Genomic DNA, 115,343 nt, shown 5'->3' on the forward strand with positions numbered 1-115,343 from the left:
AAATGGCTCTATTCTTCTGCAATCTTCAGCCCATATTGCTCAAGTTGTTTATGAATCATTGGGCTATCTGCAATCCCTTGGCAATAACTAATTTCAAGGAAAATGCCATACATACTGTCCCAAGCGGATTTTAATTCATGAAGTAATTCTTTTTGCTCCTTAGTCGAGAATGTCTCTTCTAATTGCGAAAGGAGATTGCTAGAAACTGCTTCTGCATCACGGTATTCTGAATCAGCCATGACCTTTTGAAATGCTACTTGATGGACTCGCTCAACAAAGACAATATTTACAAAGGCTTTTTGAATAATATTGTTACTAGTCATAGGCCTCTCCTGTTTATGTAGGAATTATAGGTATCACGATTCTTGTAGATTTCTTGGACAACAATTTGCTTCGAAAAATAAACTTTCTCAAAGTCTGTCTTACCTCCTATTAGTTTTTCTACTTTGTAAACCTCGATATCCATTCAATTTCCTCCTATCATGGTTATATAACTAATATATTATATATAACCATGATACGAATTTAGGAATAAATTGTCAACAATAGGTTATACAACCTATAATACTTTATATAGAAAGGGTGATTGTATGGCCATCGATAAAAAGAAAAATACGCAAGTCTTAGTCACTTTTCCAAATGAGCTTTTAGAAAAAGTGGAGGATTTCCAATTTGCGAATCGCGTTCAAAACCGAAGTGAGGCTATTCGAGAATTGATTAGAAGGGGATTAGGGAAAAGCGGGAAAGGTCATTAGACTTTTGTGCACTTTTGGGAAAACAGAAATAGGGGCTTCGCTTTACTGATCTAGTTGATGGAGGCCAATGAATGTTTATAAGACCACAGTTTTCCCCATTCTGAATAGAACGGTACAGAAACCATTCATGTTTCTGTGCCGTTCTCATTATAATTTATCCCCACATTTATGGGCAGTAAGTCAAAGCTTTAGAGAGTACAGAGAAACGTAGGTGGGAGGATAAGCTGTCCGTAAAAAAATACATTTGAAAGAAGTACCTCGATATACGAAGTACGAAGCTTAATTTCCTCATAAATCATTTGGTTACTGCCAATCCATGAAGTTCACTAATAGAGATTTATCATACAATAAGTATGTTGTAAGAATCGTACACCATTCTGTCTAGAATGATGCTTGATAGTGTACGTTCGCCAATTTTTTTATTCCTTCCACGAGGTGGTGAAGCAGAAGTAACTGTTTCAACAGACCCTTCATAATAGGTTAATGACTTATCATGTTTCTTATTTCAAGAGGCGTAGATATACAGGCAAGTCCTAGACAAATTGCTTTGTCTAGGACCCGGTTGAGTTATTTGAGATGTTCTAACGCCTGAGAAAGATCGCTTATTAGATCTTCACTATCCTCAAGACCAATGGATACTCTAATTGTACCTAATGATATATTCATCGCTTTAAATTGGTCAGGTGTCAATTCTTTTAAATAACTAATAGCTGGGGCATAAACTAAACTTTCGTGACCACCCCAACTTACCCCAATTTTAAACAACTTTAAAGCATTCACGAACGATTTTATTTTTGTTAGATTATCACTCCTCAATTGAAATGCGAATAATCCAGAAAAGCCGCTCATTTGTTGTTTCGCTAATGTATGTTGTTCATGATTAGGTAATCCAGGATAATATACACGTTCGATCGCAGGATGTTTATTTAAATAATTTGCGATGATCATTGCATTGTTTTGATGTTCTTTCATTCTTATATTCAATGTACGTAAACTTCTTAAAATGAGCCACGCTTCGAACGGGGCCATTTTAGCACCTAACAATGCCGCTTCTTGATGAAAGATTTCATCAATATCTTTCTTTTTTCCTACAATAACCCCAGCAACGACATCACTATGGCCACCAAGATATTTAGAACATGAGTGAACCTCTAAGTCAATTCCGATATCCAAAGGTTTTTGAAAAATAGGTGTTGCCCAAGTATTATCAATGATTGTTTTGATATTATGTTTATTAGCTAGTTTTACTACTGCTTCAAGATCTTGAATGGAAAATATTGCACTAGATGGTGATTCTAAATAAATCAATGTAGTATTGGGTCGTATAGATTCTTCAAATTCTTTAATATCGTCGCCAGAAATAAATGTAGATTCTATATTACATTTTTCTTTTAAATAATGATTAATAAAGTTATTTGCGGGTCCATAGGCATTGTTGATCGTTATGATATGATCATTTGCTTTTGTAAAATGAAGAATGGCAGAAGATATTGCGCCCATTCCACTAGCGAACATCTTCGCTTTTTCGCCGTTACATAACATAGCAATTTTTTCTTCTACTAATGCAACGCCAGGGTTTTTCCCTCTCGTATAAATTGCGTTCTCTGTAGGATCATTAAATACATGATCAATGTCATCCCAATCCTCAAAAACAAATAATGAATTCTGGTAAATAGGTGGGACAACTGCCCCTTGATATTGATCATGTTCCTCACCATGGTGGATTAACATCGTTTGATTTCTCATAAGGTGTTATTCTCCTTTTTCAGCCGTTTTCCTTTTTTCATTATAGAAACAACCAATTCCCGTAAGCGCTAAAATAATAGCTATGACAAATCCATATAAAGAGACAAATTGGAATTTCCAATAATCAAGAGCGGAAACGCCTAATGCTCCGAACATAAATACTCCTGTGGTCGTCCAAGGAAGTAGATTTTCTATCATTGTTCCGTAATCTTCAATACTTCGCGACAATACTTTTCTAGGAATTTTAAATTTAGAATAAATTGGGCGAAAAGCCTCTGCGATAATATATGAAGTAGCAAACTGGTTAGATGTTAAAGCGTTTGTAAGACCTGTTGCAAATAAAGAACTGATAATTGCTTGCGGTCTTGACTTAATCCAAGCAAAACTTTTATTAATTATATTAGGGATCGCATCAATGCAATCTAATGTTCCGACAAATATAAATACCATAATTGAAATAATTACAGGCTCTACCATACTGTATAAGCCGCCTCTATTTAAAATCTCTGTTACGTCTTTATTAATCTCAACATCTGGAAAAACAAGGCTCGTATCAAATCCTGTGTTTAAAGCTGCAAGCATTTGCTCAAATGAGAATCCATGTAAGAATACCCCAATTAAGGCAGCGATAATAGAAGAAACAATTAATGTTGGTACAGTTGGTTTCTTGGTAAATGAACCATATAAAACGATAATGATCGGGATTAGTATAATAATAATTAGAAATAGATTACTGAAATTAAACAGACTTGAAAGTTCGTTTTTAAGAATAACGATGTCATTTAATTGCGCAGCATCACTATTGATCGATGTAGTAAAACCAATGATTGCATAGGTAATGGCCGCTAATATATAGGCTGGACCTGTTGTATTGATCATTGAGCGAATATGATCCATTAAAGGTACATCAGCTGCAAGTGCTGCAATATTTGTAGTGTCTGAAAGGGGTGACATTTTATCGCCAAAATATGCTCCGCCGACAACTGCCCCTGCAACAATGGCTAAATTTGCATCAATTGCTGCTGCAATCCCTAGTAATACAACCCCAATTGTTCCTGCACTACCCCAAGATGTACCAGTTAGGATACTAAATATGGAAGGGACGATGAAAGCAACTAGGTAAATATAATTTGGATTAATTAAATCTACACCATAATAAATTAACATGGGGATTGTACCTGAAAAAACCCATGAACCAACGATTAAGCCGATAGAAAAAAGGATCATTGCAGCGGGGACTAGCTTTGCCACTTTTTTGACAACTTCATTTTCGATCTCTTTCCATTTAAAGCCCATACTAAATAAATTAGCAATACTGATAATAGTCGCGAAAATAAACACTAATTCTAACGGCATTGCTTCTCCTGGTTCCTTAACTGTCGATACAGTACCACTGGAATCGGTAACTTCAGTCATAGTTGCAGTTAATTGTGGCATAATAATAACACCCACTAGTATGAGAAGAAACAAACTTATGATGGGTAAAGCACTCCGGAAGATTGATACCTCTTTCTTTGTTTTTAGCATCTAAATTTCTCCCTTCTAGTCAAATTCTTAGATAGTTTAAATGAAAAAGAATATGGAACTTTCTTTCAACTAAAAAGTTAATAAAGCCAGTTTATCCAGTAGTCAGAAAAATGTCAATCCAAGATGAATTTTGAAAATATATGGTAATTCTTCTTGAAGTTTCGATCGGAAAAAGGCATTGAGAGTGATCTTCCCAATGCCTTTTACGATTTTTACCCAAATGTTTCTTTAGCTTTGATTGAGAAACATTTGGGTTTTCTTGTTTGTTACATGAGTCACAGCTGCCCCCTAATAGAATAAAAGGGCGAAGTTTTTTGTAGCTAAATATTCGCGAAATTTTAAGGCTTCCTGCGCATGAAGTCATACAAAAGGAGAAGGTTTCAATATAGTTATTTTAGAAGCACGATTCAGAGAAGTAATTTGATGATTGGAAGAGCAAAACAATATACAGAGGACAATTGAAAAGGTATGAAAGACCTATACCTACAGTTGATATCTTTTTTGTGTAATAATCACCAGCAATATGCTGAGGGTGCCTTTTTAGTAGATTTTCCAGAATCCCCTTCCTATTACCTATCCCTATGGTGCAATTTACGATCGTTAGTAATAGAAATGGTATAATAAAGAAAAAAGGGGTAATTAAATCATGAAAGATAAGAAGCGTTATACTTTTACTGTATCGGACAATCCGCTCCCGCTTTTTATTGAAAGTATTGGTTATAATACGAAAGAACTTGATTTTGATAGACCCGAAGGTTATCCTTATTATCATTGGTTACAAACATATGCGGGGGAAGGCATCTTTCATTTTGCAGATCGAGAATTTCGATTGACCCCTGGAAAAGCTGTTTTTTTAACACCGTATACGCCACATTTTTATTATTCGGATCATAATGCGGACGTGCTATGGTCTACATGGTATATGACCTTTAGCGGTGCCGCCATCGATCAAATATTAAATGCTCTTAATATGAATTATTCAGCTATATATGAAGAAACGGACGCTTTCTCCTTTACTAGCATGCAAAAAGAAATGCTAGTAAAAATTGATGAGAGCGATCAATATTTAGAGTATGAATCATCATCAGATTTATACCATTTCTTGCTTATGTTAAAAAAATACGGAAAAACTAATAGTAAATTATCAATTTCTCAGTCATACAGGAAGATAAAACCAATTGTTGAATGGCTTGAATTAAACTATTCAAGGAATATTGGTTTGTTAGAAATATCAGAAAGGGCTAAAGTGAGTTCGCAACGTCTTAATACATTATTTCATGATGCGTTTGGCATTAGCCCGTACTCTTTTTTAGTTCAATTACGTATTCGCGAGGCAAAAAGACTTTTAATTACTGATACGACTTTGACTTTAGAGGAAATCACAAATTCAGTCGGATTTAATAGTGTCAGTCATTTTGTATCAACTTTTAAAAAAAGAGAAGGGATTACCCCTAGTGTCTATCGTAGTCTATATTGTTAAGTATTCTGTCAATCAAATCCATTTAGTAACAACTCTTTAGAAGGGATGAACGATTTTCCTTTTTAAAGAGTTATTTTTTTCTTCGGATTTCCATTAAATAGGGAAAACTCAGAGGAGAATCCCTATAAGTGCGTGTTCAAAAAGGAGGATAAAAAGGACCAAGTCGGCTAAAGGCGCTGACGTCCTGTCTGCAACACCGACACTAGTACATCCTGTACTTCGAAAGTTCGAGGCGGCGTAGTTTCGAGCCGCGGACTTGCACAGGATATGCTGACTTCTACGTTGCCCACAGGACGTGGGCGGTTTTAGTAGAAGTTCCTTATCCTAATACATGAGCATAAGTAAATCTTCCACGAATCCGCATCGCACGAAGGAAAAGTGGTTTTCTTTTCCAAGCAGCGGAGAAACAAGCCAACGAAGAAATTAGCACTGTCATTTTTACCGGAATTTTTGAACATTCTCTATAAAGGAAATAAGAAAAAAATGTTTGACAATAAGTATGTCAATTGAACTATTTGAAAGTTAAGGAGAATATTATTATATTTAAAACCATTTGTAAACGCTATATAATTATTTTAATTAATTTAACAAACATTATAAAAATTATAAGGGGGTTGTTCTAATTGTCTAAAAAAGTATATTGGAATGTGCTTTTGATCTTATTGTTATCTATCATGATGGTTGCGTGTGCACCGGTTCGTGAAGAGAACGGGAGCACAGCAAATAATCGGGAAGAGAGCGGGAACGGTAGTGCAGAAGTAGAAAAACCTGAAAAGCTAGTCGTTTGGGTGAATGATGAGGATATTGCTGAAGAGGCTGTCCAGAAACTAGCTGACAAATACACTGATAAGACAGGAATTGACATAGTTCTAGAAAGAGTGGCACAGCCCGATCAAGTTCAGGATTTAGCACTTGCAGGACCAGCGGGAGATGGACCAGACTTATTTTTCCAACCTCAAGATCGGTTAGGGGATATAGTGGCCCAAGGTTTGGCAGTTCCTTTTCAATATTCTGATGAAGAATTGAGTGGGTTTAGTCAAGCAGCCATTGATGCCTTTACTTATGAAGGTGAGATTTATGGTGCGCCTACAGCAATAGAAACCTATTTTGCCTATTATAATAAAAATATCATTGATACACCTCCGTCAACAATAGAAGAGGCCTTTGAAATGTCTAAAGAACTAACAAATGCTAGCAAGGATGAGTATGGATACTTAGTTTTACCGGAATTTTACTATTTATATTCATTTATTAATAGTTATGGCGGCTATGTTTTTGGCGAAGAAGATGGAATCTATGATCCTGAGGATATAGGGTTAAATAATGAGGGCGCAATAGAAGGATTAACAAAATATCAAGAATTTGTCAAAGAAGGCTTAATACCAAAAACTTTAACGATCGATGTTTTAGATGGACTTTTTACGGAAGGTAAAGTTGGAATGGTTGTAAGTGGTCCATGGAACTTACCTATTTACGGTGAAGCACTTGGTGATGATTTGGGGACTGCACCACTTCCGAAAATAAATGGAGAAGATGCGCCATCCTTTGTCGGAGTTAAGTCGTGGTTAATCTCCTACTACTCAGAGAATCCCGAATGGGCGGAAGATTTAGCCATGTTTTTAACAAGTGAGGAAAGTGCGCAAACGTATTATGAGGTAACTGGAGAGTTGCCACCACGAGATAAGTTACTTGATCAAATCAATGAACCTATTTACAAAGGATATACAGAACAAATTCAATATGCAGCACCAATGCCAAATATCCCTGAGATGTCAGCCATTTGGGAAATAGATGATGCGATTGAGCTGATTAGTAATGGCGAAGATGTCAAAGAGGTGTTGGATGATGCCGTTGATTTAATCGAAGAGAAAATGAATGTAATGGGAAACTAAGTTGATGGTGAAGAGATTCCTTTTCTCTTCACTCCTTATTATATTCCGGCTTGCGAGAATATTTACTTTATAAATTGAGGATAGAGGTAGAGGTAAATGTCGAATAAAATGAATTCAAATGAAAAGGCATCTATTTCAAATAAAAGGAAAAAGCCTGTTCCTAAAAAGGGACATAATCCTACTACTGCGTTAATATTATCCATTCTATTAGCTGGTTTGGGACAAATATATAATAAACGATACTTAAAAGGAATAGTGTTTATTGTTTTAGAAATTGCCTTTATTGTTTGTTTCGGAAACTTTATCAATTTAGGTTTGTGGGGAATAAGAACCCTTGGGACAATCCCTGGTGTTGACCACTCTATTTATTTACTTGTTTATGGAATCCTTTCGATTATTTTATTAGTATTTGCAGTAGCGTTCTATATATATAATGTGTTGGATGCGAAAAAGCAGGCTACACTTATTTCCCAAGGTCATGAAGCACCAAATCTAGGGGATGCTTTTAAAGCAAGCTATGATAAGTCATTTCCCTATTTTCTAACAGGACCCGGACTCATCTTGCTTATATTTACGGTTGTTTTTCCATTGTTATTTGCAATCACTCTATCTTTTACAAACTATGATTTATATCATTCTCCACCAAGAAAATTAGTAGAGTGGGTAGGATTTACTAATTTCAAAAATTTAGTGACCGTTCCTCTCTGGAAAAATACTTTTATCAGTGTTTTTTCATGGACGATTATTTGGACACTTGTGGCAACAACCTTACAAATAGTAGTCGGTCTATTCCTAGCTGTCCTTGTAAACGACAAAAGGGTTAAATTTAAAAAAATAATCCGAACAATATTGATTTTGCCATGGGCGGTTCCAGGATTCGTATCTATTTTAATTTTTTCTGCCATGTTTAATGATCAATTTGGAACGATCAATCGTGATCTCATTGTTCCACTGTTTGGAGGCAATGGAATCCCTTGGATGACTGATCCATTTTATACAAAAATTCTCCTCATTATGATTCAGACTTGGCTAGCTTATCCATTTTTATTTGCTTTATTTACTGGAATTCTGCAGAGTGTTTCAAATGAATGGTACGAGGCGGCAGATGTAGATGGGGCAACTCGTTGGCAAAAATTCAGACATATTACGTTACCCCATATTTTATTTGCAACGGCACCGATGTTAATTGTTCAATATACAACGAATTTTAATAATTTTAATGTGATTTATTTGCTTAATGGAGGGGGACCAGCCATAAAGGGGCAAAATGCTGGTGGAACAGATATCCTCATATCCTGGGTCTATAAGTTAACATTTGATACAAATAATTACAGTATGGCAGCTGCCATCTCATTGATTATTGGAATTATCGTTTCGGTTTTTGCTATATTTCAATTTCGTAAAACGAGTTCATTTAAAGAAGAGGGGAATATTTGATGAATTCAAAAATTAAGTCTGGTATAGAGTTGGCAGGTATATATGCAATTTTTGCTTTTATGGCTGTTATTATCATTTACCCTATTCTATGGGCGATTGGGATCTCTCTAAACTCCGGTACAAGTTTGTATTCTTCCACGATCATTCCAGAAAATTGGTCGCTTGTTCACTATAAATGGTTATTCACAGATCCTAAAAGTAATTACCTTTTATGGTATAAGAATAGCATGATTGTTTCAGGTCTATCGGCACTTATTTCGGTGGGGATAACCTCTTTAGTTGCTTATGCCTTTTCTAGGTATAAATTTGTAGGTCGAAAAACAGGGTTATATACGTTTTTAATATTGCAAATGTTCCCGGTCATCATGGCGATGGTAGCTTTATATATTCTCTTAAATTTAGTAGGATTATTGAATACGTTAACGGGTTTAATCCTTATTTATGTTGGTGGTCAAATCCCTTTTAACGCGTGGCTTGTCAAGGGTTACTTAGATACGATTCCAAGGGAACTAGATGAAGCTGGCAGGATGGATGGCGCGGGACATTTGACCGTGTTTGTAAAAATCATCTTACCTCTTGCAAAGCCTATACTTGGAGTGGTTGCATTATTTAATTTTATGGGACCATTATTTGATTTTATCCTTCCATCGATCATATTGAGAAGTCCAGAAAAATATACACTGGCGGTTGGATTATTTAACTTTGTTAATGATAAATTTTCTAATAACTTTACTCGATTTTCAGCAGGTGCCTTGTTAATTGCCATTCCAGTTTCTCTTGTCTATTTATATTCACAGAGATCATTAATTTCAGGTTTAACTGGCGGTGGGACGAAGGGCTAGAAAAGTATCCATATTTATGGAACTTAGTAAAATAGTGAAAAAGGAATGACACGATGTTAAAAAAATATAAACCAATTAATCAAAAAGTATCCAATCTCTTACATGGTGCTGATTATTTCCCGGAACAATGGATACATCAGCCGGAGATTTTAGATGAAGATATTCGTTTAATGAAACTTGCAAATTGTAATGTGATGTCCATAGGGATGTTTGCATGGAGCAAACTTGAGCCAGAAGAAGGTGTATTTACTTTTGGATGGCTTGATAATGTACTAGATAAATTTGCGAAAAATGGTATTTTTGCTTTTCTAGCCACCCCAAGTGGTGCAAGACCGACATGGATGTCAGAGAAATATCCGGAGGTATTACGTGTAGGAGCGAATAGAGTACGTAATTTACATGGTGCCAGGCATAATCATTGCTTTACCTCACCAGTCTATCGTGAAAAAGTAACAATAATAAATCAACAATTAGCGAAAAGATATGCACATCATCCAGCCGTCATTGGATGGCATGTTTCCAATGAATATGGTGGAGATTGCCATTGTGACTATTGTCAGAACGCCTTCCGATCTTGGGTAAAGAATAAATACAAAACATTGGACGATTTAAATTATGCTTGGTGGTCAACCTTTTGGAGCCATACCATTACAAGTTGGTCACAGGTTGAATCACCTTCTCCACATGGAGAATCAGCTGTGCACGCGATGAACTTGGATTGGCAACGCTTTGTGACAGATCAGACGATCGACTTTTATAAACATGAAACTAAACCCCTGAAAAAGGAAAATGCTGAACTCCCAACGTTTACTAATTTTATGGAAACAAGTGAATTCTCCGGATTAAATTATGCTAAATTTGCGAAGGAATTAGACTTTGTTTCATGGGATTCTTATCCGAAGTGGCATGATCAAGATGACGATAGCCAGTTAGCTGCATGGATTGGATTTAATCATGATCGTTTCCGATCCTTAAAGGATGGACAACCATTTTTGTTAATGGAAAGTACGCCTAGTTTAACGAATTGGCAACCTATTAGTAAGTTAAAACGGCCAGGGATGCATTATTTATCATCCATGCAAGCTATTGCCCATGGTTCAGATTCAGTCCAATACTTTCAATGGCGAAAAAGTCGTGGATCAAGTGAAAAATTTCATGGTGCTGTTGTGGATCATTCAGGATATGAAAACACGAGAGTATTTAAGGAAGTGAGGAATCTAGGTGAATCACTCGAAAGATCAAGCGGTGTAGTTGGCACGAGGATTGATGCAGAAGTTGCGATTATATTTGACACTGAAAATCGCTGGGCGATCAAAGATGCACAAGGACCACGTAATCAAGGTATCGGTTATGAAAAGACCGTAGGCCAGCATTATAAAGCATTTTGGGATCAAGGTGTTCCAGTTGATGTGATCGATATGGATGCAGACCTATTAAAATATAAACTTGTTGTTGCTCCGATGCTATATATGGTCCGATCTGGGGTTGGTGAGAAGATAGAAGAATTTGTACGCGAAGGTGGTACTTTTGTTGGAACATACTGGTCAGGAATCGTTGATGAAAATGATTTAGTTTTTCTAGGTGGATTCCCGGGACCTCTTCGTAAGACATTAGGTATTTGGTCAGAGGAAATCGATGCTTTACATGATGGACAAATAAATTCCATTAAAACAGATCCGAATAACCATTTAGGACTTTTTGGTGAATATGAAGCACATGAATTATGCGATATTATTCATCTTGAAGGAGCTGATGCACTCGCCTACTATCAAGAAGATTTCTATAAAGGCCATCCTGCTTTAACGGTAAATCAACTTGGCAAAGGAAAAGCCTATTATATTTCTTCTAGAAATAAAGGGAATTTTCATTTAGATTTTTTTACTAAACTAGTAGATGAATCAGGAGTCAGAAAAGTGATAGAAACACAACTTCCTGAAGGAGTAACAGCACAAAAGCGAACAGATGGGGAGCATGATTATATTTATCTATTTAACTTTAGCAGGGAAGCGAAAGAAGTGGAATTGACAGATGCGGAATACACGAATTTACTGAATGGAAGATCCGTACCTAAGAAGGTTGTTTTAGAAAAATTTGCTGTGAGATTGTTAAAACGTAAAGCAAAATAACAAGTATGATCTAGATACTGATATGCTTTTTTAGGGGCATTGACGGAATGATCGTTATAAGTAGCAACGAAAAGGGGACTGGATAACGGTGACAGATACATTTGTAAAAGGCGCAGATATTTCTATCATCCATGAATTAGAGGAATTAGGTGGAAAGTTTTATTATCAAAAGAAAGAAAGGGACCTATTTGAAATTCTAAAAATAAATGGGATTAATACCATCCGCTTACGTATATGGGTGGATCCTTATGATGAAGAAAAAAACCCTTATTTGGGTGGGACGAATGATCTGAGAACAACACTTGATTTAGCGAAAAGGGCAAAAGCGAATGGTATGCAATGGATGATTAATTTTCATTATAGTGATTTTTGGGCGGATCCTAAAAAACAAATGAAGCCTAAAGCTTGGGATGGATTGAGTGGCAAGCAATTAGAAGACGAAGTATATCAATATACAAGACAAGTCCTTGAAATATGTGCAGAACAGGATGTCATTCCGGAATTTATTCAAATTGGGAATGAAATAACAAATGGGATGTTATGGCCGGATGGAAAAACGCCAATGTTCAAATTTGAGGAACGCAGGTTTGAAGATGTCGAAGAAGAAGTCAGGGAAAAATCTTATAATCAGTTAGCCCGTTTGTTGAAAGCAGGAATTCGAGCAGTCAAGGAAGTGCGCATGCCTCAATCCTCCAAGATCATTTTGCATCTGGATTTTGGTGGGGCAAATGAACTTTACCGTACCTGGTTTGATGAAATAACCCGGAGGGATGTAGATTTTGATATTATTGGCTTATCTTATTATCCCTTCTGGCACGGCAGTTTAGATGAATTGGAATTTAATTTAAATGATATAAGTGCTCGATATAACAAAGAAGTGCTCATTGTAGAAACAGCATATGGATTTACCGAGGAAGACCCTTTAGGAAGCTGTATTTTCACTAAGGATCTTGCAGATATAGGAGGGTACCCTGCTACAGTCGAAGGGCAAAAAAGTTTTTTACGAGACCTGATGAAAATTGTTCAACAAACCGAAAATCATAAAGGAAAAGGGATTGTCTATTGGGAACCCTCCTGGCTTCCTTTGAAAAATACGACCTGGGCTAGTTATGAAGGCATGAAATATGGCAATGATGTGGCCCCAACGGGAAATCATTGGGCCAATCAGGGATTGTTTGATTTTAAAGGAAATACTTTAGATTCCTTGAATGTGTTTAGGGAGTTTTAGAAATAAATTCACCTTATTTCAAGCTTTAACGGTAGTGAGATTAGGGCGGTTCAGTGATCAAAATGAACCGCTTTAGTTAGTGTAGGGAGAATTACCTTTTGCATGATCGTTTGTTTCCCAATCTATTATTCCTCCAAGAGCTATTTCATTCTATCTCATCAGTCCTAAACATCAAAAATTTCACCTTATGCGTGGTGGATGATCGGGGGCATCCAAATGTTTAATCCATATTCCTTTATCTCTTTCATTAGACTTTTTAGGAAGCCATCTCTGTCTTCACTTATAACAAGGGTACTCTACCGTACTCTTGTGCATTAGGAAATTCACCAAGAAAATACAAAAAAACAATCTCATTAAGGGATAAAATACTTAAACAAATCAAACGCACGAATACGAGTGTCCATTTATCTTGGAATAAACGCATAATCAAATTTAATATTTTGATTAATTCCCTTCAAGATAGCTTGATTTTATCTTCTACTTTGTCAATAGCTGCTGAATCCATCCGCTTAGGGTCGCTTTGTCAACAAATGGTGCCAATTGCGCAATCGTTTCAGGTCCCATATTACCGATTTTTCTTGTATTCATAAGTTGTTTCAGAGAGTTTCTCCCAAGAAAAGGGGCTAGCGAGACGAGGAAGCTTGCGTCTAATTGGTCATCCACTCTCTGATCTACTAAGTTTATTAACTTTTCGCCACTGCAGAAAGGAGCCAGTCGCATGATTGTTCCAGGGTCAATATCTTCGTCGAGTGCTTGCTCAATTAATTCATCCATTGTTTCCTTCCCAATAAATGGTGCTAGTTGTGCAATGGATTTCAAATTCATTTCTTTTTTATTCGCTTTCTCAATTAACACCTTCAATCCATTTCTACTCATGAACGGGGCAAGTTTCTGAACAAACTCCATATCGACGCCGTCTTCCGTTACTCCTGCAACCAATCCATCCAACAATTCAGTCTCTACAAATGGAGCCAACCGTAATATCAAGTCCTGATTAAATAACTGTTTATCTACTCGTGCTGTCATCTCTGTCAATTCACTTGCTTTCAATAAAGGGGCTACTTCAATCAAACCTTCCATATCCACTTCTCCCTCATTTATCATATCAGCAACGTCCTCTTGACGATTTTCAGTAAACCCTGTCATGATGTGACCAACATGTTGGATATATGTCGAGCTGTCCTTCGTTGCTCCCCCATTTATTATATCTTCGATGGATACCCCAAACGTTTGCCCAATCGTCATCAACGTTCCAATATCCGGCAACGAATCACCACGCTCCCATTTTGACACGGCTTGGTGACTCACACTTAACCGATCTGCTAGCTCCATTTGTGTCCAATCCCTTTCCTTCCTCATCTTTGAGATATAGCTTCCAATCATACTTGTATCTAACATCCAAACTACCTCCCCAATAAGTTTCAATGCGCATTGTTAATGAAAGAGTAGCATATTGCGTCCCTGATGCCTATCAACTATTAGTTGAATTCGGAATTCTACTATTGGTAGAATGTATCAACTTGGAATTTATTCGAAAGTTGCTATGTAAGTTGTTTTTTAGCTAAGTGCAAAAACCCCTGATCCGCCAGCGAAAACGGCTAGTTGTGACATAATAGGTATATATCAAGTTCCGGGAAGCACGTATTACAGTCGTACCAAGAATGTCGCTCAATAGTTTTGTTCGGCAGAAGTGGTGGATAATACAGGGTATCGCGATCTGGAGGGGTAGTTATAATGGTAAAATTTATATGATATTCTAGCAATTTTTGAGCACTGTTAGGTCATCGTTCATATATAAAATTAAAAAGCTTTGTATCTAATGTATGCAGTTTATTTTTATTAGTCTATTATTAGATTATACTGAAAGCCTTTGCGTGTACACACATAGATTAATGGAGATTTTTGTTGAATATCCCTGCGCTGTTATTTAACGGAACCAAAACATTGGAGATGAGTTTTAAATGAATACAAATCAAGTTGCATTTAGAGAAGCCAAACTACAAGATCTCGACAGGATTGTATATATGCTTTCAGATGATGTGTTGGGAAACAAAAGAGAGCGTTACCAACAGCCTTTGCCAGAAAGCTACATACAAGCATTTCAATCAATTCATTCTGACCCAAACAATGAATTGATTGTGGCGTGTTATGGTGAAGAGATAGTAGGTGTTTTACAGATTACATTTACTCCATACATTACCTATCAAGGGGGGTGGAGAGCCACCATCGAAGGTGTTCGTACTGCAACTTTAGAACGTGGCAAAGGTATAGGGTCTATGTTAATTCGATGGACAATTCAACGTGCCAAAGAGCGTGGATGTCATATCATTCAACTAACAACAGATAAAAAGAGACCCGAAGCACTTTATTTCTATGAAAAGTTAGGTTTTAAGGCATCGCATGAGGGATTAAAATTACACCTTTAGATGGTATGGGGATTGAACTAACGAGCAACTCTAACACGACAACGAATATAAGCTAAAAGCTAAAACTATGATGAATTTATGCAATACTTGTACATTTAGGCTTTCTTAATTCATAAAATATCCTGCCATCTTTGTTTGCCAAATATAGAATGTCACAGAAATCATTCATGTTTCTGTGACATTTCCATTTCAATCATCATCAGGCCGAAACATCAAGAATTTCACTTTTTTCTTGGTGGATGGTCGAGTAGTCGTCCAAATGTCCAATCCATGTTCTTCTATCTCTTCCATTAAGTTTTTTAGGGCGCCAGCTACGGCCCTGTTTAAGATAGGATGTTTCCCACAGCCGTCAATGCTTTCCTCTTCCCAATAATAATAACTTGCAAATGCCTCATAATGATTCTCATATTGCGTGTACAAGACTTGAACGCGTAAGTTTTTATGCGTAGTCCAGAACGTTCCTCCATCCTTTGGTAGGGGATGCATGCTATCACTCTCCCATTTTCATAGTTGCAACTTTCCGTTTAAGCACAAAATTCACCTGAAAAAAATTTAACCAAGAACCCTCTCCTAAGAAAAAATCTCAGGAAAGGAAGCAATCTGTTTTATATGTCAAACTATGATAACGCATACAATTCACATCTACTGGTTAAGCCTAAAAGCTTCTTTCTACTCTTGAAGCAAATTTAATTTTGTAAAAAGAATATCTTTTGCTTTCCCTTTTTTTCGTTATTTGGCTTCTGGCCAACCTCTGCAAAATAATAATATGGATGTTGGTATTCTTTGATGATGTGGGTGTTGGTCTCGATGGGGGTATCTTCGTCTATTTCTTGAAATCGATCATGATGTATCTTCTCGAGGGTTCTTGCTTTATTTAACTTCCTTTCATAGGCTCTGAGGCTAAGTTCTAAGGTAATGGTATATTTTTTACCGATGTCCAAGCTCGTTTCCTTCTTATTTTCCGCCTTGTAACGGTCTACATGATTGGCGGAGAGCCAAATATTATGTTCCCTTTCTTTCGAATAAATGGGGAACCAGTAAATACGATCATAGACTTTTACAGGGGGCATATTGATATTGCCTAAGGCCTGCCTGCTTGCCTGTGAAGCACCTTCTAGATCATGTCCATAATAAAGCAGGCTATCTTGCATAATTTGTAATGGACTTTTCCGTACTGCAAAATAATCATTTTCTTCTACGACCTGTGTCATCAAATATCCATAGTTATCGATCAATGGCAATAAACCAGCTGTGAAAGACTTAATGATATAGTTCTCACGCACTTCTCCACTTTTATTAACTTCACATCGATTGATCACTTTCACTCTCCCTTAAGTTGGAATTACGGTATTTATAAATACCTATGTCTATTATCCTATAAAAAGATGGGAATTCCAAATAATTTGATTTCTAGTTTTATACCTTATTTGAAAACTTGCGTGCAGGCCAATCACAACTGCAGTCGGGATTGCGCAACTTTCCTTGTCCATTGCGTCATTCCCTCAGTGAATTGCGCTACTACCTAGGTTTTCTTGCCCACGTCGCGTAGCACGTATCGTGCATTGATTGTCATAGTCGAATGGGCCGGTGTTTGCTTGGCTCTCTATCATCTTTTTTTAAAAGAAATTGCTTGAAAGTGATTTTTTATAGATAGGATAAATTTCCCTTATTGAAATGGCAAAAAAGAGCTCAATGTTAAAGCAAATTGGCAAAAACCAATCCTATTTTTGAAAAAAGAACCATTAGCTTTGAAAAGATCTTTTTCCTAAGGTAGAGAGACCCGGGAATAAACAGAAAGCGCGCTTTCCAAAAGGAACGACAAATGGAAAGTTTTAGTGAAATTGTTGAGAACTATCAACCGATGATTTACCATGTGATGAAATCTTTAGCGATTTATAAAAACCAGGATGAATTTTTTCAAATAGGCTTGATTGCCTTATGGGATGCTCACCAACGATTTGATCATGAAAAGGGGGGATTCTCTTCCTACGCCTACTCCTACATAAAAGGGCGCATGATGACCAACCTCACAAAGCACAGACAAAACGAAGAACGAAACGTCTATCCAGATGACGGATTTTGGGAAAACACAATGGAAGAAGAGGTACAATGGCTTGAACGAGAACACCTGCAAAATTACTGCATCGGCCTCTCCGACAAACAAACCCAATGGGTCATCGACACCTTTTACAAAGGCATGACCACCCGCGACATCGCCGAAAAAGAACAACTCTCCTTCTCTGCCATCAAAAAACGCAAGGCTGTCACCTTGGCGAAAATACGAGAGAATATTGAGAGAGGGGTGGTGTGATTTGGGGACGTGATTTGGGGACAGTCCCCCATCCAGATACAGCGTTAATGTAGTAAAAAAATCCGTTTTTGGATGTGGCCGACAGTCCCGTAGAGATGATACCCGTTATGCAATAAATTAGCAGAACGGGACCCAGAAAATATTTGTCATAGAGGACCATTCTTCATTGTTTTTTATACATCATTAAGATAAAGTTAAATTAATAATTTGTTCGGATGGATGTGGCTTTTTCGGAGGAATTTGAAAAACAATTTGTTGATAAGTTCTCAACTTCAACTACAAGAAATGCAATTTACAAAGGTTTTAAAGAATGGTTCAAATTGCTAATGCAAATCTTATCACCAAGGTACGTTTGGTTAGGCGGAAGCTATTTAGCAACCAGGTAGAGCCAAACGACATTGATTTAGGCGTTTTTTACAGGCTGGAGGATATTGTGGAACTTGGAGAAGATGAAACTAAAAAGTTAGGCAATCTCCTCAATCAATTATCGGTAGAGTACGATTGTGATACGTATTTTTGTAATACATTAGACCATCTACCACCGAATGCTATTACGGAAAATTTCAACTGCCAAGAGAAAATAATGCAAAACTACTGGATGGGTCAATTTTGTTTTGATCGTAGTAGAAACCCCAAAGGGACGTAGAATTTACTAAAGAAGTGTTAGACACATTGTTAGAGGTTTTGAAATGATATCTCCTCAAGATAAAGCTAATGGAAAATTGTAGGAAACTGAGACGGCTATTAAGGTTATCAATGAAATCTTTAATAATTAATCTATTAAAAGGGTGGTATGAAAATGATTAATGATCATATTCCAAGAAATGAATATCCGAGGCCGCAAATGGTCAGAAAAGACTGGATAAATTTAAATGGAGAATGGGAATTTGAGATTGATGCGGGTGATAGTGGAAAGGAACGCAAGCTTTATAATATGAAACACCTGTCACAGAAAATAGTAGTTCCTTTTTGCCCAGAAAGTAAATTATCTCGAATTGAAAATAAGGATTTTATGAATGCTGTATGGTATAAAAGGGAATTTTCTATCCCTAGTAACTGGAGAGATAAAAAAATAATCCTTCATTTTGGGGCAGTGGATTATGAAACGGAAGTGTGGATTAACGGGCTTTCCGTGGGGACACATGTTGGTGGGTATACACCGTTTACATTTGATATAACAGAAACATTAAATGTAAACGGTGGTAATACAGTGACCGTTTATGCAAAGGATGATATAAAAAGTCGATTGCAGCCTTGTGGTAAGCAGGCTACCGAATATCAATCGAATAAATGTAGATATACTAGAACGACGGGTATTTGGCAAACGGTTTGGCTTGAGGCTGTTCCATTAAGTTCGATTGACACATTTAAGGTTACTTCGGACATCGATAATAACCGTGTTACTATTGATACCAGTTTTCAGGGAGATACTTTAGGGTATTCTTTTAAAGCGCTCTCAAGTTATGAAGGTAGAGTTATGGGCGAAACTGAGTTGTTGTTATCTTATAAAAAGAATATTATAGCATCGATTGATTTATCCGAATTATATCTATGGGAACCTGGGGACGGAAAATTGTATGATTTACAACTTTTCTTATTACGAGACAATGAAGTGATAGATGAAGTGACAAGCTACTTTGGAATGAGAGAAATAGCGATTAACAAGCAAAAGGTGCTTATAAACGGTAAATCGGTATTCCAAAGGTTAGTGCTAGATCAGGGCTATTATCCCGATGGTGTTTATACAGCTCCTACAGAAGCTGATTTAAAAAAAGATATAGAATTGGCTATAGAGTTAGGGTTCAATGGTGCGAGATTACATGAAAAAGTTTTTGAACCCCGGTATCTATATTGGGCAGATCGGCTAGGATTCATGGTTTGGGGGGAATATGCGGACTGGGGATGTGATTTTAGTAACTTAGATGCTTTCGCAAGATTTCTTCCTGAATGGTTAGAGTCGGTTGATCGAGATTTTAATCATCCGTCAATTGTGGGATGGTGCCCTTTAAATGAAATTCAAGGTGCAAAATTTAAAACGGAGAGTGGAGACTCTGTATTATTACCTGATCAAAACGATCATGTCGTTAGAATGATTTATCGATCAACTAAACGTATGGATAACACACGACCTGTGATTGATGTTAGCGGATTTTTCCACGTTGAAACGGATATCTTTGATGCCCATTTGTACGATCAAGATCCTGAATCTTTTGCCGAAAAGTTTGAAGACTTCAAACATGGCGGGAAGCCATATATTAGTTTTAATTATTCGGATGAGAAACAGAAATATGAAGGTCAACCCTATATGCTTAGCGAGTATGGTGGGATTTTTTGGGCACCTGGTGAGACCTTGGAACTTGAAGACTGGGAAGTTGGGAAACCTAAGACAAAAGAAGAGTTTATGTATCGTTATGAAGGGATTACAAAAGCTTTATTGGAACATCCTAATATTTTTGGTTTCTGTTATACACAACTTTACGATATTGAACAAGAGAAGAATGGTTTATACACTTACGATCGTCGCTTGAAATTTGATAAGGAAGCTATTAAAAGAATCAATAGTGGAAAAGCGGCTATTGAAGATAATACAGATGCAAACAAATGAAGCCTCTAGTCAACAATATGAGAGGTTAGGGCTTATTGAAGTAGATTAAATTGGCTACTAGTCAGGATGAAATAAACAAATCAGATCTTGTTAAAATAAATAGACCGTCACAGAATTCATTTGCAGTTCTGTGACGGTCTATTTCAATCGCGATCGCCTGGTTTAAACATCAAAATTCATTTGCTTTAGTTTGATTTATTCTGCCTTAATTTTACTGCTTCTTCTTCCGTTATATCCGACAGGTGCTCCAATTAAAGGAGGGGACTTATAAAAATCTGCTAATAAATATAGGGGTTCCCCAGTTTGTTTTGTTTCATTTAATGTCAACGGAACTTCTTATCCGTTTTTCTGAAACAAAAAAGTCTTAAGTCAATTACTCACCTGAATCGTATTTGCGCATCCTCGCTTTTTCGACAATCCACTCAAAATGATCGTTCAATTCCTTAACATCTTCTTTAGAGAGGATCGCCCATTTTTTGGACTGCAAAAAATAAGCCGATTTTATTCCTTTATTTGCAAGGTCGTTTGTAATGTCTTTTACTGTTTTTTCATTTTGAGTCAAGTTACTATCTTCTTTATATTCTGTTCCACGAATCAGGAAATCAAGGGAGACATCGAAAATATCCGCTAGTTTTATGAGTGCTTCAAATGAAGGACGTCTTTCCCCTCTTTCGTAAGATCCATACACATTATCTGTAAAACCTAGCTTATGACTCATTTCCTTTTTTGAATAGCCCTTCTTATCACGAAGATTTTCTAGTCGCTGTTCAAAGCTCTCCATCCTGAACACCTCTCTTCATTTGGCAAAAACTTAACACAGTCTGTGTGTTTGTATTTATAAAACACACGAAATGAGTTGACAATTCGACAAATTCTGCTTAATATAGATTTACGGCACACAGAACGTGTGTTGTATAGGTGGTTTTTAGTGTTACTCAAGTTGAGTGGAAAGATTACTACATTCAACTTGGAAATTCAGAAAGTTGATTGCGCAAATTGGGGGGATGTCTCAAATAAACTTAGATTTAAAGATCAGTTGTACATTGGGAAGGTAAGGTATGTGATAATCAACTATCACTATCATTACATTAGTAACGTATTATATTGAGGGTCAATAAAGAAAAATTTAATACAAGGAGGACTTTTTAATGTTTACGTACAGTTTTGATTCACTTGTTTATTATGGGGAGGATGTATCGAAAAGTATTGAGAGAGTCGCACGGTTTGGTTATGACGCAATTGAATTAATTGGAGAGCCGGATGCTTATGATACCAAAAAGGTAAGGAAACTTGTAAATGATTATGGCATTACTGTTTCTTCGATATGTTCCATTTATAATGCTGAACGTGATTTGGCCCATCCTGATCCCATGAAACGCAGAAAAGCAATAGATTATGTGAAAAGAGTAGCAGATATGTCTGCTGAAGTTGGTGCGCCGGTGATGATTGTCGCTCCGACAGCAAATGGGAAAACGGCATCTCTAGCTCATTACGAGGATGAAGTAAATTGGGCGATTGAAGGAATACGAGAGGGAGCGGAATATGCAGCTACTTTAAATGTGGATTTGTGTATTGAAGCTTGGAATCGCTATGAAACGTATATGTTAAATCGTTTAGATCAGGCTCTAGACATGTGGAAAAAAGTTAATCTACCGAATGTTGGGATTATGGGGGATACCTTTCACATGAATATTGAGGAGGACGATATAGCCGAAGCGATTCGAAAAAGTAGTGATGCATTGATTCATATCCATCTTGCTGATAACAATCGCAAGGCACCTGGATTAGGGACGATTGATTTTGTGCCCATATTAAAAGCGTTAAAAGAAATTGATTATCAACGACCTCTAACATTTGAAATTTTGCCAGCAGCTGCCGATCCATTTGCTGTAATGGAAACAGGTGGAGGTCGAGAGTTCTTTGATGAATATACGAAAAAATCAATTGATTACATGAAGGAGATTGAAAAATCAATTTAAGAAAGGGGAGGAACGACCATGAAATTTGGTGCAAGTACATTTATATGGGTGTCCCCATTTTCGAATCATACACTAGATTTGATCGAAAAAGTGAAGAAGATGGGTTTTGATTATATCGAAATTTGCATTGAAGATCCAGAAACCATTGATGTTAACGCGATTAAACAGAGGCTTAAAGCGACCGACCTTGAAGCACTCGTTTGTGGTGCCTTTGGATCAATGCGTGATATAAGTTCTGAGGATGAAAGTATTCGGGAAGGTGGAGTTGAATACATTAAGCATTGCATTGATATAGCAGCAGAGCTTGGTTCCCCACTGGTTTCAGGTCCGATGTACTCTGCAACAGGAAAAACGAGATTACTTTCAGGTACTGAAAAGGAACAACAGATTGAGTGGGCTGTCATAAATATGAAAAGGGCTGCGGAGTATGCGCAAGCAAAAGATATAAAACTAGCAGTTGAACCGTTAAATCGCTATGAAACAGATTTTATGAATACAGTACAGCAAGGATTAGAATTCTTCGAGAAAGTGGGATACGACAACGTTGGATTTCTACTAGATACTTTTCATATGAATCTTGAAGAAAAAAGTATACCTGAAGCGATAAAACTTGCCAATGATAAGATTTTTAACTTTCATTCTTGTGAAAACGATAGAGGAACACCGGGAACTGGAAACATACCGTGGAACGAAGTTGCGCAGGCTTTAAAAGTCATTAATTATACCGGTCCTAATGTAATCGAATCTTTTACTTCCGAGATTAAAGAAATTGCAAGAGCGGTTTCGCAATGGAGGCCACTGGCACCGACACAAGATTCTATCGGAGAAGATGGATTGGTGTTTTTAAAGAAGGTTATGAACGGATGATTCATACAATCCAAATTCAGAATATCCAAAAAAGTTTTCATGGTGTTCAGGCACTAAAGGATGTCAGTTTTACCATTCGTGGTAGCCAGATTCAATGCCTTGTTGGTGAAAATGGAGCCGGGAAATCAACCATTATTAAGATTTTGGCAGGTTATTATCAACCAGACCAGGGTGATCTCATAATGGACGGTGAAAAGATTGTTTTCTCTAATCCAAGGGATTCAAAAAAACACGGAATATCCGTTATTCATCAAGAATTGCTTCTTATTCCACATTTAACAGTCGCAGAAAATATATCTCTAGGACAATGGCCAAAAAAACAAAGAAGTCTAGTGGATTGGGAAGAAATGAAGCGCCGTGCAAAGGAAGCGTTAAATAAGTTAGGTGCAAATATAGATGTAGAAGCGGTTGTCTCTACATTGTCAACGGGAGAACAGCAATTAGTTGAAATTGCTCGTTCTCTCTCAATGGAAACAAAAGTGCTTATATTAGATGAACCTACGGCGTCTCTTTCAGAAACGGAAACCCAGCAATTACTGAAAGTCGTTAAACATTTAAAAGAAAAAGGACTAGCGATCCTTTACGTCTCTCACCGATTGGAAGAGGTGTTTGAACTAGCTGATTATATCACAGTATTCCGCGATGGAAAGTTGGTAAAATCTGCGCCACCGAAAGAGATAACGCCAAAAAATATTGTCCGGTTGATGGTCGGAAAAGATGTAACGTTAGAAAGAATTAAAAAGCATCAACATGGTCAAAAAGTAATGGAAGTGAAAGGGTTAACACGTAAAGGGGCACTGACTAATGTTTCTTTTGATGTGCATGAAGGGGAAATAGTAGGCTTAGGTGGTCTTGTTGGAGCAGGCCGGACGGAAATCTTCAGATGCCTGTTTGGAGTGGATCCAATAGACAGTGGCGAAATTTTTATTGATGGAAAGGAAGTTCCCATTAAAAGTCCAACAGATGCAATCCAGCATAAAATTGGATTTGTCCCTGAAGACAGAAAGACCCAAGGGCTAGTTTTATCTAGTAGTGTGAGAGAAAATACATCACTTTCTATCCTCAACCTCATCATGAAATTTGGTTGGATTAACAAAAGTCAGGAAAAAGAAGTCGTTGAGAATTACAAGGAACGATTGCAGATTAAGACTCCGAAACTAGAAACAATCGTCATGACATTAAGTGGTGGGAATCAGCAGAAAGTATTATTAGCTAGATGGTTAGCGACACATCCGAAAATTTTACTATTGGATGAACCAACAAGAGGAGTAGATGTGGGAGCGAGAGCAGAGATTCAAAGGTTAATTGAGGAACTTGTTGCTGATGGATTAGCGGTCGTCATCATTTCCTCTGACATTATGGAGCTATTAGCATTGAGTGACAGAATTGTTGTCATAAGAGAAGGAAGAAGTGTTGTAGAGCTAAAAGGAGACAACATGACGAAGGAGGAGGTGTTGAAGTATGCAACAGGAGCAGGCGAAAACGAATCCTAAGCAAATAAAGCTAGAGAAAAAAGATGTAAGGAAAGGTTTTCGGTTTGATATCAAAAAATATATCGGTAGCCTAGGGCTGTTACTTGTAATAGTGGCATTTTGCATTGCACTTAGTATTTTGTCTCCTGTCTTTTTAACAAAGGCTAATTTAGTCAATTTACTTATGCAGTCGACGATCCTAGCAACATTAGCATTGGGAGTTACATTTGTCATCATTACAGGAGGTATCGACTTATCTGTTGGCTCCGTCATGGCGGTATCTTCAGCTATTGGCCTAGGATTAATCGTTTATAATGGTGTTCCTGTTTTTATAGGGGTGCTTGTCATGATTTTAATTGGAGCTACTTTTGGGCTTTTAAACGGATTGTTAGTTACAAAATTACAATTATCTCCGTTAATTGTCACACTTGCGACGATGGGAATTGCACGTGGAATCGTGTTAATTTACACGAATAGCGCGAATGTTAATCCAGTCCCCGAAAGCTTTGTGAAATTAGCATCCGGTCATTTTTTAACAATCCCTTATTTAATCATTGTTGTGGCGATTCTTACTGTTATCGCTCATGTGCTTCTAAAACATACTGTATTTGGAAGATCCGTCTATGCAAGTGGTGGGAATGAACTAGCTGCACAATTATCAGGAATTCGAACAAAAACAATCGTTACCTTAACGTATGTTTTAGCAGGAGTAGCTGCTGCAATAGGAGGTTTATTATTAACGGCACGGTTAGAATCGGCGGGACCTTCCGCAGGAACTGGTATTGAATTAACTGTCATAGCTGCAGTTGTCATTGGCGGGACAAGCTTATTCGGTGGGCAGGGGAATATTCTTGGTACCATCTTAGGGGTCATATTGCTGTCTCTTGTATCAAATGCCATTAATTTACTTGGTGTACCACCAGCATGGGATGCTCTTGTAACGGGAAGTGTCATTCTTGTTGCAGCCATTTTAGATGTATATCGACGTAAATTTTCTTTAGGTACGTAAACGAATTAGTTGAGGTGAAGAAAAAGATGAAGATGAAACGAATAAATAGTTTAGTTGTTTTTCTTATGGTTCTAGTGTTAGTGGGGTGTAACTCGAATAATCCATCTGCTACCAATAAGGAATCAGAAGAAAGCGATCATAGTGAAGAAACAATCGATATTGCTGTTTTGTTATGGAGTCGTGGTTTTGAATTTATGGTCGCGCTGGATGAGGGGATTAAAGAGGAGGCTGAAAAATTAGGAGCAAATGTAACGGTTCTCGATGGGCAAGAAGATAGTCAAGTACAGCTTCGACAAATTGAAGATAATATTGCGAAGGGAGTCGATTTAATCATCCTGGCTCCAAATAATTCAGATGAATTGGTTCCTGGTGTAAAAAAGGCAAACGATGCAGGGATTCCGGTTGTCACCGTAGATAGTATTGTCGCAGAAGGTGCAGAAATTGTCAGTAGTATTTCTTTTAATAATGCAGAGGCCGGGCAGGTAGCCGCCCAATATATTAGGACAGCTTTGGGAGAGGGAACGGTTCTAGAGCTAACTGGGTCTCCAGCAGCGTATCATGCCATTTTCCGTGGTGGCGGGTTTAACCAAGGGATGGAGGAATCCACCGATTTCGAAGTGATTTCACAGAATGCGGAATGGTCTGCAGAGGAATCACAAAGCATTACCGCAGATTCATTAACGGCCAATTCGGAAATTAACGCCATCTTTACCCATAATGATGATATGCAACGCGGTGTACTAAGTGGACTTAGACAGGTGGATAAATTAAAGACAGCAGATGAAGATGAATATATTGTGTCGGTTGGTGTAGATGGAACACCAGAGGCATTAGAACGAATTAGAAAAGGTGAGCAAGCAGCGACTGTGAATCAAGATCCCTTTGAGATGGGGGCACTTGCTGTACAAACGGCAATAAAATATATAAAAGGTGAGGATGTACCAAAAGAACAGTTTACTCCACCAATGTTAATTACGAAGGAAAATGTAGATGATCCCGATTTATGGGGAAATGTTATGAAGGATAAATAAACCGAGACTTATCAAGGTGTTAGTGTTCGTGATCCCTCACTTAGACTTCTTTGAAAAGTCCTAGTCCTAAAGTGGGGGTCATACGGACGGTTGCAGGTTCTGTCAAAAAATAATCAGAGACAGCCTATTTTTGAAAATTTTAAAGAGAGGAAGTTGTGTAATGAAACCATTGAAGCTGATTCAAGTCGGTATAGGAGGATGGGGCTGGAGCTGGGTACAAGTTGTGTTAAGCTCTCCTCACTGGGAGCTAGCCGCGATTGTCGATTTGAATCGTGATTTATTGAACAAGGCTTGCGAATACTATCAGCTTAGTCCTGAATCTGCTTTTACAACATTATCGGAAGCGATACAGGAAACAGAGGCAGATGCCGTTCTTGTGGTTGTTCCGCCTGATTTTCATAAAGAGGTGGCTTTGGAGGCATTTGCACATAATCTTCACTGTATCATTGAAAAACCGTTGGCTGGCAACGTGGAAGATTCTTTAGAAATAATTGAAACGGCAGAGCGAAGCGAACGTAAACTGATGGTTAGCCAAAATTATCGCTATAAGCGTGCTCCGCAAACCGTTAAAAACGTCATTCAACAAAATATAATTGGAAAACTAGGAAGTGTGTACATTTATTTTCAAAAGGCACCAAAATTCTCAGGTTTCCGGACTGAAATGGAAGAACCACTCATCACCGATATGGCGATTCATCACTTTGACCAAATTAGAGGGATACTAGACTTAGAGCCTATCTCCGTGCATGCTATCTCTTGGAATCCTCCATGGAGTTGGTTTAAAGGGAATGCGATTTCTTCCGTTTTATTCGAAACAACCAACGGAGCGGTAGTTTCATATACAGGTAGCTGGGTTTCGCGTGGATGGGACACCAGTTGGGATGGTGATTGGCGCATTCAAGGGGAAGAAGGAGAAATTCATTGGGCTAACAATCAAGTCATTATAAAACCAAATGACATCTTTACCTCTGTCTTTATGAAAGACGCTTTGGAATCAAATGGTCACCTGCATGTAAATTTACGATCATTGGAAACGGAAGAAAGATGGGCAAGTCTTCAAGAATTCTATGAATCAATCATTGATAACCGAGAGCCTGACTCCTCTGGAAGGGATAACTTAAATAGTCTTGCAATGGTGTTGGGAGCGGTCGAGTCTGTAAAGACGGGGAAAAAGGTATATATCAAAGATGTTTTAGGAATTTGAGAGGAAGTTTAAAGTTTGGAGGCTAGGATAATAAATGTACTTTTTTGCGGCATGGAGTTCAATAAGAAGGTAAGGTGATACAAGTAATGAAGAAAATAAAAGTGGGAATTATCGGCTCTGGCTTTTCTGCGTTGGCCCATATGGAGGCGCTAAGACGTCTACCCGATATTGAAGTTGTTGCAATCTCATCAAGGAATAAGGAAAAAGCAGATAAGATTGCGGCTGAATTTCACATTCGTCAAGCATATGCTGATCCGCATGAATTGATCCATGATCCTCATGTGGAGGTCGTTCATAATTGCACGCCAAATCATCTTCACTATGAGTTTAATCGTGATACTTTATTGGCTGGAAAGCATTTATTATCAGAAAAACCTTTGGGCATGAATAGTAAACAAACCAAAGAACTTGTAGAATTGTCCAATAAAAGTCCAGTGGTAAGCGGTGTTTGTTTTAATTATCGCCATTTTCCATTGGTTCGACAATTAAGAGACGAGATTCATTCTAACAAGCATGGAGGCGTTTATCATGTCCATGGTGGCTATTTGCAAGATTGGTGTTTGTATGACACTGATTATAGCTGGAGAATGGAGCAAGAGAAAAATGGCCCTTCCCGGGCAATGGCTGATATCGGGTCTCATTGGTGTGATATTACCCAGTATATATTAGGTAAGAGGATTATAGAAGTACTGGCGGATTTGAAAACGGTACATAGTATCCGGAAGAAATCGAAAAACCAAGTGAGTACTTTTGCCAAAAGGCAAGTGTTAGAGGCTGAGAAAGTTCCTATTGATACCGAAGATTATGGAAGTGTATTGATTCGTTTTGAGGATGGGGTACAAGGCGTTTTTATGGTTTCTCAAGTTGCTGCCGGAAGGAAAAATCATTTGTTTTTGGAGATTGCAGCTGAACATTCATCTTTTTCATGGAATCAGGAAAAATCCAATACATTATGGATGGGTAAAAGAAATGAAGCTAATCAGGAATTGTTTAGGGATCCTAATTTGTTAACTGAAAAAGCTAGTCAGCTTACGCATTTTCCTGCCGGACATCAAGAAGGTTGGCCGGACGGGTTGAAAAATTTAATGATTGATTTCTATGGAACGATAAAAGGTGAAGTGAAGAACCCAAGTTTTGCAACCTTTCAAGATGGACATCAAATCGTGTTATTAATTGAAGCAATTTTAAGGAGTCATAGGAATAAGCAGTGGGTAAAAATAGATGACAAGAGGACGGATAGTGAAATTTTGTTGGGAGGATTGCATTGAAGGTTATGTTTTTTCGAGTCCTTCCAGTGTGATATCGTTGTCTGTAACGATATAAAATAAACAATACCATGGGAAGGCACGGGTAATGCCAGAAGCTAAATATTCAATTTGTGGGAGGAGTGGGACTGTATGTTTCGCTCCTTTTTTGTGGTTACTAAAAAAGTGGTAAGACCTCTGCTTTGGATGTTTAGTGCTGGTAGTAAGAAATAGAAGCGAAGTGAAATTAGGGGACCCTATTTTTGGAAGAAAGTATTAATTTTAGGTTTTGAGGTCTGTCCATCCACCAATTAAGATTTGAAGTCCCCGAAATTTGTTGAAACTTTCAACAAGCATTTCAAGTACTGTTAAAAATTATCAAAAAAGCAATAAGAAAAACATTGATGACAATTATAATAAAGTTTATTATCTTCTTAGGGTTGGCTGTAGATAGGTTTAAGATGTTAAAATTTGTTAAGGGAAAATAAAATATGATGTGTGTAACTAGAATAATAGCGGCGAATATGTCCTATTTAATTTGGGGAGTTAAGTAATTGAAGAGGTTTGACACACGGGGGAATGATGAAGATTAGGTTATTCAAGTACAATTACAAAGACCTGAGTATACGATCCATTTTATTAGTAAGTTTTATTTGTATTGCTGTAATACCAATTGTTCTTATGTCTACAGTTAATTATAGTAAAAGCGCCCAAATCATTAATAATAACGCCGCACAATATGTTACACAGATGTTACAACAAACAAATCAGGAGCTTGATTTAAAGTTAAGGCAAATTTCTGATGATTCGGTGGCTGTTTTAACGAATGAGGAGGTACAGGATAGTTTAAACCCAAAAAATAGCTCGATCTTCAGTTATCAAAAACGAGAGAGATTAAGAGACATATTGACCAAGTTTATCCTATCAAATGGAAATGTTACTGGGGCTTCGATCCATCTTAATGACGGAAATCTTTTAGTTACTACAGGGAATTATAATAATAGTTTTTACTTAAATAAAGATCTGAGAAATGAACTCGATAATTACAATGGCAGTGTGGTATGGAGATACGAACAAGCCCATATATCAAATCCTCAAGAAAAATTGATTATTGCTCATCGTGCCATAAAGAATATAAAGGGTCCTACAGTGGACACAATCGGTTATCTATCTTTTACTATTTCAGAAGATCTTGTATTTGATTCAATAGAGGAGATAAGGATGGGGCAAACTGGGAGTGCTTTCATTATTGATAAAACAGGTACGGTATTAACAAGTCAAAATAGGGGACGTGTTGGTACTAAGCTTGATAAAGAATTACTCAAATCATTATCTGGTAAATATAAGGAAAATGCAGAAACTATTATAGAACAAATTGGAAGAAAGCGCTATTTTATTGCTTTTAATAAGTCAGAAGAAACGGAATGGAGGATCATTGGATTAGTCCCTAGTGAGGAAATGATCAATGGGTTGTGGGATGTTCAAAAGTTGATTTTTATTGCTGTGATTATATGGATTATTATTGCTATCTTCCTCTCATTAAAAATCACAAAAACTGTAACCCATCCATTAAATAATCTGATAGGTACAATGAAAAAGGTGGAAAAGGGGGATTTTACAGTACACGTAAACTTAAAGCAGAATAGAGAAACCAATCTATTAAGTAACAGCTTTAATAGTATGATTGCAAAAATAAATGAACTGATTAATCAGGTATTTGAAAAAGAGATGAAGGAAAAGCAAGCGGAATTGAAAGCCCTTCAAGCACAAATCAATCCCCATTTTCTTTATAATACGCTTGATACACTATATTGGATGCTTTATTTAAAAGGGGAGGAAAAAATAGGTAATTTAATCGTATCCCTGTCAAGAATGCTTCGCTATAGTATACAAAACGAAGGGTCATTTGTTTCTCTGAAACAAGAACTAGATAATTTAAAGAATTATATTAATTTACAGTCTGCAAGATATGGCACGAAATTAAATTTCGAACTCGAGATAGATCAATCACTTGAGAATGCGTTGGTACCTAAACTTATCCTTCAACCACTCGTAGAAAATGCAATTCATCATGGGATTGAACCGTGCGAGCGAGATGGAAAACTTACAGTGCAGGTTTGTAATAAAGGAGACGGATTACAAATTGTTGTTATGGATAATGGTGTAGGTATTGAAAAAGCAGAACTTGAACGTTTTAAGATGGAACGGAAAATAAATAACGGAATAGGAATCCATAACGTTGATGAACGGATTAAACTTACTTTTGGCCAATCCTATGGAATATCTATTGAAAGTGAAATTGGTATTGGTACAAAGGTAACTATTCTTTTACCCTTTACTGAAAGGTTTTAACTGGCTGTGTAAATAATGACAAAATACCACTGGCAGAAGGTTATCTAATATAAGGAAAGACTCTATCTTAACGGGATGACTTATTTTTGTACTATGTGAAAAAAGGGTGGAAAACAGTGTATAAATATAAAGTATTCTTGGTTGATGACGAGCCTATGGTTCGAGCAGGTCTTAAAAAGGTTTTAGAAAAAGTAGGTAGTAATTGGCAATACATTGGGGAAGCGACAAATGGTAAACAAGCCTTATCAATGATTAGACAACTGCAACCAGATTTAGTGATTTCAGATATCAGGATGCCAGGTATAACGGGTCTGCAATTACTAGAGGCAATAAAACAACTTTATCCGGATACAATCCTTATTTTACTGACTGGCTATCCAGAGTTTGAATATGCCCAACATGCGTTACGATACGGAGCATTTGATTATATTTTAAAACCTTCTAGTGCTGAAGACTTAATGAAGGTTCTAAATAAGGCGGAGCTAGAAATATCAAAAATTAAAGAAAAAAAATCCAGTAAGGATCCTTCGGCTATACCAATTGAATTGGAGTTTTCTTTATTGAATGCAATAAAGACAGGGAATAAAGCGGATGCATTTTCGGGATTAACAAAGATTTTTGATTACCTAGATTTTATGACATATCAGGAATTAGTTGACTACACAAATAGTCTTTTAATGAAGATGAAAAATAGTTTACCTTTCGAGTTCGAACCCATTTCATTATCTTTTCAAACTCCTGTAGACGTGAAGGAATGGTTAAAAGAGCAAATTACACTATGTTTCAATATGGTCCATGTAAAGGAAACAAGGGACATTAGTTTCATTATCCAAAGGGCGATGGCAGTAATTCGAAAAAAGTATAATTGTGATTTAACTTTGAAGAGTGTTGCGGTTGAATTATGTATGAATTCAAGCTATTTAAGTGTGCTTTTTAAACAAGAAACGGGTGAAACCTTTAGCAACTATTTAACAAATTATCGTTACAACAAGGCAAAGGAACTTTTGAATAATCCTCAATTAAAAATATATGAGATCGGTGAACAAGTTGGCTATGTAAATGGAAGGCATTTTAGTCAAATGTTTAAGGGGAAAAGTGGAATGACACCAAAACAATATCGCAATCAATTAAAAATAGAGTAACCTCCAAATTATTTGGAGGTTTTTAATATTATCGAACAAAATCCAATCATGACTACATTTGCTAAGTACAAGAAATGCCATAAACTATTTATATCGTCAAAGTGTCTAAATAATTTAAATATAGAGGAGGTTAGTACATGTTTACACTCAAAAGAAAAACTCGTGAAAACTTATGGGCATATCTTTTTATAGGACCGCAAATTTTGGGCCTTTTACTATTTATTATTGGCCCGGTTATCTTTGCATTTGCGATTAGTTTTACGCAATGGGATATTGGTTCTTCTCCAAAGTGGATTGGATTTGAAAATTATGAAAAACAAATATCAGATCCTGTCTTTTTGAAAGTGGTGAAAAATACCTCAATATATGCGCTAATCAATATACCATTAACGATGATAGGTGCATTAGCCATTGCTTTAATGCTTAATCAGAATATTCGGGGCAAGGTCATATTACGTACTGCTTACTTTATGCCAGTTGTGACATCATCTGTTGCAGTCGCATTGGTATGGACGTGGATGTACAACCCGAATTTCGGGTTAATAAACTCTGGGTTAGCCGCGGTAGGAATTGAAGGGCCAAGCTGGCTAGCAAGTTTAAAGTGGGCATTACCATCCATCGTATTTATGACGGTGTGGCAAGGGATTGGATATAATATGATTTTATTTCTTGCTGGATTACAAGGGATACCAAAACATCTTTATGAAGCCGCCACCATCGATGGCGCAAATTCTTGGCAAAGATTCTGGAAAATAACATTTCCGATGCTTTCGCCAACAACATTCTTTGTATTAATCATGTTGTTGATTGGTTCATTCCAAATATTTAATGAACCCTATATGATGACAAATGGAGGCCCGGCCGATGCAACGAACGTTTTTGTACTTCATATTTATAATACGGCATTCCAGTTTTATAAGATGGGCGAGGCATCTGCAATATCATTTATCTTATTTGCTATTATTTTGGTGTTCACACTTGTACAATTTAAATTTTCAAAGTGGGTGAATTATGATGCCTAGAACTGAAGTTACTAGAGTAGGATTAGTTGATTTTAAAAAAGGATTTACTAAAACAGGCGACACAGCCTTTAAATTTTTAATATATATCGTATTAATTTTTGGTGCAATCGCTATGCTTATCCCATTTATATGGATGATATCTACTTCCCTCAAAGGGCAAGGGGCTGTATTTGAATATCCGCCAAAATTAATTCCAAATCCTGTTCACTTTGACAATTATATAAGGGCTTGGACATCGTTACCTGTTGGTTTAGCCTATCTAAACAGCCTTAAGATCACTATACTAGTTACGTTAGGTACATTGCTCAGTTGTTCGATGGCAGGATACGCTTTTGCCAAAATGAAATTTCCCGGAAAAAATATATTATTTATTACTTTATTAGCGACAATGATGATACCAGGTCAGATCACATTGATTCCGATGTTTATGTTGTTTAAAGAAATAAATTGGGTAGATACACATTTACCGCTAATTATTCCACCGATTTTAACAAATGCGTTTGGTGTATTTCTTCTTCGCCAATTCATGAGTACGTTTCCAACTGAATTGGAGGAAGCCGCTAGGATAGATGGCCTTAATACTTGGCAAATCTATTGGAGAGTTGTGCTGCCAAACTGTAAACCTGCTCTTGCAGCACTAGGAATTTTTACGTTTATGGCCAATTGGAATAATTTTTTAACGCCATTGATTTATCTGAATGATGACAGCAAATTTACATTGCCATTAATCATTGCCTCCTTCCAAGGGCTGTATACAACGGATTGGACGTTATTAATGGCTGCATCTGCAATCTCCCTTTTTCCTGTGTTACTAATTTATATGTTTGCACAACGATATTTTATTGAAGGGATCACACTTAGCGGGTTAAAAGGCTAGGGAGAAATCAAATTTTATGAGGAATTTTTTCAGTTTAATTTTAAGGAGGTGGTTTAGTTACTTATTTTAGGTAAGGTGAAACGAAATATTTAAATATATTATACGAGGAGGAAGAAAATGAAAAGGTTTTCGATGTTAACAACTACATTCCTTATATTGCCAATGATTATAATTGCCGGTTGTTCAAGTGATACCTCAAACTTGGAGGGGAAGAAGGGGAAGGATGGTGTAGTACAGCTACGTATGTCGATTGTTGCAGGCACTGAAGAAATACCGGGGTGGCAAGGAATTGTTGATGCATTTAATAAATCTCACTCTGATATACAAATAAAACTTGAACGTTTACCAGGTAGTTGGGATGAGTATAACCAAAAAATGACTGCTCAAATAGCTGCTGGAGATCCGCCAGATATCGGTAGAATTGGAGTTGCTGGCATGCCTATGTATTCTTCTAAAGGACAATTAGAGGATTTAACACCATTTATAGATAAGTTAAATAGGGATGACTATTTCGATTCTGTATTTGCCCCATATAAGGACGGGAAAATATATGGCGCCCCTATTGGTATTTATACGATGGGGATGTTCTATAACAAAAATCTATTTGACGAAGCAGGAATAGCCCATCCTCCTAGTGATTGGGAGAATGCATGGACTTGGGAGGAGTTTAGAACTGCAGCGGAGAAGTTAAAAAAGGGTTCTGGAGCAAACAAACAGTTTGGTGCATATGTAGGATTTAATCCTGAACGCTCTATCCAGTATTTATGGTCAAATGGAGGTGGGTTAATTAATGATGATTTGACAAAATCAATCATTAATAGTCAAGAATCTAAAGAAGCATTAACATTTTTACAAGGCCTTGTTCAAGATGGGATATCTCCCACACCAGCTGAAACAGAAACAATGCCAACGGATCAGCTTTTTAAGACAGGAAGGTTGGGAATGATTGCGGAAGGGCAATGGATGATGCCTTCATTTGCAGAAATTGATTCGTTTGAGTGGGGGGTTGCTCCGATTCCAACAGCTGTTAAAGGCAACGCTGTAACACCTAATTTCATAGATTCTTATGTCATCTATAAAGGCTCTAAACATGTTGAAGAAGCATGGGAAGCCATTCAATTCTTCTTAAGTGAAGAAGCACAAAATATTCTAGTCGATCATGGCCTTGGAGGCATTCCTACATTAAGGTCAGTGGCCGCCGACAGAGAAGAGGATATGTTTAATCCACTTAGTAAGGAAGAAAAAGAGGTTTGGTTTCAATCAGTAGAATACTCTAGACCTATCCCATTTACTACAAATTGGAACGAAATTATGAATGAAACAATGAAAAAAATGGATCTTGTTGGCCTTGATGAACTGAAAGCGGATCAGGCTGCTGAGGAACTAACCCCACTGTTAGATAAACTTTTGGATGAAGCAAACAAGTAAAAAGATTCGATGGATGGGGTTTTATACCCTATTCATTAAACGAATAGGAAACGATAAAGCAAAAGGAAGTTAAAGCCAAGGGGGTATTTATTAATGGTAGTGAAAAATATATCTGAATTATCATTAAGACCATTAACGACAAATGAAATAAAGCCAAAGGGATGGCTTTTGCGACAACTACACATTCAAGCAGAAGGACTTAGTGGGAATCTTGACAAATTTTGGCCAGATATCAGGGATAGTAAATGGATTGGCGGAGACAAAGAAGGATGGGAACGTGTTCCTTACTGGTTAGATGGTTTTATCCCTTTAGCCTATTTATTAGACGATGCCGATATGAAGAGGCGTGCTCAAAAATATATCGATGCGATCATAGATGGACAAGAGGAAGATGGCTGGATTTGTCCATGCACGAGAGATGAAAGAAATAGCTATGATATGTGGGCATTGTTTTTAATTCTAAAAGTATTGGTTGTATACCATGAATGTAGTAAGGATGAGAGAGTAGAAGAAGTGATCTATAAAGCTACGAAAAATTTCGAAAGACATATAGATACGTTTACCATTTTCAATTGGGCTTCAACAAGATGGTATGAAATGCTTATTCCTCTGTATTGGCTTTACGAAAGAAGGGAAGAAGAGTGGTTATTAAACTTAGCCATTAAAATAAGAGCCCAAGGATTTGATTATAAGTACTTATATGAAAATTGGCCATATGAAGGCCCACAAGCATTTGGACACTGGAGTCAAATGAATCATATTGTCAATCAAGCAATGGCGATTAAATCTTTAACTTTATTTAGCAGAATGAGCAAGAGGGATGAAGATAAAAAGTTTGCGGAAATGATGATACAAAAATTATCTGATTATCATGGTACAGCTACAGGCATATTTACCGGAGATGAATGTCTCTCTGGTGACAGTCCCATTCAAGGAACGGAACTGTGTGCTGTTGCAGAATTTATGTATTCCTTGGAGCATCTTATTCAAATAACGGGTGATGTGGAATGGTCAGATAAACTTGAGTATCTTGCCTATAATGCATTGCCCGCTGCATTTAGCCCCGATATGTGGTCACATCAATATGACCAACTTGTTAACCAAGTGGAATGCAGTCGAATCGAGGAAGGAAAACAACCATTTAACACAAACAATGGTGAAGCACATATATTTGGGCTTGAACCCCATTTTGGTTGCTGTACAGCTAATTTTAATCAAGCCTGGCCTAAATTCGCATTATCTACTTTTATGAAAACAAATGAAGGGATTGCTTGTACGGCAATCGCTCCTTCGGAAGTGGAAACAGAGCTAAATGGCGGGACTGTAAAGATAAGTCTATCGACAGAATATCCTTTTAACAATAAGTTAACATTTACCGTTACAGTAGATACCCCACTTGATTTTGACTTTGATATTAGAATTCCAAGCTTTTGCGCAAGTGCTACCGTGAATGGTGAAAAGGCGAATTGCGGGGACTATTTTAAAATATCAAAAACTTGGAGTGGAACAGAAACAATAGAGGTCTTACTTGATTTTGAGACTGAATTTATCAATCGACCGGAAGATATGGTGGCCGTGAGAAGAGGCCCAATTCTATATTCCGTCGCTATTCAGGATGAGTGGAAAATGGTTGATTACGGTGAAGATGAAAAATTACGGGTATTCCCTCATTGTGATTATGAAGTATTTCCGCAATCACAATGGAATTATGGATATGTTGATAATGATGTGCAATATACGTTTAATGGAATAGGAAAGTTTCCATTTAGTACAGAAGAGGCTCCAATCGAAGCAACTGCAAATGTAGTTGAAATAAACTGGCCTAAAGAGAATGGAGTTGTTACTAGAGTTCCAGCAGATCGAAAACCTCTTAGTTCAGTGAAAAAGGTAAAACTTTTACCATATGGATGTACGAACTTAAGGATGACGGAAATTCCATTTATCCAGATGAATATATAGAAATAGATTACTTTGTTATTTTAATAGGGGGCGAAGCACAATCAGGGATCTTCCTGGGTTTGCTTCGCCCCATCTCTTGCACGTTTAAGGTCACTAATGTGCGGGAAATGCTAATCAGCCTTGAACTCAGGATAAACCTTGAGTAACAAAGCATGCGTGACAAATTTATAACGGGAAATGTCCCGTTTTCAAAATGGGAGGATTATGTAAAGACGCTAGATGAAATGGGATTAGATAAATACATGGAAATTAAACAGGCAGCTTATGAAAGATATAAAAATAACTAATAAAACCGTTTAAATGACTGATCCTTTTGGGACAATCTAATTATTTTCCCAAAAGGATCAAAGAAGTAATTGTGATTGATTTAATTTAAATATCATTCGCTAGACCCTCTTCTTCTTTCGATCCACCAACATAATAGTAAATTATCATAAAGGGGGAGAGGCACGAGGTTCAAGAAGAGTTGCTAAACTAGGTGCATGGAAAGGAATCCAAACTAGTGAAGAAATAAGTGAGCGAAAATCGGAATTTTAAGTGGGGAAAACATATGGTACGTAAGTAGGACCTTTTTATACAATTTATTAGTCATACTCCAAGGGTTTCCTAGAAGAATTGTTACAATATGCCTGCATAAAAAATTCATTACTACTTTTGTCTAGGCATCTCAATTTCAAACATCCCCTTTTAAATAGTATTCTAAGTCTGAAAATGCGATAAACTTGCCAAAAATCATAATTTAACTAATGTTCTATATTTTCGGATTTATATAAAATTCCTCTATAAAGCGATTAATATGGCCGTTGCCTCACAAAATTTCATTATTATTGTGAGTGTTAACTACTCGACTTTCACCATACTTTTTGAACAATCTCTTTTAGAATTGAAGTAGAACTAATCTTGTTGATCCTTATACATTTGTGAGCTAGGATATTAATGAATAAATATGGAAGGAGAAAAAGTAAATGTCTCGAACTAATATAAAAGTAGTGGTTCAAAAGTTAGGTGATTTCCACGGTTGAATACTATGTATACTTAGCTGTATAAGCTAGAAAAAAGTTTTGCGTTCTTCACTTGGACAATTATTAGTGGGTGTACTAAACTAATAAAAAAGAGTATTTTTTGATGATATTATGATTGATTAGGGTGTAAATATGGAGAAAAAGTCATTTACAATACAAGATGTTGCACGCGTGGCAGGGGTATCTGTCGCGACTGTTTCGAGGGTGCTAAATAATAGTCCATTAGTGAAGAAGAATACGACTATAAAGGTAGAAGAAGCCATTAAAAAACTTGGTTATCAACCTAATTATTTGGGACGTGATTTGAGAAGGGCAGAAACAAGGAGAGTCTTGTTTTTTACACATAGTTTAGGGACACCTATTACTGGAGAGCTTGTAAAAGGGATGGATGATGCTGCTAAACAGCATGGGTATTACCTTATGGTTTGCCCAATAGATAACAGCCGGGAGAGAGAGGAAGAATTATTACAGCTACTAAAAAACAAGATTGTTGATGGGCTAATTGTGATTAGTTCCACCCTTCAATCAGATGAATTGGATGAACTAGGCGAAAAATACCCTATTGTTCAAGTTGGTGAATGGATTGAAACACAACATATCTGTTCAGTATCTGTGGATGATGAGAAGGCGGCTATCGACGCGGTGAATCATTTAATTGGGTTGGGGCATAAGCGAATCGCCATGATTAATAGTCATGTCCCCAAAATGACATCTTCTAAAATATTGCGAGAACGCGGGTATATAAAAGCCCTACAATCTGCAAATATACCTTTCGATGAAGCATTACTTAAGCATGGAGAGGAAACGTATGAAAAGAGTTTTCAGTTAACAACTGAATTACTCAAAATAGAAAGCCCACCGACAGCTATTTTTTGTTATAACGACGTTCTCGCGATTGGTTGTGTAAATGCTATAAAAGCATCTGGGTATAAAATACCCGATGACATTGCTGTCATAGGGTTTGATAATACAAAAGAGGCGATCATGTCTACTCCTACAATTACAACCATTCACCAACCAAAATATGAGCTGGGCTACAAAACAATGGAATTGCTTATTCATAATATGAAAAATGAACAAAACAAGGGTAAACATATTACAATAGAGCATAAACTTATTATTCGGGATTCTAGTTGTTCTTAAAGATTAATAGTGTCTCGGTTTTTATTATGGAGTATATGATAGTTGGGTAAACAATGGTTTACTTTATATATTAATCCTCATTGCAAGCTTTGTTATCTAGCTTAAATAAAGTCACTCATACTTTCAAAGGCAACTTTGAAAGTTTTATTTATTTTTTTATAAAAAGAGATTGCATTTTTTGTATATTCAAGTTAGTATGATTATCAAGAAATGTAATCCATTACATTATTGTTTTTATTGAATGTAATCCGTTACATTTTGTATTATTTCAAGGGAGGATTTATTCATGAGTTTATCTTTAGGTTTACAATTGTATTCTGTAAGGGATGAATTGGAAAAAGACTATATAGGAACTTTGGAAAAGATAGCGGAAATTGGATATGAAAACCTAGAAGTTGCGATTCACAATGCAGATGAAGGTTTGAAAATTGGCGGGATGCATGCAGCAGACATTAAGAAACAACTAGATCGACTTGGTATGAAGGTTGTTTCAAGTCATATTGCCCCTCTTGATAAGGTAGATTGGGACGAAGTGGCAGATTTTAGTCATACACTTGGAAGTGAGGCAGTCGGATGTTCCATTGCATTTTTCAAAAACCTTCAAGAAATTCAAGAGTTTAGTGCGGAATTAAATAAATATGCGGAAGAGTGCAAGAAACGTAATCTTGATTTCTATTATCACAACCATTTTCAAGAATTTCAGAAGTTTGACGGAAAATATGCTTTTGATATTCTACTTGAACATACAGATAAAGATCTAGTAAAAGTTGAATTTGACACCTACTGGGCTCTTAGAGGGGGCGTTGATCCAATTGAGTATTTAACAAAGCTTGGATCGCGTTGCGAATTGCTTCATCAAAAAGATTTGCCAGTGACAACACAGCCTCAAAATTTATTTGAGTTAGTTGGGGAAGAGGAAGAGATTACGTTTGAACGTTTCGTTCAAATTCCCCAAAAGGAAGATTTTACTGAAATTGGGGATGGAATAATGGATATCACTAGTATTTTGAAAGAAGCTGAGCGAATTAATGCAGCAAAGTATATTTTTGTAGAACAAGATCTTACGTCTAGAAATCAATTGGAAAGTGTTGAGATTAGCTATAAAAATATCACTGAGCTCCTGAAAAAAGGCAACTAATAACAAAGCATAGAACCTATAGAGGTTACAACAGGAGGTAATTTCATGAGTGAAAAAGAAAAGTCAAAATTAAAAATTGCCATTATAGGCTGTGGGGGGATTGCACAACAAAAACATATGCCAGCTCTCTACAAGTTAAGAAATAAAGCTGAAATGGTTGCCTTTTGTGATGTTGTGGAGGAAAGGGCTTCCAATGCGGCGGAACAATACGGGTCTGAGGATGCAAGGGTTTATGTAGATTATAAAGATTTACTAAATGATTCGTCTATTGATGTCGTTCATGTCTGCACACCAAATGTGTCTCACTCTGTCATTACAGTTGATGCCTTGGAAGCGGGAAAGCATGTCATGTGTGAAAAGCCTATGGCCATTAACTCTGAAGAAGCTATGCTCATGATAGATGCTGCGAAACGGACAGGTAAAAAGCTGACAATTGGATATCAAAATCGTTTCAGAGGAGATTCAAATGTATTAAGTGAGGCATGCAAAAATAATGATTTAGGCGAGGTGTATTTCGCTAAAGCTCATGCCATTCGGCGCCGAGGAGTTCCCACTTGGGGAGTGTTTATGGATAAAGAAAAGCAAGGCGGAGGCCCACTAATTGATATTGGAACACATGCGTTAGACCTAACATTATGGTTCATGAATAATTATAAGCCGAAACTGGTTGTAGGTTCCAGTTTTCAAAAGTTAAAGGATAAAAATGAAGGAAATATGTTTGGTCCCTGGGATCCCGATCAATATAATGTGGAAGACTCAGCATTTGGCTATATTAAAATGGAAAATGGAGCAACTATTATGCTTGAAGCATCATGGGCTTTGAATATGATAAATGGAAAAGAAGCACAAGTAACATTATGTGGAACTGAGGCAGGGGCCGAGATGTTCGGTGAGGCATGGGAAGGAAAAGGGTATGTTACGTTTAACTCAACAAAATATGGCCAACTTACTGAAACGTCTACATCCTCCGGCGGAGGGGTCGCTTACTTTGACGGTGAAGAATTAGGCGCAGGTGAGGCCGAAGCAAAAGCCTGGATTGAAGCCATTCTTGAAGATAAAGAACCGCTTGTAAAACCGGAAGAGGCTTATGTGGTAACGCAAATTCTCGAAGCCATATACAAATCGGCTGAAACAGGGAAAGCTATAGAATTATAATAATCACCATGATAATAGGTATCTTATCAATGTCGAAAAAACAAAAACGTCATTTTGAACATTTTTTTCAACAGTTAGATGATGGACAAAATCCTCGCCATTATAGGCGAGGGTTGTATAGAATCATTATAGTGAAAGTGGGGTAGAGGAGATGACGGGTAAAATCGAAAAAATTAGTTTGAAAGAAAAAATAAGTTATAGTTTTGGAGATTTAGCATCCAACTTTGTCTGGGGAATGACAACAAGTTATTTACTTTTTTTCTATACAGATATTTTCGGGATATCTGCAGCGGCCGTAGGGACACTCTTTTTAATTACTCGAATTTGGGATGCGATTAATGATCCAATTATGGGAATATTGATAGATAAGACGAAAAGTAAACATGGGAAAGCAAGGCCTTATTTGCTATATTTGCCAATCCCCTTTGCTATATTAAGTGTCATCACTTTTATTACCCCAAATTTTCCGGATTTAGGAAAGCTAGTATATGCCTATCTCACCTACTTCTTATTAGGAATGATTTACACCGCAATTAACATTCCTTATGGAGCGTTAATGCCAATGATGACAAGGGATTCGCATGAAAAATCTCAACTAGGTAGTTTTCGAATGATGGGTTTAGCCATGGGTTCAATACTGGTATCAGCCCTTACCCTTCCATTGGTTGATTTCTTTGGGGGTGGTAACCAGAGGATTGGATTTCCGATCACGATGGCCCTCTTTTCTGTAATTGGTATTATATTATTTTATATTACATTCAAAAACTGTAAAGAACGATACTCTGAGCAAGTTGACACAAAAAAACAAGTGAAAATCACCAAATCTGTTTCGAATATGTTTAAGAATCAACCTTGGTTGATGATTGCTAGCAGTTCTTTACTTCAGTTTTTACGAATAGGAGCCATGTTTGGTGTCCTGATTTATTATGTAACGTATGTGCTAGAACAACCATCTTTAGTCCCACTTTATTTAACATTAGCCAATCTAGCAAATTTTGCTGGTGGTGCCATTGCGCCCCCTATATTAAAGCGCTTCGGTAATCGAAATGGCAGTATCGTCGTGTTATCTTTAGCTTTCATCTCATTTATTCTGCTTATCTTTTTAGAGAGTAGTTCAGCCTATCTCTTTGCATCGGTATTTTTTATAGCAAATACCTTTATTGGAGTAAGTGGTTCAGCAAACTTTGCCCTGTTAGCGGATACAGTCGATTATCAAGAATATAAATTTGGACGAAGAACAGAAGGTTTACTTTATTCAGCCTATAGTTTTGCAACGAAGTTTGGTATTGCCATTGGTTCTGCGGTTGTCGCCTATGCTTTAGGTTGGGCCGGGTATAATCCAAGTGCGCTAACGGGTGAGGCAGTTAGTATGATCCGGATTTTAATGTTTGCAGGACCAATTTTATTTACTTTAGTTCAAATCATTGTACTAATTTTTTACAAACTAGACGAAAACCATTCGCAAATTATTGCCAAGTTAGGTGAAAGAAATGTAAATAATGGTGCCATATAGGTTTATTTTAGAGAAATAATATACTAAATGAACCAGTTGAAGTTAAATTGGAAAGCATCCTGCTAAGACTGGGTACTAGTCTCAGTCTTAGCAGGACGCATTTATATTGAACCTAATATTTTCTGGAGTGTGGGATAGAAAAAGAACTTTTCCGTAAAAGTTAATGTACAATAGATATAAAGAAGGAGAAAAACAGCTGAAGATAACTAAGGTGTTTATCTGCAACTGCCTTGTCTAATTGAACAGTTGAAGTATTATCTATTAGCAAAAGTACTTTTAGATCAGTTCTCGGCCTTCATGATTGATTAGAGCCAAGTGCTTGAAGAATTTTATCTAGCATATCAACGTTGGGAATCGCATTATTATTTTCAAAACGACTAGTATAGGGTTACGAGGCGTTAACCGTCTCAACGAGTTCTTTGGTGGTCATTTTTTTCGCCTTTCTTAACGCCTTTAATTATTCTCCAATTCGCAGTTGCTCCATTAGAAGCCCCTTCAATTACGCTTTTTCCTCCATTTTACGTTGATTAAATGGAAAACTCATGAAGAATACCACAAGCTGTTGCAAAATGACGAGTGCCTTCTTCTTCAAGCTATCTCTGGTCTACCTTTTACCAATTATCAGAAATAACACTACGTGTGAAATCTACGCTTGTCTTAAAATCCTCTTCATTCTCAATGCCATGCAAAAGCATGCCACCTATATAATTATACTCTTTTAACTTTTCAAGATAATAGGGAAAGTCGACAATCCCGTTGCCAGCATGGGTAAAATGGAGCTCGCTTCCTTCTTTAATGTCCTTCCCATGTGCGATATAGATATCATTCCCTAATAAGTCAAACGCTTCGTCGATAATGGGCCGAACATATTCCCTTTTTGCTTGGCCCTTCTGAAATAAGTTGGCCACATCCATGATGATTTTTAACCGTTTAGACTGAAATTCGTCCAGTAGCTGGCGTGCCTTTTTTGCGGAATTGACACAATTGCTTGCTTCACATTCAATCCCCAAAGTGAGGTCGTAACGTTCGGCTATTTTTAGCACTTTTTCCATGGAATCCATCATATCGTCCCAAGCGGCTTGCGTATTGTTATCCTCATGAAAACGCCACATGTTCTGTGGATCCCTGCTACCTGTGCATAGCGTGATAAAACGGCAATGGAGGTCTTTACATGCTTGTGCAATAACTTCAAACCTTTGAAGTCCAAGGTTTCTTTGCTCCTTATCAGGATGAATCATATTATAAGTGCCATTAATCGCCACGATATCCACGCCATTGTGTTGCGCAGTTTGGTGGATTTCTCGTGAGAGTGCTGGATCAATGGATGCTGGCAGCTGCTCCCTACCTGCCGACAAAAAATCAAACTGAACTTCTGTAAAGCCTTTTTCACGGATTGCTGAAAACAATTCTTCCAAGGAAGACCGCTTAATCTCAATTGAATACATACCTAGCTTCATCTTTTATCATTCCTAACGAGTATGATTTTTTTAAAAAATCGCATTCTGTATTCTCGTTGTCGATCCTTTGGAGTCCTGAGTTAACTCTCTTAATCTCAAATATTAAATAGCCACACAACGATTGGGCCTAAAACAGATCCAATAATGGCACATAATGTCATGGTAACAGAACTCATTGAAAAGGTGGGTTCCCCGTATTCTGCCGCTTTTGCGGTGCCGATACCATGTGAAGCACTACCAAGGGCAATGCCTCTTCCAATCGGGCTTTGTACTCGCGCAATTTTAAAGAGTGTAGGGGCAATGATGGCACCAAAGATCCCTGCAATCATCACGCCAACAACCGCCAGGGAGGGATTTCCTCCGAGTCCTCTAGCGACCTCTATTGCAACAGGGGTTGTAAGGGATTTAGGGATAATGGAGAGAATGAGTATTTGATTGATTCCAAGTATCTTCGTTAAGAGGGCGATACTGATCATTCCGGAAACGGCACCGACCAAAACGCCTCCTAATACAGGGAATAAATGGCTGATCAAAAAATGACGTTGTTTATACAAGGGATAGGCAAGGGCTACAACAGATGGTCCTAAAAGAAAATGAATCCATTGCCCCCCGATCATATAGCGTTCATAAGGAATATGGAGTAGCAAAAGAGTCACGATAATAAGTGTAGTTGCCGTTAAAACAGGAATGAAAACTGAATAGGAATAGCGTTTGTATATTTTCGCCATGACAAGAAAAGCGATGACGGTTAATAAAATCATGCAGAACCCGAAGAAACCTTGCTGCATTCCTCTTCATCCTTTCCTTTTTGTGCCTTTTTCTCGAAAAATTGACCGGCCATCCCTGTGATGATAATGGAAATGATGGTACTTAAAAGAATAGCTATAACGAGCAATGCGCCATGTAACGAAAGTAAGGAAGGGTATTCCATGATCCCAACTGTAGCTGGGATAAACAGTAACATTAGAATACCCAATAAAAAACCAGCTCCACTTTCAATAAACTTTACTGGGATTATTTTTAAACACAAACAAATGAAAAGTAAGATAAGCCCAATAATACTGCCTGGGATGACCAAGTGGAAGAAATTTTGAATAACGGTTCCAACAAAATGAAAAAGATATAAAATACAAATTTGTAAAATGATGACAAAGATTTTCATGATGGCATTGCTCCTTTCGGAACCGACCATGAAGTCTATATGGGAAGCGAACTCAATCAGGCCATGATCCCGTATAATTTGCGGATTATCCTTATTATATAAGTATAGATGGAAACGAGATTGACATGCAAATAAGTTAAAAACACGAAGTCTTATCCGAAGACAAGTGAAACGCCATTGGAGTAAAATTCATAAGCGTTTAGGGATGGAGTTCTATCTTAGTCTCTGGAAAAGTGCCAGACTCTACAACAATTGGAATGTCTATTTAGAATCTGGCACAGAACTAAATTATTTTTTAAAATAAAAAATTAAAGGAATCTTTTTCTTATCTACCATTCTTGAGTTTCTTTTTCCGCCAGCCGCCAATTTGATCTTGAACATATAATCCGTTAAGAAGCCGGATATTTAGGACTGCAGTCTTCTGCATCTATCTGTTCTGCTTTCTTCTATGAGGGTATTTTTAAATGTGAATTAGGATAAATAGATACTTTTTTACGTTTAAAAATGATATCATTTCCTGAAATTCTCAGAGTGAAGATTTAGTTTATCTTGCGTCTACTTTGTCTTCTTACTAATAGATAGGTCCCCCCTAAAGTAATGCCTCCGAGTGGAAGCCCAATGCCGATAGTGGTGAATGCCTTTTTACGCTGTTCTTGCTTTCTTAAGGCCTGACCGTCTTCGAATAATGTGTTATAGAGAGCAACTGATTCTTTGTTTTCCTTATATTCTTCCGGGATAAAATAATCTGCATTTGTATGTCCGTTTTCAAAAGCTGTTTCTTTAATGTTAACTGCCGTATTGTTAGAATCATATCCTTCTTTATGCCATGCTAGTAGGTCCTTCTGATTATAGCTTTCTGGTACTTCATAATTCATTAGAAGGTAAGCGTCTTGATACCCTTCTTTTAAAACTTCCCTTTTTCTAGATAATTTCCCTTCCTCATAGCCTTGTTCATATGATGAGATAAATTTCTTGTTAATGGAAGTTGTATCAGGCTTAGCTAGTTCGTATCCATTCTTTTTTCCCTGCTCTAATTGTTTTGCTTTTTCTTCTTTGCTTCTAGTTTCATAGCCCTTTTCATAATGGGTCTTAAAAGATTTTATTAAAGTTTCGTCGTCTAGATAGTTTTTCGGAATCACGAGTTTCTCAAGAGAATAACCTAAATCGTATCCTTTTTCTTCAGATTGATGGATGAATTGTTCCCTAGTAAATGCTTTAATATAGGCTTCTTGATAGCTAGAATTCCATTCTTGTGATTGGGCACTATCTTCTCTAACTGCTTGTTCCCCATTTTTACGGTAATCACTTTGACCGTCTTTTTTTCCTTGCTTCGCTCCTGCTTTTTTATCCTTTTCTTGAATCGCCTTTAAACCGTCAAGATATCCAGCTTCGTACCCAGTGGTGAATCCTTGTTTGTACCCTTCGTTTCCAGAGTTACTTTCAGAAGCTTTTTCTTTTCTGTTGTAACCATCCTCATATCCCTGTTCCTTTCCTGCATCTTTTCCTTCCTCAACGTCGGCCTGAGTGTAACTAGGTTTTGATGAAGATCCAGAGTTTGCATTTTCCCCAGAGTTCGAGTTAGGAGTTGCATCTGAACTGCCACCATTGTGATAATGATACTCTCCATATTCAAGGCCCCATTTTTCACAATTCGTTCTACATGTATGCCCACCATTAGCATCTGTTCTTCCCGGATGTGCCTCTACTTTTGTTATAGAAAATAAAATACATCCTAGTAGTAAAATAGATATATAACTCTTTTTCATATTGGCCCCTTAGTCCTTTCTATAATATAGGAAAATATTCCCTTTTTTCATTATAATGGAGATGTTATCGAGAACTATTTGTTTTTATATAAAGTAATCAATATTTTCATACCAATTTTTAGAGAATTAGATAATTAGTTTACGGTTAACGAAAAGGAGTATCCAAAAATTGAACAGATCGGAGAAAGCAGGGGCAAGCCCTGTTATTAAGGAGATTGGAATAGTGGAAAGACAGTGGCTTGTACCTATGTCCTTCTGAAACCGCCACCTAAGGTCTATTGTCTAGCATATTAATGCCGTATATTGCTTATCGAGTTATATTATATTAAAATAAAAAACAAAGCTTCCCTTTCCAAAGGGATCCTTCAGCTCTTTGGGGGATAATAATTCAATGAAAGGCATTGTTAAAGTAGTTTTCTTTAAAAAACTACTTTAATAATGCCTTTTTCTTTAGGTAATAAAAGAACACAAAAAGTTTCGAAAAAAAGTAAGTAATGATTAGATGATTTATAGAACGTTTGAGACATTCATATATCAGAAGGAGAGATGGAGATGAAGTTTGATACAAATACCGTTGTCATTAAGGTAATCGGTGTTGGAGGCGGAGGAAACAATACCGTAAACCGAATGATCGAGTATGGGGTTCAGGGTGTGGAATTTATTACTGTCAATACAGATGCGCAAGCGATCAGGTCATCACAAGCTGAAAGTAAGATGCAAATCGGTGCAACATTGACAAAAGGCTTAGGAGCGGGAGCTAATCCGGAGATAGGTAAAAAGGCAGTTAAAGAAAGTAAAGAAAAGCTCCAAAGGATCATTAAGGATGCTGACATGGTGATTGTCACAGCGGGGATGGGAGGAGGTACAGGAACAGGTGCCGCCCCTGCAATTGCCGAAATTGCTCGTGAGTTTGGCAGACTCACCATTGGTGTTGTAACATATCCCTTTAGGTTCGAGGGTCGTAAGCGGGCAATACAAGCGGAAGTTGGAATCGCTACAATGAAGAAAGCGGTAGACAGTTTAATTGTTATTCCAAACGATCGCTTATTGGAGATAATACATAAAAATACACCTATGATTGAAGCTTTTCGTGAAGCGGATCATGTCCTTCGTCAAAGTATCCAAGGAATCACCGATTTAATTACCATACCTGGATTAATCAATGTTGATTTTGCCGATGTCAAAACAATCATGTCCAATAAAGGTTCGGCTTTAATAGGCCTTGGGAGTGCAACAGGTAAAGGCCGTGCAATTGAAGCTACAAAAAAGGCTATTTCTAGCCCGTTACTTGGAACCTCCTTAGATGGCGCCCAAGGTCTGCTCATGAAACTCACAGGCGGTACCAATTTAAGTCTATATGAGATACAAGAGGCTGCAAATATTATTACTTCTAAGACAAACAACGAGCTAAATATGATTTTCGGTTCTACCATTAACGAAGACTTACAGGACGAGGTTATTATCACTGTTATTGCTACTGGCTTTAATGACCCGAAGGATAGAATTTAATAAAATAAGGGAAAACGGCCAACTAATCTGTAGGTATAGTGTACCGAAAAATGAAAGTAAGCTAGAGTTTACTATTATCAATAAAATAGCGTATCCACTCCTAACATTTTTCTTATTATATATATGGAAAACATAAGTAAAACTAACTTTATTGATATTTTTAATATAGCTAACCTCGTGATAACATATTTAATATTATTGTATTAACCGATCAAAGGAGTTGTAGATGACAGATAATGTCTGATAATCAAAATCAAGTGAAAATTGTACCACTAATGATATCCTTACTCATGTGTGGTTTTATGGGGATGTTTAGTGAAACGGCCCTTAATATTGCATTACATCATTTAATGATAGAATTTGATGTTTCCGCTGCTACTGTCCAGTGGTTAACAACTAGCTATCTGCTCGTTTTAGGTATTCTTATTCCTATTTCGGGTTTGCTAATTAGACGATTTAAAACTAAAAAAATATTTATTACTGCCATCCTTTTTTCTATTACTGGTTTAGTGCTTGCAGCCAATTCTCCTAACTTTTTTATATTGTTACTTGGTCGAATTATCCAAGCATGTGGAACGGGTCTCGTAACACCATTATTATTTAATACTATTTTGGTTGTTTTTCCTCCGAATAGACGTGGAGTGGCCATGGGGATTGTTGGTTTGGTTATGATGTTTGCACCGGCAATCGGTCCAGCTGTTTCTGGATTTATTATTGAACATCTAAGTTGGCATTGGGTATTTTGGATACCGATCCCATTTTTAATCATTTCCTTATACTTGGGCCTAATATATTTGATTGATCTATCTATTACAGACAAACCAGCAATTGATTACGTTTCTATTGTTTTATCAACATTGGGATTTAGCGGGCTTGTTATGGGGGTCAGTCTTGCGGGGGAAGAGCATGTAGGATGGACAAGTGTGTCAGTTCTTGTTTCTCTTTCAACGGGGCTAATATCTCTAATTTTATTTGGCTGGCGTCAGTTAATACTTGAGGAGCCAATCCTTAATATACGGGTTTTTAAACATCCTATGTTTGTAATGGGGATAGGATTAACAGTTTTAAGTAACATGATAATATTTTCAAGTAATTTACTACTACCTATGTACATACAAGGAGGGCTTGGTTTATCTTCAGCAGCGGCAGGCTTACTATTGCTGCCAGGAGGGGTTATTAATGGAATTATGTCACTTGTTAACGGACATTTATTTGATAAATATGGTCCTAGATGGTTAGTGATCCCTGGTTTTATATTAGGTTTTACCTCGGTGCTTGTCTTTTCACAGATATCAACTACTACTCATGGGTTAACGATTATCGTCTTCTATACTCTTTTAATGGTAGGGATGTCTATGATAACAACACCGTCGCAAACAAATGGATTAAATCAATTGGAACGAAGTAATTATCCTGATGGGACAGCAATTGTGAATACCACCATTCAGACTTCTGGTGCAATTGGTACGGCTATCGCTGTCAGTATACTCAATAGAAGTCAAAATGCTTTTTTAGCTCAAGTAAATAATCCTCAGAATGGTACTGCTCAGATAGGGGCCTTGGTCCAGGGGATTCAGCATGCATATAACTTTGCCGTAATTGTAGCTATTATTGGCTTAATATGTTCCCTATTTATTAAACGTGTACTGGTTACTCAGTTATCACTAAAGAAATTCCCTAAATAAAAACAGATAGGACAACGGCAAAAGACACATAATGTTTTTTTATATACCGAACTTCGCTAAAAAGGCGCCCTGTGCTTTTTTGATTGTTAAGGAAACTATAAAATTCTTGGCCTGTGGATAACTGTTTACGTTGCGGCTTGACATCCAGCTCCAGCGCCCAGCGACTAGCAAACTTTCGGTTTCTTCCTACGATAAGTCAACATCCATTCGCTTTCCAAGCTCATGGTGTTTCCTTTATCTCGTCAGAACCCTAAAAAGTTTGTACGTCGCTAAACGGGCGCTTGCGCTTTTGTTCTTCATTATACAAAAGTCGTAGGATTTTGGAACTGTATTTTGAAAGAGTCTATCAGTAAACCATTAATTCTAGAACTATTCACTCGAAAATACAGTCTCTAATGAAATTCAAAATGCTACTTGGTATTGTAGAATTCCCTGTTTATTTCCTTATCTAGAGAAACAAGCTATTGAGAACGGGTACTTGGGGAAGAGGCTTTGCAATAGCTAAAATAAATTTGGGAGTTTCGCTGAAATCCATACTTCGGCAGAATAACTATTTTTTTACTGCTACTAATTCTATCATCTTTTTAAACACATATATCTTCCTATTGTTATTTTTATAGATACTCCTTATACTTTTAAAAGTGAACATTTCAAAAAGATTAACATTTAATGTTCGTCTTTTACTTCGATAGGGGGATCAAAATGACAAAAAGTATGAAAGTATTTGCGATTCTAGCTATTTCCATTTTGATGTTAATGGGTTGTGCATCGGCACAAGGAACATCAAAGAAAACAAATGAACAACCTGCAAAGGCGGAACCTATTGCTGTACAAGGGGCGATGGATGTTGAAGTTTCCGCATTACTTGATGCAATGGGGGACTATAAAGAAGAGAAATATGGCAATTATTCCTTTTATGTTGGGGAAATTGAAGAGATTCCTGTTGTTGTTTCAAGAACAGAGGTGGGAATGGTCAATGCCGCTGCATCCACTGCACTCTTGATAGAGAAATATCATCCAAAAGCGATTATTAATCAAGGAACAGCAGGTGGACATGATCCGAATATTCATGTGTTTGATACAGTTATTGGTACAGAGGTTATGAATATTGGTAGCTTCCGCTCTGATCATTTAGATGAAGGACAAGGAATGAAGCCGGAAAAATGGCTACATATGACCACTGATATAAGAGAAGCGGATGGAGAAACGAAAGAGTATGCAGCTCTTCCAAGTGATGAAAAGCTAGTAGAAGCAGCTTTAAGTGTGGTAGATCAATACGAATACGGTGACGTAGTAGAGGGGAAAATTGGAAGTGGAGACTGGTGGAACAGAGAAATTGACCGAATCCAATGGTTCCACGAAAACTTCGGAACAAGTGCCGAAGAAATGGAGGCTTTTGCCGTAGCTCAAGTTGCTCATGTACAAGGTGTACCCTTCTTATCTATACGCACCATCTCAAACTCTGAAGTAACAGATGATAATATTGAGGATTTAGAAAAGGCTGGACAATACGGCGCCGAATTTTCGATTGAAGTCGTGAAGGCGATTGGGGAATAATAGGATGCCATTGTAGTTAGATAAAAAAGGGCTGTCCAATAAGTCCCCAAAAGGACTGGCGGATGTTGTAGGGGCACAGCGACTCCGCGGAAAGCGTGCCCCCGGAACGGAAGACAACCGGAAACCACACACCAACTTTTACATGCCTAGAAGAAGGGCTGTCACAGAAAAGCTCAGTTTTCACTGACTTTCTGGACAGCCCTTTTTCTATTTATAGAAGAGAATAAACCCACTCATACTTAGGAGGCGGCTACTATATATACCAGCCACAAAAGTGGATGCTCAACTTTTCTTGTGTGCGGGTGGTGGTCGTGGTACTTTATGTTAAGAGGGAGGTGAAATTTAGTGGGAGACTCAAGTTCTAGTGGTACAATGGAAGGAATTAGCAATTTGTTTGAGTGGATCGCAAAGTTAGCATATCTTAATCTCTTGTGGATTTTGTTTTCAGTTGTAGGTCTTGGCGTTCTAGGAGTAGGACCAGCGACCGTGAGTGTGTTTACAATAATTCGACAATGGTTGCACAGCGATAGGGACTTTTCTATTTGGAAGACATTTATAGAAACGTATCGCCAAGAATTTTGGCGGGCAAATGGTCTTACGCTCCTTATTGCCCCTGTTTGTCTTTTTGTATTTGTTGACTTTGCGGTTATTCGTACGCTGCCAACAAGTTTTCTAATTGATTTTATCGTATTTCCCGCAGTGATTATTCTTTCACTAATCACGATAGTTGCCATAAGCTACTTGTTTGCGACATATGTTCATTTTAATGTCCCTTTTTGGGTCAAAGTAAAGTATGCATTGCTTATTGCCGGTTTGTACCCGTTATCAGGCCTGCTTATACTGGTGGGGCTGTTTATATTTGCAATTATCGCTTTTATCATACCAGCTATTATTCCATTTTATGCTGTAAGTGTTCCGGCCTTCATCATACAAATAAGCGCGCTAAGGGCATTTCGGAAACTAGCCTCTCAACAAAAAGTGATAAATGACCCCAAACGTTAAACCCAGGGGTTACTCTCATAAAAGAAATAAACAAAGATACTAAAGCAGGATCGAAAACTGCTGTGCAAATTCGCAAAAAAGTTAGTGTTGTGGAATGAACATGAAGGGGTGGGGATAGAGAAAAATCCCGCATTTTAGCCCTATTGATGAACTTTACTTTGTAGTTAGACGAACAATAACGTGAATTATAGAAAGTTATCAGATCGCAAAATAAAGAATTGACAAAAAAGGGCTTTCATCATATATTAAATGTAAAGCGCTTTACAAGATGAGGGAAGTTATGACTACTATTTATGATATCGCTAAAAAATCAGGTTATTCCATTACAACTGTATCTAAAGTATTAAATCATCATCCTAATGTTAGTGAGAAAGCTAAGGAAAAAGTATTAACCGCTGTCGAAGAATTAAATTATATGCCAAACTCTACTGCTAGAACGCTAGCTACAAAGAAGTCTTGGATGATCGGTGTTGTATTTAATGAACATTTAGATATCGGAATTGCCCACCCATTTTTTGGTCAGGTGATTGAAGGTGCTAAGAAACACCTTGAATTTTATAATTATGATTTATTACTAGTCTCTAGAAATCTAGACACTAAACGCTCTTATTCTGATCATTTGCTGCGTCGTGGGGTGGATGGAGTCATTGTGATCAACCTATCACCCGACGATAAGGAAGTAAAAAAAATTTATGATGCCTCCATACCGGCCGTTTATATTGATATGGCATTAGATAATGCAAATATAGTGCAAAGTGACAATGTTCAAGGGAGTATACTAGCGGTTGATTATCTATATGAATTGGGGCATAGGAAAATTGCTCATATTGCGGGAAGTTCATCCACCTTTGTGGCTAGAGAACGAATACTAGGTTTTCAACAGGCAATGGAGAAAAATTGCTTGTCGATCCCTGATGATTATATAGTTGATGGTGGCTACTATGCTTCTGAAGGCGGACGAAAGGCGATGGTTCAGTTGCTAGCGCATACAGAACGACCTACAGCCGTCTTTGTTTCTGGAGATTATATGGCAATTGGGGCAATGGAGGCTGTGAAGGATGCAAGATTAAGGATTCCTGAAGACATTTCAATCATAGGGTTTGATGATATTTCGGTCGCGAGGTATATTGATCCACCTTTAACGACTGTCAGGCAAGAAAAGGAATTGATTGGCCGGCAAGCTGCTATGTTATTGCTTGATGAAATCAATGGGCTTTTAAAAGGACCTTTAGCAAGAAAGATCCCTGTTCGATTGGTCAAGCGAGGTTCTTGTATACAGATGAGTAGAATATCGACCCGATAATTGATAAACTTCCTCTTCTCTTTATAGAGAAGAACTTTTTGCAAAATAATGTAAAGCGCTTTATGTATAAATGAAGTAGTGATTAAGTCCTGTTTATTGAAAGATATCATTGATATATCAAACTATTAAAAAAGGTTTTCTGCCTTTTTTATAGAAAATCCGCTTTCCAAAAAGGAGGAAATACAGTGAAGAAATTATTCATGATTGTAGCTGTAGTAAGTATGATAGCGCTATTAGGTGCTTGTTCAGGTAAAAAGGCCGATTTAACGATAACTTCTTTTACAGACGAACTACAGGATGTCATTGATGTATTTGAAGAGAAATATGATGTAACCGTGGATTTGCAAATTATTCCAACAGAGAACTATACGACAACACTTCGTCCATCATTAGAAAGTGGAAAAGGTGCACCTGATATCTTCACTGGAGAAATTGTATATTTAAAGGATTGGGTTGAACAAGACTATTGGGAAACGTTATCTCAAGACCCTTATGATGTCCAAGACTGGGAATCAGACTATATGGATTATGTTTTTGATTTAGGGAAGAACGAGGATGGCGAAGTCAAGGCAGTTTCTTGGCAAACAACGCCAGGGGGTATCTACTATCGTCGCAGTATTGCCAAAGAAGTGTTAGGGACTGATGACCCAGAGGAAATTGGAAAGCGCTTTTCAACAATGGAAGGATTAACGGAAGTAGCAGAGGAAATGAAAGCTAATAACTATCGTTTATTTCCTGACGAAGGTTCCATTCAACCATATACAGATGGTCAAGATCCGCAACCATGGGTAAATGAGAACAATGAATTAGTGATGACAGATGCGAGATTATCCTATTTTGATTATGCGAAGGAATTTCGTGATAAAAAGTACACAGCTCTTGCTCCTGCCTGGTCGCCTGCTTGGTATGAATCATTTAATGGGCCAATCAGCTACAACAAAGGTTGGGATGAAATTGAAGAAGATGAAAAGGATTCAGATAAAACAGAGGTCTTTGCTGTTTCCCTGCCAACATGGGGGTTACATTCTGTACTGAAGGAACATGCTACGGAAACTGCCGGAGATTGGGCAGTAACAAACGGGCCAACACCATATTTTCAAGGCGGAACTTGGATTGGAATGTATAAAGACTCTGATAATAAGGATTTAGCCTTTAAATTCATCGAAATGCTTGTTCACGATGAGGCCTTTTTGGAAGATTGGGTTAAGGAGACAGGCGATGTTCTTTCCTATCTTCCTGTAACAGAAAAAGTGAAAGGTGATTTCTCAGACGAGTTTTTAGCCGGACAAAACAACTATGAATTCTTCCTGGACGAAGCTGAGAAAATTGATGCAAGTATCATTACAAAATATGATCAATCAATTGGTGATCTGTTCGGAACTGAAGTAGGTAACTATGTTGAAGGAAAAACTACCAAGGAAGATGCTATTAAAGAGTTTTACAAGCAAGTAAAAAATGCTTATCCCGATATCAAGGTACCAGATGAAAAATAAATCATTTTAAAGAGAGAGGGGAGGAAACAGGTTGACCTGTAAAACTCCCATCTCTTTTATTAAGGAAGGGGAAAGAGCATGATTAAGGATAATAAAAATGCATTTCTATTTATGTTCCCATTCGTTTTCGTTTTTTTAATCTTTAATATTTACCCAATTCTTTTAACCTTTTATTATAGTTTGACCGATTATACTGGTATGGGGGGAATTGGAAACGCTAATTTTATTGGAGCCGAGAATTATGCCCGTCTAATTGGTGACGGCTATTTCTATAGTGCATTAGGGAATACTCTAAAAATTTGGGGACTCAATTTTATCGTCCAAATGGGGATTGCTCTTGGTCTCGCGCTATTATTCTCTGATATTCGCTTGAAGTTAAAAGGTGTTGGCCTATTTCGTGCATTATTTTACTTACCAAATATCATTACGATCGCGTCCGTTGCCTTGCTTTTTAATATTTTATTAGATTGGAACTACGGAGCGTTAAACCAGATGTTATTAAGTTTAGGAATTATTGATTCGCCGATAAATTGGTTAAATAATCCAACATATGCACAATCCTGGGTTGCCTTAATCGGTGCATGGATGTGGTTCGGGAATTCATTCATTATTTTGCTTGCTGGAATCTCTGGGATCTCGAAAGATTACTACGAGGCTGCTTTAATTGATGGGGCTAATTGGTGGCAATCATTTACGAATGTAACATTGCCCCAACTAAAACCAGTGTTATTGTATGTATTGATTACCTCTATTATTGGCGGGTTACAAATTTTTGATTTACCGATGTTGTTGACAGATACCCGAGGTGCACCAGACGGAGCATTGAATACAATGGTTCTCTATTTATATAATCAATCCTTTAAGTACAATAACTTCGGTTATGGTGCAGCCATTGCCTATGGATTATTTATCATTACAGTTATTTTCTCAGCTGTTACCTTCCGTTCTATGTACCGTAAAAATGCAAGTTAGGGGTGAATTCAGTGAATAAAATCAAAACAGCTAAAGTCTTTATTTATGCTGCGTTAATCATCTTGTTGATCATTTGTTTTATCCCATTTTATATGATGATCATTAATGCGACAAGAACGAACTCAGAAATATTGCAAGGATTCTCAATGATTCCTGGAGCTGCTATATTAGATAACTACCAGGTTCTTACTCAATTTGTAGACGTATGGAGAGGATTTCTCAACAGTTTAATAGTTGCAATTTCGGTGACAGTATTAAACGCATATTTCTCTGCATTAACAGCGTATGCATTTTTGGTCTATAAATTTCGTTTTAAGAATGTTATATTTGTGGCATTTATCGTCATGATGATGGTACCAGGGCAGCTAGGATTACTTGGTCTTTATGATCTTAGTAATGCATTAGGTATGCTAGACACATACTTCCCGTTAATTATTCCGGCAATTGCGGCACCATTTACTGTCTTCTTTTTCCGCCAATACATGGTGACGACAATGCCATTGTCGCTTTTAGAAGCTGGACGAATTGATGGAGCTACTGAAATTCATATGTTCCATCGAATTGTACTGCCAATTCTTATGCCGGCGATTGCGACAATGGGAATCTTTACCTTTATTGGTTCATGGAATAACTATATTACGCCACTCGTTATTTTGCGCTCTCCAGACTTGTTTACACTGCCAGTGATGATGGGGGCGCTCCGAGGCTCACCAGTTGCTATGAATTTAGGTGCGATGTATCTAGGGATTGCTATCTCAGTTGTACCGATTATGATTGCGTTCATATTCCTTTCCCGATATATTATCAACAGTATTTCAGCTGGGGCAGTCAAAGAGTAATTTGTAAAAGCCTTATCTAAGTAAGTTAGTCGATTAGATAAATTCTTGTGAAATTATAAGATAGAACCTGTTTTCTCCGAAAAATACTATAAAAGCTTTTAATGTAAAGGAAGGGGCTTTGGACGACATAATTAGTATTTTAAGCTCCAAGGACGCACGATACATTCCCATAGCAACAGGGAAATAATTGTCCAATTTTATGGGAGCAGTGCACTCGCTCGCGAAAATCCGGAGCGGGGTAAATGCCTCTAGTAGTTCGCTTTTTTGGGAAATGCTTATCCGGCCTCTTTCCTTTTTGGATGTAAATTCTGAAGTAACAGATGATAATATTGAGGATTTAGAAAAGGCTGGACAATACGGCGCCGAATTTTCGATTGAAGTCGTGAAGGCGATTGGGAAATAGAAGAAAACTATGTAAAACAAAAGCGGACCCTTGACGGATCCGCTCTTATCTTATTTAGTGTGGCTTCAGTAACATTAATCGTCTATTTACCGAACCCCCAAACCACTTCAGCTATTTCAATAACATGTTTTATTTTATTCCACTGTTCTTCTTCTGTTAGGTTATTCGCTCCCTCTTCAGTACTTGAGAATCCACATTGTGGACTTAGAGCTAATTGGTCTAGGGAGATGGATTGACTTGCTTCTTTTATACGTTGGATAATGGCTTCTTTTTCCTCAAGCTCACCATTTTTACTTGAGATAAGTCCTAGTACAACTGTTATATCCTTATTAGTAATCCCTTGTAATGGTTCAAATCCGCCAGAACGTTCATCATCATATTCTAAGAAGTAACTGTCATAAGGCAGTTGATCGAAAAATTTGGCCACCTGTTCATAGCCGCCTTCATAAAGGTAGGTTGATTTGAAATTTCCTTTGCACATATGAGTCGCGACGATCATATCCTCTGGTTTATCCTTTAATGCTTCCCGAATGGTCTTTACTAACAAAGCAACAAGCTCGTCAATTTTCAGCCCACTAATTTTCTCCAAGAAATGAGGAAATTCAGGGTCCGCCAGTGCTGATAGGACCGTATCATCAAGTTGTAAATATCGGCAACCTGCTTCATAAAATTTTTGAACAGCCTCCTGATAAGCAATCGCCAAATCTTCAAACAAATCATGAAGACTGAGGTAGAGTTCCTTTTCTTGATCACTTGGGATTCGGTATAACATTTGACTTGGAGAAGGAATCGTTACCTTGGCTAGTTGTGAACCATCTCCATGTTCATCCACTTTCCTTTTCAAATACGCAAAATCTTGGATCATATAATGTGCTCCGAAGCGGATTTTACCCGTCACCTTGTAAGAATCGGCACTGGTCGTTTCCCCTTTAAATGCAATCCCGCCTTCTCGTTTGGTATACTCCACACCTTCTAACCCCCAGAAGAAATCATGCATAAACCAAGCTCTTCTGAATTCCCCATCTGTGATCGCTTTTAAGCCAACATCTATTTGCTTCTTTATTAACTTTTCAATTTCTTGATCCTCAACTAATCTTAAAGCCACTTGACTTAAATTCCCAGCTCGATAAGAAGCTCTGGCATCTTTCAAAGGCTCCGTTCTTAAAAAACTCCCAACATGATCCGCTTTTAAAGGTAAATGACATGCCATATTATCTCAGTTCCTTTCCTAAAAAAATAAACTTCTACTGAAACCAAATTCTGCTGTACCACAAGAATAGCAGGAAAAGGTGGTATAGTATAAAACTTAATATTTATGAGGAGTGATAGCCAAAGGTTATATCAAAGTTTGTGCTGGGTTAAGGAATAATTCAAAATTTTCCTAGAATCTCTTTATCCCGCATTAACGGACAGTAATACCCCCACCTCAAGGCTTTAGAGAATACGGAGAAGCATAGGTGGGGGATACACTGTCCTAATCTAGTTGCAGCGCCTAGCGCCTAGCAAATTTACGATTTCTGCTTGCGTAAGTCAACATCGATTCACCCTTTGGGCTCATCGTGTTTCCTTTATCCCGTCAGAACCCTTTAAATTTGTACGTCGCTGGACAGGCGCTTCCGCTTTTTTGAGTAAAAGCCCGATTGGTTCAGGCCAACAAGATGTTGGTCACAAAGGCGTAGCGACGTATAGGATGTACTAGTGCAGACGAAGCGACAGGACGTCGCGTTTGAGTCTGCCGACAGGATGTCGCGATTTTAGCCTTTGATCCTCTGAAATCAGTGGGGGATGAAAGAAACCCCACACTGATTGAAGGTTCACTTTATTGGTGGATAAGGAAGGTGCTCCCCTGAAAGAAATAACATATAAAGAAGTTATTAAGAATAATCTTGATAACAGATAGTACTTAACTAGAAAGGAGAATATCATGATTAATAGCCAGACGGAAACAAACATTAAAACAAGTACACAAAAAGCAGGAAAAAAAAGAACGGATTCAAGTTATGTTTGGTATCTTTTTCTTATTCCTAGTTTTTTAGGAATTTTTCTATTTATGGTCTATCCTATTCTTGAATCGCTCCGATTGAGTTTCTATCAATCTAATGGAACACTTGAAAAGTTTATCGGTCTCTCTAATTTTAAAAATGTATTAACTTCAGGTCCTTTTTGGAACTCCGTTTGGAATACCTTTTTCATTGGTATTTTTCAAGTAATAATTACGATTCCTTTAGGATTTATCTTTGCGTCCTTAATCAATTCTACGAAAAGATGGCAGAACCTTTTTAAAGTTGTCTATTTTTTACCTAATGTTACATCCATTGTTGCAGCTTCCATGATATTTGCTTTTGTTTTGCATCCGGATATGGGGATTGTCAACTATGCACTTGATTCATTAGGCTTGCCAACACTGGGATGGTTTTCATCTCCTTCTACATCAAAGTGGGGAGTGATCTTACTATCTGTTTGGCATTGGATCGGCTTTGTTATTATCATCTGCCTGGCCAATTTACAGGCGATATCTACCGAAATGTATGAAGCGGCTAAAATTGATGGCGCAAGTGGCATGCAACAGTGGCTTTTTATTACTGTACCCAATATGGCTCCTACTTTTGCGTTTTTGCTTATCACGGGGTGGATTGGTGCTCTACAACGGTTTAACGAGGTTTATGTTTTAGGGGGAGCAAGTGGAAGCCCGGCTCGTTCTATTCAAACGATGGGGGCATTCATTTATGAGAGGGGATTCACCGGCTTTGAGTTTGGAATTGCCTCAGCAGCCACATATATTATGTTCATTATTATATTGATCTTTACCTTTATTAATCTTAAAGTCTCGAAAATGAAATTATAAACGAGTGAGGGAGAATAGATGATCAATGCAATGTCTAATAAGAAATTGGAAAATATATCAGATTGGGTAAAATTTGCGATTTTATTAATCTTCGGTGTTTTATTAATGACTCCATTTATATGGATGGTGAGTGTTGGATTTGATCGAACGGCAAACGTTACAATGCCGTTTCCACCACGATTAATACCGGAAGAAGTATCACCATTTAACTATGGAATTGTATTTGAAAACGGAAGATTAATTCAATCCTATATAAACTCTGGTATCGTAACAATTAGTTCGGTGTTTATAGGTGTAGCTTCCTCCCTTTTAGCGGGATATGCCTTTTCAAAGGGGGATTTTAAAGGAAAGAAGATTCTATTTATTATTGTGCTCTGTACATTAATGATCCCAATAGAGCCACGTTTAATTCCGTTATATACATTGTTTAATAAAGTGGGGTTATTAAATACTTTTTGGCCATTGATTCTGCCAACTTTAATTAATGGGATGCTTATTTTTCTCTGTAAGCAGTTTTTTGATCAGCTGCCAGACACATTGCGGGAGGCCGCCCAAATTGACGGTGCAGGTGAATTCAAAATTTTTTTTCGAGTGTATCTCCCTCTCGCGGGTCCAATTGCAGCAACAATGGTTATTTTGGCCTTTATTTGGAGTTGGAACGACTTTATGTGGCCGTTAGTTGTCCTAAACAATCAAAATTTACACACTGTACCCCTTTATCTAGCAAGTTTCTCTCTAGAAAATGGTACAAGTTTAGGAGGACTAACCATGGCATTAGCGACTGTTAGTATTCTTCCAATCGTCATATTGTATCTATTTTTACAAAGATATGTAATTCAAAGTATTGCTTTAAGTGGGGTAAAAGGGGAATAGTTTTTTACATTTATTAAAATAAGAGGGGGAAATAATGTGATTAGACCTATGTTTACAAGAGGAACCTTCTTAACGCCATTATTTATGGTGTTATTGTCGGTTATGCTAGTTGGTTGTAGTACGAATCCGGGTGGCTCATCCACGGATTCCGGACAGAAGGAAACAAATACAGCAGATGGAGAATGGGCAGGTCAAAAGATTAAGGTCCATTTGATTGGCGATTTTGATATGGAATCTTCGACAGACCCAATCACAGGTGAGAAAACGGAAGGATTAACAGTATTAAAAGAAGAATTTGAAAAACAACATCCCGGTGCCAAAGTTGAGTTCATTCTCATGCCGTGGGAAGGGTATACAGAAAAAACACAAGCAATGCTCACCTCGAACGAAGCAGATGTCTATCAAATGCCGGGTATAGCGGATTATGCTCCACAAGGTGTCTTAGAACCATTACAACCTTATATTGATAAAGATGATGACTTTAGTCTAGATATTTTTATTGATAACCAAGTGGACGGTTGGAAAGTGTTAGGGCCAGATAGTGATGAACTGCAAATTTGGGGATTACCATTTTTAGGGGATGCACGGTTTATCGCTTATGATAAAGAGCTTTTTGATCAATGGGGTGTAGAATATTTATCTGAATTTCCAACGATGGAAGAAATTGAGGAAAAGGCAAAAAAGATGACTGGTACTAACCCTGAAACAGGGGAACAAAACTATGGGATATGGTTTAGAGGAGATTATGATTCCGCCTTTAGGCTTGTGAATATAGCTGAAGGGCAAAACGGACAGTGGGGAACAGGCTTTGCTTGGGATGAAATTGAATTTGAATTTGATTCACCAGAAATGGTGAATGGATTAAATTGGTTATTGGATATGCAAGAATATGCACCAAAAGGGATTGTGAGTAATCAAGGAAATGAAAAATGGTTAACAAAAGACAATAATATTGCAATTTTGTTAAATCAGGGACCTGGAGATATAGTTAAAAAATCGTATGCGCAGGGGCTAGAGGATCGAATTGGAATCGCACAAGAATTCAAAAATGATGAAGGGATAGGCGGAATGTTTGCCGGTAGTCCAATCGCGATTGCCAAAAACAGTAAAAATAAAGATTTGGCGTGGGAATGGCTTAAATTTGCAACGAGTGACTTTGTACAAAAATATGTGTTTGAAGAAGCAAGCGGAATTCCGTCTGTGAAATCTGCAACCGAATGGGATAGTGTGAAAGAAAAGGATAAGTTAATGTTACCGGTTCTTGAAGCAATGGGTACCCCATGGACACCAAGATATCCATGGGCATCATCTCAACCAAGGTATATCTTATCTTCAGAGATTGAAGCAGCTTTAACAGGAGAAAGAAGTACTGAAAAAGCGCTAGAGAAAGCACAGAAAGAAAGTACCGAGTGGTTAGAAAATCGATAGTAGATATGAAAACTTTCCTTTTGTTGGGGGTTTTTCCAGAGAGAACTCATTTCTCTGGAAGAATCCCCATTTCCTATGTAGAAAAGTCCAATCTCTGGAACAGTTGCGCATTTTCCATGTAGGAACCCCATTATTTTGGGAATTCCCCCATTCTTATGAAGAGAAGCCCATATCTCAGGAAAGTCGTCCATTTCAGGAGAGGAAACCCCATTTCATCTAGAAAGAAACCCATTTCCTAGATAAGGTGCTAGGTTTATCGACAATTCAGCGCTTTATCAAACCATAGAACGAGGTACACCTTGTTCATGCCATTTAGTTAAAGATGGTAAGCATGAAGACTTAATTTATTACGGAATAATCAATCCTGATGATATACCTAAATAAGGAACAGAACGAAAAAGTCTAAATTTGCAAGTTTTGATGCCTTACTTGCGTATTTAAGGCTTTTTCGCTTTTTTGTTCCTCTGTATATTCTCTAGCACCCGCCTTTTATGAATTGTATGATGAAAGTCCGCTTAGTATAATGAGAGATAATCCAGCCATTATTCAGGCGTATTTCCATTCAAGACCGATAAAAGTGAAGCTTCAATCAGTAAGGGATTACTGCCCGTTAATGCGGGATAAAATCATAATTTGGAGGTCGATAGCATGGTAAAACCAAATATTTTAATGATTATCTCCCATGATACAGGTAGATATCTGGGAAGCTATGGTAAGAAGATTGAGACGCCAGCATTAAACCAACTTGCTGAGGAAGGAATTCAATTTAATCATTACTTTTGTTCTCAACCACAATGTAGCCCGAGTCGTGGTAGTATTTTAACCGGTATGTATGGACACAATCACGGTATGTTAGGATTGGCACATTTGGGGCATTCAATGAACAGTCAAGTAAAAACAATTCCATCCGAGGTTAAAAAAGTAGGTTATGGTACTTGGCTGTTTGGTTTTCATCATGAATCAATTGCTGGAAATCAGGATGCTGAAAAATTAGGATATGATCATGTGATAAAAATACCTACTAATGCAGCTAGCAAAGTAACTGATAAGCTAGAAGACTTTTTGACGGAGAAAGCCAATAACGATGACATACCGTTTTATGCATCTGTTGGTTTTGAAGAAACACATCTACCAGTAGATCACTTTGAGCCAGATCCCATTGATTCAGTAGAAGTTCCACCTTATCTGCCTGATACTGCTGGTGTAAAAAATGACATTGCTCATTTTCACGGCTCTGTGAAAGAGTTAGACTCTGCAGTTGGTAGAATTATGAAAAAGTTAAAAGAAACCGGATTGGATAAAAACACAATTCTTATTTATACAACAGATCACGGTATACCTTTCCCTAGAGCGAAGGGGACCTTATTAGATTCGGGTTTAGAAACTGCATTAATAATGAAATTTCCGGAAGACATGTATAACCAAGGTGGTCTTATGAAAGAGGAACTTCTATGTAATATTGATTTAATGCCTACATTATTGGAAGTAGCGGGTGCTGATATTCCTGAAGAAATAGATGGACACAGCTTTTTACCGCTAATAGCAGGGGATGATTATCAGCCCCGCGAAAGCTTCTTTTGTGAGTTAACTTGGCATGATCGATACCATCCTATGCGGGGAATACGTACGAACAAATACAAATATATACGCAATTTTGAAAAAGGGCCAAAAGTATACCTTCCATTGGATATACATCAAACTCTTGCCGGACAAGATGTTAGGGATGAATATTATGTTCCCAATACGGAAGAGGAATTATATGATCTTCACAATGATCCTCTAGAAAAAAATAATTTGGCAGATGATGAACAATTTATAGAAGTTGTGAAAGGGCTTCGGTCCAAAGTGGAAGAATGGATGAAAGAAACGAATGATCCATTATTACACGGACCAGTACCAGGGGAGGAAGCCCCGGGCTGGAAAGAGGAAGTGGAAAAAGGTAATTTTAAGAGGGAATTTATCAAATAGAAATTGATGCTTGCCAATGATGAAGAGAATACAATGCTTATCTTGTGTCTGGGGATGGCAGAAGATCATGCTTCCGAAGTTATCATGGATGGGAGGACTGCGCATTAAAGTTAAAGGAGGGAAAGCTGTAATGGATAGCTCAGTTATGAAGAATAAATTACAAGAATATGTAGATGCGTTTAATGCGGGCGATCTTAAACGTTTGATCGCACTGTTCGCGGATGATGCGAAAGTGGAGGATCCCGTTGGGCAACCGCCAAAGATAGGACGTCAAGAAATTGAAAATTTTTATCGTGAAAGTATGCTAGGAGGGGCTCAACTCAAATTATTAACGTCACCCCGCGGTTCCTTCGGCAATGCAGCATCGATTACCTTTGCCGTTCATTCCAAAACGGAAGGTCGATCAATTCGTATCGATGTCACAGATGTAATGACCTTTGACGCAAATGGTAAAATAGTCACCATGCAAGCCTTTTGGGGACCAGACGATGTGCAACAGCTTTAGTTTAACGCCGAATTTAAGGTGAGATCATCTTGTGGCAGTCGGGTACGAAGGGAACCCCTGAAGTTTCGCTTTATCCAAATATATTCAAATCTGAAATAAAGTGAACAGAAAGCACATTATTCCAGAATTTTTCCAAAGTAAAGTGGAAATGGTTCACTGGAATAATGTGCTGATTTATTACCCATACAATTACTTTTTATGCTTCGTATCTAAGCCTATTCTTTCATACTGTTCAACTGGAGCTTCATTTTCTTCCATTAAGGTTAAAAGTTTAGTAATCATTTGCTCCTCTATTTCTTTATCTTCCATAGTGTGTAATTGTTTAGGATCCTTCTCTAAGTCAAACAGTAGATTGCCGAAATTATTGACCTTGTATTTGTCTTTTGCAGGCACTTTCAATACATTAAGTCCCTTTGTAAATGAGAAGCCTTCGACAAACTGGGCCTTAGATAATTCCGATACCGTAAATAGGTTGTGCATGTGCATAGGCATTAATGTATAGTTAAACAAGTCATTCGTTTTATCTTTTAATGCCGCGCGCATATAAACATGTTTTCCATCCGTAACATTCACATGACCGCTAAATACCCCAAATAGGGCGGCATCTCTTATCGGTGTGTCATCTTCAATTACATGTCGTAATGGTTTTCCTTCCATGTCTTCTGGTATTTCTAATCCAAAGAAGTCTAATAAAGTTGGTGCCCAGTCTATCAATTGAACGATTGAGCTTCTTTTCTCATTTTGAACTTTTAGTCTAGGGTCATAAATAAATAAGGGAGTATTCGCAACTTCATTATAATAGGGAACTTGGTTTTTACCCCAATATTGATGTTCTCCTAACATAAAACCATGATCTGTTCCTACAATTAACATTGTGTCTTCCCACATATTATAACGATCCATTAAATCTAATACCTTACCTAAGTTATGATCACACATCGTGACCAATGATTGATAAACTTTGCGTACTTGTTCAATTTCTTCGGATGTTTCACCTTCTACTTTTCCACGAGGCCAATCATAATGTTTTCCGTCATAATCTTTTTCATTGTACATATTAAGATAGTGATCCATAACTTGGAAAGGTTCATGCGGATCGAAAGTTTCAATTTGCAGCATCCAATTGTCTTCTTTCCAGTTGTTATTAATAAATTCACAGCCTAGGTTAAAAACTTTTGTTTGAGGTTGATCTTCTTCCCGTTTGATGTACTGTCTATTTACCCAGTCATAACGCCATAGGCTAGAAGTGTCGGTTCCTTGTTGATTTTTGGGAACGCGTACAACATCTGGAATATGTGGATCTTTCTTTTGACCTTTCCAATGATCGCCTTCTTGTCCACGTACAATTTCCCATGAGGAATATCGATTATGATAAGTAGATCCACCATCTTCCCAATAGTGTAAATGATCACTAATAAGATGAGAATAGACACCGGATTTTTTTAAAAGCTCGGGCATTGAATCATCGAAAGGCTCTAGTGGCCCCCATTCCCTATGAAGGAAATTTTTCCTTCCTGTGTGCAGCTCTCGACGAGCTGGCACACAGGGCATGCTTGAGACATAACTATTTTCAAAAGTAACAGCTTTTTGACTTAAACGTTCAAAATTAGGTGCGTATGTCTCGGTTCCTCCATATGGGGGAAGATAGTGTCGATTCAAGCTATCAAATAAAATAAATATTGCTTTCAAAAAAATCTACTCCTTTATAGCATTTTTATAACTGGTTTCTACAATATCCTGTATCTTATTCCCAATATCTTGACCATCCATCATATTGATTACTTCAATTACATGCTTATTTTTATTTTTCAGATCATCGACATCAACCATATCCATCAATTTCTTATTCACAGCAATAATATCAGCCCAATTAACATATCCCCCTAGTTCGCCAGCAGAGGTATGATCTAAATTTGCTTCAATATTTCTTTCTTTTAAGGCTTTAGCTGTGACTGTTTCTAACATTGCACTACTTCCTACACCATAACCGCAAACCAACAGTACATTAACCGAGTTTTTCATCATAATTCCTCCATTTAAATTTATATTTTTTTAGATTTATGCATAAGGCCCCATAGATAGAGCTTTTGCAATCGCTCTTAAAATTTCAAGGAAAGCCGGCCACACGGTTGAAAAGTCAAACATACCCGACCAACCTACACCATCTGGTAAACCTAGGAGTGGCAATGTCCAAACTGTACCAAATGACTGAATCATTCCTAATAATATGCCACAAATCATTACGGATTTATATCCACCGTATTTATTGGCAAGCACCCCAATCGGCCCCCCACTAAAGAATAGTGGTATAAAACCAGGGATAACCATTACTGGACTTTTAAATAATAGTAATAAAAGCATTGAAATGATTGTACCGAAAGTTGTGAAGATGAAGCCTAGTGTTGCAGCATTCGCTGAAAACGGGAGTAATGCAGCAACGTCTATTGCAGGAATCGCGTTTGGGATCAGTTTTTCTTGAATTCCCTTAAAAGATGCTGTGATTTCTCCAACCATCATCCGCACACCCTGTAATAGGATAACCATATACATAGAGAATTCTAACCCTAAGGTAAGAATGTAAATATACCAAGGTTGTCCACCCGATAATACTTCAATGTTTTTAATCCCGATTGTTAATAGAAAACCACCTGTGAAAACAATCATAGTAATGGCGATAGCGGTTACGTTATGGTTAAAAATTCCTAACCAGCCTGGTAAATTTAAGTTTTCTGCATCGTCTTTTTCTGGATCCCCAAACTTATGGGCAAACTTTGAGAAAAACCAAATAGCGAAGTTTTGATTGTGCCCAACTGTAAAACCAGCGTTGTTTGTTATTTTATTAATCGCTTTTATTGGTACGGTTGTTGCAATTGCCCAATAAATACCTAGTAAAACACCAGAAATTATGATCGTAGGTATCCAAGGCATATCAAGCCAATATGCCAGTAACCATAACATAGCTTGAGCATGAGCTACTCCACTATTACCAGTTAAAAATATCCCTTTCGCTTTTGTATATTTTCCAAAGTAAACAAGGACCAAGTTGACAAAAAAGGCTATTAGGAATACATATCCAACAAATCCAAAGTTATTTCCTAACGCCTCTTGAGTAGCTGCTTTCATTGCGTATGAATCCATTAAATATCCTTTAATGCCATAAACATCACTTACTGCTGCAACTACTGGTTTAAACCCATCTGAAAACTGTTTTCCGCCAAATAGCACTAACATTAAACCAACCGCTGCACTTACAGAACCTGTAATGACTTGGATGCGTGATTTCCCATTTAATGCATAACCTACACCAACTAATAACCCTATGATAATAGCAGGCTGGGTTAATAGTTCGTAGATTACGTTGAATATTGCGCTAAACATGTTTTCACCCCCACCATTCAGCCTTCTTTTAAAAGGAGAAATTTTTAAATCTCCCTCTAATAGTTCCTTTTATCACCCACCAGGAATGATTCATTAATTCGAAAGCGTATTCAAATAGTTTTAAAAAATGAATGAATTGAACGTATTTATGTTCGATTTGATTGTTGTGATAATATTAAATTATAAAAAAATAAATGTCAATACTTTTTTATAAATCTAAAATACCATTGAATTTACCGATTCAACCATCGAATTGATCATTTTAGTCTGCTAGAAAAAATAATTGACATTCTTTCATTTATAGATTAAAGTAGCTGTATGTTCGAATTGATCGTATTGATGTTTATTTTTATTTAAAAAATGTTCGATTTGATTGTGAGGGTATGAAAATGGAGAAAAAATTAAATATTGTTGACCAAAGAAAGCAAAGAATAATCAATTATTTAAGGAAACATAAAGTAGCAAAAACCGCTGATTTAAGTAAATCTTTAAATGTATCTGAAGTAACTATTAGGAGAGATATAAAGGAATTTGAAGATAGTAATCATATTGAGCGATTTCATGGCGGCATTAGACTGATTCAAGATATTACAGATAATGAAGTCCTCTACGAAGAAAAAGGAGGCAAATATACCAAAGAGAAAAAGGAAATCGCTAAAGAAACAGTTAAGCATATTGAAGATGGTGATACTATCTTTATTAATTCCGGATCCACAACATTATACGTTCTAAAAGAGATCAATGATTCGGGGAAAATCGTAAAAATTATTACAAATAATGCTTTAGCTCCCACTGTTATAGATAGGGATTCTGTAGAGTTGCTTATCACTGGTGGTGAATATAGAGCGAAATCTAAATCATTAGTTGGTGAAAATGCGATTCAGATGATATCAAATATTGTGGCTAACAAATGTATATTAGGTATTAATGGCATTAGCGCAGAAGATGGGATCTTCACTTCTGTTTATCAAGAGGCAGGGGTGAATGAACAAATGATTGAATCTTGTTTTGGTGAAGTGATCGTTGTAGCAGATCATTCAAAAATTGGTAAGGTTTATAATTTTAGAAGCGCTGCCATAGAAAAAATAGACGTTCTTGTAGTGAACAACGATTCTAATAGAGATGAAATAAACAACTTAAAAGAAAAAGGAGTAAACGTAATTATCCCTTGAAATGGAGGTATATAAAGTGGACTTTTTAGACTCCTTAATTGAAAACGATTCAGTTCTATTGAATATAGAAGCAAGTAGCTGGGAAGAAGCAATCCAAAAAACTGTACAACCTTTAATTGATTCAGAAGCAGTAGCTCAACAATATGTTGAGGAAATTATTAAATCAACAAATGAAATGGGACCCTATTATATTCTCATAGAGAATTTTGCAATGCCACATGCCCGTCCAGGTAGTTATGTGATGAAAGATTCTTTTAGTTTCGTAACATTAAAAGAACCAGTCCTTTTTCCAGAAGATCAATATGTAAAAGTACTTGTTTGCTTGGCCGCAACTAGTAATGAAAATCACCTTGGGAGTGCTCTACCACAAATTGCTGCAATTTTTTCCGATAGTAGTATCTTTGAGGAAATTAATCAAGCTAAAACAAAAACAGATATAGTAGATCTTTTTAAAGAAAGAAAGGAAGGATTAAAATGACTGAAATAAGCAAAATTACAAGAGATTCATGGGTATTAAGCACATTTCCAGAGTGGGGAACATGGCTAAATGAAGAAATTGAAGAAACAGTCGTCGAAAAAAATACTTTTGCTGCATGGTGGTTAGGGTGCACAGGTATATGGTTGAAGAGTGAAGGAAATGCAAATATTCTAGTTGATTTATGGTGTGGATCCGGAAAACGCACTAAAAAAACCAGCAAGATGAAGAAAGGGCATCAAATGATGCGTATGAGTGGGGTTGAAAATTTACAACCAAATTTACGAAACGCTCCATTTGTTATCGATCCTTTCGCAATTAAAGAGTTAGATGCACTTGTTGTCACCCATATTCATTCGGATCATCTCGATATTAATACAGCGGCAGCCGTATTACAGAACTGTGATGAATCGGTTCCTTTTATTGGGCCGCAGTCGGTAGTGGAGATTTGGAAAGGGTGGGGTGTACCGGAAGACCGTTGCATCATAGTTAAACCTGGTGACAAAATGAATATAAAAGATGTTGAATTAGTAGTCTTAGAATCATTTGATAGAACGGCGTTAATTACAGCTCCGCAGGAACTTGAATTAAAAGGGAAGCTACCTCAAGATATGGACGAACTTTCAGTTAACTACTTATTTAATACTACAGGCGGAAGTTTGTATCATGCTGGTGATTCCCATTATTCGAACATGTTTGCTAAGCATGGAAATGAACATAAAATTGATGTTGTCTTAGGTGCGTATGGAGAAAATCCACGTGGGATAACCGATAAAGTAACATCAGTCGATATGCTGCGTATGGCAGAAGCACTTAAAGCAAAAGTGGTGATTCCAGTTCATTATGATATTTGGACAAACTTTCAAGCAGATCCAAAAGAATTACAATTGATTTGGGAATCTAAAAAAGACCGTTTAAAATACCAATTCAAACCATATGTATGGCAAGTCGGCGGGAAATTTGTCTACCCCGATAACAAAGATGATCTAGAATATCATTTCCCAAGAGGATTTGATGACGTCTTTGTAAAAGAAAATGATGTACCATATCCTTCGTTCCTATAAAAATAATTTAAGAGGGGGCTGGGACCTAGCGCAACATCGACGAACATTGCTTACTTTTTCGGAGCGAATTATATGTACCATAACAGTTCGGTTTTCCTTTGGTGAAAACACTTTCGTCCCAGTCTCTTTAGAAAAGGATGAGAAAATATGAATACTCCTAACTTACAAATAGCTTTAGATAATTCATCATTAGATGATGCTTTGAGAACTATAAAAGAAGCAGGACCCATTGTCGATATTGTTGAAGCCGGCACAATTCTATGTCTAGCAGAAGGAATGCAAGCAGTGAAATGCCTTAGTGCATTATATCCAGATAAGATCGTTGTTGCAGATACAAAATGTGCTGATGCGGGAGCAACAGTCGCAAAAAATTGTAAGGATGCAGGTGCAGACTGGATGACCGTTATTTGTTCCGCAACAATCGCAACAATGAAAGCGGCAATGAAAGAAATCGATGAACTACAGGTAGAGTTATATGGGGATTGGACATACGAGCAAGCACAGCAATGGTTAGATGCTGGTATTTCCCAGGCGGTATACCATCAAAGCCGAGATGCTCTGCTAGCTGGCGAAACATGGGGGGAAAAAGATTTAATTAAAGTTAAGAAGTTAGTTGATATGGGCTTTAAGGTATCTGTTACAGGAGGACTTAAATTAGAAACAATAAAGTTGTTTAAGGGTATTGATGTTTACACATTTATTGCCGGGAGAAGTATTACAGGCACGGAAGATCCAGCACAAGCAGCTAAAGACTTTCAAGATGAAATTAGACGAATTTGGGGCTGATCATATTGAATCCATTAGGAATATATGAAAAGGCATTGCCAGCTAATATTTCCTGGTTAGAAAGGCTTGAATTGGCGAAAGAACTCAATTTTGATTATGTTGAGATGTCAATTGATGAAACGGATAAACGTTTAGCACGTCTAGATTGGAGCCAAGAGGAAAGAAAGGCAGTGATTGATGGTGTTCTGAAGACAGGCATAAAAATACCGTCAATTTGTTTAAGTGGACATCGTCGCTTCCCACTTGGATCAACTAATGAACAGGTCAGAAAACAAGCTCTAGAAGTGATGCAAAAGGCAATTAATCTAGCATCTGATATTGGTGTACGCGTCATTCAATTGGCTGGTTATGATGTCTATTATGAAGAAAAATCTATTCAGACTAGACATTATTATATAGAAGGAATGAAAAAGTGTTTAGAACTGGCCGCAGAAAAACAAATTACCTTAGCCATTGAAATAATGGATGATCCTTTTATTAATTCTGTTACTGAATACTATAAGGTAAAAAAACAATTACCATCTCCGTGGCTTAAAGTCTACCCTGATTTAGGTAACTTATCTGCATGGATTGAAAATGATGTAGGCTATGAGCTTGAGATAGGGATGCCGCAAATTGTTGGTGTCCATTTAAAGGATACGTTAGCAGTGGCGAATGGATTCCCGGGAAAATTCAAAGAAGTTCCTTTTGGGGAAGGCTGTGTTGATTTTGAAGGCTGTTTGAAAATATTAAAAGCTAATCATTATTCAGGACCATTCTTAATTGAAATGTGGAGTGAAAAGAGCGATCGTCCTGAAGAGGAAATTAAACAAGCGCTTTCTTTCTTATTACCAAAGTTTAAGGAGGCAGGTTATGACTACAAGAGATGAGCGCATAAAAGAAATGCAACAAAATGTTTGTAAAGCTAATCTGCGTCTACCTGATGAGGGGCTTATTAAACTAACTTGGGGGAATGTAAGCGAGGTAGATTATGACTATAACATAATTGTTATTAAACCAAGTGGTGTGTCTTATTCCTTAATGAAATCGGAGCATATGGTTGTTACAGATCTCGATGGAAATATCCTACAAGGTACTTACAAACCTTCATCTGATTTAGCAACCCATGTTACATTATACAAAAATTTTAAAGATATCCGCTCAGTTGTGCATACACATTCAAAATATGCGGTTATGTGGGCACAGGCAAATAGAGATATACCAGTGTATGGAACGACCCATGCGGATGCTTTTTATGGACCAATACCATGTACACGTGATTTAACAGCAGAGGAAATAAAAAAGGCATATGAAGCCGAAACAGGAAATGTGATTGTAGAGACTTTTAAGCAAAGATTTATTGATCCAAATGCGGTACCAGGTGTAATTGTTCATAGTCATGGACCATTTACTTGGGGTAACAGTGTAAACGCGGCTGTAGAAAATAGTATTATTCTAGAGGAAGTAGCTGAAATGGCACTTCACACGGAGTCGCTATCATCTTCTCGACCACCAATATCTAATCATTTGCTAGGTAAGCATTATTATAGAAAACATGGTTCAGATGCATATTATGGTCAAAAATGAATTACTTTTAGAAAGAAAACACTAGAGAGTAAACACGGCCAGAAGGCCAAATACAGTTGGAAGTTCATCTGGTAATATCTGATTTCGTTGTGCATGAAGTTATAGAACAAATAAAAACGCTTAACTCATACCTGAAATCAAGTATAAAGAAAGGTCGGCTAATCAGTATGACAATTAAACAAGGCATCGCAGCTTCAAGCGGAATTGCAATTGCAAAATCATACCATCTGGAATCACCAGATTTATCATTTGAAAAAAGGCCCATCGATGATCCGAACGTGGAAATAAAACGTCTAGATAAAGCATTGGAAGTTTCAAAACAAGAGTTAGAGAAAATCAAAGAACATACTGAAAAAGAACTTGGTATTGAGCATGCAGATATTTTCTCGGCGCATCTTTTAGTTTTAAGCGATCCGGAACTAATTAACCCGATGAAAGATAAAATTTCGTCCAGTAAAGTAATGGCAGAATCAGCATTAGAAGAAGTTACAAATATGTTTATCGATATGTTTGAAACGATGGATAATGAATATATGCGTGAACGCGTAGCCGATATTCGTGATGTAACCAAACGTGTAATGGCACATTTACTTGGTGTTACTTTTCCAAATCCGGCGTTGATAGATGAAGAAGTAATTGTAATCGCTAATGACCTGACACCATCAGATACTGCACAATTAAACAGACAGTATGTAAAAGGATTTGCGACAGATATTGGCGGCCGTACATCACACTCGGCGATTATGGCAAGGTCTCTTGAGATTCCCGCAGTCGTTGGAACCAAAGACATCACAAAAGCAGTTTCACAAAATGACTTAGTAATTGTTGATGGGAATGAAGGTACCGTCATGATCGATCCCTCAGATGAAGACCTAGCTCTATACCTTGAAAAACAAGATATGTTTGCAAAGCAAAAGGAGGAGTGGGCTAAACTGAAGGATGTGCCAACCTTTTCAGTTGATGGAAAACAGGTTGAATTAGTTTCCAACATAGGTACACCTGATGATGTTGCAGGTGTATTGAATAATGGCGGTGAAGGAATCGGCCTTTATCGGACAGAGTTTTTATATATGGGTAAAAATCAGCTGCCGACAGAAGACGAACAATATGAGGCATACAAATCAGTATTGGAACAAATGGGAGATAAGCCAGTAGTTGTTCGGACCTTGGATATTGGTGGCGATAAAGAACTAAATTATTTAGAGCTGCCAAAAGAATTGAATCCATTTCTAGGCTTCCGGGCTATCCGCTTCTGTTTGGCAAATGAACATGTCTTCCGTCCACAGTTGCGTGCACTACTTCGTGCCAGTGTACATGGAAACTTGAAAATAATGTTTCCGATGATTGCAACACTTGAGGAATTTCGGCAGGCAAAAGCAATTTTAATGGATGAAAAGGAAAATTTGCAAAACGAAGGTAAAGAAGTAGCGGCTCAAATTGAAATTGGAATTATGGTTGAAATCCCTTCGACGGCTATTACGGCAAAACAATTTGCCCAAGAGGTAGATTTTTTCAGTATTGGCACCAATGACTTGATTCAATATACAATGGCGGCAGACCGCATGAATGAACAGGTTTCCTACCTGTATCAGCCATATCATCCAGCTATTTTAAATCTTGTAAACTATGTGATCGAAGCAGCACACAGTGAAGGGAAGTGGGTTGGGATGTGTGGTGAAATGGCAGGAGATCCAATTGCCATTCCCATACTGCTCGGACTGGGGCTCGATGAATTCAGCATGAGTGCAACATCTATCCTTCCTGCACGTACACAAATACTTGGATTATCCAAGAAAATGCTAGCTGCCAATAAAGACATAATATTGGCAATGAGTACAACTGAAGAAGTTATTGAATTTGTAAGGGAAATAACAGAAGAGTAAATGCATAGAATCATAGTGATTATTATAGAGAAAATCCATTTTGAGTATCATATTCAAAATGGATTTTTCTTATTTAAGGGAAAATTAAGTCTCATCAAAAAGGATATCTGTATGAAATGTGAGTAATGGTGATAAACTCCCCAACCTTAGCAGCATCGTGGTAATCTGGATACTGGCCCCGGCAGCATTATTTGCTTTCTTCTGCTTTAAAAAGGTGGGGACTAATAAATGATAGATATGAAAATGAGTATAACTATTGGATAGAATCGAATCTCCATCATGATCTCAAAATATGTTGATTGTTATCAACTTGATACGACAGACTTATTTCTTACCCTTTTGATAAATTGAATGTTCCACAAAATCCCGAGGCCGATAATACCATAAGTAAAGAACGGTGCAATAAGTAAAAATGCGGATACCGATATTGAGTAGACGAGTATGACCTTTACCACCGCTTCTAACAGTAAAATGATGCCCCAAGAGACAGTCAAAAAGTGAACATTCTTTCGAAACGCTGGCAAATTCGCCCATTTCTCTTCCGCTGACGCTTTGCCGCCTGCAAACCTAATGGCAAAATAATAAATGAGCGGCTTAGTGAAGAAAAGTGAAATCAAAAAAACCATGCCCATAATGCCTATAATGTACGATTCCCTTAGCAAAATAAACTTCTCATTTCCGCCAATCAGAACAGCAACAATTCCAAGAATAATACTTAGAAAAATAAAGCTCGAAACGGCATCTATTTTTTTATTTTTAATTAGATTGATCAATGTATCGCTTAGCGGTAGTAAGGCAGCCACAGTGAGTGCCACAACCCCGCTAGTATACGGGATTAATAGGCGATAGGTTAAATAGGGCAAGGCGATATTTAACAAAATCGTGACGATAACTTCATTCCTTGTTTTTTTCAACATGATCTTCCTTTCTTTATCACGTATTCATTTCGAATCAGCTGGTAAGGTTTGATCCAGCCATTCGAATACATAATGATTGAATAACTGCAATGCGCCAAAATGACAATGTTCCTCCGCGCCTTCTTCTTTCGTGAATTTCCGATACGTTTTCGGGCAGGTTAGTGCATCATACAATTGCTGAGGCTGACCGGAGAAAAAATGATCGGCCCCGGCTTCACAGACCAGAGTAGGACAAATGATTTTATCAGCCACCCCGTCCAAGGTGTAGGGTTCGGTTTTTTCAAGTAGTTCGAATATGGAATTCGCTTGAAATGTGAACTTTCCGTTTTCCATCGCCCAACGCACACCAGTGTCCTGTCTCATCAACTCTTGAACGGCTTCTTCAATGTCCCCCTCTGACACATGTTGAAGGTCTTCCGCCACATCCCCCTCAATAAATGAACGACCCATTTCACCGAATTGAAAAGAATATAAACCGTCATTGGCGATACAGGCGGCAAGGCGATGTTCAAACGCTGCGGCTCGAGGGGCGAGCAATCCTCCTAAACTGATTCCCATTAATGCAATTCGTTCCGGATCGACTGCGGGACGGTTCATCAAATAGTCAACAACAGGAGAAACAATGTGTTCTCAATCCGGACGAAAGGGAAGGTGTTGTTCCCTGAGGGCGGATCCTTGTCCAGGTCCTTCGAATGTTAGACAATTATATCCACGCTGGATGGCTGCTGCAGCCCCTCGGAAATATAATTCTTCCCCGATTGAATCATAACCACCATGAATAATGAGTGTTGGGCTAGGCTTGTGTGAATCATCCACTTGATAAAAGTAACCGGTTAAAATTGTATTTTCGTAAGGGATTTTTATCTGTTCAACGGGCGTATCCATCAATTGACAAGCCTTTATAAATGTACTTCGACTATTATCCCAAGTATATCCCTGGGATTTCCGTGTAAGAAAAATTCAGCGGTACGGTAATAGTTAGAGGCTCGCAAATAAGCTTCGCGTGCACTTACCCGTTGCCCGGATGCCAGCGCAGAATCTGCTAGGGCATGTATTTGCTTAGCTGTTTTGTTCCATTCCTTATGTCAGCTTTCAAAGTTTCCTTCCTGAATTCGATAAGCCGTCATCTAGCATTCCCCGATATCCGCTCCTCCATAGGTTGCATAACTTGTAGTACGCAACAATTCGAACGAAAATGTTTGATCTTCAAATACAAGATGCACATCCATCACTCCTATTTTTTAATGCTTGTTAAAACCTTTTCCATAGGTTAAAATTAACCTAACACATCTTAAATCAATATGTCAATAATAACTTGTGTTACATTTAACCATAATTAGGAGTATGGATTTCAAGGAGTTCTTTTCGATACGTCTTGTTAAGTTTGCTATCCCGTGAACCACTGAGTGGTTATGATATGAAGAAACAAATGGATGGTAGGATCAATTTGTTTTATAAAATCAATAACAATCAACTATATCCGACCCTTTCAAAACTGGAGTCAGACGGACTCATAAAACTCGAATCTTATGAAAAGGAGTCGTATAGGCCAGCAAGAAAAATCTATAAAATTACAGATGCTGGTATAGAAGATTTAAAATCGTGGATCGTTGAACCGAGCGAACCCGGGGACTGGGACGAGTTTCTGTTGAAGCAGTATAGCGCCTGGCTCATTAAGCCGGAAACAATGATGCCTTTGATTGAGGGGATTAAGAGGGAGCATAAGGAGCGTTTGGAAGGTTATATGGATAAGGTTGCTGAATTAAGAGAACAGTACCATCCTTTGACAAACGACTACCCGATATTTTCATCCATTGCAGTTGTTGAACTAGGGATAAGATTCGAACGTAGTTTCTTAGAATGGTGTGATTACATCGTTGGTTGTCTTAACGAGAACCGCATGTAGATTTTTGTTAAATGAAGGAATGATTGAGCAGATAACAAATCCAAAGGACTCCAGATCGGTATTAATAAGGTTATCCGGGGCTGGAAGAAATAGGCTCAAAGTGATTAAAGAAATCGAACAACAAATGCACGAAAAATTTTAAAACTTTTTTGCGGAGGACGAATTAAAAAACAAATTTGTTATTAAACAAGTTAATAATGGATAAAGTAGAGCCCATTCTTTCTATTTTGAAAGAAATGGGCTTTTACTCATCTTAGATGTCTAGCTTTTATTCAGCTTGTTTGAACGTCTACGCGCACGAAAGGCGGCCACGCTTTCTCGGTGTGCGCATGCTTCAGAACAGTAACGTTTTCGCTTATTTTTTGATGTGTCCAAAAAAACGTTGCGACAAGAAGGTGAAGCGCAAATTCCAAAGCGACTCCCTCCATATTCGCACAGCATGACAGTGAGTCCCATGACTGCGGTCGCAGCTAGCCACTGAGAACAGCCCTCTTCGGCAGATTCAAAGTGTATATGGAGCGGTCCATGTTGCCAACTGATTCGCGGTATTGCGTGACTGATTTGTAGCTGTTCATTAAGGATTGTCGCAGCTTCCTTCTCGTCGGACGCGGCTTTTTCAAATACAGTACGTAATGGCTCTCGCAACGCACGGACTCTGTCCACATCATTTCGATGAATATGCCATGCTTCAATCATTTCGTGATACATATCGTTAACTGCTTTTCTATCATTCACATCCGAAATGATTTTATTGCTTGCTAGTTTAAGGATATTGCTGTGATTGACCAGAAACTTCCGTAAATCATCCTCATTAACCAGCAAATCCACATCATTTACCACCGATAGAGTATTCACCATATCCACGGCCAGTTGCATAGATACGGATGTGTAGTAATCAAAATTCATTTGACGTGTCACACCTTTTTGTTTTATGATACATACAAATGCATTTTAACATGTTACACTCACCCGGGAAAGAGGGAATACATAACAACCTGGACTGCAAGGTCTGGTAAAAGTGAGGAGAACAAGATGACTGAAGTATCTGTATTGGCACAGTCATCCTTAGGAGATTTAAGAGGTGTCCAACTCGATGGCGTTGTACAATTTCGGGGTGTCCCCTATGCTAAACCTCCTGTAGGTGATTTGAGGTTTGCACCACCATGTAGTATTATACCCTGGACTGGTGTTCGTGAAGCACGTGAGCACGGTTTCATGGCACCGCAACCCCCCTCTCGTTTACGTGATGTCGTGGGTGATTCGTCGCGTCCTCAAAATGAGGATTGTCTAACTCTAACGATTTCAACACCAGCTGTTGATAGAAAAGCTCGCCCTGTTGTCGTTTTTCTACATGGCGGCGCTTATATTGCCGGAGCAGGATCCTTAGACTGGTATGATGGCACAACTCTTGCTAAAGAGGGCGACCTGGTGGTTGTTGGCGTCAATTATCGACTGGGTGCTCTCGGATTTCTTTTCCACCCTGGTGTGAGCAAGGGGATGTTAGGTGTCCTTGACATGATTGAAGCACTAAAGTGGGTGCGGGACCACATTCGCAATTTTGGCGGTGATCCTGATCAGGTCACTGTCATGGGACAATCAGCAGGTGGACATGCGATTTTATCTATTCTGGCAATGCCTGATGATCCAAACCTTTTTCGACGCGCCATTTTGCAGAGTACTCCCGTAGGAATACCACCTTTCGCAGAAACAAGAGCTTTGGAATACGGGAATCGTCTGATGGCTTCATTGAACATCCCACAGGGGGATATGGAGGATGTCGCCCATCAGCTAAAAAAACAATCCACCACGCACCTTATTAAAGCAATGGGTGAAGTTGCACGTTCGACATCTCAATTCGGCAAAATCACTCCACCGTTCATGCCAGTGCTGGATTCGATCTCAACAACAGACCATTTCATCGAAGCTGCTGCTAAGGGAGCCGGTGCCAAAGGAGTCGACCTTATCATTGGTACAACAGGAGAAGAAGCGAACGCGTTCCTCAAGGTTCCATTAAAACAAAATCTTGATCCTGCTTTGGTTTCCAAACGTTTCCTTGAACTAACTGGTCGGGCAGATGCCATTGACTTATATCGCCATCGACGTCCGGGTGGCACAATGGTGGATTTGTTGAGCGATCTTGTCACGGATTATATTTTCTTGTATCCATCTCTGCAGTTCGCAGAAGCTGCGACTAAGGCGGGAGTTCGAACTTGGGTGTACCAATTTGATTGGGCACCAGCGAATTCTCCCTATAGTGCGTGCCATTGCATCGAATTGCCTTTTGTATTCGGTACTCTGCAAGCATGGAATGATGCAGAAATGCTGAGGGGAGCGGACAAGGAAACAATGAGAAATCTGTCAGCGACAATCCGATTTGCATGGTCGGCTTTTGCCCACACTGGAGATCCAAAAACCGAGCGGATGGCCTGGCCGGAATATCGATTGGATGGCAGGCAAACTATGCGGTTTGCAAATACCGTCGGTCCCGTAGGGGATGCCGCCGGAATCAAATGGAGGGTTTAATGATGAGAAATGATGATGTTAATATATTGCACCATGTTGGGTTAATCACTAAAAATATGGAGGAAACGATCGAACGCTATGAAAGGTTGGGATTTACGTTCACCCCGCTTTCAATGCCTAAAGTTATCCAGAAATCGGGAGGAGATCCGGAGGAACTTGGAGTTGGGAACCGTACAGCGATTTTTAGAAATAACTATTTGGAGGTCCTTGGGGTAGTCAATGAAAATATCTGGAACGCCGTTTCAAAAGAACAGCGGGGTCCTTTTGATATTGATGAGCCTCTGAACCGATATGAAGGCTTACACGTGATGCACTTCGGTACGGATGATCTTGAAGCGGTCCGCCAAAGATTAGTAAAACAGGGAACTCCTTGTTCAGATATTAGACCCTTTCAACGACCAGTGAATACACCGGAGGGTACGCAAATGATGAAAGCAAAAAGCTTGTTTTTCCCGGAAGCCAGTAATCCAGAGGCTCTCATTCAGATTGCTCAACATTTGACGCCGGATTTAGTTCTGCAACCACGATATATGCAACACACAAACGGAGCACAAACCGTTACAGAAATCATTGTGTGTGCGCCGAACCCTTTACATTATGCCGACAAGTATCGAATGTATACAGGGTGCGATTACGTACAGAAGGGAAACCTTCACATTGTAGAACTTGGGTTTTCCACAGTGATTGTGGTTGCACCGGAGCACCTAGGTGAGGTGATTCCCGAAAGCACTCCGCCGACGCTTCCATATTTGGCGGGTTTCACCGTTGCAACCTCGGATCTTGGAATGCCTCGTCACGTACTAACGGAAAATCAGGTTTCGTTTCAGGAGCATGATGACCGATTGATTGTTGGTTCCCAAGATGCGTGCGGTTGCGCAGTTCTTTTTGAAACCGAGGACAAAAAACGTTAATTCGGCAAAGATTGTTTTTCAAGCTACAAAAGGAATGAACTTAAAAGAACAAGAAACTTCTGTTTGGAAAAAGCTGGAATCATTTCAATGCCCGCATTTAAAATTGGGCCGGTTCGTTGAGTAAAAAACTAGGTTAAAGGCTATTTTTCTTAGAGACCTAATTTTCATTTGGAGATGATGATATTAGTATGACGAAGACTTTTGAAAAAGATCGATTAATTCTACGTGAACGAACTTTTAAGGACTTTGAAAGTTGTGTTGAAATGGATTGTGAAGCAGAAGTTGTGAATTATATTCCAGAACTTAAAAAGATTGTAAGTGGTATATCAGCTAGTGAAAAAAGCATAGGGAATTTGTTTGAAAAAGGTTTGAAACTAATTATCCAGAAGGCATGGGATACTGGACTATAGTGACAAAGTGGAAACTCAACAATTTGTGGGATGGATGTTGCTTAATCCTTTCGATGCGTTGGGAGCTGTAGAAATAGAGTGGAGGTTGAGACCAAAATATTGGGGCAAGGGGTATGTTACAGAAGCAGTAAAAGTAATCCTACAATATGCCGTTGAAGGCCTTAAATTACAAGAGGTAATTGCTGAAATTCATAAAATGAATAAAGGCTCAATTAGTGTTGCTGAGAAGATAGGGATGGAGTTGGAGTACAAAGGAATAGAAGAAACCAGCGATTACGTTAAATATGTTCTAAGTCAGCATGGGGTTAAAAACCATTAAATTGGATGGGGCGGTAGTGGTATATTTCTAAGTATTCGGAAATATACCTTTCTATGGAGACGAATGGGGTATAAATATAATTGGCACGATTGCTCATTCAGCTTACCATCTCGGTGCTCCGCTTCAAATGTTAAAGGTGGTCAAAGACAATTATTGATTTTTGTTAATACGAGTGCCAGATTGTTTAAGAAGATGGGAAGGTGAAGGGGGGATTATTTGAATAAAGTTATATTGCATATAGAGGGTTTGGCAGTTTTGTTATTGAGTATCTATTTTTATTTTAGCATGGGGTATAGCTGGATTTTATTTTTAATTTTTACTGTTAGCTCCCGATATCGATGCTTGGATACTTGAGAGATAATAAGTTTGGTGCGATATTATATAATTTGCTTCATACATATTTTGTACCAATTGGAGTAATTATCTGCGGATTATTGATGCACAATGATGTTTTATTAATGCTAAGTTTAATATGGGTTGCCCATATTGGAATGGATCGTACGATTGGTTATGGATTGAAATATCCTACGCACTTTAAAGATTCCCATTTAGATAATATTTGAAATTGAGATTAAGCAAACGGGCGATTGTTGAATATAGAGACTATTAAAAGACCATACTTGTATCAAATTCATTGATTCATAGTATGGGAGCGTGAAAGGCTTGTTGCTTTCGGAGGCATGGGAAAAGTATTCTTCCCTGACAAAAAATAATTTTATCCATGTTGTAAATATGGTCTTCAATCTACAAATCGTATAAATTAAGGACAAATGTAATTGAAAATTGGTGGTGAGAAAGAGATGAAGTTGGATACATTATATAAGACATATCAATCGTATCTTTTTTCTATTGCGTACCGGATGCTTGGATCTGTTACTGATGCAGAAGACGTCGTTCATGATTTATTCCTACAGCTTAAATTTGACCCCGATCAAATCAGGGACCTGAAAGCATATCTTGCAAAAATGACGACGAATCGCTGTCTCAACTTTTTGAATTCAGCCCGTAATAATAGAGAAATTTACGCAGGAACCTGGTTGCCTGAACCTCAGGTGAACCAAGCAGAGCAGCCTTTGGATAAGGTTGTAACGGACGAATCAATTTCATACGCCTTTCTCGTATTACTGGAACAACTGTCACCTGTCGAAAGAGCAGTGTTTGTTCTTAGAGAAGGATTTGCTTATAGCTATAAGAGTATTGCCGATATGCTGGAGAAGACCGAAGAGAATTGTAGAAAAATCTTCAGCCGTGCCAAGCGAAAATTACGGAATGATATACCTGCTCATCCAAAGAATACTGAACGCGTTGACCTTCTTGCAAAAACATTTATAAATGCGTCGAAGACTGGGAATTTTGAGGAAATGATTGATATTCTTACGGAAGATGTTGTACTTGTGGCCGACGGAGGAGGAAAGGTAATTACTGCGTTGCATCCAATTGTAAACAAACAGCAGGTATCTGCTTTTATCAAAAAAATTTCGGATAAAGGGGCTTTCATAGGAGAACTTCTTCCAATGATGGTCAATGGTCAAAAAGGAGTCTTGCAAGTAAGAGAGGGGCATGTTAATAAAGTCATTTGCTTTGAATTCGATTCAAAACAAAGGAATATCCGGAAAATCTTTTTTATTTTAAATCCCGATAAATTAAATTATATTCCTGTTCCTTAATAAGGATCGATTGGAGGCCAAAGGGCTCTTTTTTTTTATGTCACAAATCCGTCCTCTGTTTTGTCTTACTATTGAAAACCCCAAAGCAAATTAATGGAGGAGATAGGTATGGAACCACGTTTTAACTACATGAAGACGAAACTAACAGTAAAGGGAGAGAATTTATAATGGCGAATGTAAAAGTGGCAGTCATTTACTACAGTTCAACAGGGACAAACTATCAACTTGCACAATGGGCAGAAGAGGGTGCAAAAGCATCCGGGGCTGAAGCGAAATTATTGAAATTTGCTGAAACTGCACCAAGTGCAGCAATCGATTCAAACATTGCTTGGAGAGCTCATGTGGATGCAACAATAGATGTACCTGAGGTTACACTAGATGACCTTGAATGGGCGGATGCTTATATTTTCAGCATGCCATCTCGTTTTGGTAATTTACCGGCACAAATGAAACAATTCCTTGATACAACAGGAGGGCTATGGTTCAATGGCATATTGACCAACAAGGTAGTTAGTGGTATGTCTTCCGCAAATAATCTACACGGCGGTCAGGAAGCAACTGTTAAAGCGCTATATACGACGATGATGCACTGGGGTGCTATCATTGCTGCTCCTGGATATACAGATCCTGTAACATATGGTGCAGGTGGGAATCCATACGGAACAAGTGTTACTATAGACCAAGAAGGAAATATGAAAGAAGATGTGGCTGACGCAGTGAAACACCAAGCAAAACGAACAACCACAGTTGCCAAGTGGGTTAAACAAGGTATGCTTTCCGAGTAATTATAACCTTTCATTGAAACGGTTCGACCAAAATTATTTGGTTGGATCGTTTCTATGCAGGAATCCTTAACCTCATGTATCGTTTAGAAAACAAAAAATAACTTGAATAAATTATACTGTTTGTATTTAGTGTAATTAATCTAAGGAGGGTTGTTAAATAATATGGGTGCAATCAAGACTTATTGTGCTTTGAACATGTAATTTAATACGTTCGAAGGCTCTATTGTTTTCGCTTACAGAGTAAACGGGATAAGTCTGTCCATTTTTATTTAACAATCTATATTATAAATACTTTGTTAATTAGAGGGAAGGTTTATTATTCATCCTTTCCTTTTAATATTTTTGTGAGAAATTGATTTAGCTTTTTTTACAAGAAAGCCCCTTTTGTGTCGTATAGCTTTTTCCTACGTCACAATGTATTTTTGTCTTACTTCTAAATAATTGATTCCGTTTACTAGAAACTACAGACGTTTATTTCTGTGTTTTTTTCGTTCAGAGCCGAAAAGTCAATTATTTTAAGGAAGGATTGTTTGAATAATGACAAAGAGAAGGAAAAAGTATAAATATACAAAATCCCCCACTACGAATTTTTTTCCAAACTTTATGCGCATGTTGAAATGGGCTCTCTTGGTAAGGAAGTGAGTCGCTTTACTTCCCCTTTCAGTTACCCTCAGGATGAGCATGAGGGACTACTACTTGAAACAGCTGAATAAGTATGAGATTACAGTGGAATAGAATATTGAACTTAAATCCTTTCAGGAAACGAATGAAGGCATTACGGCTGAATTTTCTGGTACCGACAAAACAGATCAAGTAGAGTTTTTGTATGTTTGTGGATGTGACGGAGCGGACAGTGTGGTAAGGAACCAGATTCAGGCGGGCTTTCAAGGGGGGACGTATGAGGAAAGATTCGAAGAGAATTGTAGAGAAACTTCAGTCTTGCTTGATTTCGAGACTGAATTTATCAATCGCCCAGAAGATATGGTGGCAGTGAAAAGGGGACCACTTCTATATTCCATTGCGATTAAAGATGAGTGGAAAATGATTGATTACGGGAAAGAGGAAAATTTACGGGTATTCCCTCATTGTGATTATGAAGTATTTCCACAGTCACAATGGAATTATGGATATGTTGATAAAAATATCCAATATAAGTTTAATGGAATAGGGAAGTTTCCATTTAATGCCGAAGAAGCTCCAATTGAAGCCACAGCAAACGTTGTGGAAATAAACTGGCCTAAAGAAAATGGAATTGTTACTAGAGTTCCAGCAGATAGAAAACCACTTAGTTCGGTGAAAAAGGTAAAACTTTTACCATATGGTTGTACAAATCTAAGAATTACGGAAATTCCATTTATAGAAGATGAGTAATTGAGCGGTAGTTGGTCCGAATGTATAGGAGGAAGTACAACCAAGGGGCCATAGCATTGTTTTAGAAATGAGTAAAAAAATAAATAGTCCTTACCTTTGACTACTAAAAGAACCACAGGAGTGCTTGATATAAAAGCATTCTTGTGGTTTTAACGGTCAAAGGTGAGATTACAATAAACCAAAATATATGTTAACTACTGGATCGAAATTCGCGTTATCTTATGCACAAGGATGTTTAATAAAAATGGCGGTTCCCCAACCTTTTTTACTCCTGATAGTAAAAATATAATTGTTATTAAACACTAGTGATAAACGCTTTTTAATATTGGCTAAACCAATATGATTCGTGACATATTCATCTTTATCAAGTTCAGTATGTAATTGCTGCAAGGAATGTTTACTCATTCCTTGTCCATTATCAGTAATGCGGAAACTCATACTATTATTTTTTCGCTCTATTTTTATCCTGATCTTACTCGTGCTCTCGCCGTCGGTCCCATGTTGAAGGCAGTTTTCTAGTATTGGTTGCAAGATGAATTTCAAGACTTGCTGATCAAGATCAGACTGGTTATATTCCCAGTATATATGAAAATCATTTCGGGACCTTATTCTCATGATCTCTACATAATTTTTAGCATTTTCAATCTCCTCTTTCAAGGTCACTGTATGACTTTTGGTTCTCAATGAGAAATTTAGAATATCGGTTAATGTTCCCAGCATTTCAGTTACTTTATTCGGTTTCCCAGTTAATGCTATTGCCCTCCAATAAATAATAGCAAGCGTATTTGATAAGAAATGTGGATTAATTTGATTATGCAAGGCAGATAACTCTGCTGATTGAAGTTGGTATTTTTGTTCGTTTAATTCTTTTTCAAGATTGTTTTGGTTTATATAATTTTTTAAAATTCCTCTGACAATCAATTGATATTCATTGTCTTTGAATGAGATATCGTTGGTTAAGTTTTCTTTCTTTTGATTCGTCATATTTAAGATCATAATAATATCACTAATATGGCGGGCATTTTTTCGGGATAAATAGTAGATGATCGCAATTCCTATAATAAAAGATAAGCAGACAAAAATGATGGTTAATAATCGTAACTGATTGGGGATCCAGTAAATAATATTCTTTTCAACAATAGAGTAGTATCTAAGATTATAATTTTTCGAATGAAGTTGGTTCACAATATAAGCTTTATGATCCATTTTAACTTCAAATGTTTGTTGATTAGTTGTAAGATCCCAATCTTCTATATTTAACATTTCACTATTTTTATTGCCATATAATTTGTTATTCTGGTCATCTAAAACAAAAATGCTTTGATTATGGTAATTATTCCATTCATTGATTAAGTCTTCAAAATAGTTCTGTTGGATATTTAAAACAATCAAACCTTCAGAAGTAGATGCATTTGTTTTGAACACATTTTTAAATATAGTGATAAGCGGTTTTGGCTCTTCAAATGGAAATTGTGCCTCCCTTCTATTTTTTATCCAAATATTTTCTTCAGTGGAATTGGGATCAAACTCGTTAAACCAAGACTGGTCATTCATGGCATCTATTGAAGTGATTCCTGTTTGAGATGTTAAAACACGATTTTTCGTATTCGTGTAAAATACATAAATGGAATGAATATAAGGTGTGGCAATTTCCTTACGCCGAAGTGTCCCTTCTTGGTATTGCAGTTTCTGGTTTTGATTAAGAGTTAAATAATCCGAATCTAGAATATCTTGAAGAGAAAGGATAATCTCAGGATTCCAGTTGTAATCTAAATTCAACAAGTGCATTTCATTTAATACAATATCCGTTTGTTGCTCTAGCTGTTGTAAGGCATTAAAGTTATTACTAGTAATGGATTCTTTCATATATTTATCTGTAATGACTATGGCAAATGATCCTAAAATGAACAAGGGAATTAATAACGGAAAAAGAAATAGTAAAGTATTCTTTAATAAGAATTTTTTATTTCTAATCACAATGATATAGCCCTCTGATTTCGATATTCTCGCGGGGACACACCATAGTACTTTTTAAACATTCTAGTAAAACTCTTGGGATTGTTATAGCCTAAGATGTGACTAATCTCATAAGTTTTATAATGGTAATCAATTAAAAGTTCTGCTGCTTTCTTCATTCTAATCTCCGCTAAATAAGTAGAAAAGTTCATCCCCGTCTTTTCTTTAAAAAATGTACTAATATAATTTGGAGACATTTTTAATAACTGGGATAAATCTTCAAGTGTCACCTCTGCGTAATGCTCTTCTGTATATTTTTTTATGGTCTGAGTAATGTTTTCCGAGTAACTATTGGCAGATTGGTTCCTCCTTGTGTTGTTCCATTCTTGATCCAAGTCTTTTTTGAGTATAGTAAAAACCTCTTCAATTTCTTCGTACTTTCCTGGCTTTATAATATAATCTCTTACCCCATATTTAAGGGCATTTTGGGCATAGTGAAAGTCCTTATATCCACTTAGAAAAATGATTTGAATAGGGTATTCCCTATCCTTAACCTCTCTAGCTAAATCAATGCCATCTAATACAGGCATTCGAATATCTGTTAATACGACATCTATCGGATTTTCCTTCAAAAACTCAAGAGCTTGTTGTCCGTTTTCGCAATCATGTGTAATAGTGAAGCCAAGATTGTTCCATGGGAAGTAATTTTTTAAACCAAAACGGATTTCTTGCTCATCATCAACAAGAAGTATTTTATACATATCGAAGCTCCTTCCGCGAAAAAAGGTATCATATTTTATGGAACAAAAGAAGAAAAGATACTTTTATATGTAAACGCTTAAAATATTGGTGGTTATAAGAAATAGAATGCCTTTTTTTGATTGAAAAATTACTATACTCTTTTTATACAGTCATTCTAATAGAAATGAAGAACAATAACAACTAATGGCGGAAGAGGTGACAAACCATACTTCAAACAAAATTAACGGAAACTGTGTATGTGTTTTGTATTTACGCATTGAAGCTCGTTTATGTAAATCTTTTGTGGTTCCTTTTCACCTTATTGGGTCTCGGTATACTTGGTATTTTTCCAGCGACTGTAGCGCTTTGTAAAATACAACAACAGTGGTTAACACAGAAAAACGAGTCTTCTCCGATATTTATCTTATATTGGCAAGAATATAAGCAAAACTTTTTAAAAGTTAATATGTTAGCGATTACCTTGTTCGTTATTGGGTTTATTATCTACTTTGATTTAAGGTTTTTTGTCCAAAAAGGAGGGATGATCAATCAAATTATCAGTTTAGGTATCTATATTATATCTGTTTGGTATTTGATTGTCTTAATGTATATCATACCCACGTATACCACATACCGACTAAAACTACACAAATATATTCAATATGCTTTTATTATCGGTATGTTAAATCCATTGAAGACACTTGGATTAGCCATTGCTGCAGGAGGCATGATATATCTATCCTTATACTTTCCACAAATTTTGTTTTCGGTGGGGGTGAGTCTAACCTTTTTCATTATCATGATCGTAGGTGGTCAAGCCATCCATCAGGTCACCATGCTTAAAGGAAGTTTCAGCAAGTAATGAAGGAATAAAGAGGAGAGAGAACAATGCAAAGAAAAAGGAAATATTGGATCGCGATTATCTTATTATGTCTAACCATTGGTATGTTGGCAGGTTGTAATTCAAAAAAAGGAAATTCTAGCGGTAAGCCTGATGGAGATCAAGTAGAGTTACGAATGGTATGGTGGGGTTCTCAGGACCGACATGATCGCACGCTGAAAGTGATTGATCAGTACATGGAAGAAAATCCGCATGTAACGATTTCCCCTGAATTCACGGGTTGGGATGGTTATTGGGAAAAGATGGCTACCCAAGCAGCAGGAGGGAATTTACCGGATATTGTACAAATGGATTATAAATATTTATCAGAATATGTAGGAAAAGGATTGCTCGCAGATTTAAATCCTTTTGTAGAAAAGGGTGCACTTGATTTAAGTGATGTGGAAGATACCTATATTGATGGTGGAAAGCTTGATGATAAACTATATGCGGTCAATATCGGGGCCAATGTGCATGCCATTCTGCTGGATAAAGCAATGTTTGAAAAAGCTGATGTACCAGTATTAGAACCTGGTTATACATGGGAAGATTTAAAGGATGTGGCCCAACAATTATCAGATAACCTGGGAGAAGGTGTATATGGTGTTCAACCACATGCAGGAGTTATGGGATTCAAGCATTATTTGCGAGAACATGGGAAGTGGCTATATAACGATGAAGGAAACAGATTAGGTTATGAGGATGATCAATTACTCATTGACTTTCTACAAATAACCGTAGATATGTTGGATTCCGGAGCGGCTGCGCCACCCGATGTATTTAAAGCTGCTGGTGGCAACGTTGAACAATTACCGATCATTAATGAAAAAACAGCCATTGTGACGGATTTTCATAGTAATCAATTGATTGCCGTTGAAACGGCTGCGGGTAGACCACTAGATTTAATGCTTCAACCCATGCTAGAAGATGGAGAATTGGGTCATTACATCAAACCAGGCCAGTTCCTTTCTGTTTCGACACATTCCAAAGAACAGGAGGAGGCTGCAAAATTTATAAGCTACTTTACAAATAGTATTGAGGCCAATGACATATTAAATGCAGAACGTGGTGTTCCGATAGCAACAAAAGTTCGCGAACATTTAAAAGGAAATGCATCTGAAGCAGGGAAGAAGATGTTTGAGTATGTAGAACTAGCTGAGGAATACAGCCGTGAAATTGATCCACCAGACCCACGAGGCTCCACTGAAATCGAAACATTATTCGAGAATGAAGTAGCAGATCCAATTTATTATGGAGAAATGACACCTGAAAAAGCTGCAGAGAACTTTAGAAAGAAAGCGACAGATATACTAGCTAAAAATTAAGTAGAAAAGTAGTACAAGAGGTCTGGGTCGTAACTAAAATGTGTTATACGCCAAAATTGAACAATCGACTATCTCAACGAAGTATATTTCTGGAGCTGGTTATCTCCCCGTGGGTAGTTCGATTTTTCCTTCAGTGAAAACAATTTTTTCCCAGTCTCTTTACGATTATAAATAAATTGGAGGTAGAACAAGTGGCCGGAAAAATAGCCGAACAGGTAAGGAAGGCACATCTGCATCAATCAAATAAACCGCAAAACAGCATAAAAAATGATTTAATTGGTTTAGGCTTTATCGCCCCATGGTTAATAGGATTTTTAGGCTTTATTGTTGGACCTATGATTGCATCTTTTTACTTTTCCTTTACCAATTATGATCTATTGTCCGAGCCCTCTTGGGTTGGCTTTGATAATTATATTAAGATGTTTATAAATGATGACCGTTTTTGGAGAGCTGTTAAGATTACTTTTATTTTTGTATTCGTTAGTGTTCCACTAAAATTAGCATTTGCCCTTTTTGTTGCCATGTTATTTAATACAAATCGTCGTGGTGTAGGGTTATATCGTACTTTATATTATATTCCATCTATTTTAGGTGGAAGCGTAGCGATTGCGGTCGTATGGAAGCAACTTTTTGGTGGAGAGGGTGCAGTAAATGACATACTATCCATTTTTGGAGTTCCGTCCATTAGTTGGGTCACAAGCCCAAATTTTGCTCTCTCTACATTAATATTGTTAGTTGTTTGGCAATTCGGCTCGCCAATGCTCATTTTCTTAGCAGGTTTGAAGGCGATTCCTAATGAACTTTATGAAGCAGCTGCTGTGGATGGAGCCAATCCCGTTTTAAGATTTATGAAAATTACTCTTCCGATGCTATCACCTGTTATATTCTTCAACTTAGTTATGCAAACGATTCAAGGATTTATGGCTTTTACTCAAAGCTTTTTAATTACGGAAGGTGGACCAATGGATCGTACCTTATTCTATGCCGTGTATTTATATGAGAAAGCATTTGGGCATTTTGATATGGGATATGCTTCCGCATTAGCTTGGATTTTGCTGCTTATTTGTGCAATATTCACGGCTTTTATTTTCCGAACTGCGAAAAGTTGGGTTTATTATGAATCAGAAGGAGGGAGGTAAAGTTGAGGAGGAATAAAACATTCAAAACATGGATTTATCATGGAGGTATATTGCTTTTAGGCTTATTGATGATTTACCCAATATTATGGACGATCGCAAGCTCCTTGAAACCGGAAAGTGAAATCTTTCGAAATGCAGTCTCATTGATTCCTTCTGAATGGAAATGGGAGAATTATGTGACAGGTTGGAAAGGTTTTGGGAACTTAAGCTTTTCGACTTTTTTTCTTAATTCTACATTTGTTACAACGATGGTGGTTATCGGGACTTTATTTTCTTCAACTTTAGTTGCATTTGGTTTTGCTAGGCTTAAATTTCGTTTTCGTACACCTTTATTTGTATGTATGATTATAACGTTAATGTTGCCTTCACAAGTAACCTTAATTCCGCAATACATTTTATTTCATAATTTAGGGTGGGTGAATACGTATTTACCTTTAATAGTACCTGCCTTTATAGGAGGCACTCCTTTTTTTATCTTTCTAATGATCCAATTTATTAGGGGGATACCTAGAGAGTTAGATGAGGCAGCTTATATGGATGGCGCAACTACATTTGGCATCTTTTGGCGGGTGATTTTACCTTTAACTATCCCGGCTCTTGCCACTGTCGCAATCTTTTCTTTCTATTGGACATGGGATGATTTTATGACACCACTTGTTTATTTAAATGATACAAAATTATATACAGTTGCATTAGGTTTACAATTGTTTTCTGATCCTTCGTCTGTATCTGCATGGGGGCCCATGTTTGCGATGTCAGTAGCATCCATCGTTCCTCAGTTACTTATTTTCTTGTTTTTCCAAAAGTACCTGGTAGAAGGGATTACGGCTGGAGGAGTGAAGGGGTAAAAACAAATTTGTTTTCATTAGATACATTAATTAACGTGAAAAATTTATCCCGCCTTAGACAATAAGCCCCAATTGCAAGGTTTTAAGAAAAGACAAGTGAGGAACCGCCCTATTCTGGTTCTAAAGTTATTGATAATAAGTTTAGAAGAATAAACTTTTATTCGCTATATATTTAGAAGGCAAAATGTATTCTTGTTTTCAAGTATCCGCTTTCAAAAAAGTATGATAGAATGAAACAAGTAACTGTATATTGTAGAGATGGGGACCACCATCTAATAGTAGTAGTCGTAGGAGAAGTGCTTTAGCACTTCTCATTTTATATTCATCGATCAAAGTATTCTTTTTATAGGAGTTGAGACTATGAATCACCAAAAAAATTGGGCGGGAAATCTTATATATCAAGCAAAACATTGGCATGAGCCAAGTAGTGTAGAAGAAATTCAACAGATTGTCAAAGAAGCAACACATGTCCGGGTCGTAGGCTCGCGTCATTCTTTTAATAATATTGCGGATTCAGATAATACTATTCTCTCTTTAGGGAATCTAAATCGTGTACTAGACTTTGATAAAGAGAAGCAAACGGTCACGATCGAAGGTGGGATGAGGTATGGGGAGTTAAGTTCATATCTTGAGGAGCGTGGTTTTGCTTTACCTAATTTGGCTTCTTTACCGCATATTTCGGTTGCAGGCGCTTGTGCGACAGCGACCCACGGATCTGGTGATCAGAATCAGTGTTTGTCTAGTAGCGTAAGAGCGATGAAGGTTGTCACAGCCAATGGAGAGACCGTAGAGTTTTCTCAAGACAAGAACCGCGAAGAGTGGCAAGGGGCGGCCGTTCATTTGGGGGCATTAGGTGTCATTATTGAGTTGACATTAGCTGTGATCCCTAGTTATCAAGTGAGTCAATATGTGTATGAACATCTGCCATTTGCCCAATTGCCAGGACATTTAGATGAAATCTTCTCAAGTGCTTACAGTGTTAGTTTGTTTACGGATTGGAAACAGGATACGATTAACCAGGTGTGGCTGAAGCAATTATCAGCTGACAAATCATCCGTAAGGTCAGAGCTATATGGTGCATTACCAGCAAAAGCCAATGCTCACCCTATTCAAGGAATAGAGAGCATTAACTGTACAGAACAAATGGGAGTGGATGGCACTTGGTTTGATCGCTTGCCTCACTTTCGTCTTGATTTTATGCCAAGTAGTGGGAGTGAGTTGCAATCAGAGTATCTCATTCCACGACAATATGCCGTGGAGGCATTACAGGTTATTCGGGAGATGCGGGCCGAGATATCCCCTTTCCTTCATGTGAATGAAATTCGCAGTGTCGCGAAGGATGACTTTTGGTTAAGCCCAAGCTATCAACAAGATGTGATAGGGCTTCATTTTACTTGGAAAGATAATTGGAAAGCAGTTCAACAAGTTCTTCCGCAAATTGAAGCAGCCTTAGCGCCTTTTCAGGCCCGTCCGCATTGGGGAAAGGTATTTACGATGCCGAAAGAACAGGTACAATCCTTTTATAGGAAATTACCGGAATACAGGCAATTATTAGCTGAGTATGATTCGGTAGGGAAGTTTCGTAATCCATTTATAAACTATTATATTTTCTAGAGGGTAGGTGGCTGGCATATGCCAATAAGAGAAATTGTAGCGTTGAAATATAGTTTGATAATTTATAATAGAAATTAATCATTTTGAATAAAGTTCGATAATTTATAGACAAGTTAGATTAATTCATGAGCTTAGTTTGTGATAGTTCCTTTCAAACGTACAGTTTGTAGAATAATCCTCATATATTATCTAGTAAGGATCCCTATGTTAAACTGAGAGATTTTATGAATGTTTCCCTATTAAAGGGAGGGTCAAAGGGAGGGGAATAAATTAGAACTTTATGGAGAAAGATTACTGTTGTCAAAAGTATCAATGAATGACCTAGACTTTATTTGCAGGATAGAATGTGATAAAAGTTTATGGGAATTTGAGGAAATTGTACAGTCGAATGAAGATGTCGTACGAGAGGAATATATTGATAAAATTGAAAAGGGAGGAAAGGCAGGAAACTACGACTTTATAGTAAATTTGGCTAAGAACGGAAGGAAAATACCGATCGGCTTAGCACAAATATGGAGCTATAATGATTATAGAAAAAGTTGGGAAATTGGTTTTGCGATACTTCCTGAATATTGGGGAAGGGGCTATGGAGGTGAATCTGCTAAACTTTTATTGAAATATGCCTTTGAACGATTAAATGCACATAAAGTAGTTGGAATGTGTAATTCAAACAATAAATACTCCGCAGCTTTAATGGAACATATCGGTATGGTAAGAGAAGCTATTTTTAAGGAAGAACTTTTTTGGAAAAACAAGTGGACTGACCAATATTATTATTCTATTCTAGAGAAGGAGTTTTTTAGAGATACTTAATTCTATTACAGATTACGTTTGTTAAAGATTAGTAGTGGAAAACGATCAAACTTTTTTACAAAATTGTATAACTTTTGGACAAAGAGAAAACCTATTTTGATCAATCTCTTTATTTTGTAAAAAGTAAGTTTATGGGTTAGTTTTAATCAAACTTGTGCTAAAGCCAAAAGTCCTAACACACCCTTGCACTAGTAAAAAATACCTGATCTATGGTAATAAAACGTCCCAGAAATTACTTATGTTTCTGGGACGTTTTATTTTATTTTTTGCCATCAGGCCTAAATAAAAATTTCGCCTCTTGCTAGTGGGTGGCCAGCTTCTTGTCCAAATGTCAAAGATAGAAGGATATTGCAGGAAATCAAAATTTAGTGTCCCCTCCATATTTTTGGTAATTTGTATAGTACAGGAAGTGTGTTTTTCATTTTATCTTATATTGATATGAGTTCATTTAGTAAACTTTCAAACCAAATTTGGCCATTCACCAGACGCTCATCATCCACTAGAAACACTTGAATATTTGATGAAGAGCTCAATCTTAACCTCTGTTGGTAATACCTTGAAAGTTGTGCTTCAGTTTGATTATCATTTTTATAATGGAAAATAAATAATCGCTTATCTTCTATTTCGACTAGACTTCTAAACATTCCGTTGATATGACCATCATCTCCATTAAAACCATAGCCAATAACACAAACAGCATCTGAATTTACATAGTGGTCATAAAGATCAACATACTTCCTTGACATAGCAACAGATGTTAATGGTTTAACTCCGCTTTGAGTAAACATAAAAGGAACTAGGATTCTATCCTTTCTATCTTCCTCACTAGGTTCAGTAAGAATAGTGTTTTTATATGGATCATAATATTCATTGACGCTACCGTTTAAATGATATACCGGTACGTCATAATGAGCTGTTTCAGAAATGACTTGCTGAACAAAATTGTTATAATTTGTTGTGCCTATTGATTTTAATTCAAAGTGTTCTTTTAAAGTCAATAGATCGTGATAATAGCCTGGCCCATCGGAAATCTTTTCATCATCCACTGATAGATGGTTTGTTATGTATCTTTGGACGGTATGGAGAAATATCGAGATCCGGCTAAATTTTGCCCAATGTGCTTTAGGGTTATATAAATAGCGGAAATGACTATCAATGAGTGCTTGGTAATCCATCGCCTGACAATAAATTTCTTCCAAAATTGTACGTCCTAATTCCCTGAAAATTGTTAGACCTTCTGTATTTTCATCCAGTTTAATAGGAAATTCTTCAATGACAATTCCATACCAGTTTGTCCTACGCCTTGATAATTCATTGAAAATATACCTGATAAATCATCAAATACGCTTATTTCATCTGGCGCAGCTGTAAATAACTCTTCATTTAATTGGGAGACTAAGCTTTGTCCGATCGCTCCAACAAGCAGTTCAAGATAAGCTCTGACAATACGCTTAAGATAACGGTCAGTAGGGTGCTTCTCTAATAAGCGCAAGAAGGCTGAAAAATAATCGGATTCAAACAAAGGTACACGAGTTGCTAGCTTTTCATTTAATCGTATTGCTTGATTATAGCGCATATCCCCGATTTGCTCATCGGTTTCTAAAGCGAACTTTTTTCTCACAACATCTTCATTTACTTGCCATTTATTTAGTAAGTTTGAGACATTATTATCAAATTTATCAAGGTAGTCTAGGATATTACTTCTCCTGTTTTCCAAACTAGAAGCAATTAATCCTTCGAATTCACCCTTACCAAAAACATTTAGCCTTTTACCGGCATAATTATCGGGGAGCCATTTTGAATAGGGGCATTCTTTCCGAGCTGCTTGGACTGCACTTACAGTCTTTATTGAAATAGCAGTGGGTGTATTCGGCACTCAGAAAATATCGTTTATGGCAGTATGTTTTTTATATTTAGCCTCTTTTCTATTCATAAAATATCCTGCCACTTTTGTTTGCTAAATATAGAATGTCACCGAAAACATCCATGTTTCTGTGACATTCTCAATTCAATCATCATCAGGTCGAAATATCAAAAATTACACTTTTTGCTTTGTGGATGGCTGGATTGTCGTCCAAATGTCCAAACTAGTTTCATGTATCTCTTCCACTAGATTTGCCAGGGGGTATGCTACGGCTATATTTAAGATGGGATGTTGCCCGCCAACCTTTTAATGCTATTTTCTTCCTAATAATAATCGCAAACGCCTCATAATAATCCTCATACTGCGTGTACAAGATTTGAACGCGTAAGTCCTTATATGTCATTGAAGTCTATATAACATTTTTATTAAATACTAAATAGCGTAGATGCGGAATAAAATCCACTGGTTAATTACGATATTGTTTACGATATATTTTTGGGGTTACTCCGGTGATCTTTTTAAATTGCTTACTGAAATAAGCAGGATCATTAAAGCCAACTTCATAAGCAATCTCTTGAATAGGTGAACTAGTGCTTTTTAACAATGATTTTGCTTCTTCCATCCGCAAATGTGTGTGAAGTTGGGAAGGCGTTATAGAATATGCATCTTTAATCAATTCAATAATGTATGCTTTATGATAAGAAAACTCCTGTGATAACTCTGTAAGCGAAAATGGTTGCTTGGTATGAGCAGCGATATATACATAAATTTGTGATGCTAAATTTTTTTTGGTGTATTGATAATTTTTATGCTGCAAAGTAGATAGGATGTTCAAAAAAAGCTGCTGAGCTTCTAATTCATCAATATTAGCAGGGAAAAATTGCTTTTTCCGGAATTTGTGATTAATTTCTACTTCGACCAAGCTATCCATAATTTGTAACAATTGATCTAAGGACTTTTCATCTAAGTGACCATATTTGCTTAAGTAAATGGAGAAGTTATCTTTTTTATACCATTTTTTTTGGCTCATCATTTTTCTTTGTTGTAACTTTGTGGTACTTTCATACTGAAATTTGCCCATGGTTGAGAAATGTAGCCAGTTAAAATGTGTCTCTTCCATGCAAGGACGATAGCCTTTGTGTAATTTACCTGATGAAAGTATGAGATAGTCACCTCTCTTTAAAGTATATTGATATCCATCCTCTTCTATAAAAAGTGTTCCTTGTTTCATAACAATTAGATCAAAGATTTCGTTCAACACACGTCTTTCATGAATATCTCCTGAACGAAAAATTGAGATTCCTGAAGCTACTAAATGTGGTAAGGGTGGAGAAATTAACTTAATATACATGAAATATAACCTTCCTAATATTGTTATGGTATTGTTCATCGAAAAGCGTTTACATATCAACATTATTAGAAGAAACAATTAAAAATAAATTGATATATCTTAATAAAATACAAGAATAGATATGAATATAATACAATTTTATCATAATATAGATCCTGTTTGTTATATTAATGTATGCGCTACAATCAAATCATAACCTAAATATGAGAGGGTGAGCGTATATGAGAAAGATCTTAAGTAATTATCGTTTTTCAATCATATTATTACTTGGGGTAGTTTTAGGAGCCATAGCGGGTTTTGCAATGGGACCAAAAGCGGAAAGTTTAAGACCAATTGCTGATGTATTTTTAAATTTGGTATTTTGTTTAATAGTACCCATTGTTTTCGTTTCAATTGCTAGTTCTATCGCTAATATGGAAAATGTGGGGAAATTAAGAAAAATACTCTTGATATTTTTAGTGGTGGTGATCGCCTCTGGAGTTATCACTTCAATATTAGCCTTAGCTACAACGTCGATTTTTTCACCTACTAACGGAGAAACTATAACCATCGGGAATAACAATGAAGAGATCGAGTCAAGTTTAAATATTGTAAATATGTTAACAGTTTCTGATTTCTCTATGCTTTTATCCAAAGATAATATGTTACCCCTAATTATCTTCTCTATCATGTTTGGAATAGGAGTGAGCCTTTTAGGTAATAAAGCCACTCAGGTAAAAGTACTTCTTAATAATGTTACAGAGGTTCTTATGAAAATGGTAGAGATGGTTATGAAATTAGCGCCGCTCGGAATTGCTTGTTATTTCGCTTCTATGATTGGTCAAATGGGTGGTCAGGTTGTTTCTTCAATCGCAAGAATTTCATTGATTTATGTAGTGTTTTGTATTCTATTTTTCGTATTGACTTCCACTTTGTATACTTATTGGGGTGGTGGATTTGAAGGTGTAAAAGCTTATTGGCGCAACATAACACTCCCAATGACTACAGCAATGGGAACTTGTAGTTCTACAGCATGTATCCCTGTTAATCTATTAGCTAGCGAAAAAATGGGAATACCGAAATATATATGTGATATCGTTATACCTTTAGGAGGAAATACTCATAAAAATGGCGTGGTTAGCGTACAAATCATGAAAATCGCATTCTTATTTGCTGTTTTTGAACGCTCATTTGGTATGAAAGAAATGCTTGTTGCAATCTTTGTGGCCGTGATTAGCGGAATTATCGTTGGAACGATCCCTAGTGGTGGCTTTATTGGGGAAATGTTTATTTGTACAGCCTTGGGCTTTCCTACTGAAGCCATACCCATCATAGTGATCATGGGAACATTAACTGATCCGTTCTGTACAATGGTTAACGTTACTTCTGATCCAGCAATATCTATGGTGATTACCCGTTTGGTAGAAGGTAAGAATTGGTTAAAGGAAAAACTAGCGAAAAAAGTTACATTAACTAATCCTGGAGAGGAGCAAATACCATATGAATATTAACACGAATACCAAACTAAAAGATGAAGCAATTGCCAAACAAGATGTTGCTGATATTTATTTGGGAAACTTGGGTACGGTTGATACAGATTTACAATTGCCAAAGGTCGGAAAACGTGAAAGTCGCTTTAATTGGAAATCCTCAGAAATTCTTTTTATTAATCATAAAGGGGAAGTCACGCGTCCTACTTATGGTGTAGGTAATCGGGAAGTAACATTAACAGTAACAGCAGAGTACGGAGAGGTGATCATCTATCGTGATTTTGTAGCAACAGTTTTAGAGGAAGTCCCTCAAAACACTATTGTTGAGATATATGACCTAGAACTAACTAAAAAAGAAGCTATGAATCATCTTCCTAGTGTATGTGTAGTTACACTTGATGACCAATCATATTCTACTGCCGAGGTGACATGGCTTGAGAACCTTGTGGCAGATAGAGAGACCCAAGTTATTTTTGGCCAAGTAGCCGGTTCCAAACAATTGGTAAAATTAACAATTAAACCGGATATGCCAATAAAGAGTGAGACACCAGAAAAGCTCGTTACAAAACCTGTAAATTTACTAGGGGATTCTATTTACAGGAATTCTGCCGAAAGAATGCTAGAGCATCTGAGAAAAGTTTGCGTAGATCAATTACTTTATAGTTTTCGTGAGGCAGCGGGACTTTCGACAGAAAATGCTGAGCCTATGACAGGCTGGGATTCACCTGAAGGTAATTTACGTGGACATACAACAGGCCATTACCTTTCCGCATTGTCTTTGGCCTTCTATGGAACTTCGGATTTATTTTTTCAAAAAAAAGTGGATTATTTGGTATCTGAATTGGCAAAATGTCAAAAAGCAATGGAAAAGCAAGGGATGCATTCAGGGTATTTAGGTGCTTATGATGAAGAACAGTTTGATCTATTAGAGCGTTATACTACTTATCCAACCATTTGGGCCCCTTATTATACATTAGATAAGATTTTAACAGGATTATTGGATAGTTACGAGTTTGCAAGGAATCAGCAAGGGCTGTCGGTAGCAATGAATATAGGAAACTGGGTCTATAAACGTTTGCACGCTCTTAGTCGCCAACAACTCAATAAAATGTGGTCAATCTACATTGCAGGTGAATTTGGTGGAATGATCTCTGCGATGATGCGGTTATATCGTTTCACTAAAGAAGAACAGTATTTGGCTACGGCTTTTCTATTTGAAAATGATAAACTATTTATCCCAATGGCAGCCGATATGGATACACTTAACGGCGTTCATGCGAATCAGCATATACCGCAAATTATAGGAGCGTTAGATATTTATGAAGAAACCGGAGAGGAAAAATATTTAGCGATTGCAGAGAACTTTTGGCAAATGGTCGTCCATCAACATGCATACTCCATTGGCGGTGTAGGTGAAACTGAAATGTTTAAGCAAGCTAATCACATAGCAAAGTATTTAACTACAAAAAACGCTGAAAGTTGTGCTAGTTACAATATGTTAAAATTGACAAAGAAGCTATTTGACTTAAACCAAAAAGCTTATTATTTTGACTATTACGAGAATACTTTGCACAACCATTTATTAGCAGCTGCGAGTCACTCCTGCGATGGTGGGACGACTTATTTTATGCCGCTTTCTCCTGGAGGTAAGAAAAAATTCGATACCAAAGAAAATACTTGCTGTCATGGTACAGGATTAGAGACTATGCTTCGGTTTCAAAAAGACATATATGCCTTTAAGGATACAACTGTTTATATAAATCTTTTCTATCCGAGTCAGGTTCATTGGCAGGAAAAAAATGTGATACTCAAACAAAAATTGCATGATGATTGTCTTTCATTGCAAATTTATGGTAGTGAAACTTTTACTTTAATGATTCGTGTTCCTACCTGGGCCAACATTCAAAAGGTTATGATAGATGGTAATCTGATTTCTTATCAAATCAACGATGGTTTTATCCAGTTAGAAAAAAACTGGCAAGATAGTCAAATTAGTATTTTTCTTACACCTATTACTAGAATTCATCGAACCAACGATAACAAAAATATTTTTTCAATTACTTACGGTCAAGATCTACTAGTATATTGTTGTGAAGAAGTTGATTTTCAACTTGTCACTTCAGAAGAAATATCTCAAAAGATTCAAGTTATTAATAACAGATATTTTTTAGGTAATAGAGAATTGCGCCCATTGAATCAAATCAACGATGAACATTATCATGCCTATTTCATGGAAGTATAGAAACTAGGGGAACGTAAGCGTGTACAGGCTCCTTGAATTGGGGAACTACTGAAAAGATATTCAAAATAAGACAAACGCTGTAATTTGCTTAATTTGCTTAATTTGAGCAAACCTACAGCGTTTTTTTTCAGGACATATATGTTTATAGTTTACTTATGTGCCGACCGCTGTTCCCTAAATCATCCATTAATAACACATTAGGATGGATGCAAAGTGCAAGCGCCTAGTTTATGGGGGAACGGCAAAAAAGTGAGAATGAGTGTCGCCCTATCCCGTATTCTTTGAGCTTCTGTTTTACCAATTGTCGGAAATAACGCTACGTGTGAAATCTACGGTTGTTTTAAAATCCTCTTCGTACTTAATGCGTAAGCCCGAACTATTAAAATAGGCGTACCTTTTCGGTATGATGACGAATAACCGTCTACCTATTGATTTTTCATCGAATAGACGGCTATAAACAGGGACTTAGGACAATAATGAAGACAAATGGACTTTGTTATATTAAGAAATATGAGCATATAAATGTTTAAAACGAATCTTGGAAGAAGCTTTGGTCAGTTTTATATCAGGAGAATATATCAAGGAAATTACTTCTCAAACTTGTTAGAACATAATCAACAATTTTTGCCGGTGAATCCATATTCGGAAAAATAATGTAGGCTACAGCTAGAGACCAACCTGTTAGTGTTAAGGATGAAAACACTAATTTCTCTTTAATTTCCGTTGACTGTATTTTGGGCCATTGATAAATGAACATCAACACTACGACCGCCGTTACGCAGAAAATATAGACCCCTTTCATGTTGTTCACCTCTTTTTACCAAGGTACATTTCCTTGCCCTGTTCTAAGAATTTTTGCCTCAATATCAAAAGTTACTTCTACAGAAGGAAACCTTTCCTCCCAATCCTTTTTTATATCCTTCCATTTTTCAGGGTGCTTCCGTCGGAATTCTTCAGCAAATTCGATAATGTCTGCTTTCATCTCTTTCTGCACTATTTCTAGAGTATCTGTTAGACGTGTTTCAATCTTTTTCGCTAACTCCTTTTCCAGTACTCTTTGTTTTTCGATTTCATTTAAATCCCAATTCGTTTTATTCTGTATCACATCATCCATCGTTTCAATTTGAATGGTCATTTTCAATTCATTGCCGTCTATCTCAGGTATCAACTTTGTTGTTCCCTTAATTAAATTCATAGAAATAAGACCGTCTGCATCTTCAGGTTGTACCGTGACAGTAGACTCTGTTATCTCATTTCTAAACCAGAGCACTCCTCTAGTTAACCGATCATCAATTGAACCGACCATTTTACCTTTTTTTAAGATAGCTGATTGATTCATATACGCAGTCGTTTCTAAGGGCTGTTCCCCCTCTTCAGGCGGTAATTTATCAACCATAGGAAGAATGACAGCGTCCGATTCTCCCTTCAACATTTCCATTAAATCAAATAATGTTACCTTCATTAACACTTCTGATTTAGCTAATTCTATTAGTACCTCAGAAGAACTTCTTTCTAATGGCGGAAGCAAAGCCATAATATCTTTCGCGCTCCCCTCGCTAATAAATACGTAACTTCTCAAGCGCGGCTCAGGATGACGGATAAAAAAATCTAATTCTTCACGAATTCCTGTCTCGGCTAAAGCTTTATTAATCACAATCGCTTTCGTATGGCTCCATAGAATTTCCCTTGGAAGTTGTGTATCAAGATCCTCAATGGCTTTTGGTATCGATATGCCTTTCCCTGTTTGATGAATCATTTTATTGCCCCCTGCCTGGTTACTCTCTCCACCCATTCCTTCGCCTCTATCATTGTTTGGAGAATGTATCTCAACTGTTACTTCTATTTCTCCATCTTCCGTTTGATCCAATCCCACTCCAGTTACAACCCAAAGATCATTGGTCTCCCTCCTATCCCAACAACCCGTGAGCAAAAATAAGGAGATACCGATAAGCCATATTATTTTCAACCGCTTCACTTTTTCTCCCTGCCTTTCTGCTTAAAAATCTTCATTTTACGTATGTAGGCTATCAAAAGCAGGAACATGGGGAGGATCAGTCCATACACCAAAGTATCTGTTAACCCATGGGAAACCTCATGAAAATGTTCGGATGCCTCTGCGGAATTAAGAAACGCCTGCATCGCAAACACCCCAAACAGAAAACCGGTCGGCAGGACAAGAGAGCGGTAGTTGGATAGGTTAAACCACTGAGCTGTACCCAGCACTAAAGCATAGTAAAAAACACAAATTTTGATAAATGTCCCTGCAATCCAAATCGCCATAACAATTGCTTCGAGATGAGACAAAAATTCGGCTATGCTAATATATCTCGTCGCGCTCATGAGTGGGGCAGTAAAATTTCCCGTTAAACGCCCAAAGACCAAAATAACGGTGATATTAGTAAGCACTAATGTTATCGTAACAACTAATACCGAAATGCCTCCCCATTTCATTCCTTTTTCCCGATTTGTTAAATATGGAAGAAAAAAATAGATAATTCCAAATTGAGCAAACCATGTGTATAAAGCCAATGAACCTTTAACAGAAGGCATTATGCCATTCTCCATCACTGGTAGCATTCGCTTTATCTCTATATCTGGAAGGAGTAATACGACGATGACTAAAAAAAGCAAGAGAAAAACTGGAAAAACTATTTCAGACAGTCTTCCTATAACCTCAATTCCTCCGTGTACAGCAAACGCACACAACAGAATCATCATACCTACTATCACATACTTTGGAGTATGGGGGAGAAATTCACTAGCCACAAATTCTCCATATTGCCAAACCATCACACTGATAGAAGTATACAGAAACAGCAATAAGATCAATCCAAGTACCTTACCAAAAAAGGCACCAAGAATATGTTGGCTGTATTGCATAATCGTATTGTCTGGATAAAGCTTGTGCAATTTATATGCAATATATACACTTAGCAAGCCTAAAGGAAAAGCCCATAAAGGAGAGATCCAAATATCCTGCTGGGCAGCATCAAAGACTGTTTTGGGAATAAAAAGAATCCCTGTCGCTATAATAGCGTGATACATCATAACGCTCATCTGTAAAGCTGATATTTTTCCTTTCTCCATCTTTTATTTCACCACCTCTATGTCACTCTTCCTCATTTTTATTAGGGAAAGGCTTTTGGTTAGAAGATTGACGATATTTATTATATTCTCCCGTTAAATGGGGGCGCGTATTTAATTTCCATAAAGGAGCCCGTATTAAAGTATCTTTCAGATCTCTTCTTTTCAATGGAGCCATTGGAGAGAGATAAGGCACACCAAAAGAACGTAACGTACTCAGATGTATTATAATAGCCAAAAGTCCCATCATGATGCCTAGCAGCCCGAACGTTCCCGCCAGTAACATAATTGGAAAACGTAATAATCTGAAAGGAATAGCAATATTGTAACGTGGAATTGTAAAGGAAGCGATACCAGTAAGGGCAACAACCATGACCATGGGATCTGAGACTAAACCAGCAGCTACCGCTGCTTGGCCAATAACCAATGCTCCTACAATACTAACGGCAGCACCTACTTGTTTAGGAAGTCTAAGTCCTGCTTCCCGCAACCCTTCAAATGTAATTTCCATAAGCAAAGCTTCCACCAGCGCAGGAAATGGAATTGCCTCGCGTGAATCGACCATGGTAAGCAATAATGTAGTCGGTACCATCTCTTGGTGATAGGTAATCACAGCAACATACAAAGATGGTAACAGGAGAGAAATAAATAAAAATAAAAAACGTAACCAGCGGGTTGCCGTAGATATTATGAAATGATGATAATAATCTTCTCCAGATTGAAATAAGGAATAGAATGTGGTTGGAGCAATCAAAACAAAGGGTGTACCATCAACAACAATGACCACACGTCCTTCAAGCAAATTAGAAACTGCTGTATCAGGTCGCTCTGTAACAAGCACTTGTGGAAACGGAGAGTAAGAATTGTCTTGGATTAATTCTTCTATGTATCCCGATTCTAAAATTCCATCAATGTCAATTCGTTTAATACGCTGAGTGATTTCTTCAATCAGCGTTTCATCTGATAAATCTTGGATATAAGTTATCATAATTGTGGTTTGTGTGTACCTACCCACTTTTAATGATTTCATTTTTAGTTGAGGACTTTTAATCTTTCTTCGCAGCAAAGAAGTATTTACCTCTACACTCTCCGTAAATCCTTCACGAGGCCCTCTAACCACCACCTCACCAGACGGTTCTTCAATGGCACGCTTCTCCCATTTAGCCAATCCCAGTGCATATCCTTGTTGGTCACCATCTAGTAATAAAATAGGATTACCAACGGATAATTGTTCAACACAGGTGTCAAAGGATTCAATCTTTTTTATCTCGGCAACAGACAGTCTGTGTTCAATCAATAATCTGGGATTTATAGATTTCTGATCGGTTTGTTGCATAAGCGGTGTTAATACATTACTGTCTATTTCTTCAATATTTGACATACCTTTTATGTAAACTAATTGAGCCTTTATATGATCAGCAATTACAAATGAACGGAAAACAACATCTGAGCAATCTTTATAAAGAAAATTTAGTACTTCTGCATTTTTCTCCAAATTAGAATAAAGAGGTTTTAAAACCTCTTTATCAATCTGCCGTTCTTTATTTCGTTTATTAAATTTTTTTCGATTAAACATAAGAATCCCACCTTCTTATGGTTTAAACATGTGACATCTTCTCGGTAGTATCTCACTCAATTTTAAAATTTATTCCATGATTCTCACATACAATATAGCTTTAAAAAAATAACAAGTACTTGTTTAACTCAATTCAATTGTCTATTTTAGACATCAAATCTTCTTTATTTCTATTTGTTTACGGTGATATTATCAAATTGTGATCTGCACTGGACCATTTATTGGGAGACAAATTGAATCTGCACTCCATGATGCTGAGTCAGGATCTTATTGAGGCCTATACAGCAATGGGCGGTAAAAGGGATCAATCATTTGGCATGTATTGTTATAGAGAAGAAGACTTCCGATTATACTTGGTTTAGCAAATGCAATATTCAGTTTGAGTGGGGTAACAGCTACATCAATATATTGAAGAAAAATCCCCATATATTAACATAGATGTATATGATGCAGGGACCGATTATCCAGAGACTCTTGAAGATTTAATTGCTAAAGGAAAGGTTCCAGATATTGTGACGATGGGGCGATTAGTCATACAGGTCATTTGGCAAGATATGAATTGGAGTATGATATGAGTGAATTAATTGAAGAAGCAGGTTTTGATTTAGAGCACTTTAAATCTTCATTTATTGAATTTGCGCGGAACAAACCTTAGAGCAAGAAGGTGGGCTCGTCGTTATTCCCATGACACTCCAACTTATTCCTTTCATTATGATAAAGACGCATTTGATATACTTGGCTATGACTATCTTACAGACGGAATGACATGGCAAGAAGTAACAGAACTTGCTAAAGATCTAACTTAAGAAAGGGATGGGATTCAGTATCATCGCTTAGTCCGAGATACGACTTATGATGTTTATGCACAATTTAGCTAGAATTCCATCGATTCCGAAACCAACGAAGTGTTGATTATCCAATCAGAGGCTTATAAAAGATACTTAGGCCTGGCCAAAATGCCGAAGTATGATGATGGGGTGATTCCAATGGCTGGTATTAATTATGTGAATTCAGTTAAGGATTTAAATGCGTATTTACAAATTCTTCAAGAAGAGGACGAAGAGAACGTTTGTACTCAAATGGAAGAGGAGTAGGTCAAATAATAAGTTTAGAAGAATAAACTTTTATTCGCTATATATTTAGAAGGCAAAATGTATTCTTGTTTTCAAGTATCCGCTTTCAAAAAAGTATGATAGAATGAAACAAGTAACTGTATATTGTAGAGATGGGGACCACCATCTAATAGTAGTAGTCGTAGGAGAAGTGCTTTAGCACTTCTCATTTTATATTCATCGATCAAAGTATTCTTTTTATAGGAGTTGAGACTATGAATCACCAAAAAAATTGGGCGGGAAATCTCATCTATCAAGCAAAGCATTGGCATGAGCCAAGTAGTGTAGAAGAAATTCAACAGATTGTCAAAGAAGCAACACATGTCCGGGTCGTAGGCTCGCGTCATTCTTTTAATAATATTGCGGATTCAGATGATACTATTCTCTCTTTAGGGAATCTAAATCGTGTACTAGACTTTGATAAAGAGAAGCAAACGGTCACGATCGAAGGTGGGATGAGGTATGGGGAGTTAAGTTCATATCTTGAGGAGCGTGGTTTTGCTTTACCTAATTTGGCTTCTTTACCGCATATTTCGGTTGCAGGCGCTTGTGCGACAGCGACCCACGGATCTGGTGATCAGAATCAGTGTTTGTCTAGTAGCGTAAGAGCGATGAAGGTTGTCACAGCCAATGGAGAGACCGTAGAGTTTTCTCAAGACAAGAACCGCGAAGAGTGGCAAGGGGCGGCCGTTCATTTGGGGGCATTAGGTGTCATTATTGAGTTGACATTAGCTGTGATCCCTAGTTATCAAGTGAGTCAATATGTGTATGAACATCTGCCATTTGCCCAATTGCCAGGACATTTAGATGAAATCTTCTCAAGTGCTTACAGTGTTAGTTTGTTTACGGATTGGAAACAGGATACCATTAACCAGGTGTGGCTGAAGCAATTATCAGCTGACAAATCATCCGTAAGGTCAGAGCTATATGGTGCATTACCAGCAAAAGCCAATGCTCACCCTATTCAAGGAATAGAGAGCATTAACTGTACAGAACAAATGGGAGTGGATGGCACTTGGTTTGATCGCTTGCCTCACTTTCGTCTTGATTTTATGCCAAGCAGCGGAAGCGAGTTGCAATCGGAGTATCTGATTCCTCGGGAATATGCTATGGAGTCATTGCAGGTCATTGGGGAGATGCGTGCAAAGATATCCCCTTTACTATGCCACTGAAGAAAAGGGGGGATGGTAAAAAAATGGTAAAATCCCCATATCCTCTTGCACGAGTAGAAAAACAAAGAATACCTATTCAATGGTTTGGAAAACCCTGAATGAAACGTCACAGAAATCACTTAAACTTTTGTGACGTTCCCATTTCAATTTTTGTCATCAGGCCGAAACATCAAAAATTTCACCTTTTGCTTAGTGGATGGCCGGATGACGTCCAAATATCTACTCCATGTTGCTCTAATTCTTCAATCAGGTTTGGCAAGGTTTAAGATTAGATATTGGTCACAGCTGTCAATGCTCTCTGCTTCCTTATAATAAAACTAGCAAATGCCTCAAGGTAGTTTTTCATACTCCGCGTACAAAATTTGAATGCTCCATCCCCTGTGTCTTGCCAACAGGACAATGGAGCGCAACAGTTTATTACTAAATGATTGGGCGGTGAGTCATTTATGTTAAGAAGGGTAGACAAAAAAGGATGGAATAAAACATGTATAAAGTATTAATTGTTGATGATGAAAAAAATATTAGAGAGCGCCTAACTCAATTCTTTCCATGGCGTGATATTGGTTTTGAAGTGATCGGTTCAGCTGAAAATGGAATGGAAGCAATTGACATTGTGAGACGTCATCGTCCTCATGCAGTTCTAACAGATGTGTTGATGCCTAATATGACAGGAATAGAATTGGCTAGGGAAATAAAGGACTTCTCTCCAAGCACAAAGGTAATTATCCTAAGTGCTTATGACGACTTTGCGTATGCTCAAGCAGCTATTCAATACGGTGTAAAAGGCTACCTATTAAAACCTGTCAGTAAAACCGAATTCTTAGATGTATTTCATAAACTCAAGAACGAACTCATTCAAGAAGAAGGGAACCGTGAATTCACTGAAAATAAAGTTGATTTGTCAGTTTCTCAAGAGACCCACTATGTTGTAAGCGCAAAAGAGTACGTAAAAGATCATTATCAAGAAAAAGTTACATTGTTAGAAATATCGCAAATACTTTTTCTTCATCCTGCTTATTTTAGTGCTATTTTTAAAGAGGAAACGGGACAAAATTTTGTGGATTATGTCAATAATGTGCGAGTAGAAAAGGCTACAGAATTGTTGCGACAAGGTGATTACAGAATGAAAGATATCAGTCACTTAGTTGGTTTTCAAAGCGAGTCCTATTTTAATAGAGTATTTAAAAAGATTAAGAACGTATCTCCTTTACAATATAAAAAGCAATTTTTGCGGTCATAAGTACAGGAGGTCATTATGGGGAAACAGTTCAATTTGAAAAGGAAACTGTCATTTCAACATTTTCTATTGATAATTTCATTCAGCATTGTGATCATTTTACTCATTGCTTTGAGTATGAACGCTTATATGAAGACAAAAAAATTTATTGAAGAGCAGAGACAGACATCGATTCAAGTAAAAGTAGATCATATTTCCAGAGAATTGCAAACGTATTTTGAAGACCTATTTCATAAAATCGATAATTTAAATTCGAATGAATCTGTGATCCAATCGTTAAAGGATATTGAAAATAAACAACTGGGTTCCATGGAAAGATACAATGCATTACAAAATTTGCAAAGTAATCTTATTTCTGTGCAACAGGAGAATCCTTTAATTGAAAATATCGTCATTGTGACACCAGATGCGCAATACAGTTCCAATCAGAAGGAAGTTGATTCTATTTATAATGGAATGCAGATGAAGGAAGAAGTAAAGAATTATAATTACTTTGTATCCATTGGTGAAGCAAATCGTAACATAGAATATTCGGATCTTTACAAAAGAACCCACAATCATACATATATTTTTCAAGATCTGAATGATAAAATGTTTTTCGGAGCAAATGTGGGTACATCCGATGGAAAAAATTACGGGAGTGTTCTTGTATTTATCCAACCGCAAGCGTTGTCCAAGCATATTTTTTATGCCGATCATATTGCTTTATTTGATGCAAAGGACAAGCTGCTTTTTAAAGGAAAAAAAGTAAACGAAGTGATTCTCAGTCAATTTGCATCATCCCAAAAAAACGTAGATAACTTAGTTTTTCGCAATAAGGATGTGGAAATGTACGCAACAAGTATCCCTTATTCCAATTTTAAACTTGTCTATTCAGAGAAAACTCATTTTTATCAAGATCAAATACAACAAATGTGGAAAATTATCGTTTCTATTTTATTATTTACAGTCACGATTACGATGACCAGTTCAACGATCATCTCGATGCGAATCCTTCGGCCACTATATCGATTACTACAAAGAATTCAAAACCGAGTCCATCATAAGAAAAGAGATTCGTTTCGTGATGGCGAACATAAACCATTAAAGTTCAGTTTGTTCGAACGTTTCTTTTTCTATTTTTTAATTTCTATTTTATTGCCGCTTTTATTATTTTTGTGTATGTACTATTGGCAAACTTCTAAACTTGTTGCCAAGGATGTGCAAGCAAGTATGCATATGACACATGAAAGGCTGGCTCATATAATCAATCGTGAAATACAGCAATATCAGGTGAGCCTCTCTCACTTGTCTCTTGACCCTAGTATTCAAACCCGGATCAATCATTCTCCTCATAAAGAAAGAGAGCGTGAGTTCGCTCATATTTCCCAAACAATGGGGATGAAGGAACAGCATATAGGTGTCTATAACATGTCAAATAAGTTAGACTATGCGACAGATTCACACGTAGATCCTCATTTGGATTCCAATTTTTATAAAACCCTTCTAGAATCTAATCGGAACATAAACTATTTTGTGGAAAAAGATCGTTTTGATCATGTCACGATCCTGTTAGCGATGCCAATTTTCTCTGTAAATGATTTTTCGAAAAAGATTGGCTTTATCACGACAGAACTTGAACAGAGTAATTTGGTTGAATCGTATTCGAATATAAAGGAACTAAATTTTGACACATTCATTGTAGATAATCAGGCGAATTTTGTTTCGCATCATGATGCAAGCAAAATCGGTACCAAAATGGATAATCAAAGTCAGACTCTTTCCTTTTCTACAAAAATAAGTGGTGTAGATTGGATATTGACATCAAAATATATTGATTCGGATATCCGTCAGAAAGTGAATCAATTATTTGTCAATGATCTTTATCTTGTGTTCGTTATTGTTGTATTGATTGTCATTGTTTCTTATTGGATTTCTAAACGATTGTTGAAGCCTTTAGGTCAGTTGAACAGATTGTTTAATGCTTTTGACTTAAAAGGATCACATTATTCCGTAGCGGAGGGGTTATCTGGCATTCATGAGATCGATTTATTAAGTCGTAATTTTAAGAAGATGATGGACAAAATGGATAAATTAATCCATCAAACCATTGAGTCTAATAAAGAGCGGACGCGTTTAAAATATGAGAAACGGGAATTACAGATCAATGCGTTGCAGTCACAGATAAAACCACATTTTCTTTATAATACACTTGAAAATTTAATGTATTTAGTTGAAGCACAAGAAACTGAGAAATCAATTAAAATGATCCATTCGCTAAGCAAGTTATTTCGTTTTATTACAAATCGGGAGCAATCTACAATAGAGATTCAAGAGGAGATCGCATATACCAAAACATACGCTACGATTATGTCGTCTCGTTTTGATAATTTTTGCTGCGTATGGAATGTAGATGAAAATGCGTTGAAATTTAAAACGTTAAAGCTTATACTCCAACCGGTTATTGAAAATTCAATTCAACATGGAGCCAAGCTGACGACAAAACATGTAACGATTGAAATTACTTGTCAGGTCAAAGCAAAGACGATTGAGTTTACAATAAGAGATGATGCGATCGGGATCGATCAGGATCGATTAATGGAAATAAAAAAACAATTAGCATCTCCATCTGGCGATAAGGTAGGACTTTGCAATGTAAATAGTCGAATTCAGTTGCATTATGGAACTCGATATGGCTTATTCATTGAAAGTGAACATGGGAAATATACCGAGGTAAGAATCACTATCCCAGCAGAACAATAGTCAACATCATACTAGAAGTCCCAGGTCTTCACACAGCAAAAAACATCCGCACAATACTTGCGGATGTTTTTTGCTGTGTGGCTTACGATCGGGGATTCATCTGCTTAAATATCTTAAAATAGTGCAAGGGCTTCCATATATATTTAAACTTTACCGACGTGCGTTTTAGTACGATTGAATCACAACACATAGGTGATTTTGATATGGAGGTGAAAAATTTGCAAGAGAAATTTCCGACTATACCATCTATTCCACTCAAAAAAAGGAAACATAAATTCAATTGGTTTAATATGAAAGCGCAATTAGAAATTCAATCAATGGTGCTTCCTTCGATCATTTTTTTAAT

General features: G+C 37.3%; 100 protein-coding genes and 1 pseudogene (1 of these 101 running past the window's edge). 72 read left to right on the top strand and 29 right to left on the bottom strand.

The window, feature by feature from the left end; all coding sequences use genetic code 11:
- Positions 1 to 8: 8 nt before the first annotated feature.
- Both IPU53_RS08785 and IPU53_RS08790 read right to left on the bottom strand, forming a co-directional pair.
- On the bottom strand, positions 9 to 323 hold the full coding sequence (locus IPU53_RS08785; RefSeq protein WP_207449931.1) for a hypothetical protein: 315 nt from the start codon (positions 321 to 323) through the stop codon (positions 9 to 11).
- Complete coding sequence (locus tag IPU53_RS08790; protein ID WP_207449932.1) at positions 320 to 466, bottom strand: hypothetical protein; 147 nt, start codon at positions 464 to 466, stop codon at positions 320 to 322. The genes IPU53_RS08785 and IPU53_RS08790 overlap by 4 nt, the downstream gene beginning before the upstream one ends.
- 124 nt (positions 467 to 590) lie before the next feature.
- On the opposite strand from IPU53_RS08790, the gene IPU53_RS08795 reads away from it, so the two are divergent.
- Entirely contained in the window at positions 591 to 755 is a 165-nt protein-coding gene (locus IPU53_RS08795; protein WP_207449933.1) for a ribbon-helix-helix domain-containing protein, read from the top strand.
- A 567-nt stretch (positions 756 to 1,322) separates the two neighbouring features.
- Here the strand turns inward: IPU53_RS08795 and IPU53_RS08800 are convergent.
- The gene (locus tag IPU53_RS08800; RefSeq protein ID WP_207449934.1) at positions 1,323 to 2,501 is read right to left on the bottom strand and encodes a trans-sulfuration enzyme family protein; all 1,179 of its coding nucleotides are present in this window, start codon (positions 2,499 to 2,501) and stop codon (positions 1,323 to 1,325) included.
- A gap of 6 nt (positions 2,502 to 2,507) precedes the next feature.
- Positions 2,508 to 4,028, bottom strand: a complete 1,521-nt coding sequence (gene nhaC, locus IPU53_RS08805; RefSeq protein WP_207449935.1) for a Na+/H+ antiporter NhaC — start codon at positions 4,026 to 4,028, stop codon at positions 2,508 to 2,510.
- 646 nt (positions 4,029 to 4,674) lie between these two features.
- Between nhaC and IPU53_RS08810 the strand changes: the two genes are divergently transcribed.
- The 6 genes from IPU53_RS08810 to IPU53_RS08835 all read left to right on the top strand — a co-directional run bounded on the left by IPU53_RS08810 (position 4,675) and on the right by IPU53_RS08835 (position 13,033).
- Entirely contained in the window at positions 4,675 to 5,508 is an 834-nt protein-coding gene (locus IPU53_RS08810; RefSeq protein ID WP_207449936.1) for an AraC family transcriptional regulator, read from the top strand.
- 623 nt (positions 5,509 to 6,131) lie between these two features.
- Positions 6,132 to 7,400 carry a sugar ABC transporter substrate-binding protein gene (locus IPU53_RS08815; protein WP_242698167.1) on the top strand — a complete coding sequence of 423 codons (1,269 nt, stop codon included), beginning with the start codon at positions 6,132 to 6,134 and terminating at the stop codon, positions 7,398 to 7,400.
- A 108-nt stretch (positions 7,401 to 7,508) separates the two neighbouring features.
- On the top strand, positions 7,509 to 8,837 hold the full coding sequence (locus tag IPU53_RS08820; protein WP_396019934.1) for a carbohydrate ABC transporter permease: 1,329 nt from the start codon (positions 7,509 to 7,511) through the stop codon (positions 8,835 to 8,837).
- The gene (locus IPU53_RS08825) at positions 8,837 to 9,679 is read left to right on the top strand and encodes a sugar ABC transporter permease (RefSeq protein ID WP_207449940.1); all 843 of its coding nucleotides are present in this window, start codon (positions 8,837 to 8,839) and stop codon (positions 9,677 to 9,679) included. Before IPU53_RS08820 ends, IPU53_RS08825 begins: the two co-directional genes overlap by 1 nt.
- Before the next feature lie 53 nt (positions 9,680 to 9,732).
- Entirely contained in the window at positions 9,733 to 11,805 is a 2,073-nt protein-coding gene (locus IPU53_RS08830) for a beta-galactosidase (RefSeq protein WP_207449942.1), read from the top strand.
- Positions 11,806 to 11,893: 88 nt separating this feature from the next.
- On the top strand, positions 11,894 to 13,033 hold the full coding sequence (locus tag IPU53_RS08835; protein WP_313886466.1) for a glycoside hydrolase family 53 protein: 1,140 nt from the start codon (positions 11,894 to 11,896) through the stop codon (positions 13,031 to 13,033).
- Between the two features lie 477 nt (positions 13,034 to 13,510).
- On the opposite strand, the gene IPU53_RS08840 is transcribed toward IPU53_RS08835, so the two are convergent.
- Positions 13,511 to 14,431: a helix-turn-helix domain-containing protein gene (locus tag IPU53_RS08840; RefSeq protein ID WP_207449944.1), complete on the bottom strand. Its 921-nt coding sequence runs from the start codon at positions 14,429 to 14,431 to the stop codon at positions 13,511 to 13,513.
- A gap of 563 nt (positions 14,432 to 14,994) precedes the next feature.
- On the opposite strand from IPU53_RS08840, the gene IPU53_RS08845 reads away from it, so the two are divergent.
- On the top strand, positions 14,995 to 15,459 hold the full coding sequence (locus IPU53_RS08845) for a GNAT family N-acetyltransferase (protein WP_207449946.1): 465 nt from the start codon (positions 14,995 to 14,997) through the stop codon (positions 15,457 to 15,459).
- A gap of 189 nt (positions 15,460 to 15,648) precedes the next feature.
- On the opposite strand, the gene IPU53_RS08850 is transcribed toward IPU53_RS08845, so the two are convergent.
- On the bottom strand, positions 15,649 to 15,945 hold the full coding sequence (locus tag IPU53_RS08850) for a hypothetical protein (RefSeq protein WP_207449948.1): 297 nt from the start codon (positions 15,943 to 15,945) through the stop codon (positions 15,649 to 15,651).
- Between the two features lie 200 nt (positions 15,946 to 16,145).
- Complete coding sequence (locus tag IPU53_RS08855; RefSeq protein WP_207449950.1) at positions 16,146 to 16,778, bottom strand: competence protein ComK; 633 nt, start codon at positions 16,776 to 16,778, stop codon at positions 16,146 to 16,148.
- 503 nt (positions 16,779 to 17,281) lie between these two features.
- Between IPU53_RS08855 and IPU53_RS08860 the strand changes: the two genes are divergently transcribed.
- The 3 genes and pseudogenes from IPU53_RS08860 to IPU53_RS08870 all read left to right on the top strand — a co-directional run bounded on the left by IPU53_RS08860 (position 17,282) and on the right by IPU53_RS08870 (position 20,375).
- Positions 17,282 to 17,770 (top strand): sigma-70 family RNA polymerase sigma factor, encoded by a 489-nt coding sequence (locus IPU53_RS08860; RefSeq protein WP_207449952.1) that lies wholly within the window; start codon positions 17,282 to 17,284, stop codon positions 17,768 to 17,770.
- Between the two features lie 215 nt (positions 17,771 to 17,985).
- Positions 17,986 to 18,416: pseudogene (locus IPU53_RS08865) on the top strand (DUF6932 family protein).
- A 153-nt stretch (positions 18,417 to 18,569) separates the two neighbouring features.
- On the top strand, positions 18,570 to 20,375 hold the full coding sequence (locus tag IPU53_RS08870) for a glycoside hydrolase family 2 protein (RefSeq protein WP_242698168.1): 1,806 nt from the start codon (positions 18,570 to 18,572) through the stop codon (positions 20,373 to 20,375).
- Between the two features lie 373 nt (positions 20,376 to 20,748).
- Here the strand turns inward: IPU53_RS08870 and IPU53_RS08875 are convergent, their stop codons facing one another.
- Positions 20,749 to 21,156 carry a helix-turn-helix domain-containing protein gene (locus IPU53_RS08875; protein WP_207449958.1) on the bottom strand — a complete coding sequence of 136 codons (408 nt, stop codon included), beginning with the start codon at positions 21,154 to 21,156 and terminating at the stop codon, positions 20,749 to 20,751.
- A 367-nt stretch (positions 21,157 to 21,523) separates the two neighbouring features.
- On the opposite strand from IPU53_RS08875, the gene IPU53_RS08880 reads away from it, so the two are divergent.
- From IPU53_RS08880 to IPU53_RS08960, 18 genes are all read left to right on the top strand, one after another.
- A complete protein-coding gene (locus tag IPU53_RS08880) occupies positions 21,524 to 22,354 on the top strand; it encodes a sugar phosphate isomerase/epimerase family protein (RefSeq protein ID WP_207449960.1) in 831 nt (276 codons plus the stop codon).
- An 18-nt stretch (positions 22,355 to 22,372) separates the two neighbouring features.
- Complete coding sequence (locus IPU53_RS08885) at positions 22,373 to 23,221, top strand: sugar phosphate isomerase/epimerase family protein (protein ID WP_207449962.1); 849 nt, start codon at positions 22,373 to 22,375, stop codon at positions 23,219 to 23,221.
- Entirely contained in the window at positions 23,218 to 24,714 is a 1,497-nt protein-coding gene (locus tag IPU53_RS08890) for a sugar ABC transporter ATP-binding protein (protein ID WP_207449963.1), read from the top strand. The genes IPU53_RS08885 and IPU53_RS08890 overlap by 4 nt, the downstream gene beginning before the upstream one ends.
- Entirely contained in the window at positions 24,683 to 25,702 is a 1,020-nt protein-coding gene (locus IPU53_RS08895; protein ID WP_207449964.1) for an ABC transporter permease, read from the top strand. Before IPU53_RS08890 ends, IPU53_RS08895 begins: the two co-directional genes overlap by 32 nt.
- A gap of 26 nt (positions 25,703 to 25,728) precedes the next feature.
- Positions 25,729 to 26,733 (top strand): sugar ABC transporter substrate-binding protein, encoded by a 1,005-nt coding sequence (locus IPU53_RS08900; RefSeq protein WP_207449965.1) that lies wholly within the window; start codon positions 25,729 to 25,731, stop codon positions 26,731 to 26,733.
- Between the two features lie 160 nt (positions 26,734 to 26,893).
- Complete coding sequence (locus IPU53_RS08905; protein ID WP_207449966.1) at positions 26,894 to 27,937, top strand: Gfo/Idh/MocA family protein; 1,044 nt, start codon at positions 26,894 to 26,896, stop codon at positions 27,935 to 27,937.
- An 86-nt stretch (positions 27,938 to 28,023) separates the two neighbouring features.
- Positions 28,024 to 29,205: a Gfo/Idh/MocA family protein gene (locus tag IPU53_RS08910; RefSeq protein ID WP_207449967.1), complete on the top strand. Its 1,182-nt coding sequence runs from the start codon at positions 28,024 to 28,026 to the stop codon at positions 29,203 to 29,205.
- A 555-nt stretch (positions 29,206 to 29,760) separates the two neighbouring features.
- Positions 29,761 to 31,533: a cache domain-containing sensor histidine kinase gene (locus IPU53_RS08915; protein ID WP_207449968.1), complete on the top strand. Its 1,773-nt coding sequence runs from the start codon at positions 29,761 to 29,763 to the stop codon at positions 31,531 to 31,533.
- 116 nt (positions 31,534 to 31,649) lie between these two features.
- Positions 31,650 to 32,675 (top strand): response regulator transcription factor, encoded by a 1,026-nt coding sequence (locus IPU53_RS08920; protein ID WP_207449969.1) that lies wholly within the window; start codon positions 31,650 to 31,652, stop codon positions 32,673 to 32,675.
- A 137-nt stretch (positions 32,676 to 32,812) separates the two neighbouring features.
- Complete coding sequence (locus tag IPU53_RS08925; RefSeq protein ID WP_207449970.1) at positions 32,813 to 33,697, top strand: carbohydrate ABC transporter permease; 885 nt, start codon at positions 32,813 to 32,815, stop codon at positions 33,695 to 33,697.
- Positions 33,687 to 34,574, top strand: a complete 888-nt coding sequence (locus tag IPU53_RS08930) for a carbohydrate ABC transporter permease (protein WP_242698169.1) — start codon at positions 33,687 to 33,689, stop codon at positions 34,572 to 34,574. The genes IPU53_RS08925 and IPU53_RS08930 overlap by 11 nt, the downstream gene beginning before the upstream one ends.
- Before the next feature lie 117 nt (positions 34,575 to 34,691).
- Positions 34,692 to 36,002: an ABC transporter substrate-binding protein gene (locus IPU53_RS08935; RefSeq protein WP_207449971.1), complete on the top strand. Its 1,311-nt coding sequence runs from the start codon at positions 34,692 to 34,694 to the stop codon at positions 36,000 to 36,002.
- A 93-nt stretch (positions 36,003 to 36,095) separates the two neighbouring features.
- The gene (locus IPU53_RS08940; protein ID WP_207449972.1) at positions 36,096 to 37,961 is read left to right on the top strand and encodes a beta-L-arabinofuranosidase domain-containing protein; all 1,866 of its coding nucleotides are present in this window, start codon (positions 36,096 to 36,098) and stop codon (positions 37,959 to 37,961) included.
- Positions 37,962 to 38,113: 152 nt separating this feature from the next.
- The gene (locus IPU53_RS25265) at positions 38,114 to 38,248 is read left to right on the top strand and encodes a hypothetical protein (protein WP_278253258.1); all 135 of its coding nucleotides are present in this window, start codon (positions 38,114 to 38,116) and stop codon (positions 38,246 to 38,248) included.
- 867 nt (positions 38,249 to 39,115) lie between these two features.
- A complete protein-coding gene (locus IPU53_RS08945; protein WP_207449973.1) occupies positions 39,116 to 40,126 on the top strand; it encodes a LacI family DNA-binding transcriptional regulator in 1,011 nt (336 codons plus the stop codon).
- A 286-nt stretch (positions 40,127 to 40,412) separates the two neighbouring features.
- Positions 40,413 to 41,264: a sugar phosphate isomerase/epimerase family protein gene (locus IPU53_RS08950; RefSeq protein ID WP_207449974.1), complete on the top strand. Its 852-nt coding sequence runs from the start codon at positions 40,413 to 40,415 to the stop codon at positions 41,262 to 41,264.
- A 45-nt stretch (positions 41,265 to 41,309) separates the two neighbouring features.
- The gene (locus IPU53_RS08955; RefSeq protein ID WP_207449975.1) at positions 41,310 to 42,419 is read left to right on the top strand and encodes a Gfo/Idh/MocA family protein; all 1,110 of its coding nucleotides are present in this window, start codon (positions 41,310 to 41,312) and stop codon (positions 42,417 to 42,419) included.
- 151 nt (positions 42,420 to 42,570) lie between these two features.
- On the top strand, positions 42,571 to 43,932 hold the full coding sequence (locus IPU53_RS08960) for an MFS transporter (protein ID WP_207449976.1): 1,362 nt from the start codon (positions 42,571 to 42,573) through the stop codon (positions 43,930 to 43,932).
- Between the two features lie 611 nt (positions 43,933 to 44,543).
- On the opposite strand, the gene IPU53_RS08965 is transcribed toward IPU53_RS08960, so the two are convergent.
- The 4 genes from IPU53_RS08965 to IPU53_RS08980 all read right to left on the bottom strand — a co-directional run bounded on the left by IPU53_RS08965 (position 44,544) and on the right by IPU53_RS08980 (position 48,317).
- Positions 44,544 to 45,389, bottom strand: a complete 846-nt coding sequence (locus tag IPU53_RS08965) for a sugar phosphate isomerase/epimerase family protein (protein WP_207449978.1) — start codon at positions 45,387 to 45,389, stop codon at positions 44,544 to 44,546.
- Between the two features lie 95 nt (positions 45,390 to 45,484).
- A complete protein-coding gene (locus IPU53_RS08970; protein WP_207449980.1) occupies positions 45,485 to 46,177 on the bottom strand; it encodes an LrgB family protein in 693 nt (230 codons plus the stop codon).
- Positions 46,147 to 46,551 (bottom strand): CidA/LrgA family holin-like protein, encoded by a 405-nt coding sequence (locus tag IPU53_RS08975; RefSeq protein WP_207449982.1) that lies wholly within the window; start codon positions 46,549 to 46,551, stop codon positions 46,147 to 46,149. The genes IPU53_RS08970 and IPU53_RS08975 overlap by 31 nt, the downstream gene beginning before the upstream one ends.
- A 539-nt stretch (positions 46,552 to 47,090) precedes the next feature.
- Complete coding sequence (locus IPU53_RS08980; protein WP_207449984.1) at positions 47,091 to 48,317, bottom strand: YHYH domain-containing protein; 1,227 nt, start codon at positions 48,315 to 48,317, stop codon at positions 47,091 to 47,093.
- Positions 48,318 to 48,869: 552 nt separating this feature from the next.
- Between IPU53_RS08980 and ftsZ the strand changes: the two genes are divergently transcribed.
- From ftsZ to IPU53_RS24910, 9 genes are all read left to right on the top strand, one after another.
- Positions 48,870 to 49,826, top strand: coding sequence for a cell division protein FtsZ (gene ftsZ, locus IPU53_RS08985; RefSeq protein WP_207449986.1), 957 nt, complete (start codon positions 48,870 to 48,872; stop codon positions 49,824 to 49,826).
- 236 nt (positions 49,827 to 50,062) lie between these two features.
- A complete protein-coding gene (locus tag IPU53_RS08990; protein WP_207449988.1) occupies positions 50,063 to 51,511 on the top strand; it encodes a DHA2 family efflux MFS transporter permease subunit in 1,449 nt (482 codons plus the stop codon).
- A 702-nt stretch (positions 51,512 to 52,213) separates the two neighbouring features.
- Positions 52,214 to 53,068 (top strand): 5'-methylthioadenosine/S-adenosylhomocysteine nucleosidase, encoded by an 855-nt coding sequence (locus IPU53_RS08995; protein ID WP_207449990.1) that lies wholly within the window; start codon positions 52,214 to 52,216, stop codon positions 53,066 to 53,068.
- A gap of 345 nt (positions 53,069 to 53,413) precedes the next feature.
- A complete protein-coding gene (locus IPU53_RS09000) occupies positions 53,414 to 54,070 on the top strand; it encodes a YesL family protein (RefSeq protein ID WP_207449992.1) in 657 nt (218 codons plus the stop codon).
- 280 nt (positions 54,071 to 54,350) lie between these two features.
- On the top strand, positions 54,351 to 55,373 hold the full coding sequence (locus IPU53_RS09005) for a LacI family DNA-binding transcriptional regulator (protein ID WP_207449994.1): 1,023 nt from the start codon (positions 54,351 to 54,353) through the stop codon (positions 55,371 to 55,373).
- 185 nt (positions 55,374 to 55,558) lie between these two features.
- On the top strand, positions 55,559 to 56,866 hold the full coding sequence (locus IPU53_RS09010) for an ABC transporter substrate-binding protein (protein ID WP_207449996.1): 1,308 nt from the start codon (positions 55,559 to 55,561) through the stop codon (positions 56,864 to 56,866).
- A gap of 78 nt (positions 56,867 to 56,944) precedes the next feature.
- Positions 56,945 to 57,838, top strand: a complete 894-nt coding sequence (locus tag IPU53_RS09015; RefSeq protein ID WP_207449998.1) for a carbohydrate ABC transporter permease — start codon at positions 56,945 to 56,947, stop codon at positions 57,836 to 57,838.
- A gap of 11 nt (positions 57,839 to 57,849) precedes the next feature.
- Positions 57,850 to 58,677, top strand: coding sequence for a carbohydrate ABC transporter permease (locus IPU53_RS09020; protein ID WP_207450000.1), 828 nt, complete (start codon positions 57,850 to 57,852; stop codon positions 58,675 to 58,677).
- A gap of 187 nt (positions 58,678 to 58,864) precedes the next feature.
- Positions 58,865 to 59,080 (top strand): hypothetical protein, encoded by a 216-nt coding sequence (locus IPU53_RS24910; RefSeq protein WP_242698170.1) that lies wholly within the window; start codon positions 58,865 to 58,867, stop codon positions 59,078 to 59,080.
- An 82-nt stretch (positions 59,081 to 59,162) separates the two neighbouring features.
- On the opposite strand, the gene IPU53_RS09030 is transcribed toward IPU53_RS24910, so the two are convergent.
- Positions 59,163 to 60,290 (bottom strand): 5-methyltetrahydropteroyltriglutamate--homocysteine S-methyltransferase, encoded by a 1,128-nt coding sequence (locus IPU53_RS09030; protein ID WP_207450002.1) that lies wholly within the window; start codon positions 60,288 to 60,290, stop codon positions 59,163 to 59,165.
- A 714-nt stretch (positions 60,291 to 61,004) separates the two neighbouring features.
- On the opposite strand from IPU53_RS09030, the gene IPU53_RS09035 reads away from it, so the two are divergent.
- From IPU53_RS09035 to IPU53_RS09055, 5 genes are all read left to right on the top strand, one after another.
- Positions 61,005 to 61,925 (top strand): carbohydrate ABC transporter permease, encoded by a 921-nt coding sequence (locus IPU53_RS09035; RefSeq protein ID WP_207450004.1) that lies wholly within the window; start codon positions 61,005 to 61,007, stop codon positions 61,923 to 61,925.
- 18 nt (positions 61,926 to 61,943) lie between these two features.
- Positions 61,944 to 62,798 carry a carbohydrate ABC transporter permease gene (locus IPU53_RS09040; protein ID WP_242698171.1) on the top strand — a complete coding sequence of 285 codons (855 nt, stop codon included), beginning with the start codon at positions 61,944 to 61,946 and terminating at the stop codon, positions 62,796 to 62,798.
- A gap of 36 nt (positions 62,799 to 62,834) precedes the next feature.
- Positions 62,835 to 64,226 carry an extracellular solute-binding protein gene (locus IPU53_RS09045; RefSeq protein ID WP_313886467.1) on the top strand — a complete coding sequence of 464 codons (1,392 nt, stop codon included), beginning with the start codon at positions 62,835 to 62,837 and terminating at the stop codon, positions 64,224 to 64,226.
- Between the two features lie 648 nt (positions 64,227 to 64,874).
- Positions 64,875 to 66,194 carry a sulfatase family protein gene (locus tag IPU53_RS09050; protein ID WP_207450006.1) on the top strand — a complete coding sequence of 440 codons (1,320 nt, stop codon included), beginning with the start codon at positions 64,875 to 64,877 and terminating at the stop codon, positions 66,192 to 66,194.
- Positions 66,195 to 66,324: 130 nt separating this feature from the next.
- On the top strand, positions 66,325 to 66,699 hold the full coding sequence (locus tag IPU53_RS09055) for a nuclear transport factor 2 family protein (RefSeq protein WP_242698172.1): 375 nt from the start codon (positions 66,325 to 66,327) through the stop codon (positions 66,697 to 66,699).
- A gap of 189 nt (positions 66,700 to 66,888) precedes the next feature.
- On the opposite strand, the gene IPU53_RS09060 is transcribed toward IPU53_RS09055, so the two are convergent.
- Genes IPU53_RS09060 through IPU53_RS09070 form a run of 3 tightly spaced genes read right to left on the bottom strand, consistent with a single transcriptional unit; the run spans position 66,889 to position 70,077 of the window.
- Entirely contained in the window at positions 66,889 to 68,388 is a 1,500-nt protein-coding gene (locus IPU53_RS09060; protein WP_207450008.1) for a sulfatase-like hydrolase/transferase, read from the bottom strand.
- Between the two features lie 6 nt (positions 68,389 to 68,394).
- Positions 68,395 to 68,724, bottom strand: coding sequence for a PTS sugar transporter subunit IIB (locus IPU53_RS09065; RefSeq protein WP_207450010.1), 330 nt, complete (start codon positions 68,722 to 68,724; stop codon positions 68,395 to 68,397).
- Between the two features lie 33 nt (positions 68,725 to 68,757).
- Positions 68,758 to 70,077 carry a PTS sugar transporter subunit IIC gene (locus IPU53_RS09070; RefSeq protein ID WP_207450012.1) on the bottom strand — a complete coding sequence of 440 codons (1,320 nt, stop codon included), beginning with the start codon at positions 70,075 to 70,077 and terminating at the stop codon, positions 68,758 to 68,760.
- 389 nt (positions 70,078 to 70,466) lie between these two features.
- Here IPU53_RS09070 and IPU53_RS09075 point away from each other — a divergent pair, with 389 nt between their 5' ends.
- The 7 genes from IPU53_RS09075 (at position 70,467) to ptsP (ending at position 77,023) form a co-directional block, all read left to right on the top strand.
- Positions 70,467 to 71,249 carry a DeoR/GlpR family DNA-binding transcription regulator gene (locus tag IPU53_RS09075; protein ID WP_207450015.1) on the top strand — a complete coding sequence of 261 codons (783 nt, stop codon included), beginning with the start codon at positions 70,467 to 70,469 and terminating at the stop codon, positions 71,247 to 71,249.
- A 16-nt stretch (positions 71,250 to 71,265) separates the two neighbouring features.
- A complete protein-coding gene (locus IPU53_RS09080; RefSeq protein WP_207450017.1) occupies positions 71,266 to 71,727 on the top strand; it encodes a PTS sugar transporter subunit IIA in 462 nt (153 codons plus the stop codon).
- Positions 71,724 to 72,788, top strand: a complete 1,065-nt coding sequence (ulaG, locus tag IPU53_RS09085; RefSeq protein WP_207450018.1) for an L-ascorbate 6-phosphate lactonase — start codon at positions 71,724 to 71,726, stop codon at positions 72,786 to 72,788. The genes IPU53_RS09080 and ulaG overlap by 4 nt, the downstream gene beginning before the upstream one ends.
- Before the next feature lie 147 nt (positions 72,789 to 72,935).
- Positions 72,936 to 73,574, top strand: a complete 639-nt coding sequence (locus IPU53_RS09090; protein WP_207450019.1) for a 3-keto-L-gulonate-6-phosphate decarboxylase UlaD — start codon at positions 72,936 to 72,938, stop codon at positions 73,572 to 73,574.
- 5 nt (positions 73,575 to 73,579) lie between these two features.
- On the top strand, positions 73,580 to 74,443 hold the full coding sequence (locus IPU53_RS09095; RefSeq protein ID WP_242698174.1) for an L-ribulose-5-phosphate 3-epimerase: 864 nt from the start codon (positions 73,580 to 73,582) through the stop codon (positions 74,441 to 74,443).
- Entirely contained in the window at positions 74,427 to 75,140 is a 714-nt protein-coding gene (araD, locus tag IPU53_RS09100) for an L-ribulose-5-phosphate 4-epimerase AraD (RefSeq protein WP_207450023.1), read from the top strand. Before IPU53_RS09095 ends, araD begins: the two co-directional genes overlap by 17 nt.
- A gap of 167 nt (positions 75,141 to 75,307) precedes the next feature.
- Positions 75,308 to 77,023, top strand: coding sequence for a phosphoenolpyruvate--protein phosphotransferase (gene ptsP, locus IPU53_RS09105; RefSeq protein ID WP_207450025.1), 1,716 nt, complete (start codon positions 75,308 to 75,310; stop codon positions 77,021 to 77,023).
- 305 nt (positions 77,024 to 77,328) lie between these two features.
- Here the strand turns inward: ptsP and IPU53_RS09110 are convergent, their stop codons facing one another.
- The 3 genes from IPU53_RS09110 to IPU53_RS24920 are packed head-to-tail and all read right to left on the bottom strand — an operon-like array spanning position 77,329 to position 78,828.
- A complete protein-coding gene (locus IPU53_RS09110) occupies positions 77,329 to 77,940 on the bottom strand; it encodes a VC0807 family protein (RefSeq protein ID WP_242698175.1) in 612 nt (203 codons plus the stop codon).
- Between the two features lie 24 nt (positions 77,941 to 77,964).
- Positions 77,965 to 78,537, bottom strand: a complete 573-nt coding sequence (locus IPU53_RS24915; protein WP_242698176.1) for an alpha/beta hydrolase family protein — start codon at positions 78,535 to 78,537, stop codon at positions 77,965 to 77,967.
- A gap of 33 nt (positions 78,538 to 78,570) precedes the next feature.
- On the bottom strand, positions 78,571 to 78,828 hold the full coding sequence (locus IPU53_RS24920; protein WP_242698177.1) for a hypothetical protein: 258 nt from the start codon (positions 78,826 to 78,828) through the stop codon (positions 78,571 to 78,573).
- Between the two features lie 496 nt (positions 78,829 to 79,324).
- On the opposite strand from IPU53_RS24920, the gene IPU53_RS09120 reads away from it, so the two are divergent.
- On the top strand, positions 79,325 to 79,846 hold the full coding sequence (locus IPU53_RS09120) for a PadR family transcriptional regulator (protein WP_278253259.1): 522 nt from the start codon (positions 79,325 to 79,327) through the stop codon (positions 79,844 to 79,846).
- 261 nt (positions 79,847 to 80,107) lie between these two features.
- On the opposite strand, the gene IPU53_RS09125 is transcribed toward IPU53_RS09120, so the two are convergent.
- Positions 80,108 to 80,752 carry a CGNR zinc finger domain-containing protein gene (locus IPU53_RS09125; protein WP_207450029.1) on the bottom strand — a complete coding sequence of 215 codons (645 nt, stop codon included), beginning with the start codon at positions 80,750 to 80,752 and terminating at the stop codon, positions 80,108 to 80,110.
- Between the two features lie 126 nt (positions 80,753 to 80,878).
- Here IPU53_RS09125 and IPU53_RS09130 point away from each other — a divergent pair, with 126 nt between their 5' ends.
- From IPU53_RS09130 to IPU53_RS09165, 8 genes are all read left to right on the top strand, one after another.
- Positions 80,879 to 82,369 carry a carboxylesterase/lipase family protein gene (locus IPU53_RS09130; RefSeq protein ID WP_207450031.1) on the top strand — a complete coding sequence of 497 codons (1,491 nt, stop codon included), beginning with the start codon at positions 80,879 to 80,881 and terminating at the stop codon, positions 82,367 to 82,369.
- The gene (locus tag IPU53_RS09135) at positions 82,369 to 83,280 is read left to right on the top strand and encodes a VOC family protein (RefSeq protein ID WP_207450033.1); all 912 of its coding nucleotides are present in this window, start codon (positions 82,369 to 82,371) and stop codon (positions 83,278 to 83,280) included. Before IPU53_RS09130 ends, IPU53_RS09135 begins: the two co-directional genes overlap by 1 nt.
- Before the next feature lie 188 nt (positions 83,281 to 83,468).
- Positions 83,469 to 83,690, top strand: coding sequence for a hypothetical protein (locus IPU53_RS09140; RefSeq protein WP_207450035.1), 222 nt, complete (start codon positions 83,469 to 83,471; stop codon positions 83,688 to 83,690).
- Between the two features lie 7 nt (positions 83,691 to 83,697).
- Complete coding sequence (locus IPU53_RS09145; RefSeq protein ID WP_313886468.1) at positions 83,698 to 84,009, top strand: GNAT family N-acetyltransferase; 312 nt, start codon at positions 83,698 to 83,700, stop codon at positions 84,007 to 84,009.
- Between the two features lie 338 nt (positions 84,010 to 84,347).
- Complete coding sequence (locus IPU53_RS25440; RefSeq protein ID WP_313886469.1) at positions 84,348 to 84,572, top strand: DUF4260 family protein; 225 nt, start codon at positions 84,348 to 84,350, stop codon at positions 84,570 to 84,572.
- Between the two features lie 213 nt (positions 84,573 to 84,785).
- On the top strand, positions 84,786 to 85,676 hold the full coding sequence (locus IPU53_RS09155; RefSeq protein WP_242698178.1) for an RNA polymerase sigma-70 factor: 891 nt from the start codon (positions 84,786 to 84,788) through the stop codon (positions 85,674 to 85,676).
- Between the two features lie 167 nt (positions 85,677 to 85,843).
- On the top strand, positions 85,844 to 86,461 hold the full coding sequence (wrbA, locus tag IPU53_RS09160) for an NAD(P)H:quinone oxidoreductase type IV (protein ID WP_207450037.1): 618 nt from the start codon (positions 85,844 to 85,846) through the stop codon (positions 86,459 to 86,461).
- A 738-nt stretch (positions 86,462 to 87,199) separates the two neighbouring features.
- Positions 87,200 to 87,832, top strand: coding sequence for an FAD-dependent monooxygenase (locus IPU53_RS09165; RefSeq protein ID WP_207450175.1), 633 nt, complete (start codon positions 87,200 to 87,202; stop codon positions 87,830 to 87,832).
- A 219-nt stretch (positions 87,833 to 88,051) separates the two neighbouring features.
- On the opposite strand, the gene IPU53_RS25445 is transcribed toward IPU53_RS09165, so the two are convergent.
- Entirely contained in the window at positions 88,052 to 89,809 is a 1,758-nt protein-coding gene (locus IPU53_RS25445; RefSeq protein WP_207450039.1) for a sensor histidine kinase, read from the bottom strand.
- Positions 89,806 to 90,549, bottom strand: a complete 744-nt coding sequence (locus IPU53_RS09175; protein ID WP_207450041.1) for a response regulator transcription factor — start codon at positions 90,547 to 90,549, stop codon at positions 89,806 to 89,808. Before IPU53_RS09175 ends, IPU53_RS25445 begins: the two co-directional genes overlap by 4 nt.
- Before the next feature lie 239 nt (positions 90,550 to 90,788).
- On the opposite strand from IPU53_RS09175, the gene IPU53_RS09180 reads away from it, so the two are divergent.
- From IPU53_RS09180 to IPU53_RS09205, 6 genes are all read left to right on the top strand, one after another.
- On the top strand, positions 90,789 to 91,391 hold the full coding sequence (locus IPU53_RS09180; protein ID WP_207450043.1) for a YesL family protein: 603 nt from the start codon (positions 90,789 to 90,791) through the stop codon (positions 91,389 to 91,391).
- 26 nt (positions 91,392 to 91,417) lie between these two features.
- Positions 91,418 to 92,734: an ABC transporter substrate-binding protein gene (locus tag IPU53_RS09185; RefSeq protein WP_207450045.1), complete on the top strand. Its 1,317-nt coding sequence runs from the start codon at positions 91,418 to 91,420 to the stop codon at positions 92,732 to 92,734.
- 230 nt (positions 92,735 to 92,964) lie between these two features.
- A complete protein-coding gene (locus tag IPU53_RS09190) occupies positions 92,965 to 93,873 on the top strand; it encodes a carbohydrate ABC transporter permease (protein ID WP_207450176.1) in 909 nt (302 codons plus the stop codon).
- A 68-nt stretch (positions 93,874 to 93,941) separates the two neighbouring features.
- Positions 93,942 to 94,721, top strand: coding sequence for a carbohydrate ABC transporter permease (locus tag IPU53_RS09195; RefSeq protein WP_396019935.1), 780 nt, complete (start codon positions 93,942 to 93,944; stop codon positions 94,719 to 94,721).
- A gap of 360 nt (positions 94,722 to 95,081) precedes the next feature.
- The gene (locus tag IPU53_RS09200; protein ID WP_207450049.1) at positions 95,082 to 96,335 is read left to right on the top strand and encodes an FAD-binding protein; all 1,254 of its coding nucleotides are present in this window, start codon (positions 95,082 to 95,084) and stop codon (positions 96,333 to 96,335) included.
- Between the two features lie 297 nt (positions 96,336 to 96,632).
- A complete protein-coding gene (locus IPU53_RS09205; RefSeq protein WP_242698180.1) occupies positions 96,633 to 97,148 on the top strand; it encodes a GNAT family N-acetyltransferase in 516 nt (171 codons plus the stop codon).
- A 428-nt stretch (positions 97,149 to 97,576) separates the two neighbouring features.
- Here IPU53_RS09205 and IPU53_RS24930 read toward each other — a convergent pair whose 3' ends face one another.
- From IPU53_RS24930 to IPU53_RS09215, 3 genes are all read right to left on the bottom strand, one after another.
- Positions 97,577 to 98,347 carry an SIR2 family protein gene (locus IPU53_RS24930; protein WP_242698181.1) on the bottom strand — a complete coding sequence of 257 codons (771 nt, stop codon included), beginning with the start codon at positions 98,345 to 98,347 and terminating at the stop codon, positions 97,577 to 97,579.
- Between the two features lie 29 nt (positions 98,348 to 98,376).
- Positions 98,377 to 99,024, bottom strand: a complete 648-nt coding sequence (locus IPU53_RS24935; protein ID WP_242698182.1) for a hypothetical protein — start codon at positions 99,022 to 99,024, stop codon at positions 98,377 to 98,379.
- 454 nt (positions 99,025 to 99,478) lie between these two features.
- Complete coding sequence (locus IPU53_RS09215; protein WP_207450051.1) at positions 99,479 to 100,363, bottom strand: helix-turn-helix domain-containing protein; 885 nt, start codon at positions 100,361 to 100,363, stop codon at positions 99,479 to 99,481.
- Positions 100,364 to 100,584: 221 nt separating this feature from the next.
- On the opposite strand from IPU53_RS09215, the gene IPU53_RS09220 reads away from it, so the two are divergent.
- Both IPU53_RS09220 and IPU53_RS09225 read left to right on the top strand, forming a co-directional pair.
- Positions 100,585 to 101,853, top strand: coding sequence for a dicarboxylate/amino acid:cation symporter (locus IPU53_RS09220; protein ID WP_207450053.1), 1,269 nt, complete (start codon positions 100,585 to 100,587; stop codon positions 101,851 to 101,853).
- The gene (locus IPU53_RS09225) at positions 101,843 to 104,074 is read left to right on the top strand and encodes a beta-L-arabinofuranosidase domain-containing protein (RefSeq protein WP_207450055.1); all 2,232 of its coding nucleotides are present in this window, start codon (positions 101,843 to 101,845) and stop codon (positions 104,072 to 104,074) included. The genes IPU53_RS09220 and IPU53_RS09225 overlap by 11 nt, the downstream gene beginning before the upstream one ends.
- 565 nt (positions 104,075 to 104,639) lie before the next feature.
- Here the strand turns inward: IPU53_RS09225 and IPU53_RS09230 are convergent.
- Genes IPU53_RS09230 through IPU53_RS09245 form a run of 4 tightly spaced genes read right to left on the bottom strand, consistent with a single transcriptional unit; the run spans position 104,640 to position 108,734 of the window.
- Complete coding sequence (locus IPU53_RS09230; RefSeq protein WP_207450057.1) at positions 104,640 to 104,876, bottom strand: hypothetical protein; 237 nt, start codon at positions 104,874 to 104,876, stop codon at positions 104,640 to 104,642.
- 15 nt (positions 104,877 to 104,891) lie between these two features.
- The gene (locus IPU53_RS09235) at positions 104,892 to 106,040 is read right to left on the bottom strand and encodes a Ger(x)C family spore germination protein (protein WP_207450059.1); all 1,149 of its coding nucleotides are present in this window, start codon (positions 106,038 to 106,040) and stop codon (positions 104,892 to 104,894) included.
- A 5-nt stretch (positions 106,041 to 106,045) separates the two neighbouring features.
- On the bottom strand, positions 106,046 to 107,161 hold the full coding sequence (locus IPU53_RS09240; protein WP_207450061.1) for a GerAB/ArcD/ProY family transporter: 1,116 nt from the start codon (positions 107,159 to 107,161) through the stop codon (positions 106,046 to 106,048).
- Between the two features lie 22 nt (positions 107,162 to 107,183).
- On the bottom strand, positions 107,184 to 108,734 hold the full coding sequence (locus IPU53_RS09245; protein ID WP_207450063.1) for a spore germination protein: 1,551 nt from the start codon (positions 108,732 to 108,734) through the stop codon (positions 107,184 to 107,186).
- A gap of 956 nt (positions 108,735 to 109,690) precedes the next feature.
- On the opposite strand from IPU53_RS09245, the gene IPU53_RS09250 reads away from it, so the two are divergent.
- The 5 genes from IPU53_RS09250 to IPU53_RS09270 all read left to right on the top strand — a co-directional run.
- A complete protein-coding gene (locus IPU53_RS09250) occupies positions 109,691 to 109,828 on the top strand; it encodes a hypothetical protein (protein ID WP_207450065.1) in 138 nt (45 codons plus the stop codon).
- A gap of 233 nt (positions 109,829 to 110,061) precedes the next feature.
- Complete coding sequence (locus IPU53_RS09255; protein WP_207450067.1) at positions 110,062 to 111,018, top strand: FAD-binding protein; 957 nt, start codon at positions 110,062 to 110,064, stop codon at positions 111,016 to 111,018.
- A gap of 484 nt (positions 111,019 to 111,502) precedes the next feature.
- Positions 111,503 to 112,258: a response regulator transcription factor gene (locus tag IPU53_RS09260; protein ID WP_207450069.1), complete on the top strand. Its 756-nt coding sequence runs from the start codon at positions 111,503 to 111,505 to the stop codon at positions 112,256 to 112,258.
- 15 nt (positions 112,259 to 112,273) lie between these two features.
- A complete protein-coding gene (locus IPU53_RS09265) occupies positions 112,274 to 114,997 on the top strand; it encodes a sensor histidine kinase (RefSeq protein ID WP_207450071.1) in 2,724 nt (907 codons plus the stop codon).
- A 203-nt stretch (positions 114,998 to 115,200) separates the two neighbouring features.
- Positions 115,201 to 115,343 carry the start of an ABC transporter permease gene (locus IPU53_RS09270; RefSeq protein ID WP_207450073.1) on the top strand. 835 nt of this gene lie beyond the right edge of the window, so 143 of the gene's 978 nt are visible here — the first part of the coding sequence; it begins with the start codon at positions 115,201 to 115,203; its stop codon lies beyond the right edge, outside the window.

This window comes from Bacillus sp. SD088, from assembly GCF_017355205.1.
Taxonomy (GTDB): Bacteria; Bacillota; Bacilli; order Bacillales; family Bacillaceae_C; genus Lederbergia.

What these genes read in the sequence shown, in the direction of transcription:
- IPU53_RS25440 (WP_313886469.1), top strand. Translation starts at nt 84,348, where the DNA reads ATGCTTGGATACTTGAGAGATAATAAGTTTGGTGCGATATTATATAAT.
- IPU53_RS08820 (WP_396019934.1), top strand. Translation starts at nt 7,509, where the DNA reads ATGAATTCAAATGAAAAGGCATCTATTTCAAATAAAAGGAAAAAGCCT.
- ftsZ (WP_207449986.1), top strand. Translation starts at nt 48,870, where the DNA reads ATGAAGTTTGATACAAATACCGTTGTCATTAAGGTAATCGGTGTTGGA.
- IPU53_RS08790 (WP_207449932.1), bottom strand. Translation starts at nt 466, where the DNA reads ATGGATATCGAGGTTTACAAAGTAGAAAAACTAATAGGAGGTAAGACA.
- IPU53_RS09035 (WP_207450004.1), top strand. Translation starts at nt 61,005, where the DNA reads ATGATTAATAGCCAGACGGAAACAAACATTAAAACAAGTACACAAAAA.
- IPU53_RS08995 (WP_207449990.1), top strand. Translation starts at nt 52,214, where the DNA reads ATGACAAAAAGTATGAAAGTATTTGCGATTCTAGCTATTTCCATTTTG.
- IPU53_RS09230 (WP_207450057.1), bottom strand. Translation starts at nt 104,876, where the DNA reads ATGAAAGGGGTCTATATTTTCTGCGTAACGGCGGTCGTAGTGTTGATG.
- IPU53_RS09065 (WP_207450010.1), bottom strand. Translation starts at nt 68,724, where the DNA reads ATGATGAAAAACTCGGTTAATGTACTGTTGGTTTGCGGTTATGGTGTA.
- IPU53_RS08970 (WP_207449980.1), bottom strand. Translation starts at nt 46,177, where the DNA reads ATGCAGCAAGGTTTCTTCGGGTTCTGCATGATTTTATTAACCGTCATC.
- IPU53_RS24915 (WP_242698176.1), bottom strand. Translation starts at nt 78,537, where the DNA reads ATGAACCGTCCCGCAGTCGATCCGGAACGAATTGCATTAATGGGAATC.
- IPU53_RS09140 (WP_207450035.1), top strand. Translation starts at nt 83,469, where the DNA reads ATGACGAAGACTTTTGAAAAAGATCGATTAATTCTACGTGAACGAACT.
- IPU53_RS08930 (WP_242698169.1), top strand. Translation starts at nt 33,687, where the DNA reads ATGATGCCTAGAACTGAAGTTACTAGAGTAGGATTAGTTGATTTTAAA.
- IPU53_RS09090 (WP_207450019.1), top strand. Translation starts at nt 72,936, where the DNA reads ATGAATACTCCTAACTTACAAATAGCTTTAGATAATTCATCATTAGAT.
- IPU53_RS09200 (WP_207450049.1), top strand. Translation starts at nt 95,082, where the DNA reads ATGAATCACCAAAAAAATTGGGCGGGAAATCTTATATATCAAGCAAAA.
- IPU53_RS08945 (WP_207449973.1), top strand. Translation starts at nt 39,116, where the DNA reads ATGGAGAAAAAGTCATTTACAATACAAGATGTTGCACGCGTGGCAGGG.
- IPU53_RS08825 (WP_207449940.1), top strand. Translation starts at nt 8,837, where the DNA reads ATGAATTCAAAAATTAAGTCTGGTATAGAGTTGGCAGGTATATATGCA.
- IPU53_RS08875 (WP_207449958.1), bottom strand. Translation starts at nt 21,156, where the DNA reads ATGGAGAGCTTTGAACAGCGACTAGAAAATCTTCGTGATAAGAAGGGC.
- IPU53_RS09250 (WP_207450065.1), top strand. Translation starts at nt 109,691, where the DNA reads ATGCCGAAGTATGATGATGGGGTGATTCCAATGGCTGGTATTAATTAT.
- IPU53_RS08910 (WP_207449967.1), top strand. Translation starts at nt 28,024, where the DNA reads ATGAAGAAAATAAAAGTGGGAATTATCGGCTCTGGCTTTTCTGCGTTG.
- IPU53_RS08900 (WP_207449965.1), top strand. Translation starts at nt 25,729, where the DNA reads ATGAAGATGAAACGAATAAATAGTTTAGTTGTTTTTCTTATGGTTCTA.
- IPU53_RS09195 (WP_396019935.1), top strand. Translation starts at nt 93,942, where the DNA reads ATGATTTACCCAATATTATGGACGATCGCAAGCTCCTTGAAACCGGAA.
- IPU53_RS08795 (WP_207449933.1), top strand. Translation starts at nt 591, where the DNA reads ATGGCCATCGATAAAAAGAAAAATACGCAAGTCTTAGTCACTTTTCCA.
- IPU53_RS08840 (WP_207449944.1), bottom strand. Translation starts at nt 14,431, where the DNA reads ATGTTAGATACAAGTATGATTGGAAGCTATATCTCAAAGATGAGGAAG.
- IPU53_RS08885 (WP_207449962.1), top strand. Translation starts at nt 22,373, where the DNA reads ATGAAATTTGGTGCAAGTACATTTATATGGGTGTCCCCATTTTCGAAT.
- IPU53_RS09255 (WP_207450067.1), top strand. Translation starts at nt 110,062, where the DNA reads ATGAATCACCAAAAAAATTGGGCGGGAAATCTCATCTATCAAGCAAAG.
- araD (WP_207450023.1), top strand. Translation starts at nt 74,427, where the DNA reads ATGACTACAAGAGATGAGCGCATAAAAGAAATGCAACAAAATGTTTGT.
- IPU53_RS09125 (WP_207450029.1), bottom strand. Translation starts at nt 80,752, where the DNA reads ATGAATTTTGATTACTACACATCCGTATCTATGCAACTGGCCGTGGAT.
- wrbA (WP_207450037.1), top strand. Translation starts at nt 85,844, where the DNA reads ATGGCGAATGTAAAAGTGGCAGTCATTTACTACAGTTCAACAGGGACA.
- IPU53_RS08785 (WP_207449931.1), bottom strand. Translation starts at nt 323, where the DNA reads ATGACTAGTAACAATATTATTCAAAAAGCCTTTGTAAATATTGTCTTT.
- IPU53_RS08810 (WP_207449936.1), top strand. Translation starts at nt 4,675, where the DNA reads ATGAAAGATAAGAAGCGTTATACTTTTACTGTATCGGACAATCCGCTC.
- IPU53_RS08965 (WP_207449978.1), bottom strand. Translation starts at nt 45,389, where the DNA reads ATGAAGCTAGGTATGTATTCAATTGAGATTAAGCGGTCTTCCTTGGAA.
- IPU53_RS08800 (WP_207449934.1), bottom strand. Translation starts at nt 2,501, where the DNA reads ATGAGAAATCAAACGATGTTAATCCACCATGGTGAGGAACATGATCAA.
- IPU53_RS09225 (WP_207450055.1), top strand. Translation starts at nt 101,843, where the DNA reads ATGAATATTAACACGAATACCAAACTAAAAGATGAAGCAATTGCCAAA.
- IPU53_RS09240 (WP_207450061.1), bottom strand. Translation starts at nt 107,161, where the DNA reads ATGGAGAAAGGAAAAATATCAGCTTTACAGATGAGCGTTATGATGTAT.
- IPU53_RS08830 (WP_207449942.1), top strand. Translation starts at nt 9,733, where the DNA reads ATGTTAAAAAAATATAAACCAATTAATCAAAAAGTATCCAATCTCTTA.
- ptsP (WP_207450025.1), top strand. Translation starts at nt 75,308, where the DNA reads ATGACAATTAAACAAGGCATCGCAGCTTCAAGCGGAATTGCAATTGCA.
- IPU53_RS08880 (WP_207449960.1), top strand. Translation starts at nt 21,524, where the DNA reads ATGTTTACGTACAGTTTTGATTCACTTGTTTATTATGGGGAGGATGTA.
- IPU53_RS09075 (WP_207450015.1), top strand. Translation starts at nt 70,467, where the DNA reads ATGGAGAAAAAATTAAATATTGTTGACCAAAGAAAGCAAAGAATAATC.
- IPU53_RS08845 (WP_207449946.1), top strand. Translation starts at nt 14,995, where the DNA reads ATGAATACAAATCAAGTTGCATTTAGAGAAGCCAAACTACAAGATCTC.
- IPU53_RS08955 (WP_207449975.1), top strand. Translation starts at nt 41,310, where the DNA reads ATGAGTGAAAAAGAAAAGTCAAAATTAAAAATTGCCATTATAGGCTGT.
- IPU53_RS09130 (WP_207450031.1), top strand. Translation starts at nt 80,879, where the DNA reads ATGACTGAAGTATCTGTATTGGCACAGTCATCCTTAGGAGATTTAAGA.
- IPU53_RS08905 (WP_207449966.1), top strand. Translation starts at nt 26,894, where the DNA reads ATGAAACCATTGAAGCTGATTCAAGTCGGTATAGGAGGATGGGGCTGG.
- IPU53_RS08975 (WP_207449982.1), bottom strand. Translation starts at nt 46,551, where the DNA reads ATGAAAATCTTTGTCATCATTTTACAAATTTGTATTTTATATCTTTTT.
- IPU53_RS09055 (WP_242698172.1), top strand. Translation starts at nt 66,325, where the DNA reads ATGGATAGCTCAGTTATGAAGAATAAATTACAAGAATATGTAGATGCG.
- IPU53_RS08940 (WP_207449972.1), top strand. Translation starts at nt 36,096, where the DNA reads ATGGTAGTGAAAAATATATCTGAATTATCATTAAGACCATTAACGACA.
- IPU53_RS08860 (WP_207449952.1), top strand. Translation starts at nt 17,282, where the DNA reads ATGGAAAGTTTTAGTGAAATTGTTGAGAACTATCAACCGATGATTTAC.
- IPU53_RS09040 (WP_242698171.1), top strand. Translation starts at nt 61,944, where the DNA reads ATGATCAATGCAATGTCTAATAAGAAATTGGAAAATATATCAGATTGG.
- IPU53_RS09135 (WP_207450033.1), top strand. Translation starts at nt 82,369, where the DNA reads ATGATGAGAAATGATGATGTTAATATATTGCACCATGTTGGGTTAATC.
- IPU53_RS09070 (WP_207450012.1), bottom strand. Translation starts at nt 70,077, where the DNA reads ATGTTTAGCGCAATATTCAACGTAATCTACGAACTATTAACCCAGCCT.
- IPU53_RS08895 (WP_207449964.1), top strand. Translation starts at nt 24,683, where the DNA reads ATGCAACAGGAGCAGGCGAAAACGAATCCTAAGCAAATAAAGCTAGAG.
- IPU53_RS08960 (WP_207449976.1), top strand. Translation starts at nt 42,571, where the DNA reads ATGACGGGTAAAATCGAAAAAATTAGTTTGAAAGAAAAAATAAGTTAT.
- IPU53_RS08990 (WP_207449988.1), top strand. Translation starts at nt 50,063, where the DNA reads ATGTCTGATAATCAAAATCAAGTGAAAATTGTACCACTAATGATATCC.
- IPU53_RS09215 (WP_207450051.1), bottom strand. Translation starts at nt 100,363, where the DNA reads ATGTATATTAAGTTAATTTCTCCACCCTTACCACATTTAGTAGCTTCA.
- ulaG (WP_207450018.1), top strand. Translation starts at nt 71,724, where the DNA reads ATGACTGAAATAAGCAAAATTACAAGAGATTCATGGGTATTAAGCACA.
- IPU53_RS08925 (WP_207449970.1), top strand. Translation starts at nt 32,813, where the DNA reads ATGTTTACACTCAAAAGAAAAACTCGTGAAAACTTATGGGCATATCTT.
- IPU53_RS25265 (WP_278253258.1), top strand. Translation starts at nt 38,114, where the DNA reads ATGCGTGACAAATTTATAACGGGAAATGTCCCGTTTTCAAAATGGGAG.
- IPU53_RS09015 (WP_207449998.1), top strand. Translation starts at nt 56,945, where the DNA reads ATGATTAAGGATAATAAAAATGCATTTCTATTTATGTTCCCATTCGTT.
- IPU53_RS09245 (WP_207450063.1), bottom strand. Translation starts at nt 108,734, where the DNA reads ATGTTTAATCGAAAAAAATTTAATAAACGAAATAAAGAACGGCAGATT.
- IPU53_RS08980 (WP_207449984.1), bottom strand. Translation starts at nt 48,317, where the DNA reads ATGAAAAAGAGTTATATATCTATTTTACTACTAGGATGTATTTTATTT.
- IPU53_RS09030 (WP_207450002.1), bottom strand. Translation starts at nt 60,290, where the DNA reads ATGGCATGTCATTTACCTTTAAAAGCGGATCATGTTGGGAGTTTTTTA.
- IPU53_RS08950 (WP_207449974.1), top strand. Translation starts at nt 40,413, where the DNA reads ATGAGTTTATCTTTAGGTTTACAATTGTATTCTGTAAGGGATGAATTG.
- IPU53_RS09110 (WP_242698175.1), bottom strand. Translation starts at nt 77,940, where the DNA reads ATGTTGAAAAAAACAAGGAATGAAGTTATCGTCACGATTTTGTTAAAT.
- IPU53_RS09185 (WP_207450045.1), top strand. Translation starts at nt 91,418, where the DNA reads ATGCAAAGAAAAAGGAAATATTGGATCGCGATTATCTTATTATGTCTA.
- IPU53_RS08850 (WP_207449948.1), bottom strand. Translation starts at nt 15,945, where the DNA reads ATGCATCCCCTACCAAAGGATGGAGGAACGTTCTGGACTACGCATAAA.
- IPU53_RS08915 (WP_207449968.1), top strand. Translation starts at nt 29,761, where the DNA reads ATGATGAAGATTAGGTTATTCAAGTACAATTACAAAGACCTGAGTATA.
- IPU53_RS09260 (WP_207450069.1), top strand. Translation starts at nt 111,503, where the DNA reads ATGTATAAAGTATTAATTGTTGATGATGAAAAAAATATTAGAGAGCGC.
- IPU53_RS09265 (WP_207450071.1), top strand. Translation starts at nt 112,274, where the DNA reads ATGGGGAAACAGTTCAATTTGAAAAGGAAACTGTCATTTCAACATTTT.
- IPU53_RS09220 (WP_207450053.1), top strand. Translation starts at nt 100,585, where the DNA reads ATGAGAAAGATCTTAAGTAATTATCGTTTTTCAATCATATTATTACTT.
- IPU53_RS09050 (WP_207450006.1), top strand. Translation starts at nt 64,875, where the DNA reads ATGGTAAAACCAAATATTTTAATGATTATCTCCCATGATACAGGTAGA.
- nhaC (WP_207449935.1), bottom strand. Translation starts at nt 4,028, where the DNA reads ATGCTAAAAACAAAGAAAGAGGTATCAATCTTCCGGAGTGCTTTACCC.
- IPU53_RS09005 (WP_207449994.1), top strand. Translation starts at nt 54,351, where the DNA reads ATGACTACTATTTATGATATCGCTAAAAAATCAGGTTATTCCATTACA.
- IPU53_RS08870 (WP_242698168.1), top strand. Translation starts at nt 18,570, where the DNA reads ATGATTAATGATCATATTCCAAGAAATGAATATCCGAGGCCGCAAATG.
- IPU53_RS09175 (WP_207450041.1), bottom strand. Translation starts at nt 90,549, where the DNA reads ATGTATAAAATACTTCTTGTTGATGATGAGCAAGAAATCCGTTTTGGT.
- IPU53_RS08890 (WP_207449963.1), top strand. Translation starts at nt 23,218, where the DNA reads ATGATTCATACAATCCAAATTCAGAATATCCAAAAAAGTTTTCATGGT.
- IPU53_RS08935 (WP_207449971.1), top strand. Translation starts at nt 34,692, where the DNA reads ATGAAAAGGTTTTCGATGTTAACAACTACATTCCTTATATTGCCAATG.